General features: G+C 58.1%; 77 protein-coding genes, 1 tRNA gene and 1 pseudogene (1 of these 79 cut by a window edge). 33 read left to right on the top strand and 46 right to left on the bottom strand.

Annotated elements, in window-relative coordinates:
* Positions 1 to 86: 86 nt before the first annotated feature.
* Positions 87 to 437 (bottom strand): hypothetical protein, encoded by a 351-nt coding sequence (locus ACNA0I_RS03455; protein WP_415804649.1) that lies wholly within the window; start codon positions 435 to 437, stop codon positions 87 to 89.
* Positions 438 to 619: 182 nt separating this feature from the next.
* On the opposite strand from ACNA0I_RS03455, the gene ACNA0I_RS03450 reads away from it, so the two are divergent.
* A complete protein-coding gene (locus ACNA0I_RS03450; RefSeq protein ID WP_415804648.1) occupies positions 620 to 1,747 on the top strand; it encodes a zinc-binding dehydrogenase in 1,128 nt (375 codons plus the stop codon).
* Between the two features lie 48 nt (positions 1,748 to 1,795).
* Here the strand turns inward: ACNA0I_RS03450 and ACNA0I_RS03445 are convergent, their stop codons facing one another.
* The 3 genes from ACNA0I_RS03445 to ACNA0I_RS03435 form a co-directional block, all read right to left on the bottom strand.
* Positions 1,796 to 2,776 (bottom strand): Bug family tripartite tricarboxylate transporter substrate binding protein, encoded by a 981-nt coding sequence (locus tag ACNA0I_RS03445; protein WP_415804647.1) that lies wholly within the window; start codon positions 2,774 to 2,776, stop codon positions 1,796 to 1,798.
* An 84-nt stretch (positions 2,777 to 2,860) separates the two neighbouring features.
* Positions 2,861 to 4,108: a CaiB/BaiF CoA transferase family protein gene (locus ACNA0I_RS03440; protein ID WP_415804646.1), complete on the bottom strand. Its 1,248-nt coding sequence runs from the start codon at positions 4,106 to 4,108 to the stop codon at positions 2,861 to 2,863.
* A complete protein-coding gene (locus tag ACNA0I_RS03435; protein ID WP_415804645.1) occupies positions 4,105 to 4,992 on the bottom strand; it encodes an HTD2 family dehydratase in 888 nt (295 codons plus the stop codon). The genes ACNA0I_RS03440 and ACNA0I_RS03435 overlap by 4 nt, the downstream gene beginning before the upstream one ends.
* A 178-nt stretch (positions 4,993 to 5,170) precedes the next feature.
* Here ACNA0I_RS03435 and ACNA0I_RS03430 point away from each other — a divergent pair, with 178 nt between their 5' ends.
* The gene (locus tag ACNA0I_RS03430; protein WP_415804644.1) at positions 5,171 to 6,091 is read left to right on the top strand and encodes a LysR substrate-binding domain-containing protein; all 921 of its coding nucleotides are present in this window, start codon (positions 5,171 to 5,173) and stop codon (positions 6,089 to 6,091) included.
* Positions 6,092 to 6,099: 8 nt separating this feature from the next.
* Here ACNA0I_RS03430 and ACNA0I_RS03425 read toward each other — a convergent pair whose 3' ends face one another.
* Complete coding sequence (locus ACNA0I_RS03425; RefSeq protein WP_415804643.1) at positions 6,100 to 6,771, bottom strand: TetR family transcriptional regulator; 672 nt, start codon at positions 6,769 to 6,771, stop codon at positions 6,100 to 6,102.
* A 277-nt stretch (positions 6,772 to 7,048) separates the two neighbouring features.
* Here ACNA0I_RS03425 and ACNA0I_RS03420 point away from each other — a divergent pair, with 277 nt between their 5' ends.
* From ACNA0I_RS03420 to ACNA0I_RS03400, 5 genes are all read left to right on the top strand, one after another.
* A complete protein-coding gene (locus tag ACNA0I_RS03420) occupies positions 7,049 to 9,172 on the top strand; it encodes a hydantoinase/oxoprolinase family protein (RefSeq protein WP_415804642.1) in 2,124 nt (707 codons plus the stop codon).
* Positions 9,169 to 10,902: a hydantoinase B/oxoprolinase family protein gene (locus ACNA0I_RS03415; RefSeq protein ID WP_415804641.1), complete on the top strand. Its 1,734-nt coding sequence runs from the start codon at positions 9,169 to 9,171 to the stop codon at positions 10,900 to 10,902. Before ACNA0I_RS03420 ends, ACNA0I_RS03415 begins: the two co-directional genes overlap by 4 nt.
* A gap of 68 nt (positions 10,903 to 10,970) precedes the next feature.
* The gene (locus ACNA0I_RS03410) at positions 10,971 to 11,972 is read left to right on the top strand and encodes an ABC transporter substrate-binding protein (RefSeq protein ID WP_415804640.1); all 1,002 of its coding nucleotides are present in this window, start codon (positions 10,971 to 10,973) and stop codon (positions 11,970 to 11,972) included.
* Positions 11,973 to 11,988: 16 nt separating this feature from the next.
* Positions 11,989 to 12,762 (top strand): ABC transporter ATP-binding protein, encoded by a 774-nt coding sequence (locus ACNA0I_RS03405; protein ID WP_415804639.1) that lies wholly within the window; start codon positions 11,989 to 11,991, stop codon positions 12,760 to 12,762.
* Positions 12,763 to 12,765: 3 nt separating this feature from the next.
* Positions 12,766 to 13,608, top strand: coding sequence for an ABC transporter permease (locus tag ACNA0I_RS03400; protein WP_415804638.1), 843 nt, complete (start codon positions 12,766 to 12,768; stop codon positions 13,606 to 13,608).
* Positions 13,609 to 13,679: 71 nt separating this feature from the next.
* Here the strand turns inward: ACNA0I_RS03400 and ACNA0I_RS03395 are convergent, their stop codons facing one another.
* From ACNA0I_RS03395 to ACNA0I_RS03385, 3 genes are read right to left on the bottom strand one after another with little or no spacing between them, the layout of a single operon-like run.
* Positions 13,680 to 15,149 (bottom strand): class I adenylate-forming enzyme family protein, encoded by a 1,470-nt coding sequence (locus ACNA0I_RS03395; RefSeq protein WP_415804637.1) that lies wholly within the window; start codon positions 15,147 to 15,149, stop codon positions 13,680 to 13,682.
* On the bottom strand, positions 15,146 to 16,024 hold the full coding sequence (locus ACNA0I_RS03390; RefSeq protein ID WP_415804636.1) for an amidohydrolase family protein: 879 nt from the start codon (positions 16,022 to 16,024) through the stop codon (positions 15,146 to 15,148). The genes ACNA0I_RS03395 and ACNA0I_RS03390 overlap by 4 nt, the downstream gene beginning before the upstream one ends.
* A gap of 38 nt (positions 16,025 to 16,062) precedes the next feature.
* Positions 16,063 to 17,205, bottom strand: coding sequence for an acyl-CoA dehydrogenase family protein (locus ACNA0I_RS03385; protein WP_415804635.1), 1,143 nt, complete (start codon positions 17,203 to 17,205; stop codon positions 16,063 to 16,065).
* 136 nt (positions 17,206 to 17,341) lie between these two features.
* Here ACNA0I_RS03385 and ACNA0I_RS03380 point away from each other — a divergent pair, with 136 nt between their 5' ends.
* The 3 genes from ACNA0I_RS03380 to ACNA0I_RS03370 all read left to right on the top strand — a co-directional run bounded on the left by ACNA0I_RS03380 (position 17,342) and on the right by ACNA0I_RS03370 (position 20,165).
* The gene (locus tag ACNA0I_RS03380; protein ID WP_415804634.1) at positions 17,342 to 18,139 is read left to right on the top strand and encodes an IclR family transcriptional regulator; all 798 of its coding nucleotides are present in this window, start codon (positions 17,342 to 17,344) and stop codon (positions 18,137 to 18,139) included.
* 125 nt (positions 18,140 to 18,264) lie between these two features.
* Positions 18,265 to 19,275, top strand: coding sequence for a Bug family tripartite tricarboxylate transporter substrate binding protein (locus ACNA0I_RS03375; RefSeq protein ID WP_415804633.1), 1,011 nt, complete (start codon positions 18,265 to 18,267; stop codon positions 19,273 to 19,275).
* Between the two features lie 56 nt (positions 19,276 to 19,331).
* Entirely contained in the window at positions 19,332 to 20,165 is an 834-nt protein-coding gene (locus ACNA0I_RS03370; protein WP_415804632.1) for an alpha/beta fold hydrolase, read from the top strand.
* Between the two features lie 45 nt (positions 20,166 to 20,210).
* Here ACNA0I_RS03370 and ACNA0I_RS03365 read toward each other — a convergent pair whose 3' ends face one another.
* The 4 genes from ACNA0I_RS03365 to ACNA0I_RS03350 all read right to left on the bottom strand — a co-directional run bounded on the left by ACNA0I_RS03365 (position 20,211) and on the right by ACNA0I_RS03350 (position 24,830).
* On the bottom strand, positions 20,211 to 21,170 hold the full coding sequence (locus ACNA0I_RS03365; protein WP_415804631.1) for a LysR family transcriptional regulator: 960 nt from the start codon (positions 21,168 to 21,170) through the stop codon (positions 20,211 to 20,213).
* A gap of 43 nt (positions 21,171 to 21,213) precedes the next feature.
* Positions 21,214 to 22,917, bottom strand: coding sequence for a dihydroxyacetone kinase family protein (locus ACNA0I_RS03360; RefSeq protein ID WP_415804630.1), 1,704 nt, complete (start codon positions 22,915 to 22,917; stop codon positions 21,214 to 21,216).
* A gap of 161 nt (positions 22,918 to 23,078) precedes the next feature.
* Complete coding sequence (panB, locus tag ACNA0I_RS03355) at positions 23,079 to 23,984, bottom strand: 3-methyl-2-oxobutanoate hydroxymethyltransferase (RefSeq protein WP_415804629.1); 906 nt, start codon at positions 23,982 to 23,984, stop codon at positions 23,079 to 23,081.
* 81 nt (positions 23,985 to 24,065) lie between these two features.
* The gene (locus ACNA0I_RS03350; RefSeq protein ID WP_415804628.1) at positions 24,066 to 24,830 is read right to left on the bottom strand and encodes a MipA/OmpV family protein; all 765 of its coding nucleotides are present in this window, start codon (positions 24,828 to 24,830) and stop codon (positions 24,066 to 24,068) included.
* A gap of 163 nt (positions 24,831 to 24,993) precedes the next feature.
* Between ACNA0I_RS03350 and ACNA0I_RS03345 the strand changes: the two genes are divergently transcribed.
* Both ACNA0I_RS03345 and ACNA0I_RS03340 read left to right on the top strand, forming a co-directional pair.
* Entirely contained in the window at positions 24,994 to 25,653 is a 660-nt protein-coding gene (locus ACNA0I_RS03345; protein ID WP_415804627.1) for a response regulator, read from the top strand.
* 3 nt (positions 25,654 to 25,656) lie between these two features.
* Complete coding sequence (locus tag ACNA0I_RS03340) at positions 25,657 to 27,033, top strand: sensor histidine kinase (protein ID WP_415804626.1); 1,377 nt, start codon at positions 25,657 to 25,659, stop codon at positions 27,031 to 27,033.
* Between the two features lie 109 nt (positions 27,034 to 27,142).
* Here ACNA0I_RS03340 and ACNA0I_RS03335 read toward each other — a convergent pair whose 3' ends face one another.
* From ACNA0I_RS03335 to ACNA0I_RS03310, 6 genes are all read right to left on the bottom strand, one after another.
* Entirely contained in the window at positions 27,143 to 28,672 is a 1,530-nt protein-coding gene (locus tag ACNA0I_RS03335) for a tripartite tricarboxylate transporter permease (protein WP_415804625.1), read from the bottom strand.
* 6 nt (positions 28,673 to 28,678) lie between these two features.
* Complete coding sequence (locus ACNA0I_RS03330) at positions 28,679 to 29,107, bottom strand: tripartite tricarboxylate transporter TctB family protein (RefSeq protein WP_415804835.1); 429 nt, start codon at positions 29,105 to 29,107, stop codon at positions 28,679 to 28,681.
* 239 nt (positions 29,108 to 29,346) lie between these two features.
* Entirely contained in the window at positions 29,347 to 30,027 is a 681-nt protein-coding gene (locus ACNA0I_RS03325; RefSeq protein WP_415804834.1) for a response regulator, read from the bottom strand.
* Between the two features lie 145 nt (positions 30,028 to 30,172).
* Positions 30,173 to 31,405: an MFS transporter gene (locus ACNA0I_RS03320; RefSeq protein ID WP_415804624.1), complete on the bottom strand. Its 1,233-nt coding sequence runs from the start codon at positions 31,403 to 31,405 to the stop codon at positions 30,173 to 30,175.
* Positions 31,406 to 31,578: 173 nt separating this feature from the next.
* Positions 31,579 to 33,111 carry a glycine betaine/L-proline transporter ProP gene (gene proP, locus ACNA0I_RS03315; RefSeq protein ID WP_415804623.1) on the bottom strand — a complete coding sequence of 511 codons (1,533 nt, stop codon included), beginning with the start codon at positions 33,109 to 33,111 and terminating at the stop codon, positions 31,579 to 31,581.
* A gap of 117 nt (positions 33,112 to 33,228) precedes the next feature.
* A complete protein-coding gene (locus tag ACNA0I_RS03310) occupies positions 33,229 to 33,957 on the bottom strand; it encodes an IclR family transcriptional regulator (protein WP_415804622.1) in 729 nt (242 codons plus the stop codon).
* 193 nt (positions 33,958 to 34,150) lie between these two features.
* Between ACNA0I_RS03310 and ACNA0I_RS03305 the strand changes: the two genes are divergently transcribed.
* From ACNA0I_RS03305 to ACNA0I_RS03290, 4 genes are read left to right on the top strand one after another with little or no spacing between them, the layout of a single operon-like run.
* Positions 34,151 to 35,089, top strand: a complete 939-nt coding sequence (locus ACNA0I_RS03305; protein WP_415804621.1) for a hydroxymethylglutaryl-CoA lyase — start codon at positions 34,151 to 34,153, stop codon at positions 35,087 to 35,089.
* Positions 35,090 to 35,137: 48 nt separating this feature from the next.
* Positions 35,138 to 36,343, top strand: a complete 1,206-nt coding sequence (locus ACNA0I_RS03300; RefSeq protein ID WP_415804620.1) for a CaiB/BaiF CoA transferase family protein — start codon at positions 35,138 to 35,140, stop codon at positions 36,341 to 36,343.
* A gap of 56 nt (positions 36,344 to 36,399) precedes the next feature.
* Positions 36,400 to 37,410, top strand: a complete 1,011-nt coding sequence (locus ACNA0I_RS03295) for a Bug family tripartite tricarboxylate transporter substrate binding protein (protein ID WP_415804619.1) — start codon at positions 36,400 to 36,402, stop codon at positions 37,408 to 37,410.
* A 10-nt stretch (positions 37,411 to 37,420) separates the two neighbouring features.
* The gene (locus ACNA0I_RS03290) at positions 37,421 to 38,317 is read left to right on the top strand and encodes an SMP-30/gluconolactonase/LRE family protein (protein WP_415804618.1); all 897 of its coding nucleotides are present in this window, start codon (positions 37,421 to 37,423) and stop codon (positions 38,315 to 38,317) included.
* A 122-nt stretch (positions 38,318 to 38,439) separates the two neighbouring features.
* Here the strand turns inward: ACNA0I_RS03290 and ACNA0I_RS03285 are convergent, their stop codons facing one another.
* The 5 genes from ACNA0I_RS03285 to ACNA0I_RS03265 form a co-directional block, all read right to left on the bottom strand.
* A complete protein-coding gene (locus ACNA0I_RS03285; protein ID WP_415804617.1) occupies positions 38,440 to 38,955 on the bottom strand; it encodes a cytochrome P460 family protein in 516 nt (171 codons plus the stop codon).
* Between the two features lie 24 nt (positions 38,956 to 38,979).
* Positions 38,980 to 40,023 carry an alpha/beta fold hydrolase gene (locus tag ACNA0I_RS03280; protein WP_415804616.1) on the bottom strand — a complete coding sequence of 348 codons (1,044 nt, stop codon included), beginning with the start codon at positions 40,021 to 40,023 and terminating at the stop codon, positions 38,980 to 38,982.
* Positions 40,024 to 40,285: 262 nt separating this feature from the next.
* On the bottom strand, positions 40,286 to 40,753 hold the full coding sequence (locus tag ACNA0I_RS03275; protein WP_415804615.1) for a GlcG/HbpS family heme-binding protein: 468 nt from the start codon (positions 40,751 to 40,753) through the stop codon (positions 40,286 to 40,288).
* 106 nt (positions 40,754 to 40,859) lie between these two features.
* On the bottom strand, positions 40,860 to 41,477 hold the full coding sequence (locus ACNA0I_RS03270) for a response regulator transcription factor (protein WP_415804614.1): 618 nt from the start codon (positions 41,475 to 41,477) through the stop codon (positions 40,860 to 40,862).
* Between the two features lie 20 nt (positions 41,478 to 41,497).
* The gene (locus ACNA0I_RS03265; RefSeq protein WP_415804613.1) at positions 41,498 to 42,982 is read right to left on the bottom strand and encodes a sensor histidine kinase; all 1,485 of its coding nucleotides are present in this window, start codon (positions 42,980 to 42,982) and stop codon (positions 41,498 to 41,500) included.
* Positions 42,983 to 43,092: 110 nt separating this feature from the next.
* On the opposite strand from ACNA0I_RS03265, the gene ACNA0I_RS03260 reads away from it, so the two are divergent.
* Both ACNA0I_RS03260 and ACNA0I_RS03255 read left to right on the top strand, forming a co-directional pair.
* Complete coding sequence (locus tag ACNA0I_RS03260; protein WP_415804612.1) at positions 43,093 to 43,677, top strand: flavin reductase family protein; 585 nt, start codon at positions 43,093 to 43,095, stop codon at positions 43,675 to 43,677.
* A gap of 5 nt (positions 43,678 to 43,682) precedes the next feature.
* Entirely contained in the window at positions 43,683 to 44,414 is a 732-nt protein-coding gene (locus tag ACNA0I_RS03255; protein WP_415804611.1) for a sulfite exporter TauE/SafE family protein, read from the top strand.
* Between the two features lie 96 nt (positions 44,415 to 44,510).
* On the opposite strand, the gene hppD is transcribed toward ACNA0I_RS03255, so the two are convergent.
* Complete coding sequence (gene hppD, locus ACNA0I_RS03250; RefSeq protein ID WP_415804610.1) at positions 44,511 to 45,587, bottom strand: 4-hydroxyphenylpyruvate dioxygenase; 1,077 nt, start codon at positions 45,585 to 45,587, stop codon at positions 44,511 to 44,513.
* Between the two features lie 392 nt (positions 45,588 to 45,979).
* Between hppD and ACNA0I_RS03245 the strand changes: the two are divergent.
* Positions 45,980 to 46,915, top strand: a pseudogene (locus ACNA0I_RS03245) (Dyp-type peroxidase); the annotation flags it as partial.
* A gap of 83 nt (positions 46,916 to 46,998) precedes the next feature.
* Here ACNA0I_RS03245 and ACNA0I_RS03240 read toward each other — a convergent pair.
* Positions 46,999 to 48,384, bottom strand: coding sequence for a lyase family protein (locus tag ACNA0I_RS03240; protein WP_415804609.1), 1,386 nt, complete (start codon positions 48,382 to 48,384; stop codon positions 46,999 to 47,001).
* Positions 48,381 to 49,376, bottom strand: a complete 996-nt coding sequence (locus ACNA0I_RS03235; protein WP_415804608.1) for a Bug family tripartite tricarboxylate transporter substrate binding protein — start codon at positions 49,374 to 49,376, stop codon at positions 48,381 to 48,383. Before ACNA0I_RS03235 ends, ACNA0I_RS03240 begins: the two co-directional genes overlap by 4 nt.
* 106 nt (positions 49,377 to 49,482) lie before the next feature.
* Here ACNA0I_RS03235 and ACNA0I_RS03230 point away from each other — a divergent pair, with 106 nt between their 5' ends.
* Complete coding sequence (locus ACNA0I_RS03230; RefSeq protein ID WP_415804607.1) at positions 49,483 to 50,376, top strand: LysR family transcriptional regulator; 894 nt, start codon at positions 49,483 to 49,485, stop codon at positions 50,374 to 50,376.
* A 115-nt stretch (positions 50,377 to 50,491) separates the two neighbouring features.
* Here the strand turns inward: ACNA0I_RS03230 and ACNA0I_RS03225 are convergent, their stop codons facing one another.
* The 3 genes from ACNA0I_RS03225 to ACNA0I_RS03215 are packed head-to-tail and all read right to left on the bottom strand — an operon-like array spanning position 50,492 to position 54,319.
* On the bottom strand, positions 50,492 to 51,802 hold the full coding sequence (locus ACNA0I_RS03225; RefSeq protein ID WP_415804606.1) for a c-type cytochrome: 1,311 nt from the start codon (positions 51,800 to 51,802) through the stop codon (positions 50,492 to 50,494).
* A 13-nt stretch (positions 51,803 to 51,815) separates the two neighbouring features.
* Positions 51,816 to 53,597: a GMC family oxidoreductase gene (locus ACNA0I_RS03220; protein WP_415804605.1), complete on the bottom strand. Its 1,782-nt coding sequence runs from the start codon at positions 53,595 to 53,597 to the stop codon at positions 51,816 to 51,818.
* A gap of 5 nt (positions 53,598 to 53,602) precedes the next feature.
* A complete protein-coding gene (locus tag ACNA0I_RS03215) occupies positions 53,603 to 54,319 on the bottom strand; it encodes a gluconate 2-dehydrogenase subunit 3 family protein (protein ID WP_415804604.1) in 717 nt (238 codons plus the stop codon).
* Positions 54,320 to 54,828: 509 nt separating this feature from the next.
* On the opposite strand from ACNA0I_RS03215, the gene ACNA0I_RS03210 reads away from it, so the two are divergent.
* From ACNA0I_RS03210 to ACNA0I_RS03195, 4 genes are all read left to right on the top strand, one after another.
* Positions 54,829 to 55,506: a CsgG/HfaB family protein gene (locus ACNA0I_RS03210; protein WP_415804603.1), complete on the top strand. Its 678-nt coding sequence runs from the start codon at positions 54,829 to 54,831 to the stop codon at positions 55,504 to 55,506.
* Between the two features lie 128 nt (positions 55,507 to 55,634).
* Positions 55,635 to 56,024 (top strand): DUF4810 domain-containing protein, encoded by a 390-nt coding sequence (locus ACNA0I_RS03205; RefSeq protein ID WP_415804602.1) that lies wholly within the window; start codon positions 55,635 to 55,637, stop codon positions 56,022 to 56,024.
* 2 nt (positions 56,025 to 56,026) lie between these two features.
* The gene (locus tag ACNA0I_RS03200; RefSeq protein ID WP_415804601.1) at positions 56,027 to 56,680 is read left to right on the top strand and encodes a DUF799 domain-containing protein; all 654 of its coding nucleotides are present in this window, start codon (positions 56,027 to 56,029) and stop codon (positions 56,678 to 56,680) included.
* A gap of 143 nt (positions 56,681 to 56,823) precedes the next feature.
* On the top strand, positions 56,824 to 57,957 hold the full coding sequence (locus ACNA0I_RS03195; RefSeq protein WP_415804600.1) for a DUF1615 domain-containing protein: 1,134 nt from the start codon (positions 56,824 to 56,826) through the stop codon (positions 57,955 to 57,957).
* Between the two features lie 56 nt (positions 57,958 to 58,013).
* On the opposite strand, the gene ACNA0I_RS03190 is transcribed toward ACNA0I_RS03195, so the two are convergent.
* The 4 genes from ACNA0I_RS03190 to atzF form a co-directional block, all read right to left on the bottom strand.
* Entirely contained in the window at positions 58,014 to 58,964 is a 951-nt protein-coding gene (locus tag ACNA0I_RS03190; RefSeq protein WP_415804599.1) for a phosphoribosyltransferase, read from the bottom strand.
* A gap of 143 nt (positions 58,965 to 59,107) precedes the next feature.
* Positions 59,108 to 59,830, bottom strand: a complete 723-nt coding sequence (locus ACNA0I_RS03185) for a GntR family transcriptional regulator (protein ID WP_415804833.1) — start codon at positions 59,828 to 59,830, stop codon at positions 59,108 to 59,110.
* Position 59,831: 1 nt separating this feature from the next.
* Positions 59,832 to 63,584 carry an urea carboxylase gene (gene uca, locus ACNA0I_RS03180; protein WP_415804598.1) on the bottom strand — a complete coding sequence of 1,251 codons (3,753 nt, stop codon included), beginning with the start codon at positions 63,582 to 63,584 and terminating at the stop codon, positions 59,832 to 59,834.
* A 69-nt stretch (positions 63,585 to 63,653) separates the two neighbouring features.
* Positions 63,654 to 65,498, bottom strand: coding sequence for an allophanate hydrolase (atzF, locus tag ACNA0I_RS03175; protein WP_415804597.1), 1,845 nt, complete (start codon positions 65,496 to 65,498; stop codon positions 63,654 to 63,656).
* A gap of 501 nt (positions 65,499 to 65,999) precedes the next feature.
* Here atzF and urtA point away from each other — a divergent pair.
* From urtA to ACNA0I_RS03140, 7 genes are all read left to right on the top strand, one after another.
* The gene (gene urtA, locus ACNA0I_RS03170) at positions 66,000 to 67,250 is read left to right on the top strand and encodes an urea ABC transporter substrate-binding protein (protein WP_415804596.1); all 1,251 of its coding nucleotides are present in this window, start codon (positions 66,000 to 66,002) and stop codon (positions 67,248 to 67,250) included.
* Positions 67,251 to 67,267: 17 nt separating this feature from the next.
* Entirely contained in the window at positions 67,268 to 68,899 is a 1,632-nt protein-coding gene (gene urtB / locus ACNA0I_RS03165; RefSeq protein WP_415804595.1) for an urea ABC transporter permease subunit UrtB, read from the top strand.
* A gap of 58 nt (positions 68,900 to 68,957) precedes the next feature.
* Positions 68,958 to 70,094, top strand: a complete 1,137-nt coding sequence (urtC, locus tag ACNA0I_RS03160; protein WP_415804594.1) for an urea ABC transporter permease subunit UrtC — start codon at positions 68,958 to 68,960, stop codon at positions 70,092 to 70,094.
* Positions 70,091 to 70,951, top strand: a complete 861-nt coding sequence (gene urtD / locus ACNA0I_RS03155) for an urea ABC transporter ATP-binding protein UrtD (RefSeq protein WP_415804593.1) — start codon at positions 70,091 to 70,093, stop codon at positions 70,949 to 70,951. Before urtC ends, urtD begins: the two co-directional genes overlap by 4 nt.
* 97 nt (positions 70,952 to 71,048) lie before the next feature.
* The gene (urtE, locus tag ACNA0I_RS03150; RefSeq protein WP_415804592.1) at positions 71,049 to 71,747 is read left to right on the top strand and encodes an urea ABC transporter ATP-binding subunit UrtE; all 699 of its coding nucleotides are present in this window, start codon (positions 71,049 to 71,051) and stop codon (positions 71,745 to 71,747) included.
* Positions 71,748 to 71,923: 176 nt separating this feature from the next.
* Positions 71,924 to 72,634: a peptidoglycan DD-metalloendopeptidase family protein gene (locus ACNA0I_RS03145; RefSeq protein ID WP_415804591.1), complete on the top strand. Its 711-nt coding sequence runs from the start codon at positions 71,924 to 71,926 to the stop codon at positions 72,632 to 72,634.
* A 214-nt stretch (positions 72,635 to 72,848) separates the two neighbouring features.
* Entirely contained in the window at positions 72,849 to 73,604 is a 756-nt protein-coding gene (locus ACNA0I_RS03140) for a response regulator transcription factor (protein ID WP_415804590.1), read from the top strand.
* Here ACNA0I_RS03140 and proB read toward each other — a convergent pair.
* The 4 genes from proB to rplU all read right to left on the bottom strand — a co-directional run bounded on the left by proB (position 73,601) and on the right by rplU (position 76,665).
* The gene (proB, locus tag ACNA0I_RS03135; protein ID WP_415804589.1) at positions 73,601 to 74,737 is read right to left on the bottom strand and encodes a glutamate 5-kinase; all 1,137 of its coding nucleotides are present in this window, start codon (positions 74,735 to 74,737) and stop codon (positions 73,601 to 73,603) included. The two genes, ACNA0I_RS03140 and proB, sit on opposite strands and share 4 nt — an antisense overlap.
* A gap of 90 nt (positions 74,738 to 74,827) precedes the next feature.
* Entirely contained in the window at positions 74,828 to 75,964 is a 1,137-nt protein-coding gene (gene obgE, locus ACNA0I_RS03130; RefSeq protein WP_415804588.1) for a GTPase ObgE, read from the bottom strand.
* Between the two features lie 88 nt (positions 75,965 to 76,052).
* Positions 76,053 to 76,313, bottom strand: coding sequence for a 50S ribosomal protein L27 (rpmA, locus tag ACNA0I_RS03125; protein ID WP_415804587.1), 261 nt, complete (start codon positions 76,311 to 76,313; stop codon positions 76,053 to 76,055).
* Between the two features lie 40 nt (positions 76,314 to 76,353).
* The gene (gene rplU, locus ACNA0I_RS03120) at positions 76,354 to 76,665 is read right to left on the bottom strand and encodes a 50S ribosomal protein L21 (protein WP_094819592.1); all 312 of its coding nucleotides are present in this window, start codon (positions 76,663 to 76,665) and stop codon (positions 76,354 to 76,356) included.
* A 282-nt stretch (positions 76,666 to 76,947) separates the two neighbouring features.
* On the opposite strand from rplU, the gene ispB reads away from it, so the two are divergent.
* Both ispB and ACNA0I_RS03110 read left to right on the top strand, forming a co-directional pair.
* The gene (gene ispB / locus ACNA0I_RS03115) at positions 76,948 to 77,913 is read left to right on the top strand and encodes an octaprenyl diphosphate synthase (protein WP_415804586.1); all 966 of its coding nucleotides are present in this window, start codon (positions 76,948 to 76,950) and stop codon (positions 77,911 to 77,913) included.
* Between the two features lie 22 nt (positions 77,914 to 77,935).
* Positions 77,936 to 78,012, top strand: a tRNA-Pro gene (locus ACNA0I_RS03110).
* A gap of 535 nt (positions 78,013 to 78,547) precedes the next feature.
* Here the strand turns inward: ACNA0I_RS03110 and ACNA0I_RS03105 are convergent.
* From ACNA0I_RS03105 to moeA, 9 genes are all read right to left on the bottom strand, one after another.
* The gene (locus tag ACNA0I_RS03105) at positions 78,548 to 78,892 is read right to left on the bottom strand and encodes a hypothetical protein (protein ID WP_415804585.1); all 345 of its coding nucleotides are present in this window, start codon (positions 78,890 to 78,892) and stop codon (positions 78,548 to 78,550) included.
* Positions 78,893 to 78,956: 64 nt separating this feature from the next.
* Positions 78,957 to 79,364 carry a hypothetical protein gene (locus ACNA0I_RS03100; protein ID WP_415804584.1) on the bottom strand — a complete coding sequence of 136 codons (408 nt, stop codon included), beginning with the start codon at positions 79,362 to 79,364 and terminating at the stop codon, positions 78,957 to 78,959.
* 392 nt (positions 79,365 to 79,756) lie between these two features.
* Complete coding sequence (locus ACNA0I_RS03095) at positions 79,757 to 81,229, bottom strand: TolC family protein (RefSeq protein WP_415804583.1); 1,473 nt, start codon at positions 81,227 to 81,229, stop codon at positions 79,757 to 79,759.
* Positions 81,195 to 83,333 (bottom strand): peptidase domain-containing ABC transporter, encoded by a 2,139-nt coding sequence (locus tag ACNA0I_RS03090; protein WP_415804582.1) that lies wholly within the window; start codon positions 83,331 to 83,333, stop codon positions 81,195 to 81,197. The genes ACNA0I_RS03095 and ACNA0I_RS03090 overlap by 35 nt, the downstream gene beginning before the upstream one ends.
* Positions 83,333 to 84,598: an HlyD family secretion protein gene (locus ACNA0I_RS03085; RefSeq protein WP_415804581.1), complete on the bottom strand. Its 1,266-nt coding sequence runs from the start codon at positions 84,596 to 84,598 to the stop codon at positions 83,333 to 83,335. The genes ACNA0I_RS03090 and ACNA0I_RS03085 overlap by 1 nt, the downstream gene beginning before the upstream one ends.
* Before the next feature lie 351 nt (positions 84,599 to 84,949).
* Complete coding sequence (locus ACNA0I_RS03080; protein ID WP_415804580.1) at positions 84,950 to 86,845, bottom strand: LTA synthase family protein; 1,896 nt, start codon at positions 86,843 to 86,845, stop codon at positions 84,950 to 84,952.
* A gap of 59 nt (positions 86,846 to 86,904) precedes the next feature.
* Positions 86,905 to 87,666, bottom strand: coding sequence for an NAD(+) diphosphatase (nudC, locus tag ACNA0I_RS03075; RefSeq protein ID WP_415804579.1), 762 nt, complete (start codon positions 87,664 to 87,666; stop codon positions 86,905 to 86,907).
* Between the two features lie 137 nt (positions 87,667 to 87,803).
* On the bottom strand, positions 87,804 to 88,346 hold the full coding sequence (gene mobB, locus ACNA0I_RS03070) for a molybdopterin-guanine dinucleotide biosynthesis protein B (RefSeq protein WP_415804578.1): 543 nt from the start codon (positions 88,344 to 88,346) through the stop codon (positions 87,804 to 87,806).
* Between the two features lie 38 nt (positions 88,347 to 88,384).
* A protein-coding gene (gene moeA / locus ACNA0I_RS03065; protein ID WP_415804577.1) for a molybdopterin molybdotransferase MoeA crosses the window boundary here: on the bottom strand, positions 88,385 to 89,676 show its 3' portion. The gene runs 1 nt beyond the window's last position; the window shows 1,292 of its 1,293 coding nt (coding positions 2-1,293); its start codon straddles the right edge of the window (only 2 of its three bases are visible, at positions 89,675 to 89,676); its stop codon occupies positions 88,385 to 88,387.

The following is an 89,676-nucleotide window of genomic DNA, read 5'->3' as shown; positions in this document are numbered from 1 at the left end:
CCGCTCCGCTCGCGGGGAGTACCCCAGCGAGCGGCCCCAGCACCGCGTCGATCCAGGTCGGCAGCAGCGCTGTGGTTTTTTCCCGATTACGGGAGCCTGGAGACAATAAAGGAAACCTCGTATTGATGGTTCGGATATTGGCTGTTCACCCAAGCCGCAAATTCCTCTTTCGTGACCCGATGATGGTAGGCGTTATGGAGCCACACCATGAATTCCTCTTGCTGTGCCTCCGTATCCAGCGGTAGGCGTTTGTATTTTGGGTCGGCCTTGACCTGAGTAACGAGCGTATCGAGCCAATTATTAAAAGGCTTATCCATCTCTGCGGCCACGACGCGGGGATCATTCTGGCTGCCGGTGGCGCAGCCTTGGAGCAACGGGACAGTCAGTGCAAATGCTGTTATGACAGCAGCGCTCACACGGCCAAATCGGGTCATCATGATTGGATTCCTTGTCAGTGGGTTTCAACGAAATACAGATAAGCCTTTGAAGAACACGCTTCCCTGCACGAGATCAGATCGATTCGGGCCTTATACCTTAACTTATACAAATGGCTATCGACAGATTGCCCCGCTTCACGTCAAACTACGGGGACCTGCCTGAATGGCTCACCGGAGGCCCTATGCCGCTGCAATTACGATCGCTTGTTCGACCCGACGCCACACTGGAGCTGTCGCTGGCCGATGTGCCGGTACCAACGCCTGCAACTGCCGATGAAGTGATCGTGCGCATGGAGGCTTCGCCCATGAATCCCTCGGACATAGGGGTGATGTTCACTGGCGCCGATATTGCCAAAGCCCGTCAGTCTGGCACCGGCGAGCGCCCGGTGATTACAGCTCCGTTGTCGGCCGCCGCGATGGCGGCGGCATCAGGGAGGGTCGGCCAGGCGATGCCCGTAGGCAACGAGGGGGCTGGTACGGTGGTCGCCGCAGGCGACTCCCCCACGGCCCAGGCCTTGCTGGGGAAAAAAGTCGCCATGATAGGCGGTGCAATGTATGCCGAGTATCGTGCACTGCCAGCCAAACAATGCCTGGTCTTGCCTGATGGCGCGACGGCAACTCAGGGTGCCTCGTGCTTCGTGAATCCCTTGACGGCGCTGGGCATGGTGGAAACCATGCGCATGGAAGGACATCGTGCACTTGTGCACACCGTTGGCGCGTCCAACCTGGGACAGATGCTTAACCGCATTTGTCTAAAGGACGGCATTCCGTTGGTGAACATTGTGCGTCGACCAGAACAGGCCGAACTGCTGACGAAACAGGGTGCCAAGCATGTGGTTGACAGCAGTGCCGAGGACTTCAATGCCAAGCTTGTCGAAGCTTGCTTGGTCACAGGAGCGACCATCGCGTTTGATGCGATTGGTGGCGGCCAGCTTGCCGGGCGACTCCTTTTTGCGATGGAAGCCGCATTGCTGCAGAGACCGGGCCACACCTACAACCGATATGGCACCGACGTTCATAAACAGGTCTACGTCTACGGCAGCCTGAACCGGTCACCCATCGAGATAGAGCGCAATTTCGGATCGGCATGGGCGGTAGGCGGATGGCTGCTTTTCCCCTTCCTGCAACGAGCAGGAGCCGAACGCGTCCAGCAACTGAAGCAACGCATCGTCGACGAACTGACCAGCACATTCGCCAGCCATTACACGCGGGAAATCACGCTGCCTGAGGTGTTGACGCTAGACGCCATCGCAAGCTACTCGCGTATGGCGACGGGAGAAAAGACACTGGTCCGCATCGCACCGGGTTGATTCGGGTCTTCTACCGGCAGGTTGACGCGGACATCGTTCGATCGGCATTCAGTCGATGATGATGCCCGCCTTGCGGACCACCGATCCCCATAGTTGGATTTGCTCCTTGATGAACGCGGAAAACGCCTCCGGACTATTGGACATGGGCTCCAGGCCTTCTGCGTGGAATTGTTTCAGCGTTTCCGGATCCGACAGCGCTTTGACAATGGCCGCGTTCAGTTTGTCGACGATGGGTTTTGGAGTCCCTGCTTTCGTCAGGATGCCATACCACTGATCCGCCTGGAATCCTTCCAGACCTTTGGTTTCGCTGATGGTCGGGACGTCCGGCAGCTGTGGCAAGCGTTTTGCCGAGGCAACGGCAATCGGACGCAAGCGTCCGGAAGAAAGGAAGGGGGCCAGCGGTGGATACCCTGTCAGCACGAGAGATGTCACTCCGCCAACCAGGTCGTTTAACGCCGGTGCGGTGCCTTTGTAGGGGATGTGCTGGATTTCCACATCGGCCCGTAGCGCAAAATATTCGGTAGCCAGATGCGCGGCGCTGCCGCTTCCGCCCGATGCATAGTCATAACCATTGGGCTTGGCCCGTACGGCCCGAATCAATTCATCTACGTTGTGCACATCCAGCTTGGCCGGATTCACCGCCAGGACGTTGGGTACTCCCGCAACGAGAGAAATCGGTGTGAAGTCTTCCACCGGATCATAGGGAAGACGTTTGTACAACGTCGCGTTGGCACCGAATGTCCCGATGGCCCCCATCAGCAGCGTATAGCCGTCAGCCGGCTGTGACTTCGCGTATTGCACGCCGACAATGCCGCCAGCACCGGGCCGATTTTCCACCACAATGGATTGGCCCAGGATCTCGCCCAGCTGTTTACCCATCACACGTGCAATGATGTCGGTGCTGCCGCCCGGCGTGAATGGTACGACTAGCGTGATCGGCCGTGAGGGGTATGTTTGCGCAGCTTGCGATGGAGCGGAACCAATCGCTGCAATCGTCATCAGCGATGCAAACACGAGCTTATGGAACATTTTTATCGTCTCCTCAGGGGTCGCGCGTCGTTTGTTTTGTATGAGTACGCGCCATATGGCGCGGTGCTGTGCGACGGTTGATTCTCAAGCTGCTGAACAATGGTTGACGGTCGCTCCGCTTTCCAGCATGGCTTCAATGTCCCGGTCGCTGACTCCGACGCTGCGCAGCAGTTCTACACTGTGTTGTCCGATCAGCGGAGCAGGCCATTTCAGTGATGGTTCGTAGCTGGAAAACTGGATGGGATTGCGTAGATTGATGATCTTTCCCTCGGTCGGATGGTCGATCGCTTGGAATAGTCCTGTATCGGCGAGATGCGGGTCCTCCAGCACAGAGTCCAGCGTGTGCAATGGCATTGCAGGGACATCGGCAGCCTCCAATATTTCCAGCCATTGCACGGTGGTGCGGCTCGCAAAGATCTCATTGCGGATACGGAACATCTCGCCAATGTTCTCGAAACGCGCGCGTTTTTCCGCAAAGCGTGGATCAGTACGTAGATCAGAGCGGCCCATCGCATCAAACATCGCGAACACCTGCTCGTCTGTATTGGCCGTCACACAGATATACCCATCTGCTGTGCGTATGGGGCGCGAGTTGGGATTGAGCAGACGCGAGTCCCCTGTTTCCCCCAATGGTGGATCAAAGGTCTTTAAAAACAAATGCTCGGCCAGGACGAATGCGGTCATGCTTTCGAACATGGGGACTTCGATGATTTGCGGGCCGCCGTGGCGCAGCCGCTGCACCACCGCCATCAGAATCGTGTTGGCGACCATGATGCCCACCGTGCGATCGGCGATCACCATGGGGACAAAGCGCGGCTCGCCGCCTCCTCCATTGTTGATCGCAGCCAGTCCGGATGCGCCCTGGATGATCGAATCATAGGCTGGCTTGTCCTTGTAGCGCCCGCCCTGTCCGAATCCCACGACGCTGCAGTAAATCAGGTCGGGTTTGAGCTCCAGCAGATCCTGTGCGGACAGTCCCAGGCGAGATGCCGCGGAGGGCCGCATGTTGTGTATCACGACGTCAGCTGTGGCGATGAGTTTCTTCAGCGCGTCTGCGGCGCCGGGTTTCTTTAGATCGAGCGCAATGCTTTTCTTGTTGCGGTTCAGATGCAGGTACTTCGCCGCCATGCCGGGCGTCGTGGACCTGCCGCCTATCCAGCGAGCCAGATCGCCTGTCGGATGCTCGATCTTGATGACTTCTGCACCAAAGTCCGCCAGGAACTGCGTGGCATAAGGACCCACTACGACTTGAGTCAGGTCGATGATGCGTAATCCTTCCAGAGGCGCTTTCGCCGCGTCGGATACATCTGGAGCGGATCTCATATGGCTCATGCCGCAACTCCCGTGGCCGAACCGCGCAGCGTCGTGACGCCGGCCTGTGACACAACGCGGAACTCAACTTCACCATCACGCTCGCCGGCGCGGCTTTCTACATGAAAAGTCTGTCCCTCGAACAGCGGCGCAACGTTGCGCGTCGTGATATGGGAAAACGACGTACCGTTCCAGGCCTGGTGCAGATGTTCCGTCGCACATAGCGCTGAGAGTCCGCCATTGACGACCAGACCGGGATAACCCTCCACCTGTGTGGCATAGGGGTAATCGTAGTGGATACGATGGCCGTTGAAACACAAAGCGCTATAGCGAAAAATCATCACAGTATCTGCGACGATGGGCTCTGATCGGTAGCGTGCTTCGAAAGTGTCCGCAGCGGGCGTTCTGGCTGCTCCTTGGTCTTTCTTGTTGGTGTTCTCACGGTACACAACATCCTGTTCCTCTATCACGCAGACACCTGCAGCGTTGCTGATCGTGTGCCGAACCGTGACAAAGACCAATTGCCCGGTGCTGCCTTGCTTCGGCGTGATCGAGGCAATGGTCGACACCCGCCGCAATTCATCTCCGATCAGAATGGGATTAACAAACTGGATGCGCTTGCCCGCAAACATCCGCTTGGGCAGCGGTACCGGTGGCAGAAAATCCCCGAGGGCTGGATGGCCGTCGTTTCCGATTTTGGATCGCGGTACGACTCGCGGAAAAAGCACGGAATACCACATCTGCGGAAATTCGACACCGCGTTCGCACCTCACGTCGCGGGTGGACTCCAATGTCGCCGACAACCGTTCGGTCAATTGCGGAGTCACGATATCGGTGGTTTCTTCGCTGCGATTTATCCAGGATTGCAGGGCTTGGAGCGCTTCAGGGGTCGTCTCAGAGGTCACGTTTCTTCGTTGGAATGGTTGCCTATGCGTTCATCCTAGTTCCTCGCAGGATTTCCAAGAAGTGATAGATTGTGGATGTCAATTCCAAATTGGAATACATTCTTCTACGGTCAATCAATGGCCTCAGGCCTGGCGTGGCCGAAAGTAGCCGGCGTCGGAAACCACGAAAGGAGACAGTGTGAACCTGCAACAGATACGCGCGTTCTGCGCGCTCGTGGAAAACGACATGAATGTCTCACGCACCGCGTTGGCGCTATACACCAGCCAGTCGGCCGTCAGCAAACAGATCGCCCAGCTAGAGGAACGACTCGGTACCGCGCTGTTGATTCGTTCCAAGAGTCGTATTCTGGCGCTGACCGAGGTGGGGGACCAGGTCTTGCGATGCATGCGCACGATGATGGCAGCGACCGAAGACATCTCCAACATCGTCGCAGACCAGCAGCTCGAGGCCCAGGGGCGTCTGGCTATCGCGACGACGCATACTCATGCACGCTATGCGCTGCAGGACATCGTGCCGGAATTTTGCAGGCGCAATCCCAGCGTGGCGTTGCGCCTGATTCAGGCGACACCTCTGGAGATCGCCGATCTCGTCGTCACGGGCAAAGTAGACATTGGCTTGTCCACGGTGCCACCCGTCCTGCCGCCGTCTCTGGCGGCAATCCCGTGCTACGAACTCAATCATGTGCTGGTCAGCAAACGAGGTCATCCTGTTCTCAAGGACAAGCCACTGACACTGGAGAGCATCGCGTGTTACCCGCTGATCACGTACAGCGAACAACACGCCATCGGCCGGCATATCACCCAGGCGTTCGACGCCGCAGGGTTGACTCCCAAAATCGCAGTACAAGGCACGGACGTCGAGATCATGAAGCACTACGCGGCGTCCGGCGTAGGACTGGCCATCATTCCCGTGATTGCGTTTTCTCAGTCTGCCGATAGAGGGCTGCAGGCTCAATCCGTCGATCATCTATTTCCGATCAGTATTGTCCACGTCCTGGCCCGGCGCGGCGCCTATTGGCCGCGTCATTTATACGACTTCCTGGGAAAGCTTGCGCCGGACCTTACGCCTGGTGCGTTAGAGGAGGCGCTGATCGGCTGAGCCGCTATTCAAGCGTTCGGCTGGCGCTCCGGACGCGGCTGCAGCAAATAGCTCATCACCATCTCGCACACGTGCTGCAGGCGAGCCTCCACGCGTTCTTGTGCACCGAGATCCACGCCCAGCACAAACGACAAGGTATACCGGTTCGATATCGAATAGGACCCCAGGCCTGATATCGATACATAGAGGTCGACCCAATCCGCGTCGGCACGAAATACGCCTTGTTTCTTGCCTCGTTCCAGAATCTCTGCCAGCGCGCTCTTGAGCGGATTGAACATCGCCGGAATCACTTTGGATTTCCGGATGTGCTCGGCCTTGTGCAGGTTTTCCGTACTCAACAGTTGAATGAATTCTGGATGCTCAATGAAATGCCGAATCGTCTGCATCACCAAGGTTCGCATGTCTTCGACAGGGTTCTCGCCCAGCAGGCCGAACTGATTCTGCCGTTCTCTCATGGCGGAGTATGCCCGTTCCATGACCTCGATAAAGAGCGCTTCTTTACTTTCGAAGTAATGGTAGACGAGGTTCTTGCTGATTTTGCTGCGTGCCACGATGCTGTCAACGCGTGCACCGTCATAGCCTTTAGAGGCAAACTCACGAGCGGCCATCTGGAGGATTTTTTCCCGCGTGGCCGTCGCGTCACGGGGCTTTGATTTTCCGCTGGGTTTCGTGGTGGGCATGGGTCCTGTCTGTCTCATTAGCGGTTCTGCCGCGCGTCGTTGTTGTGATGCATCGGCTAACTAGTTGGTTAGTCTACACCGGATCGGTTGATCCGAAACGATGCTGAAAATTCAATCCCTGCAATACGTTAGGCTACGTGAAAACCCGAATTGGCGCGCCCATTTTTCACGCTTATTGTACTGACTAGTTAGTTAGTAAATGAGCTCGATCGCGGCCCTGAAGCCCATACAGCCCGGCACAGCAGCGGCTACGTCCCCTTTTCCTTGGAGTTGCACAATGCAAGTAGGAACCAGTGCAGGCGCCCGTGTCGGGTGCGATATCGGCGGGACTTTTACGGACATCGTCCTGTCATTACCGAATGGACAGCTCTTTGTGAACAAGACGTCCACAACGCCCCACGATCTCGGGGAAGCCATCGTCACCGGCCTGGGCGCATTGATTAAGCAGTCAGGTATCGAGCCGGGCGACATCACGGAGATCGTCCATGGCACCACCACTGCGTCCAATACAATTCTTCAAAAGGTCGGCGCCCGTACCGGCGTGCTGACCACCGCGGGATTCCGAGACGTGCTCGAAATCGGCCGTATTCGTACGCCTACGATGTTCGACCTTGGGTGGCAAAAGCCGCAGCCATTAGCCGCCCGTCGCTACCGTCGAGGCATCAATGAAAGAATGGATGCGCGCGGAAATGTCGTAGCTCCCCTGAATGCCGATGAGGTCCTGTCCGTTGCCCGCGATCTGATCGACGAAGGCGTGGAGGCGTTGGCGATCTGCTTCTTGAACAGCTATATCAATCCGGCTCACGAACTTGAGGCCAAGGCATTGCTGGAGCGTGAATTTCCTCACCTGCTGGTTACGGCGTCGTGCGATGTGCTACCGGAAATCAAGGAGTACGAGCGCACGAGCACTACCGTGGTAAATGCCTACATTCTGCCGGCCATGCGCACGTATCTGCGCCGGTTGAAAGACGATCTTGGGCGTATGGGAGTCAAAGCGTCATTGCAGGTGATGGCCTCCAATGGGGGAATGATGGGCGTCGATAGCGCCAGTGAAAAGCCCGTTTTCGCCGTGGCTTCAGGGCCTGCGGGAGGCGTGGCAGGCGCTGCCCAGATAGGCGCGCTAGGCGATGGCAAGGATCTCATCGTTTTTGATATGGGCGGCACTACCGCGAAAGCCTCCATCATCATGGGCGGTGTACCTTCATTAACCAACGAATACGAATTCCGCGACGGAATCAGCGCGCCGAGCCGCTTTGTCAAGGGCGGTGGCTATGTACTCAAGGTCCCCGCTATTGACATCGCGGAAGTCGGAGCTGGTGGCGGCTCCCTGGCCGGTATCGACGCTGGCGGTCTGTTGTGTGTCGGGCCCGAATCTGCTGGCGCGAATCCTGGGCCGGCGTGCTATGGCCGTGGCAACGAACGTCCTACTGTGACGGACGCGAACATGGCATTAGGTTTCCTGAACCCCACGGCGCTGGCCGGAGGCAGTCTGAAGGTCCATCCCGAGAAATCGCAGCATGCCATTGCGATGCATATCGGCGAGCCATTGGGGCTGGATATGCTGGCAGCCGCACACGGTATCCGTCATGTAGCCAATGTGAGTATGGCGCGTGCGCTGCGTGCGGTGACTGTCGAGCGCGGCCGCGATCCGCGCGATATGACGATGATCGCATTTGGTGGCGGCGGCCCACTGCATGCCGTCGATGTTGCCAAATTGCTGGGCATCAAACGGGTGATTGCGCCTGTGATGGCTGGCGTATTCTGCTCGGCAGGTATGCTGGGGGCAGATGCGGAGCACAACTTCGTCAAAGCGGTACTGCGTCCGCTTGCCAACTGCGATAAGGAAACGATCAACGCTGCAATCGCTGAACTGCGCATGCAAGGTTTATCCGTCCTGGCACAGGAAGGTTATTCCAAAGATGCCGTTGAGATGGCAGTCAGTTTGGATCTACGTTATCTGGGCCAGAGTTCCGAGCTGACTATTGCATTACGCCAGCCAGCGACTTCGGTAATTGACGATGCAGTCATTATTCATCTCATCGAAGATTTCGGTGATCAATATCGGCAGACCTTCGGTTACGTCAATGACGAACCTCTGGAACTTGTGAATATCAGGCTAAGCGCCTACGGCCGTAGTGATCAACGACTGAAATTCAATGATATTCGCGTTGACGCAAGCGCGCTGCAGGGCGTATCGGGCACACGCCAGGTTAGTTTCGAGCGCGATCAGCCTCCGTACGAGACGCGTCTGGTACCTCGATCGGCCATTCAAGATGAACCGTGGCATGGCCCGCTCATCATCGAGTCATATGACACTACGATTGTCGTGCCGCCTGGCGCCTCGGCCCATGCAGACAAGATCGGCAACATCATCATCGATATCGCCCAGGAGCAAGCATGAGTACGCAATTCGATCCCGTTACCTTTGCCGTTGTCAAAAATGCGATGGATTCCATCGTCGACGAAATCGCATACACCGTCATCCGCACGGCGCGATCGGAAATCGTCAAAGACGTGATGGACTACTCGGCGGCCATATGCGATCGCCATGGCCGCATGGTCGCGCAGGCAAAAACCATTGCTTTGCATCTAGGCGCTATTCCGGAGGCCATGGCGGCGCTGCAGCAGCGTTATGGCAATACACTGCAGCCCGGAGACGCCGTGATCGTGAACGATCCCTATGAGGGAGGAATGCATCTCCCGGATATCTTCATGTTCGTTCCCTTCTTCTACCGAGGCGAGATAGAAGGATACTGCGTTGTCATCTGCCATCACACCGATGTGGGCGGACGTGTCCCCGGATCAAATGCCAGCGATTCGACCGAGATCTATCAGGAGGGCCTGCGCATTCCGGTGCTAAAGCTCTACGAGGCCGGCAAGGTCAATGAAACGCTGGAACGCATCATTGCGCAAAACGTTCGTGTCCCTGATCGTGTCCTCGGCGACTTGAAGGCTCAATACGCGGCCACGCAAATCGGGGTGCGAGAATTGACGGCCCTATTTGATCGCTATGGCAGAGACGATTCGCGCGCCTACCTGAACGAACTGTTGGACTATGCGGAACGCCTGACGCGTGAAGAAATCAGAAGGTGGCCCAAAGGGACATTCCATTTCGTTGACTACATTGATGACGACGGCCTGTCGCCAGACCCTATTCGTATCGAGGTGGCACTGACAGTACACGAAGACCGTGTGTCGGCGGACTACACCGGATCTTCGCCGCAGGTCCGTGCAGCGATCAATTCCACGTTGTCATATACAAAGTCATGCACCTATTTGAGCGTGCGCTGTGCACTGCTGGGAGACGTTCCAAACAACGCAGGTGTATTCCGCTGCATTGATGTCCATGTACCCGAAGGCTCAGTATTGAATCCGCTGCCTCCGAGCGCCGTGGCGGCCCGCGCGTTAACAGGTTATCGCGTGTTTGACGCCATGCTCGGTGCGCTCGCCCAGGTCGTACCGCATCGGATCCCGGCCGCGGGCGAGGGCGGCAACACCGTAGTATGTCTTTCTGGGAAAAGCGACGAAGGCAAGCCGTACATTATTGTCGACATGATCTGCGGTGCATGGGGTGGCCGTCCTGCCAGCGACGGAATTGAAGCCATTACCAATGCTTCACAGAATCTTTCGAATACTCCCGTAGAAACCTTGGAGGCTCAACATCCCGTGCGGGTCGAAGCCTACGAGCTGGTGGAGGACTCTTGTGGCGCCGGCCAATATCGCGGTGGGCTAGGTATCCGCCGCAGTTATCGTGTGCTGGCACCAGATGCGCTGTTGCAGCTTCGTGCCGATCGCATGAAATTCTCGCCTTATGGCTTGGCGGGCGGTACGCCAGCAAGCCCTGCTCGCAATGTGCTGCAGCATGGAGATGAACTGACGGAGTTGCCCAGCAAAGTCGGCATGACGATTGCACGCAATGATGTGGTGACGCATATTCAACCCGGAGGCGGGGGCTTTGGCGATCCTATGGAGCGTGACTGGGATCGCATCCGTGAAGACGTGTGGAACCACAAGCTGACCGCAAAGTACGTCCTTCAGCATTACAAGGTCGTGGTAGATCCTCATACCGGTGCAGTGGATCACACGGCCAGCGAAGCGCTGCGCCGCAATGCCATGGCGCAGGCTGCATAGCGAGCCGTTCAGGAAAAGCCCGAATCTCTGTCTGACGTCACCTACACATGCCTCACGAGGATTAAAAAATGCGTTCGTCTTTTCTGAACCGGATCCACCATACCGTTCTGGCGGCAACGATGTTGTTCGCTTTCACCGCAACGAGTGTCCATGCGGAAAGCGAAAAACTGCGAGTGCGAATGGATTTTTCCGCGTGGGGTATGCATGCGGCCATGCATCTGGCGCTACAAAAGGGTTGGTTTAAAGATGCCGGCCTCGATGTGGAAATCCAAGACGGCACCGGCACGATCAACACACTGCAACTGGTTGCCGTCGGCCAGATGGATATCGGTCAAGTGCAATTGGGCACGATGGCCATCGCCAAAGAGAATGGATTGGATCTCATCTCTATCGCCGGCTTTGCCCGGAAGGGCGACCTGGCCGTGCTGGTGGACGAAAAGCTGGACGTCAAATCTCCCGCCGATTTGATCGGCAAGAAGCTCGTTTGCTTCACTACGAGTCCTTGGGCTCCTTTTATCGATCCCTATTTCAAGGCCAGTGACGTACCGAAGTCGAAGACCAATGTCGTGATGGTCGCGCCCAGTGCCATGATTTCCACCTACGCTTCCGGGAATAGCGACGGGTTCCTGTCGCAGGCCCCTTTTGGCCAGCCGATGGTGGCCAAGGTACGGCCGGCCAAGACACTGCTGCTGGCCGATAGCGGGATCAACTTTCCCAGTTACGGCCTGGTGACGACACCGAAGGCGTTGGCTGAACGTGGGGACGCGATCAAGAAGTTCACGCAAATCCAAGTCAAGGCATGGGAATACATCTATGCGGGTCATGAAGACGAGGCGGTTGCTGCCATCGTCGCCCAGCGGCCGAATGCAAAGCTCGATCCGGAGATTTTGCGTGGACAGATCGCAGCGTACCGGGAGTTCTTTGAAAGCCCTTCACAAAAAGGCGCGCCCTTCGGGGCTCAGAATGATGCTGACTGGGTCGCGGCGATTCAGTCCATGGAACAGGTGGGGGCCATCAAGCCGGGCCATAAGCCGTCCGATTATTACACCAACGCGATGTTGGCAAACTGACGAGACAGGGGCGAACATGTCGGCATTCTTAGAGATAGGTCAGCTCAACAAAATCTACCGCTCTCAGCGCGATCCGCTCTACGCGCTCAAGGACGTGAGCCTCGATATCGAACAGGGCGAGTTTGTGAGCATTGTCGGGCCGAGCGGCTGTGGCAAAAGCACCTTGTTGAAATGCGTGGCGGGGTTAGAACCTATCTCGAGCGGACATCTTGCGCTGCAGGGGGATCCGATCGTCTGTCCGCCGTCGAACATGGGAGTCGTTTTTCAGCGTGACCTGCTTTTGGATTGGCGCACCATTCTCGACAATGTGCTGATCTCTGCCGAATTTCATAATCTGAACCGAAAGGACTACGAAGAAAGAGCCCGCGCGGTGTTGAACCTGTTCGGACTTGGCGCCTTTGCCGATCGATTTCCGTGGGAACTGTCGGGCGGCATGCGACAACGTGCCTCGATCTGCCGTGCGTTGCTGGTCGATCCTCAGTTGCTGCTGATGGACGAACCCTTTGGGGCGCTCGATCCTTTTACGCGGGACGAACTGAATGAAGAGCTCCAGCGTACCTGGATGGATACCGGCAAGACGGTGCTCTTTATCACGCACTCGATTTCCGAGGCGGTCTACTTGAGCGATCGCGTCGTCGTGATGTCGCGCAATCCCGGTGGTGTAGCAGCCGTCATTCCTATTGAGCTCGATAGACCACGCGGTTTGGCCATTCGTGAAACAAAGGCCTTTGCCGACTACGTGTCACAGATCCGCGGGATCTTCCGCGAACTCGGAATCTACAAGGGGTAAGCGATGAAAGGCTTATGGAAACGCGCCGAAGAGAGTCGGCTGGCTATGTTGACGATGCTCGTTATTCTCGTGTTGTGGGAAGGTGGCGTCAGATGGTTTGCCGTCAGGGAATTCCTGCTGCCGGCACCCAGCAAGATCTTTGCCGAGTTCATGGCGCAGCCAGGGTTTCTATTAATGCAGACCCTGGATACCTTGCAGACTACGATGGCGGGCTTTGTTCTGGCCGTCGTGCTCGGCGTTGGGGCGGCTATTGGTATTGTCTATTCTCGTTTCCTTGACCGTACTTTGTATTCCTTGATGGTTGCGCTGAACGCTGTGCCGAAAGTCGCACTCGCGCCGTTGTTCGTCATCTGGCTCGGCACAGGTTCTGCCCCAAAGATCGCAATTGCCATGCTGATCGCTATTTTCCCGATTTTGATCGATACGGTACTGGGCTTGAAATCCATCGATCCAGAAATGCTCAACATGGCACGTGCAAATCAAGCCTCTCGCAGCAAAGTGCTGTGGAAGATCCGTTTTCCGAACGCATTGCCCAGCATCTTTGCCGGTATGAAGGTCGGTATTTCTTTTGCCCTGGTCGGTACGATTGTGGGCGAGTTTGTCGCCGGCGGCAGTGGATTGGGCTATGTCATCCTCGTCGCCCAGGGCAGCTTTGACACGCCGACAGTCTTTGTGGCGTTGGCGCTGCTTTGCATACTCGGTGTGATCTTGTTCAAAGGGCTGGAGATCGTCGAAGAACATCTATTGCCTTGGCATGCTTCTCAACGTGGAAAGCCAATTGCCGAGTCGCCGTCAGCCGCACAACAGGAAAAGCAGATGCCTCTGTTGGCAGAGGCGAAACGCTAACAACGTCCTGAGGTTTTGGGATGCTGACCGGTCAGCGGCTGCGTTGCATGACGCCTGGCACTGACTGGCTACTACAACGGGGGCAGTTTCGCCGTGAGCTCGCTTTTGATGACCTTTCCGCCTGAATTGCGAGGCAACTCGTCCAACTGGAAGATCTCGCGTGGAATTTTATAAGGTGCGAGCGTAGCTTTGCACATTCTCTTGAGCGCCTCCTCATCGAGAGCATGTCCTTGGCGCAATGTGACAAAGGCAGCGACTTCTTCGTTGAACTCACGCGATGGCCAGCCGACTACGGCGACTTCAGCAATCGATTCATGGGCTGACAAGATAGTTTCGATTTCCAGGGGATAGATGTTGACTCCGCCGCGGATGATCATGTCTTTGGATCGGCCTTTCAGCGTCAGGTATCCATCGGCATCCAGGCTGCCCAGATCTCCTGGATAGAACCATCCTTGATAAAAGGCTTCCGCGCTGGCCTCCGGGTCGTTGTAGAACCCGTTGGCAACGGCAGGCCCGCGATATCGAATTCGTCCTGTTTCTCCGCGGGATACCGGATGATGACTGTCGTCTACGACTTGAACCTCGACGCCATAGACTGGCCGGCCGACGGATGCTCCATGTTCAGTCTGATCGGCGGGCGGCAGTACGGTAATGCCGCCGCCTTCGGTGGAACTGTAGTATTCAAGAAAGTTCGGGCATATGTCTTCTTTGATGCGCTTGCGTTCCTCCGCTGTCAAGGCCGAGCCGGATGAGATCAGTGTGGTGAGGGCCTTCATCGAAGTCAGCTTCTCAGGCTCGGTGTTCATCATTCTGCGCAGCAGCGTTGGTACCAGAAAGAGAATCGTGCCCTGTGTGCGCGCAATCTCGATGGCCAAGTCTTCTGGAGCATAAGGAGGAGGAAATAGAACCAGCTTTCCTCCCGCATGCAGCGTGGACATGGCGAATGCCCTGCCACCTCCGAAATAGAGGGGCGTCGCATTGACGTAGACTTCCCGGCTGCCAAAGCCCAGATCCACCCAGTGTGTCCAGAATCGTGCTTGAAACTGGCTATGCGTCAGCATGGGACCTTTGGGGCGTCCCGTCGTCCCCGACGACAATGACATGACAACGCCCCGATTGCCATCGGGAAAGACACGATCGATCGATGTTCCGATGATTTTCTTATTCCAGCCTGCATCCGCTGCAATGCATGCCGCCCCAGGAATGTCGCCGCCCGGCTCCACCATGATCAACGTCGGCTGGAAGTGCTTCGCAACGCGCAGCTTTTCAAACTCTTTCCAACGGCAATCCATGGGCAGAATCACTGCACCCGCACGCGCGATGGCATAGAGCATCAATACATGCTCTATCCCGTCCTTTAGCGCTACCGCGACAATATTGCCGTTGCGTATTCCCATGTCCTGCAACATCGCTGCGCGCTGTAAGACGGCCTGATTCAATTCGGCGTACGTCAACGATTCATCGCCATGCACGAGCGCGACGCTGGAGGGCCGCATCTGTGCATGCAGGGACAACATGTCTGCAATATTAGGAACGCTCACCGTGCGGCCCCTTCATTCAACTTGTACACACGTATGGCGTTGTCGCGCAGCAGCTTTCGTTTGGACTCAGGGCGCAGGTCCAGGGCCTCTATCTCGTCACGCGTACGTTCGAAATCCAGGATCGGAAAATCCGTGCCGAACAGCACTTTGTTGCTGCCGTACGTATTGATGTAGTGGACGAACGAATCCGGCCAGTACTTGGGTGCATGTGCATCGCAACCGATGTATACGTTAGGATGCTTCCATGCCATGGCGATCATTTCATCTGTCCATGGGATGCCTACATGGATGCCGATCAGTTTCAACTCGGGAAAGTCGCAAGCAACCGCATCCAGCGTGATCGGTTTACCCACGCTGCGCAGGCGATAGTTCGGGTCATAAAGCATGGATTGCCCCACCTGCAGTTGAATGGGAATATCCAGCTCTACGCACTTGGCATAAAAGGGATACCACTTGGCGTGATCCGGGGCGAGTTCAAACCAATGCGGATAGCCGTGTGCGCCGATGAATCCATAGTCCCGAACCGCTGCCTCCAACTGGCGGACGCCATCCATGCCTTCTGTGGGATCGATGCCGGCCAGACCTAGAAAACGATCGGGATGCAGATTGATGGCTTCGGCCACCATCTCGTAAGGAATGTGGTAGCTGGCGCGATGCCCTTTGGTGCCGACTTTGCTGGCAATCAGAAAGGCTCGCTCAATGCCCGCGGCATCCATGCGCCGCAGCATTTCATCATGAGTGATCCCACGCAATGTGTGATCCTGCACTTTCATTTTCCCGCCGAAAAACGCGTCCCGATTGGGTCGCAGCTCATAAGTCTCGGGAGTCCAGATGTTGACCACCGCGTCTATGGCCAGCATGTCGTACTTGCTCATGGTTTGGTCCTTAATCGAATGGGGCGAATCGCGCCCGTTTACCTGCACAGATCGCGGGCGATCAGCATGCGTTGTATTTCCGACGAGCCTTCGCCAATGCGATAGTGGCGTACGTCCCGATAAAAGCGTTCTACGGGTTCATTGCGTATGAGGCCAGCGCCGCCGTGAATCTGTATTGCCCGGTCTGCAACCCGTCCGACCATCTCGGAACAATAGAGCTTGACCACACTCGGCGCCGTACCGACATCCTCGCCGGCATCGATACGGCGCAGCGTGTCATAGGCCAGTGCGCGGGCCGCGGCCAGTTCCGTAGCGGAGTCGGCCAACATCCATTGAATGGCTTGGCGCTCGGATAGGGGCTTGCCAAACGTGCTGCGGTTTTTTGCATAGCCGATAGACAGTTCCAACAGTTTGTCGGCAGTGCCCAGGCATGAGCACGCCACGCCCATGCGGCCACTGGTGAGCGATCCCATGGCTATGGGGAATCCTTGTCCCACCTGGCCCAGCACCGCGGTATCAGGAACGAAACAGTCGTCGAAGTGCAGCTCGGCAAGCTGCATGGGATCCGATCCTATGGTCTTGTCGATGCGGCTGATGGTCATGCCCGGTGTGTCTTTGTCTACCAGGAACGCTGTCATTCTCTCGCCAGCGCGTTTGGCGGCATCGGTGACGGCAATGACCATGATGACGCGGGCATAATGCGCACCGCTGATGTATTGCTTCGTACCCGTGATACGCCAGCCGCCCTCGCAACGCTGTGCCCGTGTGCGCAATGCTGCAGCGTCAGAGCCCGCGTCGGGCTCTGTCAGGGCGAATGACGCCGTCCATTCGCCATTGGCCAATTTGGGCAGATAGGTGAGTTTTTGCGCCGAGGTGCCATGTCGAACCAGCGCAATAGGGGTCAGTCCGCTGGATGCATCCAGCATCAATGTAAAAACCCGGTGCGAGCGTCCCATCTCCTCGATCGCCAGGCAATACGTCGACAGATCCGTCTCTGCACCGCCGTACTCGGCAGGCAGGCGCATGCCCAGATAGCCCTGCGCGGCGATCAACTCGCGAGTGCCGGACGGAACTTCACCGGTTGAGTCAATGCGCGCCGCGATAGGGTCCAAGCGTTCTGTGACGAATTTTCGCAGTGCAGGCCGGAGTTCGGCCAGCGCGCTATTTATTTCGAGGTGCATAGGCCTTCCGATTTATCCATTGATATTTATTCGTATAGTGAATAGGCTATTCGCTTAATGAATCTATTGTTTGGCTTATGCGAGCGCCAGTCAATGGCTCAGGCGATAATTCGCCGTCGATTTGGGGAAAACACTAGTGAAAGAAGATCGGATGTTCGTGACCGCGCTGCATCGGGGCCTCGAGGTTTTGCGCTGCTTTACTCCCGACACCCCCGAGCTGGGCACTAGCGAGATTGCGCGTATGACCGGGTTGCCGCAACCTACGGTGTGGCGGCTTTGCTATACCTTGTCTCAATCGGGATACTTGATTCCCGGCCGCAACGCCGATCGGCTGCGTGTCGGGCCTGGTGTGCTGACGTTGGGACACGCATCCATCACCCATGCGGGTGTCGCGGAATTTGCGTATCCGCTGATGAAAGTCGTGGCCGAAAAGTTTGAAGCTTCGGTATCCTTGGCCGAACCTGATCGGCACAATATGGTGATCGTGCAGCGCGCCGAAAGCCCCGCCATCTTGAAGCTGATCCTGCATGTAGGATCACAGCTGGAGATGGTCAACTCGTCGTTGGGATGGGCTTATCTGGCCGCATTGCCCGACGCAGAACGGACATCTCTATTGACGGCAATCAAGCAACAGCTGGGCAAAGCGTGGAAAGTGCATGCCACTGCCGTAGAAGAAGCGATCGCGCATTACAACGAGCACGGGTTTGTGTTCAACCTGAGACATTCGCATCGTGACGTCAACGCGATCGGAGTGCCGGTCATTTCTCCGGACGGGCGCCGTATCCTGGCACTGACATGCGGGGGTAATAGTTCGTATATGACTAAAGAGCGTCTCGCGGGACCCATCGCGGCAGCGCTTAAAGAATTAGCCCGGCAGATCGCTCCGGCATTGGCGGGCGAGCATGTGGCCCGTCACCGAAACGTGGCGTTCTAGTCTTTACGCGTTAACGAGCATTGACGGCCTTTTGGCATCTGCATAGACTGATTTATGCTGCGAATAGGTTATTTGCATAGCGAATTATTCGATATTGCTGTTGTGCGAACGGAAAAGGGGTTTTCATGGTCGCTATCAGTTGGGCGGTTATTCGTTTTAAAGCAGGTGCTATTGCGTTGACGGCTTTCCTCGGTGTGACTCTGGGCTCTTATGCGGGTCCAGCGGTATCGGCCCAATCTGGTGTATATCCATCCAAAGCCATAACAGTAATTAATCCCTGGACAGCAGGCGGGGCGTCTGACGCCATTGCCCGGCCGCTTCTTCAAAGGATGAGCGACGTCATTGGTCAGTCCGTGATTCTGGAGAACATGCCTGGCGCTAACGGGACCATTGGCGCTGCCAAGGCAGCGCGCGCAAATCCGGACGGCTACACCTTGTTCCTGGCGCATGTCGGTCCAATGTCGATCAGTCCGGCATTGCAGGAGCTCCCCTATAACCCGACTCGTGATTTCGAACCGATCACGCAGATCGTTTCGAGTCCGATCGTCCTGGTGTCCCGGCCCGATCTGAAATTCACATCAGTGAATGATCTATTGAATTACGCGCGTACGCATCCCGGAAAGTTATCTTATGGCTCGGTGGGGGTGGGCAGCACCACGCATCTGGCTGGCGAGATGCTGGCTCAGCTGGGAAAGGTCTCGCTACTGCACGTCCCATACAAAGGCGATAGTCAAATCAGTACTGATTTGATCGGTGGTCAGATCGAATTTGCGTTCATCAATATTGCTGCCGCGATGAGTTTGATGAAAGACGGTCGCGTGACAGGGCTGGCGATTACCACGCTGAAGCGCTCATCAGTGTTGCCCGAGCTGCCGACGGTTGCGGAAACCTTGCCGGGATTCGAGGTCAACTCCTGGTACGGAATGGTTGCTCCCAAAGGAACGCCCAAGCCTATCATCGACAAGCTATATACCACCCTGCATGGCATCCTGATGGAGCCGGAAACAAAATCACGGCTGCAGAGCATGGGACTCGAGGCCGAAGGCACAACCCCTGACGACTATGCGTCCAAAATCAAACAAGACAGCGAACGTTGGGCAAAACTGGTCAAATCAGTCGGGGTATCGTTGAAGTGACATGTGATGCGTTGGCCCGTGTATTAAGGGGTTTCGTTACGTTGCCGGATTGCCAAGTGCACTATCGCACGGCATCCCCGGCTTTGCCGGAGCGAGACGGTATATCTCCCATCCCACTGGTAATGCTGCATGCGTCACCGGGATCCGCAAAACTGCTCGAGCCGTTGATTGCCCGTCTGGGCAATAGCCGAGCGGTGTATGCACCTGACACCTTGGGCAATGGAGACTCATCCGCCCCTGTCAGCGATAAAGCGGACATCCGCTACTTTGCACAAGTGCATGTGCAGGCCATCGATCAGCTAGGGATAGAGCGCTTTGATTTATACGGCAGCCACACCGGTGCAAACATTGCGTGCGAAATTGCCATTGCCCATCCCGGCAGAGTCAGAAAGCTGATCCTGGACGGTGTCTCGCAATACACCGATGACGAGCGTGATGACATGCTCAAGCATTACGCGCCTGGTGTTGCCATAGACATGAATGGCAGCCAACTGGCATGGATATATCAGTTTGTCCGGGACGTGTATTTATTCTGGCCTTGGTATAAGCGCGATGCGGCCCATCGGCGGTCTATAGGTCTGCCCAGTGCCGACGAGCTGCATGACAAGGCAGTAGAAGTCATCAAGGCAACGCGGACATATCACATTCCCTATCGCGCAGCGATCGGCTATGACAAGACCTCTCGTTTGCCTTTGGTGCGCGTGCCCACATTGCTGGCGTGTGCGCAGACGGATATGTTCCTGGAGTACTTCGATCGGATATGCCGCTTGATGCCTGAGGCTCAACCCTTGATAACCGCGGGCACCGGGAACGCCGAAGCGCTGGAGAATACGGTTGCCCAATATCTCGCGTTCCTGGATGCGCAGGACGAAAATACCTATCTGACCTAACTCTTCACGCAGCTTGATCTGAGATGCTGACCGATCAGCGCCTCCTCATCCGACCCTGTTCCCGCCATTCGCCCATTCACTCCACACGGCAGATGGAGGCACCGATTGGCTATCCAGCGAAAAATGTGCCTGCAAATGTTTGACGAGAATATTGAGAAACGCCGTGGCTTTGGCCGAGATCACGCGGCTTTCAAACAGCGCATACAGCATGGCAGATGACAATTCCCAATCAGGCAACACCCGTTCCAGCCGGTAATTCTGGAGTAATTGGTTGCCAGAAAAGGGGTAGGGAACGGGAGTGATGCCTAGGTCTCTGCCGGCGAGCTGTAGATTCAAAAGGATCTGGTTGCTGGAAAATTTCGGGCTGAGCCGAATCGTCTCGACTTCTGTTCCTCTTCTGAGCTCCCAAGTGTCCGTTCCATGCATGCAAATATGCGCATGATGCTGAAGCTCGGCAGGCGACTCAGGATATCCCGTCCGTTGCAGATAATCATGCGACGCCACCAGGATGAGACGAAAATTCACGAGTGGCTTTTGAATAAGAGGAGAGTCCTCCTGGCGCCCTCCCCGGATGTATAAATCCATACCGGAAAGGTCGTTGATTCTTGTTGAACTGCTGAGATCGAAATCGCAGCTGATTTTTGGAAAGCGCTGGTGCAGCTCTTCTGAGACGCCTGGCAACAAAGGCGCCAGTCCGGGCATGATCGAGACCCGCAATTTTCCCTCAGGCGACTCAAGGTATGTCTTGACGTTCTCGTGCGCGTTCAGAATGCCTTCGATTTGGGAGACGCACTCCTCAAAGTAGCGCGTGCCCAAGTCGGTTAATGAAACCTTGCGTGTCGTGCGTAGGAACAGCGCATATCCGAGATTTTTTTCGAGCTCGGATATGCGCCTCGAAAGTGTAGCGACTGGCATATCCAATGCCGCCGCGGTGGCGCTGAAGCTCCCGCGCTTTGCGACTTCGACAAAGTACCAGATGTCGTTTAGAGAAATGCCTTTTTCCATTGAAGATCGCTTTTATCAGAGCACAAGCTATTGCACGGGTGACTTACCTGATTTCCTCGATACCGTTTTGCAGTGCTTTCAGCCAATACGCTACTGCGACAGCGCCACCATCCGGAATGCCGACGGCCCGCTCTCCCAAGTAACTGGCACGGCCTAGACGAGGTTGCATATGGGCAGTGTCCGCTGCGGCTTTCTCGGCTGCTTGCACAGCCTGGCGAAACGCGTCCCTGCCTGGAGCGCCTGCCGCCAACGCCGAATGCCATGCATTGTTGGCCGCCGTGAGGGCGTCGACCATCGTGCGATCTCCCGCTTTAGCGCCTCCCATCTCCATCACGGCAGCTACCGCGGCGGCAAAGGCTTTCTGCCATTGCGCCGGCGATGGCTCGGCCAGGTCCCCCAGTTCGCGACTGGCGCGTAGTAACCCTACGGCGTAGAACGGGCCGGAACTGCCCGCGATCGCTCTGCGCATCGCTTGCGCCGCCGAGGCAAAGAATTGACCGGGTGTGTGAAAAGCCTCAGGAGCCAAGTCGAGTATGGCCTGGCCGCCGCGTGCCATGCTGGCGCCCAAGTCGCCGTCACCGGCTTTGGCGTCAAGCTCCCCGAGTTCGGTTTCGGCAGCGATCAACGCATGCGCGACGCCCTTTGCTGCTCGCTCCAGCGCTGCTACCAACGGGCCGGCAGGCATGGACGCGAGATTTGCTTCGAGGCCGCTCGGCACAGGCACAGTCGTACGCTCTTCATTGATCCGGCCGGAGTGTGTCCATGCCGGAGCGCCGCAAGGCGCATCCAGCAGTTCGAGCAGCTCGTCATCCACAGGCAATACCGACAACGAACATCCGGGCATTTCCAGTGCGGTCATGTAGTTGCCCACCCACGCGCGCGTGGGTGTCAGGCCTTTGGCGCGTAAGGTGGCCAGCGCGTGGCGCGCGATAATCTGCAGTTCTATGGGCGGCGTACCTCCCAAGCCGTTGACCAGCAAAGCGACTCGACTGGCATCGTCAGGTATCTCTGCCAATATCTGCGCCAGGATATCGTCCACTATCGCATCTGCGGGTTTCATGTCGACGCGGCGTACCCCCTTCTCGCCGTGAATACCCAGACCGTACTCGATCTCGGTATCGCCTAGTGAAAAGCTGGGCGTACCAGCAGAAGGTACCGTGCAGGCACCCAGGCCAACGCCCATGGAGCCCACAGCCGCTGCGGCGCGTGCGGCGATGGCCGCCACTTTTTCCAAGGGCCAGCCTTTAGCTGCGGCTGCTCCGGCGATCTTGTGCACGAATACAGTTCCAGCAATACCGCGACGGCGATCGGTCGGAACCATGTCGCGCAACGATACGTCATCGGCCACCAGGACGACTTCGACCGGAATGCCTTTTTCTCGCGCGAGTTCAGCGGCCAAACCAAAGTTCAGCCTGTCGCCGGTATAGTTTTTAACGACCAGCAAGGCACCAGCGGGACCTGCGACGGAGACAATCGCCGCCAGTACCGCATCCACGCTCGGAGAGGTGAATACGTCACCCGCAATCGCCGCGGTGAGCATGCCTATGCCCACATATCCGGCATGAGCAGGCTCGTGGCCACTGCCGCCACCAGAGAGCACCGCCACCGAGCGAGCCGCAAGACCAGGCAAATCACGCTGTACGACGATGTTCTCGCCTTCGATCAGTGCGAGATGGTCTGTCGTATCAACTAATCCCTCGAGGGCTTCTCGTACGATGTGGCGAGGATTGTTGATCAGCTTTTTCATCCATTGCTCCGAGAGTCTGTGTATTCACACAGGGGGAAGACGGGGTCGGCCGTCAGCCTCAGGGCAGCGCCTATCTGACGGTCTAGTGGAATATTATGCTTGTTCTGCATGAGAATGCAGAACGACGGCAGGGAACAGTGCCGTTACGCAATGCTTCAGCGCTACCAGCTGTGGCGTGCGTCTTCGGGGAACGTTCCGTCTTTGACTGCGCGGACATAAGCAGAAAACGCCGCGTGGACGCTGTCTGCGTCGTCCATAAAGTTGCGGACAAATTTTGGCATGCGCCCGATATTGATCCCCAGCATGTCATGCATTACCAGCACCTGGCCTGCCGTGCCTGATCCTGCGCCGATGCCGATCGTCGCGCAGGTCTGCATCTGGCTGGTGAGATCTGCGGCGAGTTTTGCCGGAATCATTTCCAGCACCAACAACGATGCGCCAGCGGCTTCCAACGCTTTCGCGTCACGCACCAGCTTCGCTGCACCATCGTCGTCCTTGCCTTGCACACGAAAACCGCCCAACGCCGATACGGTTTGAGGCGTCAGCCCCAGATGCCCGCACACCGGTATGCCGCGCTCGACAAGAAACTGAACCACCTCGGTCGTCCAGCCCCCGCCTTCGAGTTTGATCATCTGCGCGCCGGCTTCCATGAGGCATACGGATGATGCCATCGCCTGATCTCGTGACTGATGATACGAACCGAAGGGGAGATCGGCTACGAGTAGTGCGGCGCCATCGGCTTTTTCCAGGCCCTTAGCCACACAGCGAGTGTGATACGCCATCTCATCGAGCGAGACACCCACGGTGCTGTTTTTTCCCTGGCAGACCATGCCCAGCGAGTCGCCCACCAGTATGCAATCGACGCCAGCCGCATCTTCGATGGCAGCAAAGGTCGCGTCATAGGCCGTCAGCATGGCGATTTTCTCGCCCTGCCGGCGCATGTCGGCAAGCCGTACCGTCGTTACCTTCTTTCGCTTTGCTATGTCGGCGGAACGGCTCTGCATCCCATAGGGAGCGGCTGTCTCTGTTCCTGCTGCCGGAGTCTCTTTCTGATCTGATGTCGTCATTGCGCGTGGAGTGATGGTAAGGACTCTGAGAAACTCCAGTGTGCCATAGGCCGGCCTCCCCCCGCGCTGATTCCCCTGTTATCAGAACCGGTAGCCGACTCCCAGGCTGCCGAAAACATTGGTCTTGCGTTCGGTCAGCGGGCTATCGCGCGCATCGCCCAGTACGGTACTGACCCCTAATGTGCTCATTACCGTCCAGTCCTTTGTCAACTGGTAGGTCCAGTTGGCGAACAGCGCTGCATTCTTGAAACCGGACGAAGCTGAGTAGGGAGACAGGTGTTCCCGGCTGCGCGCTGCGTCGGATGTGCTGACGCCATACCAGGTCTGCATGTCGCTGCTATTGGCCCATTGCGTACTGACGCCCAAGCGCAATTGCTGCCGTTCGGTTTGCACCACCGCATAGGAAGTGCGTAGTTCCAACGTGCCGCCGTAACCGGATTTTGCAGCTTGGCGATAGGCAGCGCCGAGCGAGTAGCGGCCCGGTGTCCATTCCACAAAGGCGCCGTATACGCCGTGGAAATCGATATCGTCCAGACCGCGGGTGCGATCCGAATCATCCGAGTCCCGGCCCAGGCCCAGGCCGACGAACACCCCGCCTTCCAGGTCGGGGGCGAGTTCATAGCTCAGCCCCAGCGCGGGCAGGCCTGCCCGCGGCGTGATGAAAAAATGGCCGGACCGGTAGTTGATCAGCGGCGTGGGGACGGCTCGATACTCGTCAGAGCCGGCGTAGACGGGCCTCACGCCCACTCCTATACCGATCAGATTCGTGCCCTCCGCGATGGCTGGGCCTGCTGCTGCGGCCAGGGCTATGGCGACTGCACCGCGTGTCATCGTGATTGCTTTCATTCTATTTCCCTGGATCCAAGTTCATCGGCTGCCTGACAGGCGACCGAATTTCAGCCGCTATACTGCCTCGACAGTTTTAGGAATTCTTTAAGCCTCGTATGGGTCTTAAACCGGATTTAATCCGTTGGCGTAACAATGTCGCGCGATGACGAGGACGGATCCAATGCGCACACTATTAGTCGAGGACGACGCCATGCTGGCCGAGGCGCTCCAGCTGGCGCTGCGCCGTGAAGGTGCGAGCGTCGATATTGCGGCCGATGCAAGGTTGGCGCAGACGGCGCTGGTCGACCACGACTACGAGTTGATATTGCTGGACCTGGGCTTGCCTGGCGGGTCTGGCATGGGGATCCTGGCCCAACTACGAGCGCGTTATGACACGACGCCAGTGATTATCATGACGGCGAGAGATCGCCTGAGCGAGCGGATTGCAGGGCTCGATGCGGGCGCCGACGACTATTTGGTCAAGCCGTTCCAGATCGACGAATTGCTGGCACGTGCCCGCGCGACCGTCCGGCGCAGCAAGGGGCGCGTCGCTCCTGTCCTGGTGGCAGGCAACGTGACCGTGGACCCGGCTAACCAGACGGTCCTGCTTGCAGGCGATCCCGTTGCGCTCAGCTTGCTGGAATACCGCACCTTGCTTGCATTGGTAGAGCGGGGTGGCCGGGCTGTCTCTCGCACCGCGCTCGAAAGCGCCGTCTACGGTGACAGCGGCGCCACAGGAAGCAACACTGTGGCGGTTTATATTCACCAGCTACGTCGCAAGCTGGGTGACGATTTGATTGAAACGGTACATGGCTACGGTTACCGTGTAAAAGGGATGTAGCTCATGATCCGTACTCCTTCGCATCGATCGCTACGATGGCGTTTGCTGGCTGGCATGCTCGTGACGGTGATGGTGGCGTGGCTGATCCTGCTCATCTGGTACCAGCGTGATCAGACGCGCGAGCGCACGGGAGATTGGGATCTTAGTCTGGAGCGTGCGGGACAGATTGCCTTGCGGACTCTGCCTCAGGGATTGGAAGCCATTGCATTGCCGCGAGGCTATCAACTGGCGACTCAAGCCGTACCGCACGATAACGAGGCAGAGCTGGTGCTGCAGGTCTACTCGCTCGTCAATGGCCGGTTGCTGCTGCGTTCTCCGAAAGCCCCTGCAGAGCCCCTCACGACTTCAGGTCAGGATGGATTCGCCACCAGTATGGCTGGCGGGGAGGAGTGGCGTACTTATACCATTTCTGATGAAGATGGCCGCATTCAAGTTCAAGTCGGAAAGGCGTTACAAGACCTGAAGCAGGAATTGCATCACAAGATGGGCAATGCGCTGATTTTCATGGCCGCGCTGTTTTTTCCGCTGGCGGCGGTAGCGTGGGCAGTCACCTACACTACCTTCCGGCCCGTTCTGCGCTTGTCGACACTGTTACGCCGCCGTCACCCTCTTGACCTTGATCCCTTGGCCACCCAGGATCTGCCTGACGAGATCAAGCCCTTAGTCGAATCTTTCAATCAGCAATTGGCCAGAGTCGAGGCAGCAGTAGAGAACGAGCGCCGTTTTCTGCAGGATGCCGCCCATGAGCTGCGCACACCTTTGGCAGTGCTGTCGTTGCAGGCCGACAATGCGTTGCGCAGTCAGGATATCGACGAAGTTCATCATTCTGTTCGGCAGATACATCAGGCTACGCAGCGCAGTGCACGTATTTCCGAGCAATTGCTGGACATGGCGATATTGGAATCAACGGGGCTGCAGGAAGCCGCCGCGCGCATTGATCTAGGCGCTGTCGCGCGTGCCGTCGTCCAGGATTATCGACAGCGAGCACAGGCGCGCGACCAGAATCTCACCGAGGATATCGAGTCCTGCTTTGTGCACGGACACGTAGATAGCCTCGGTATCCTGTTGCGTAACCTGCTGGATAATGCCACACGTTATAGCGGACATGGCAGCAATATTCGCATCGCATGCCGGTCACAGGATGCCGATGGAAGTGTTCGATTGTCCGTGCAGGATGATGGCCCCGGTGTGCCAAAAGAATATCGTGAACGCATTCTGGATCGATTCTTTCGGATGCCTGAGGCGCAGGGGCATGGCAGTGGCATCGGCCTGTCGCTGGTCGAGCGCATTGCGCGCTTGCATGATGCGAGTATTGAGATTGGCGCGAGCCCGGATGAGAGAGGCCTGCGTATTACGTTGCGCTTTCCCGCCGCGCCGTAATGGTCTTGGCTTGTCTACGTGATTTATCTAGGCACAACCCGTCAATAAAAGGGCCGGCGCAACAGCGGTGCGCCGGCCTTTTGTTTACCCGCATTGGCAGTGCTATCTGCTAGGCGGTCTGCAACTGCTCAGAGTTGCCCTTGGGTTTCTTTTTCCAGCGTCGCAGGAATGCCCAGACCTGGACCAGGATCAGCAGTGCGCTGGCGCCGATGAACCAGGCGCTGATGGGATGCTCGACGAACACCGCCATATCACCTCGAGACAGCAGCAGTGCACGCCGGAAGTTTTCTTCGACCATCGGTCCCAGCACGAAACCGAGCAAAATAGGCGCAACGGAAAACTCCAGCGTCATCAAGAGCGCACCGATCAGGCCGAATGCCAGGACTTCCCAGATCTGAAACAGGTTGTTCTGCGTACTGAACACCCCGACCGCGATAAAAAAGAGTGCCGATGGAAAGAGATAACGGTACGGCACTTGAAGAAGCTTTACCCACACGCCAATGAGCGGAACGTTTAATACCATGAGCAATACGTTGCCCACCCAGAAGCTCGCGATCAGCCCCCAGAAAATATCCGGATGCTCGGTGATGAGTTGCGGACCGGGCTGGATCCCTTGAATGAGCAAGGCACCGAGGATCAGTGCCATCACGGCATCACCCGGGATACCGAGGCTCATCGTCGGAATGAAGTCCACCTGTGTCTTGGAATGAGATGAGGCTTCGGGCGAGGCTACGCCCGCGATCATGCCGGTTCCGAATTTCTCCGGTGTTTTGGAAAGCTTGCGTTCCAACGCATATGAGATGAACGTCGTGATCGTCGGGCCTGTGCCGGGCATGGCGCCAAACAGTGTGCCGACCAGTGTGCCACGGACCATGGGCATGAAGGCTGTTTTCATTTCCGCTTTGGATGGGCGCATATCGCGCAGCTTCAGCTTGGCGCCACTGCCGATGATGCTCATGCGGTTGACGCTCATGAGGAAATCGGCAACCCCGAACAAGCCCATCGAAATGGCCACTAACTCTAAGCCATCTGACAGATCCAGCAAGCCAAAAGAAAGACGGATGGTGCCGGTGTTCACGTCCGTTCCGACCACGCCGCACAGCAAGCCAAAGAGCGTCATCGCTACGCCCTTGAGCGCCGATCCGCGCGACATGGTGGCGCCTGCCAACAAACCGAGCAACATGATCGAGAAAATCTCGGTAGGCCCGAATTTGAAGGCCACCTCAACCAATAGCGGCGAGGCAAAGATCATGACGATAATGCCCACTGACGCAGCAAAGAACGAGCAGATCATCGTGATACCCAATGCTGTTCCGCCTTTGCCCTGTTTGGTCAGCGGATAGCCATCCAGGCAGGTCACCGCGTGAGGCGGATGCGACGGTAGATTCAGCAGAATCGCGCCGATTGCGCCGCCATATTGCGAACCATAGAAGATCCCTGCCAACATGAGAATGGCCGGGACCGGCGACATGACATAGGTCAGCGGCAACAGGATCGAAATGGCCGACAGTGCGCCCATTCCAGGCAATACGCCGATGAGGTTGCCCACCAGCACGCCAAAGAACGACCAAGCGAGGTTATGCCACTGAAAGGCAACGCTAAAGCCGTACCAAAGGTCCATTAAAGATTGTGAAATCATGGCGCATCAACCCCAACGAAAGAGGGGAAGCTGCAGTTGCAACGCCCACCAGAACACGACAATTGCGATCAATGACATCAGTACCGACAGTACGAGGGCTTGTTTGACAGTATTCTTGCGATCGCCCAACGCAGAGATGAATACGATGGCGAACGTGGCGGGCAGCAGGCCGCCGTATTCTCCCAATAGCAAAAACGCCAAGATGCCGAGCACGATGCAGACGCCACCGCGCAGATCCGGCAGCCCATGTCCGTGTCCTTCGCCAGGCACACTTTCACTGGGTTGGCCCGAGCGCGCGGAAAGCGCGATGAGCAGCCCCGTGATAGCCAACAAACCTCCCAAGGCCGCGGGGAAAAATCCCGGCCCCATATGGCTGAGAGACCCGACGTGATAATCGGTCCCTGCGTATATCGCTCCTAATCCGACTAGCACCATCAAGGCGCCGCCGTAATAGTCTTTTCTATTTACTGCCTTCTGCACGCTATCCTCCAGAAAACCGCGTCGTATTGGCCTCGACGCTGCGTTCGATTCGAACGCAGCTTGGGTTTTAATGACGGTTCGGCGCACAGATTACGGAGGCAAGCTGTTGATCCGCTTTCTGTGCGCTGTCGGTTTCCTGAATTCCAGGGTATTCCCTGAGGGATTGCAGGGTCAGGCTGGCTGGCAGCGGCTGATCAACCGTCTGCTGACTTGACAGCCGACAGCATGTATCCCAGGCCACGCACAGTGACGATGCACACATCGCTGCCGGCCAGTTTCTTGCGCAGGCGGTGCAAAATCACTTCGATGGCATCAGGGCTGGCATCGCTGTCGTGAGAAAAGACTTTCTCGAATAGCTGATTTTTCTCGACCGGATATCCGACGCGTATCAAGAGCGCGGCCAGGGTAGCGTGTTCTCGCGGAGTGAGCATCAGCATTGAGCCATCCAGCGTAAAGAGATGGCTTTCGCTGTCGTAGCTGAGCGAACCGCACTGCAGCCTCGGGTGATCGCGGCCCCGGCTGCGCCGTACCAGTGCGGTCAAGCGGGCCTCCAGTTCTTCGAGGGCAAAAGGCTTTGTCAGGAAATCGTCAGCGCCCATATTCAAGCCGCGTACTCGATCTTGCAGTGACCCTTGCGCGGTCAACACCAATACGGGCGTACGGTCATCACGCTCACGCATGTCGCGCAGCACGTGGAGTCCGTGCTTGTCAGGCAAACGTAAGTCCAGAACAACTGCATCGTAGTCACTGCCCACCATATAGCCTTCGGCATTACGGGCATCGGCGGCGTGATCAGAAACAAAACCACTCTGTGCGAGAGCGCGACGCAGCCAGAGGGCCATGTCGACTTCATCTTCAACTAGCAAAATGCGCATGGTATTCAGAATCACCAAGCAGGTATTAAGCATGACACCGTCACCATAGAACGGGGCATTGTCATGTGTCCACGGGAGTCGCGAGCCCTGTGAGCAGCGCAGACTGTATGGCTAAACCTGGAGGTGTGTCAAACGCCGGTCTGCTTTATTTGCCTGCTTGCGTCGCATTGCCGCGCCGCTCTCGCGGCAGGCAAACCAGAACGAGCAGCGAACATGCGCCGGCACAAATGAACGCATAGTCATAGCGCCCGCTGACGGCAACAAATGCCGCAAAAAGCGTGGGCGCCACCATGTTCATCAAGTTCACTAGAATGCTGGAGCCGGCTGACGTTTCCGAGATCATCTGTGGTGGTGAGCGCCGTGCGACTTCGGCGATTTGTACGCCATTCCAACTGGCCGCCGAGCATCCTGCGACAAACGCCAGGGCAATCACAGACCAGAGCGGCCAGTCAGCACTGGTCAATCCCAGCAGTGCAGTGGTCACTGCAGAAAAAACCGCCGCAATCGTCAAGGTGATATTGGCCGAGCGCAAATAATCCGATAGCCAGCCCAGTACGATGCGGCCGATGACGCCGCCCGCCTGCATGATGGCAAAGACCATTCCGGCCAAGGCTAGTGGATAGCCGAGCTGGTCTACAAGATAAATGACGGTGAACGTGAACCAACAGCTCTGAGCGATGGCAAACAGGCTGCCCACAACGGATATTTTCATCAGGCCGCTGTTGTGCCGTAAAGAGGCCAGCGGCACAGTGAGTGTGCGTAGGGACGCCAGTGTCGGGAAATGAAAAAAGTGATCCTTCTTGTCCGGTGTCTCGTCCAGACTGGCGCTCAAACGCCAGGTCATCATGGTCGGCAGCAATACGATGAGCGCGCAAAAGAAGAGAGCAATGCGCCAGCCCGTCAGCACGACCAGCAGTGGAACGAGCAGACCCGCGATCACACCGCCCAGAGGGACGCCCGCCTGTTTGATGGAGAACATCAAGTTGCGTTTGCCGGGAGGAGAATACTTTTGCAGGACTTCGCTGCCTGCGGGATTGGCCGCGCCGCCGCTCAATCCCATGAACAAACATGCTATCAGCGCAATGGCAAGACTAGGTATCAATAGCCATGCCATACACGCGGCCCCGATCAACAAAGTCAATTGCAGCGTACGCATGCCGCCGATTTGCTTGAGCATGGCGGAGCCCGCGACCAGGATCATCAAGCCACCCAGGGAATTGCTGGCAGTCAGATAACCGATTGTGCTGCCGCTCCAGCCAAAGTCCTCGGACATGGCCGGGGCCAGGATGGGAATGAGCCGATTTAAAAACGCCGAGATGGTTTGTAGCGTGAAAATTGCCACGATGGGCATTAGCCATGTCGGTGCTGCTCGATTCATTGCGTCTACTGAGTTGTTTTTCTGAAGCTGTGGCAAAGCGAGCATAGTCGCCGCCATCGGCGGAATGCCTTCTCCTTCCCCTTGATGATACTCCCACTCGCAGGCGGCTGCAGGTGCGGCGTATATGGACGCGTCTGTGCAGCCGTTTGCGATGATCCGCTCCCGGCGTTGATTTACTCCAGATCGGGATGTCTATCTGTCAGCCGTTGGCGCCGCGCTTTCAGCGTTTCGATCTGCTGCTCCAGGACTTCGATTTCTGCGTCGACGTCTTGCACCGTTTGCTCGATATGATCGAGTGCTTGTTGCAACAGGGCTTTGGCTTCGCGCCGATTGGATGCGTTGGGTGTGTCGCCGCGCAATGGCCGGTTGGCCGTCTCTGGCAGATAGAGCGAGGTGATCAAACCGATCACCGAGGCAATCATCAGATAGACCGCCGGCACCATGAGGTTGCCCGTTGTCTCTACCAGCCAGGCTGCGGCGGTCGGCGTCAAGCCAGCAATGATGATCGCGATGTTGAACGAACTGGCCAACGCGCTATAGCGGATACGGGTGGGAAATAGCGCCGGCAAGGTCGATGCCATCACGCCAATCAAGCAGTTGAGAAATATCGCGATCAACAGCAGGCCGAGGAAAATCAGGCCGATGTTATCGCTGCCAATGAGATGGAAGGCCGGCAGCGCAATCACAAACAGGCCCAGGCTGCCAACGAGCAAAAATGGTTTACGGCCTATCTTGTCACTGAAAAAACCCACGACAGGCTGCACGAACAGCATCCCTATCATGACCACGACGATGATGAGTACGCCATGGTCCTCGGAGTAGCCGAGGCTGCTGGACAAATAGGTCGGCATATAGGTCAGCAGCATGTAATAGGTGATGTTGGTGACCAGCACCATGCCGATGCAGACCAGCAGTGCCTTACGGTATTTGGAGAAGATTTCGCGAAAAGAGATGGTCGGCTTTTCTTTCAGTGCCTCGCGGTCTTCTTGCTCCATTTTTTCCAGTTGCTGGGTGAACGCGGGCGTTTCTTCTGCGGCGTGGCGCAGATAAAGGCCAAGCAGTCCCAAAGGACCTGCGATGAAGAAAGGCACGCGCCAGCCCCATTCCAGGAACGTTTCGTCGCCCAGGATCGTCTGCAGCAACACAACGAGGCCAGCACCTAATACAAAGCCCGCGATCGAACCAAAGTCCAGCCAACTGCCAAGGAATCCGCGTCGCCGGTCCGGCGCATATTCGGCCACAAAGACTGCAGCGCCTGTGTATTCGCCACCGACGGAAAACCCCTGAGCGAGCTTGCACAGCAGCAGCAGGATGGGTGCCCACAGGCCGATGCTCGCATAGGATGGGATCAATCCAATGCAGAACGTGCTGATCGCCATGATGATGATGGTGAGCGAGAGCACTTTTTGCCGCCCGAATCGGTCTCCCATCACGCCGAAGAAAACGCCGCCTAAAGGCCGCACCAGAAATGGCACGGAAAACGTGCCAAGCGCAGCGATGGTCTGTACCGCGGGGGATGCGTCGGGAAAAAATACTTTGCCCAATGCAAAGGCGACAAAACCATAGACGCCAAAATCGAACCACTCCATGGCATTGCCCAGAGCAGCGGCCGTGACGGCCTTTTTAAGCTTGCTATCGTCGATGACGGTGATGTCGTCAATCTGAAGAGGCCGGACTTCTGGTGACGCAGGAACGGATTGAGTCATGTCTGCTTCCTGTAGCTGGCTAGGAATAGCGATGTATGCGTGCTTGCCTTACTCAACGTAAAAATTCTACTTCTGATCCTGTGTCATGAGCGGAGAATTCGCGCTATTGCGTTCTTTTCAGCCAACCCGGCTCGATAATTGGCTGGCGGCGCGCCGTACCGCTGTCACATGAGCTGGGTTGTAGCGATGGACAGGAACGGTCAGTGTCACGGCGGCAGCGAGGGTGCCTGCCGCTGAAAACACAGGGGCGGATATGCCCGCGACCTCGGAGAGGCGATCGCCTATCGCGGCAAAATAGCCGTCGCTGCGGATCTTTCGGTACAGCTCCTGGTCCGGGCCGGGGGCGTTACCGAGAATGTCGTCGAAGGCAGTCAGGATACGGCCGCCACTGCCTCGATCCAGAGGCAGCAAATCGCCCGCCCGAATGTGATCCCGCACAGGGTGGGGAGAGTCAACGCGATACAGGCATAACCGTGCATCGCCTTGACGCACGTGGTAGGCAGCGCTTTCCCCTGTGGTGGCGACTAACTCGCGCAGCACCGGGATGACAACACGCTCCAGTGAGAAAGATGCCGAGTAGATACCGTGCAATCTCGCGACCTCGGGGCCGAGGGCGTACCGTCCGTCTTCGAGGCGTTGAATCCATTGCGCGTGTTCCAGCGATGCCAAGAGCCTCAATACCGTGCTTTTGTATAGCCTGGTCCGTTCTGCGAGCTCACGCAGGGATAACGCATGGTCGCTGCTGGTGAACACCGACATCAGGCTGAGCGCACGATCAACCGCAGCGACACCGCCTTGGGCTGCATCGGCGTCAGCGATGGATTCCGTCACAGCTTTGCGGGGCATTTTGTGTTCCGTCAATTCAGAGTTCGAGGATTCTATCTTATAGAACGTCTGGGATCTTTGTTCGAATTTATCAGCGCCCGTATGGGGCTCACCCCGGGAAAATCGGGGCGGTTGACACGGGGCGAGGCTTGTATTTTAATTTCATACAAGAGAATGATGTTCTATCATTTAGAATTTTACAAGAGAGACGTATATGCCGAGTCTGCCCCCTCAGCCCGAGGTCTTGATTAGCGAAGTCGGCCCGCGTGATGGATTGCAGTCAGTCAAGGCCACCATGCCGACGGCAGACAAGTTCAAGTGGATCGATGCGTTGGTGGCGGCTGGCATTCGGGAAATCGAGGTGGCTTCGTTTGTGCCTACCCGTTTGCTGCCTCAAATGGCGGACGCAGCAGAGGTCGTGACGTATGCGACCAGGGCGCACCCGGGTGTCACCATCATGGCGTTGGTGCCGAACCTGCGCGGCGCACAAGCCGCGTTGGAAGCAGGCGTGCACAAGCTGACCATGCCCGTATCGGCGAGCCATGCCCACTCGCTCGCGAATGTGCGCAAGACACCGCAGGAAATGGTGCAAGAGGTGCAAGCCATCGCACGTTTGCGCGATGAGCTCGCGCCGTCCGTCAAACTCGAGGCCGGCATATCCACCGCGTTCGGATGCACATTGCAGGGTGAAGTGCCCGAGGATGATGTCATCAAGCTCGCGGTCATGTGTGTACAGGCTGGTGCGGATGAATCGGGCTTGTCGGACACGGTGGGTTATGCGAATCCCGCACAAGTACGCCGCCTGTTTCGGCGGTTGCGGCAAGAGTTGGGCGAGCACGCTGGCGCTGCACACATGCACAACACTCGGGGACTGGGTTTGGCTAATTGCCTCGCGGCATGGGACGAGGGCGTGCGCACGTTCGATAGCTCATTGGGTGGACTGGGCGGTTGTCCTTATGCGCCAGGCGCCTCTGGCAATGTGGTGACCGAAGATCTCGTCTTCATGTTTGAAGCAATGGGTGTGCCCACCGGCGTCGATATCGAAAAGCTCGTCGCTGCACGTGCGCCGCTCGCTGCAGGGCTACCGGGCGAGGCGTTGTATGGAATGACGCCGGACGCGGGCTTGCCGAAAGGCTTTGCTCAACACGCCTAGCATCGGCGGGATTTCCAGGCCCTTTTTCTCAACATAGGTTGCAAACCCATGTCTAACAACACCGCGTCCCGTCTTCCGTACGAAGGCATCCGCGTTATCGAATTCACCCATATGGTCATGGGGCCCACCTGCGGTATGTTGCTGGCGGATCTCGGGGCGGAGGTGATCAAGGTCGAACCGCTGGGCGGCGATTCCACGCGCAGGCTACTGGGATCGGGCGCAGGTTTCTTTCCGATGTTCAATCGGAACAAGAAAAGCATTGTGCTGGATCTCAAACAGCCTGAAGGCATAGAGGCCGCATTGCGCTTGATCGATTCTGCCGACATCGTCAGCGAGAACTTCAAGTCAGGCGTCATGGAGAAGCTCGGCTTGGGATATGCCGCGCTCAAAGCACGAAACCCCAAAATCATTTACGTCAGTCATAAAGGCTTTTTGCCCGGCCCCTATGAGCATCGCACGGCCTTGGACGAGGTCGTGCAGATGATGGGGGGGCTGGCTTATATGACAGGGCGTTCGGGCGACCCATTGCGTGCCGGCACGAGCGTCAACGACATCATGGGCGGCATGTTTGGCGCGATGGGCGCCATGGCGGCACTGGCTCAGCGCGCAGTCACGGGCGAGGGCATGGAGGTGCAGACCTCGCTATTCGAGAACAACGTCTTTCTCGTCGGACAGCACATGATGCAGTACGCCGTGACCGGCCGTGCAGCAGCACCCATGCCCAGCCGGATTTCGGCGTGGGCTATCTACGACGTGTTCACCGTCAAGAACGGCGAGCAGATTTTTCTCGCCGTGGTCAGCGACAAGCAATGGGAAATATTCTGCCGGGCCTTTGGCCTATCCGAATGGTTTGCGGACCCGCGGCTCAAGACAAACAATGATCGCGTGCAGGCCAGGGACTGGCTGATGCCCATGCTGCGGGCCCATCTCGCGGATACGCCTGCGGCGGAATTGGCCGCGGTATTTGAAAAAGAGGGCTTGCCATACGCGCCGATCACCCGCCCGGAGCAATTGTTTGATGATCCTCATCTGTTGGCGACCGGGGGGCTGGCTCCAATCATGTTACCTGGCGGGAAACCCTCGCACGTCCCGCTGACGCCGATGGCATTCAATGGTGTACAGCCGCCGTTGCGTACGCAACCGCCTGAGGTCGGGGAACATACCGACCCGCTATTGCGCGAAGCCGGATATTCCGACGAAGAGATTCAAAGTTTGAAGGCCAGGAATATCACTGAAGGATGCCATCCGCAGTGAGCTGCAGGGCCATTTACAAAAGCGCTTGCACAAGCGTTGAATAAAGAGACAGGAAAATGAATTATCGCTTGAAAACTTCGATCACCTGCCGCCGAGCATTGTCACGCGGATTGTTTGTGTTATCGCTTGGTCTGTTGTTCGGTCATGCCCATGCGGCCGATAGCGCGGTGGATTGGCCATCGGTACCGGTTCGGCTTGTTGTGCCCTATGCTCCCGGAGGAACTACTGACTATGCCGCCAGACAAGTCGCGCAGAAACTATCCGAAGCTACGGGAAAGACTTTCATCGTCGAAAACAAATCCGGCGCATCCGGCACTATTGCTACTCAGGATGTAGTTCGCTCCAAGCCGGATGGGAGTTCTTTTTTGGTGACCGATACGACGTATGCCATGTTGCCGTTGTCGTTTGCGAAACTGCCGTGGGACTACGAGCACGATTTGATTCACGTGGCTGAGATCATCGAGACCCCGCTGGTATTGGTTGTCCCAGAAAAATCGCCGTTCAGGACTCTGGCGGATCTGATCGCACATGCGAAGAAAAACCCGGGCGCGCTGAATTTCGGCTCGGGCGGGCCAGCGAGTTCCACGCATCTTGCTGCCGAGATGTTTGCTTCGGAAGCCAGTATCAAGATGTCCCATATCCCGTACCGTGGCGCTGGTGCTGCCTTGGCCGATGTGATGGCTGGTCAGATTGACCTCCTGGTGACGGCTGCGCCAACCGCTATTCCGCCGGTGCAGGGCGGGCGCGTGCGGGCGCTCGCGGTCAGTGGCGATCAGCGTCTGGAGTCTTTGCCGGAGGTCCCGACATTCGCGCAAGCGGGACTGCCTTCGTATCAGGTCATCAATTGGTTTGGCTTGGCCGCGCCAAAGGGTACCCCCGAGCCGATCATCGAGAAAATGAACAGCCTGGTTAATGAGGTAATGGGCGATGCGAAGATGCAGCAATTGATGGCTCGGCAGGGAGCCGGACACCGCTCGGTGGCGGTCAAGCCATTCGGCGAGTATGTTCAGCAGCAAGTGACTTTCTGGACAGACATCGGACGGCGTGTCGGCATCAAACCCGAGTGAGGAACCGGCCATGTGGAATCTGTCTTTTTCGCCGCCGATTGTCATTGAAGCCAACGTCATCGCCTCCATGCCTCGGGAATTGCGTTTGCCGCGCCGCAGTGCGTGGGCGGACGCGAACAAGGCCGGACATATTGTCGACTGCTTTCTGGAGGGGCCTGTCTTTGACAAGACGGGAGCGTTGTATGTGACCGATATCCCTCATGGCCGCATATTCCGGGTTGACGGCGCGGATAGCTGGCATCTCGTTGCCGAAACCGACGGATGGCCGAATGGCCTGGCGCTGCATGACGACGGCAGCCTGTGGGTGGCAGACTATCGCAGAGGAATTCTGCGTTGCGATCCCGCGACCGGATCTGTCACGACAGTGCTGGGCCACCGCAATAGCGAGTCGTTCAAGGGCGTCAACGACCTGGTGTTTGATCGCGAGGGACGACTGTACTTCACTGATCAAGGACAGACCGGTTTGCATGACCCCCAAGGTCGAGTCTATCGATACGACGAGCGTAGTGGACGGCTGGACCTCCTGCTCAGTAATGCGCCCAGCCCTAACGGCATCGCATTGGACGCCGCACAAAAAGTGTTGTTCGTCGCCGTGACGCGCGCCAATCAGGTGTGGCGGGCTCCGATTCTGGATGACGGTTCGATCAGCAAAATGGGTGCTTTCCAGACATTCTTCGGCACCAGCGGACCGGACGGACTGGCGACATTGCCGAGCGGCGAATTGCTGGTTGCACATGCGAGTCTAGGCGGTGTGTTTGTCCTGAACTCGCGTGGCGAGATTACGCATTATCTGAAAAGCCCGATCGATGGCAGCACCGTGACTAACGTTGCCGTGTGCCCCGGCGGCAAGCGCGTGGTGTTCACGGAGTCTGCCTCGGGGTCGATTCTGCAGGCTGAGTTGTCATAGGAGCAACATCGTCGCTCCTTCTTTCCCATTACGACTGCCCGAGCAGTGAGGAAAGCAACCGCCGGGTCACAGGCTCGGCTCGCCGCGCAGGGTCAAAAGTCAATCTTGCGGCGTTTGGGAGACTAAGGTGCAAACCGCGTAAATACATAGTCTCGATCCTTGGCGGCCCGTGCCTCGTGGCAGGCGAAGCAGGTCTGATGTTGCGCGGCATCTGTTGGAACGCCTCCGATGAAACGTCCAAATCCCCAACCGCCCGTCGATGCATAGCGTTTCGAGTCTTTCACCATGATCTGAACCGTCGTCGCCTGACCTGGTACAGTGGCTGAGGCAAACTCGGGAGATTGCTTGCGTTTGTAGGCGAGCTTGACCAATATCGAACCGTCGGGAAACGGCCCCTTCAGGTCTTGAATGGCTTTGACTGCTGCCGGGTTGCCCAGCACGACACGTAGCTCATCCAGTGGCGCGGCCTCCTCTGCGGGGGCGATGAGTTGCCAATTACGATAGCCCTCTGGAATAGACACACCGAAGATCGGTGAAACGGCTTGTGTCGTGAGCTCCGCCGCCGATGCAGAGCCTGCAGCGGCACACAGCATGAGTGCGGCCGACAAGAACATCCGTGCACGATGAACGCGTTGCATGTCGTGATCCTTGCTCCAGGTGTTTTACAGACGGGTGACGTCGATGATCGCTTGGGCAAAGTCTTTAGGAGCCTCTTGGGGCAGGTTGTGCCCAATGCCGCCATTGACGTTGCGATGCTGGTATTTGCCGGTGAATTTTTTCGCATAGGCTGCCGGCTGGGGATGCGGCGCGCCGTTGGCGTCACCTTCCATCGTGACTGATGGGATGGTGATGACCGGTCCTTTTGCGAGTTGCTGTTCCAGGTCGTCGTAGCGCGATTCGCCTTGTGCCAGACCCAGGCGCCAGCGATAGTTATGAATCACGATCGCAACGTGATCAGGATTCTGGAAAGATTGGGCAGTACGGTTAAAAGTCGCGTCGTCGAAATTCCAATGAGGCGAAGCGAGTTTCCAGATGAGCTTGTTGAACGAATCACGGTTTGCATCGTAGCCGGCCTGGCCACGCTCGGTGGCAAAGTAGAACTGATACCACCACGCCAATTCTGCTTCGGGGGGCAGGGGCGCTTTGTTGGCAGCCTGACTGCCGATCAGATAGCCGCTGACCGACACCATGCCGGTGAATCGCTTCGGCCAAAGCGCCGCCATGATGTTGACGGTGCGCGCACCCCAGTCGAATCCGCCCAGGACGGCGGTCTCGATTTTCAACGCATCCAGCAATCCGATCAGATCCATCGCGAACACCGCTTGCTGGCCATTGCGGACAGTATCCGCCGACAGGAACGTGGTCGAACCCGAGCCGCGCAGGTAGGGCACGATGACGCGATAGCCTGCAGCCACGAGCCGAGGGGTGACTTCGGCAAAGCTATAAATGTCGTAGGGCCAGCCATGCACCAAGAGGGCGACAGGACCATTGCGCGGACCTGCATCCACGTACCCGATATTCAGGGGACCTACCTGGATCTGCTTGATCTCGTCGAACTTTGCAAACGGTTGACTCGCGGCTGCGCCGGCTTTGGCGATCGATGTTTGTGCGTGGGCCAGACCGCTCATGGTCAATTCCATGAGGCCCAGACCGGCCACGGTGGTCTGGATCAGGCGACGGCGGCGGGTATTGATGGGTTCCGACATGACTTTCACTCCTCAAAAGTTGGTAGGAGTATTGAAAGCCTTGGTTGTATCTGCCTTGTGTCGCGTCCGAACAGGCTGAGAGACGTTGAGTATCTGTGTAGAGAAACAGATACAGTGTGGTACATAGCCGCTGAATGAACCGCCCTCAGATGGAGTCCTAGCCATTCAGAGGAAAGCGCGTATTCTCAAATATCGACGGTGGCGCGGNCATGGACCGCAGCCGGGGTGGCGGCCCATGTCCCTTCATACTGACCGATCCGTCTTATTTTTTCATGGCCTCGTCGGCGCATTGCGCATCGAGATGTCCACCGGGCGCGCCAGCTACGCCAATAGCGCCGATGACTTCATCGCCTTGCTTGAGCGGCACGCCACCGCCCAATAACAAGAATCCCGGAATGTCTTTCAGGTTGGCCGCGCCCGGGTTCTTCTGTGAGTTTTCCATCATGGCCAGCGTGGGCTGCTTGGCCGATGCCGATGTGAACGCTTTGGCGCGGCTCGCATCGATCGTGTGCGGACCGGCTTTGTCGGCGCGCGCAAAGGCTTGCAATTGGCCGCTGCCATCGACGACGGCGGCGCTCACGGCGTAACCTTTGGCCTGGCAGACGGCAACGGTGTCGGCGGCGAGTTTCTGGGCATCTGCCAGCGCGAGCTTGTGTGTGGTGACGACGGCGGCATTGGCGGCTTGGGACAGGGCTGCGAGGCAGAGCAGGGCGAGGGTTTTGCGGATCATGGTGGAGTCCTTGGTCTGTGTAGTTACGACAAGGACATTGTATTGAGATACGCTGTGCGCCGATATGCGCACGAACACGCTCCAGTCTCCGTAGCGCTACGGAGACTCAGGCGAGCAAAGCGGCATACTGGCGTATCAATTGCGCCAGAGATTGCGCTTCGAGTTTGGTGAAGACATTCGCTCGATAGGTCTCTACGGTGCGGGGCGACAGGCCCAGTTCGCGCGCGATCTGTTTATTGCTGATCCCTTCGACGACACGCCGCAGGACTTCTTCTTCGCGACCCGATAATGTGCCCAGGCGCTCCGTAGCCTCGAGCGTGGCTGCAAGTTTTTCACGGCTGGCGATGTGCTGACGTACAGCAGCCTGTACCGCATCCAGAAACACATCGTCGTCCACCGGCTTTTGCAGGAATTCGACGGCGCCGGTTTTGAATGCACGCCGGCACAGATCGACGTTGGCATGGCCCGTCAGAATGATAGTCGGCAGATCAGAGTGTGCGACGACTTGTTCGAGCACCTGCAGGCCGCTGATGCTGGGCATACGGATATCGAGGACCAGACAGCCGATTGCGTATTGGTGCCCCTGCGCTAGAAAGGCTTGTGGATCGCCAAACCCTTCGCTGCGCAGCCCGACACTCGAGAGCAGCATCGACAGGCCATCGCGTACGGCCTCGTCATCATCCACGATGTATACGAGCGGTGATTGATTCGAGTAGTCGTCCATGGCGTAGTTGCTAGGCTACCTTAGCAGTGAGCTTCGTGTTTCTGAGGCGAGCCAGAAACGCCCGAATCCTGGCGTTCAGAGTACAGTGGCAGTGACAGTGTCGCACAGACGCCGCCCTCTGCGTGGTTCTCAATATGCAGATGCGCGTCCATGGTGCCGGCCAGGGTCTCGCAAAGTGTCAGGCCGAGTCCCATGCCTTGTGCCCGCGTGGTGTAGAACGGATCGAAGATCTTCGGCAGCTTGTCGGCGGGGATTCCAGGACCGTTGTCGCGCACGATGAATTCGTAGCGTGACTCGTGCACACGACCGCGGATATCCAGCACGCGGGGGCCCGCGTGCGTAGCGAGCGCATCCGCGGCATTCTGTACCAGATTGTGCAGAATCTGCTCCAGCGCGACGCGGTCACCCAGCGCGCGTGCACCCGGGGCGTCGTTGGTCCAGCTGATTCGTATCCCGGCTCGCGCCAGTTCGCTTTCACGTAAGAAACGCAGCGACGCGATCAGGTCATCAGGGCTCAGCGCCGAACGTTGAGCGGGTTCTCCACGCGCCATCAAGGCGCGCAGACGTTCGAGTATCTCGGCTGCCCGACGTGCCTGACCGGCTGTCGCCTGCAGGGCTCGGCGCACCTGAGGCTGCTCGTCGGGATCTTCGAGCAAGCGTTGTGCAGCACCGGTTTGCGCCAGGATAGCCGTCAATGGCTGGTTGAGTTCATGAGCTATTCCCGCCGCCATTTCTCCGAGGGTGTTTAGCCGCCCGATTGCGGCCAAGCGCGACTGCTCCCGTTCACGCAAGGCGTAGGCTCGCGCACGTTGCCACAATGTCCAACCGGCAACCAGCGCGGCGCTGGTCAAGGCCCAGGCCAGCCAGGCCATCCACGGCCAAGACGCCGGCGTTAGAATCTGCAAGGTATGCAAGGTAAACGGCTGGCTCGCTGCACCTAGCGGCTTGCTGCGCTGGAGTACCAGACCCATTGGATGCTGCGGTGACGCTGAACCCAGCAGATCGAGTTGCCCGGAAGGTAACGATAAGCTGACGGCACTGAGCGTAAGAGGGATGTCTTCGCGCCCTAGCAATCTCTGTGCACTGAGCAGGATACTCCAACCCGAGGGGTCGACGAGCCAATAAGAGGTGGCCGCATTTCCCGGTAACACGACGGGGTGATCGACCTGACGGGCTTGTGCCAAGGCGCCCGTCATTCCATTCGGCGACGGGGAACTGCCACGCCATGTGTCCTCGTTTAGCCGTCCGATTGCCTCCAACTGCGGCAACGCCGGTTGCAGGCTGGGGAACAGGCGTTCAGGAGCGGGAGGATGCGATAGCGCGGCCAAGGTCGCGAGCACGGCCTCATGCTGCACGGCCTTTTGGCTGAGCATGCGGTGCACGATGCTCGTATCCTGGACGAACCGATCGCGCTGGCTGGCGTAGTCTTGCAAACCAATGCCGACGACGCCGAAAACGAGGAGCAGCAGCCATATCAGGATTGGCCGCATGAGAGATCGGGGCATAGTGCACAGCATTATGGCACTGGATTGCGGGTCTTACACTCCGTAGTGCTACGGAATGGCGGCGTCTCGACTAAGATGCTGTCCACGCATTCATCAGCAGGAGTCCCGTGATGACCCGTCATATTTCCCCGGTGCCGTTAGCCAAAGCGTCGCGCCTGCTCCATCATGGTCCTACGGTCCTCGTATCGGCCCGCCATGAGGGGGTGAGCAATGTCATGGCGGTAGGCTGGGCATGCGCATTGGATTTTGCCCCGCCCAAACTTACTGTGGTCCTGGACAAGATCACCAAAACGCGCCAGTTGGTCGAGCAAAGCGGGATGTTTGTGGTTCAGGTGCCGACGGTGGCGCAGTTGCGCCTGACTCATGAGGTCGGCAATCGGAGTCTGACCAACGATCCCGACAAACTGGCCGAGATCGGCGTAGAACTGTTTCGTATGGACGGCTATGGCGATTTGCCTTTCGTGCAGAGTTGCTCGGCATGGATGGCGTGCAAGCTCATTGCCGAACCACATAATCAGCAGACCTACGATCTGTTCATCGGCGAGATTGTGGGCGCCTGGGCGGATGAGCGCGTATTCAAGGATGGCCATTGGCATTTTGAATCTGCAGATCCTGCATGGCGCAGTTTGCACTACATCGCGGGCGGGCAGTTCTATGCCACAGGGGAGTCCATGGTCTACGAAGAGGAGTCCTGATCGCTGTGGAGAATTATGTCTACGTGCTGGCCGTTGCGCTGATTGCCGGTGCGTTCAGCGGCGTGGTGGGCACGGGATCGTCTCTCATGCTGTTGCCGGTATTGGTGCAGTCGTATGGACCCAAGGCCGCCATGCCGATCATGGCGATGGCAGCCATCATGGGCAATCTGTCGCGTGTCATGGTCTGGTTCAAGCAGATCGACTGGCGGGCAACGTTCGCCTATGGTCTGCCCGGTATTCCCGCTGCCGCCTTGGGCGCGCATACGCTGTTAGCCCTGCCGGCGTGGGTGATCGACGCGACCCTCGGGTTTTTCTTCTGGTGCATGATCCCGATTCGGCACAAGCTGCGGCAATTGCAGTACCAAATGTCGTTGTTTCAGTTGGGGGTATGCGGTGTCGTCATCGGATTTTTGACAGGACTGGTGCTTTCTACCGGGCCCTTGAGTATCCCGGCATTCACTGCTTACGGGCTTAGCGGCGGGGCATTTCTGGGAACGGATGGCGCCACATCGGTGCTGTTGTATGTCAGCAAAGTCAGCACCTTTTTTGCTCAGGATGCGTTGTCGATGCAGACGGCCCTGCAGGGTTTGTTGGTCGGCGCCGGCATCATGCTCGGCACTTTTGCCAGCAAACCGCTGGTGCTACGACTCTCGTCAAACGTCTTTGCTTTGATGGTCGATATGTTGCTTTTCGTCTCCGGAGCTGCGTTGCTCTACAGTGCGTGGTCGCATGGGTGACACCATGCGACCACGCAGGTGCGTCAGAGGGAAAGGCCCCGGAACGCAGGCTAGTCAAAGGAATGCCGTTGTCTGACGTCCGGGGCATTACTGGTGTCAGTCCGTGGACAACACGCCACGGCGCACTTGGTCCCGTTCAATGGATTCGAACAGCGCTTTGAAGTTGCCTTCGCCGAAACCGCTGTCACCCTTGCGCTGGATGAATTCAAAAAACACCGGGCCCAGCAGCGTCTCGGAGAAAATCTGGAGCAGCAAACGGCGTTCTCCGCCGTCGGATGTCCCATCCAGCAGGATGCCGCGCGATTGCAGCTCGGCGGTGGGTTCGCCGTGCGCAGGTAGACGGCCTTCCAGCATCTCGTAGTACGTCTCGGGCGGTGCGGTCATGAACCGTGTGCCATGAGCTTTCAGTGCGTCCCAGGTCTTGAGCAGATCGTCGGTCAGAAAGGCAACGTGCTGGATGCCCTCTCCGTTGAACTGCATCAAGAATTCTTCGATCTGGCCGGCGCCTTTGGAGGACTCTTCGTTCAGGGGGATGCGGATCATGCCATCGGGCGCCGTCATGGCTTTTGAGGTCAGGCCGGTATATTCGCCCTTGATGTCGAAGTAACGGATCTCGCGGAAATTGAAGAGTTTTTCGTAGAAATCGGCCCAATACGCCATGCGGCCACGATAAACGTTGTGGGTCAGATGGTCGATGATCTTCAGGCCGGCGCCCACAGGGTGGCGGTCTACGCCATCGATGAACACAAAATCGATGTCGTAAATCGACGAGCCTTCTTCGAAACGGTCGATCAAGTAGAGAGGCGCGCCACCAATGCCCTTGATGGCAGGCAGGCGCAGTTCCATGAAACCGGTATGGATCTCGACAGGTTGCGCACCGAGTTCCAGGGCGCGCTTGTGAGCCTCTTGCGCGTTGCGCACGCGAAACGCCAGGCCGCATACAGAGGGGCCGTGCTCGGCTGCGAAGTAGGCCGCGGGGCTGTGAGGCTCGTTATTGACGATGGCGTTGATGTCGCCTTGGCGAAACAGAGAGACTGCTTTGGAACGGTGGTTCGCGACTTTGGTGAACCCCATGCTTTCGAGCACGGGCTCGATGACGTTGGGCGTGGGCGAGGCGAACTCAATGAACTCAAAACCCATGAGTCCCATGGGATTGTCGAAAAGGTCTGCCATTTTCTGGCTCCTGAATGTGCGAATGGTGAATGTGAAGCTTGCGATGCAGCCAATTCACATTGGGGGCGCACAGGGACGGCCCCGCACGCTGCGTGCCAGGTAGTCGCCAATCAGGAGTTGAAAACCCAGAATTTTCATAATGATAGGGTCAGACGGGATTGTCGCAGAGTTTCCTTGTTCGCGAACGGAAGAAACGCTGCTCTTCAAGAGCATGGCATGCGTGATCCCGCGGCGTCAAGCGAACTCACCTGTTCAGGTGTTTACTATCTCGATCTGACTATACTCCACCTGCGTTATCTCTACTATCAGGTAGCGCTTCTGTGCCTTGCCATGTGCCTGATTCGGCTTCAGATCTTTCAGCTCTATTACTTATCTAAGAAAATTTCCAGTCCATGACTAGCAGCAATCCCCAACCTCAAGCCGTTACCTGTCCGCTCACCCGTAGTGCGATTTTCCTTGTTGCGACGCTGGGCGAGGACAGCCAAGCCGACAAGATTCGTGCCTTGTGCGGAAATCTCGCCGCGTTGGTACGTTCCGTAGGCAAGCGTGTCCCAGATGGCAAGCTGTCCTGTGTGCTGGGATTCAGCGCGCATGCCTGGGACACCTTGTTTGGTCATCCGCGTCCAGCACAGCTGCATCCATTTCGTGAGTTTCAGGCCGACAATCGCCATGCGCCCGCGACACCGGGGGATCTGCTGTTTCATATTCGTGCCGAGCAGATGGATTTATGCTTCGAACTGGAGACGCAGATTCTCAATCAGTTAGGCGCTGCGGTGACCGTGGTGGATGAAGTGCAAGGCTTTCGCTATTTCGATATGCGCAGCATGGTGGGCTTTGTGGACGGCACCGAAAATCCGGAAGGGCAGGACGCCGTGGATTTCGCTTTGATCGGCGATGAGGATCCCGAGTTTGCCAATGGCAGCTATGTCCTCGTGCAGAAATACCTGCATGACATGGCGGGCTGGAATGCACTGCCTGTGGAGACTCAGGAACGCATCATCGGGCGCACCAAGCTATCGGATATCGAGTTGGACGACTCGGTCAAGCCCTCGTCGTCTCATAGTTCGCTGACCACGCTGACCGAGAACGGCGAAGAAGTCAAAATCCTGCGCGAAAACATGCCGTTCGGGCGGCCTGGCGCAGGCGAGTTCGGCACTTATTTTATTGGGTATGCCAAGTCGCCAGCCCCTATTGAGCAAATGCTGGAGAACATGATTGTCGGCCGGCCCGCGGGCAATTACGACCGTCTGCTGGACTTCAGCCGCGCGGTCACGGGCGGGTTGTTCTTTGTGCCTTCGGCAGCATTGTTGGAGGAATTGGAAGAGCGGCAAAAATAAAGGAGACGAACGGTCGTCTCCCTTATGACTGAGCCCGTCGTTATTGACGGGGTTGGTATTTGCGCGTGTCGCTGTTACTTCACTGGATATACCAAGTCATCCGTTAACAGTGCCACGCAACACGCAGCCGAAGCCTGTACGGCCCGCGCGGGATCTGTCGCCATAGCCAACGCTTGTGCGGCAGCTTGTGCCTGCTCGGCGCCGTGGTGGCTTTGCACCCAATTTACCAACAGCGTCGACAACGGCAGGTGCTCGTTGAGCGCCTGCGGCGCCAGACGCTCAACGGCTTGTTGTGCAGCGTCGCTTCCAGTGATGGCGGCAAGTGCATCCGAGCAGCCCTCGGAAAACACGACCTCGTACAGTGCGTCTATGTGCGCCTGCATGCGCGAGGTGTGGACTTGCAGTCCCTCTGCACTGTGCCGCAATGCGGCCGCAGCGGCATAGACGTGACGCCATAGCGGTGCCCACGTGGAAAGCTCAGCCTGCCATTCTCCCATGGCCCGTTCATGAGCCTGCGGCATTGCCGAAAGCAGATTCGCAGCGAGGCCTGGCACGGGCTGTGTCTGTGCCACGGCCTGCATGCAATAGACCGCATTGCGTTTATGCGGCATAGCGCTGGAGGTTCTGCCGCGAGGCGCTTCGGTCAACTCTCCGACCTCGAACTGCGACATCAACGACCAGTCTTTCGCGAGCTTTGCCAGGCTGCCTGCGCAGACAGCCGCTTCCATGGCGAGCCGCATCCACGTATCGCGCTGGGTGTGCCAACTATGGCCGCAAGCCGTCAAACCGAGTTCGGCGGCAAGCGCACGTTCTACACGCTGGCCTTGCTCGCCTAACGTAGCGCGATTGCCGACAGCTCCACCTAGTTGCACACACAGCGCGTGCTCGGACAGGGCGCGTAGTTGTTTGATGCTGCGCTGTATGGCACCGGCGGATTGTGCACATTTCAATCCGAAGCTGGTGACCTGAGCAGGTTGCAGCAGGCTGCGCGCCAGAATCGGCGTGTGCGCATGCGTGCGAGCCAAAGTGCACAAGGCAGTATGTAAGCCGGTCAATTCTTGCAGCAGCGCTGCCAACGCCATCTTGGTCAATAGGGCATGTGCCGTGTCGACGGCATCCTGAGTCGTTGTGCCCCAATGCAAATAGGGCAAAGCATCCTTTGCATGCTGCGCCAGGAATGTCCGTAGCGGATCTACCAATCCTATGCCCAGTGCGCCCGTCCGCTGCGCGCGCTCGATAAAGGCTGAGCGCTCCAGTTCGACGTTGGCGCATGCGTGAGAAATGGCCGCTGCCGCGCTGAGGGGAATGAGCCCGCAAGCCGCTTGCGCGTTGGCCAGCCCCGATTCAAAACGTAGCAGCGCATCGAACCATTGTGTATCAGTAAACAGTGCGGCGCCGCCGTTCGGGGTCAGGCTTTCGTCGATCAGGGATGCCATCATGGCAGGCTGACCCGCGGTCATACGGTGGCGCCAGAGGCGGTCACGACTTTGCCCCATTTGCGGCTTTCTTCCTGGATTCTTGCGTTGTATTCCTTTGCATTGCCCAGCAGCGGCTCGGCGCCTTCGACTTCGAGTTTGGATTGGAACCCGGGCTCGGCGGCGACCTTCAGGATTTCCGCTTCCAGCTGGCGTACCGTCTCGGCCGGTATGGTTTTAGGAGCCAATATCCCGTAGGTCAGGGTGCTGTCGAAGTCCTTCAGCGCCGGGACACCCGATTCAGCCATGGTTGGAACATCGGGCAGCAGTGCCATGCGTTTGGTGCTAGTGATGGCCAGGGCGCGTAGCTTTCCCGATTTGATCATGGGCATGGCGGCCGGAATGACGCTGAAGCTGAAGTCCACCAGACCTGCTGCCACGTCCGCAACTGCTGGCGCTGTGCCTTTGTAGGGAACATGCACGGCTTGCGCGCCCAGCGTCTGCAGGAACATTTCGCCAGTCAGATGGCCCCCTGTGCCGTTGCCGCTGGAGGCATAATCCATATCGGAGTCTTTGTTCGACAGCGCCTCGGCCAATTGCGCGACGCTATGAATAGGAGAACTGGCCGGTACCACCAGCAACAGCGCCGAGGAGGCAAACATCGCGACCGGCTGCAAATCGGTCGACGCATTAAACTTCAGGTTCTTGTACAGCGCCGGGTTGATAGAGATCGTGCCGGTGTGGCCGAGCAAAAAGGTATTACTTTGGGCAGACGCACGCACGACCTGCTCGGTACCCACGTTTCCGCCGGCGCCGGGTTTGTTTTCGACGATCACATCGCGTTTGAATGTCTCGGTCAGGCCATGCGCCAACTGGCGCGCCAGTACATCGTTCCCGCCGCCAGGAGAAAAGGGGACAATGATGCGCATGACTGGCGTGTTCTGGGCCCAGGCGGGCGTCAAGGATATGGCCGCCAGCCCCAGCGCCGTTGCCAGCGCGCGGCGGCGAGAGGGGGAACGCAGGATGGGCGAATGCATGGTGTCTCCTGGATTGGAATAATTGGATTCACTGGTATTGTCGCTGTTGCGGGCCATCTGAATACAGTACGTATTGCTTTCATCAATTAAAAGAAAATGCAGGCTCATGGATATCCGTTACCTACATAATTTTCTGAAAGTCGTCGACTTGGGCTCCATGTCCGAAGCGGCTCGTCAGCTGGATGTGAGCCCGGCTGCGATTGCACAACAGATGCGCACGCTTGAACGCGAGCTGGGCGCGTCGCTGCTGGTGCGGCAAGGCCGCAGCGTGCAACCGACTGCTGCCGGGCAACGCCTGCTGGAGCGAGGCCGCATCCTGGTGCAGGATGCCGATGCCTTGCGGGATTGGGTTGCCACCGACGAGGACGAGGGCGAGTTGCGGCTGGGCACGGTCAATACGGCATTACATAGTTTTTTACCGGATATCCTGCAGTCCTTTGCCAAGCATTACCCAGGTGTGCGCATTGCACTGCGCAGCGCGATTACGCCTGCCTTGTATGGGGCGCTGACGCAATTCGAGCTCGACGCGGCCTTGTGTTTGAAGCTGCCTTTTGAGCTGCCCAAGACGGTGTGCTGGGCATCTCTGCGTCAAGAACCGTTGGTTGTGTTGGCGCACGCGCACGATGCACAACGCGATCCGTTGGAATTACTGCGTACCCAGCCGTTGGTGCGTTACGACCGGCAATTGGCGGGGGGAAGTTTGGCTGATCGCTATTTACAGGCCCAACGAATACAGCCGCATGAGCGGGTGGAGCTGAACTCCATCATGGCCATCGCGCTATTGGTGCAACGCGGACTGGGGGTGGGCTTGGTGCCTGATATCGGCCGGGGTCTGGAGGGGCCGGACCTGTGCAAATTGGCCGTGCCGGCGGTATCGGTACCTGAGGACGGGGCGCCGTTGCCCGCGCGTGAGCTGGGGTTGTTATGGCGTCATCAATCCCCACGGGGACATTGGGTGCAGACGCTGTTGCGGTGTGCGCGGGAAGTGATTGAGGCTTGATGCGTTAATTGATTCAGACGATTCTCCAACGATAGTCTTGCCTACTGGTAAGTCATCGCAAAAAAAGCGTGCCGAGATAACCCGGCGCGCTTTATTAGTGCAGCGTCAGCGTGTGTTAACGAACTGGCTGCGGCTTTGCACCCACTTCCTCACGCACCTTGGCCACTTGATCAGCCGTCACAGCAGGCGCTTTATTGCCCCAGCTGGAACGTACAAAGGTGAGCACCGATGCCACTTCTTTGTCGGTCAAGCGCCAATCAAAGGCCGGCATGCCGTACTGCGTTGGCGCAGCTGTCGTACCCGGCAATTGCGCACCTTTGAGCACGATGTGGATCAGGGAGGTTGGATCGTCCGAATTCACGGTCGAGCTCAACGCCAATTGCGGGAAGGTCTGCTCATAGCCTTTGCCGGTCGTGCGGTGGCAGGCTGCGCAGTTGTTCAGGAAGTCCAGCGCGCCTTCGCTGTTGGCTTTGCCTGAACGGAACGCCACTGAGGCCGCTTCGTCATAGGCCAAGGGCTGCGTCGCATCCTTGTTCACCGGCGAGAGCGTCTTCAGGTAGGCCGCAATGGCATTCAGATCCGCATCGTTTAGATGCTGGGTACTGTCGGCTACGACTTGCGACATGCCGCCAAACGTCGCGGAGTGCTGGTTCATGCCCCCCTTGAGAAAGGCCACGATGTCTTCTTTGGACCAACCGCCCAGACCGTCCGTGGCGTCGCCACGCAGGTTCTTGGCCAGCCAGCCCTCGACGACGCCACCTGACAGAAACTCTGTTCCGTCGGCATCAGTGAGCGCTTTTTCCTGCAACGCTACGCCACGCGGCGTGTGACAGGTGCTGCAGTGGCCCAGGCCTTCGACCAGATACTTGCCGCGCAGGACTTCAGCTTGCCCTGCATCGGCAGGAGCCGTTGCAGGTGCAGCGGCAGCCTCGACGGCATCCGGCGAGAACATCCAGCGCCAGATGCCCAGGGGCCAGCGCATGGACAGCGGCCAGACGATGTCGGTGTCTTTGTTGGCTTGGTTGACGGGCTCTACGCCATGCATGAAATAGGCGTAGAGGGCCTTGACATCATCAGGCGAGACTTTTGCGTAGGCGGTGTAAGGCATGGCCGGATACAGTGAGTGGCCATCTTTGGCGACGCCATGGCGCACTGCCTGGTCGAAATCTTCCAGCGTGTACTCGCCGATACCGGTTTCCTTGTCGGGCGTGATGTTGGTGGAGTAGATCATCCCCAACGGCGAGTCGATGCCCAAGCCGCCTGCAAAGGGTTTACCGCCCTGTGCCGTGTGGCAGGCAATACAGTCGCCTGCGCGCGACAGGTATTCACCTTGCTTGATGAGCTGTTGATCCGCTGTATCGGCGGCCCATGCAGAACTGGCTGTCAGCGCGAGCAGGGCGGCGAGGGTGTGTTTAAGTATGTTCATCTTCACCGTCCTCTTATGCCTGCACCAAGGGGCGGCCCTGGTTCTTCATGTACTGTTCGCGGATGGCCTTGAGGGACCAGTAGGCCAGTGCGCCGACCAGGCCGGTGGGGTTGTAGCCCATGTTGTAGGGAAAGGTGCTTGCGCCCATGACGAACAGGTTGGGCACATCCCAGCTTTGCAGATAGCGGTTGAGCACGCTGTCCTGCGGGCTGGTGCCCATGATGGTGCCACCGGTCAAGTGAGTACTTTGATACACGCGCGTATCCCAGTGCGAACCGGGTTTGCGCACGTTGACCACGTACTTCTCCGGATTCATGGCCTTGGCGACCTTTTCGACCTGGCTGCCGACATAGTCGAGCATCTTGTACTCGTTGTCGTGCCAATCGAAGGTCATGCGCAGCAGCGGCAGGCCATGCGAATCTTTGTAGGTCGGGTCCAACGACATATAGGCGTCGCGGTAAGGCATCACCGAACCGGACATGCCGATGTTGAAGGAACGCTGATAGGCATCTGCCATGCCTGCTTTCCAGCCCGAACCCCACGTGGGCGAGCCCGGCAGGGGCGATGCTTGTTTGATGGGGCGTCCGCCGGTGGTGGCTTGGCGGACAACCGCGCCGCCGATAAAACCCAGCGGTGCGTGATCGAATTGATCGGCATTCAGATCATCAAAGGCCCATGCGCTGGCGCCTGCGCCTTCGAATGGGTTGAAGTAATTCCCTTTGGGCATGATGATGCGAACGCCGCCGTTCATTTGATAGGCGAGGTTCTTGCCTACGACGCCTTCGCCCGTTGCAGGGTCGTAAGGGGTACCGATACCCGATAGCAGCATCAATCGCGTGTTGTGCGTCTGGAACGCGCACAGAATGACCAGATCGGCGGGCTGTTCGACTTCGCGGCCTTGTGCATCCACATAGGTGACGCCGGTAGCCATCTTGCCGGATTTGTCTACGTTGACCTTGGTCACATACGCATTCGTGCGCAATTCAAAGTTGGATTTTTTCAGCAGTACCGGCAGGATCGTCGTCTGGGGCGATGCCTTCGAGTACATGAAGCAGCCGTAGTTTTCGCAGAAACCGCAGAAATTACAAGGCCCCAGGCGCACGCCGTACGGGTTGGTATAGGGACCGGACGCGTTGGAGGCAGGGGCAGCAAAGGGATGGTAACCGACGTCGCGTGCGGCTTTTTCAAAAAGCGATTGCGCGTAGGTCTGCTGCAGCGGCGGCAGCGGGAATTCATCCGTGCGCGGGCCTTCCAGCGGATTGCCGCTCTCCTGAATTTTGCCGTTGATGTTGCCGGCCTTGCCCGAGGTGCCGCAGACCTTTTCGAAGAAGTCGTAGTGTGGCTCCAGGTCGTCGTACGTGACGCCGTGGTCTTGCAGCGTCATGTCTTTCGGGATGAAGTCTTTACCGTAGCGTTCTTCGGTGCGCGTGCGCAGAACGAGCTCTTCCGGCAGGTTGCGGTAGTGCATACCGTTCCAGTGGAAACCTGCGCCGCCCACGCCATTGCCCAACAGGAACGAGCCGTGTTGACGATAGGGCACTGCGGTTTCGCCCAGACTGTGGCGGACCGTCACAGTCTCCTTGGACAGATCCTGGAATAGCTTGCCGCGTACTGAATACGCCAGTTCGTCCAGGACTTTTGGATACTCTGCGTCGTTGGGCGTGTCCTGCATGGGGCCGCGTTCCAACGCCAGCACTTTCAAACCGTCATTAGTGAGCTCTTGGCCCATGATGGCGCCTGTCCAGCCGAAACCGACCAACACCACGTCTACTTTTTCTTTCTTGATTGATGCCATGGTGCTCAAGCCTTTTCGCCAGAGATAGAAACAGGGCCGTACGGATACTTCACATTGCCCTGGGCAGGCCAGTCCATGAATTCACCGCGTGCACCGGGGAAACCGATCATCTTCCAGCCCACCATGCCCTTGTTGCCGCCATATTGCGGATCGGCGAAAAAGCCTTCTTTGGTGTTGGCCCACAAGAAGCTGAAGAACGTCTTGGCCGGGACTTTTTCAAACTTGATCTTGCCGGTTTCCAGGTCCTTGAGGACTTGTTCCTGTGTGCTCTTGTCCAGGCCGGCGTAGGCTTTGCCGAATTGTTTTTGGCAATACTCATTACAGGATGCGATGCCGTGGCGGTACATGTCGCGCGGCGGCACATTCAGCTGGTAGCCGTAAGTGGGGTCCACATCGGGATGAAACGGACCTTGCATGTACCAGAGTTTGCCGTGACCGAAGGGAGTTTCCATCTGTCGGTCGATGAATTCGGGGACTCCCGCAGCAATAGCGCCGGGACCGAGATCATCTGCCGGGATCAGGTGATCGACTGCGGCGTTGATGAATGCCCACTCGTCTTGAGTGAAATAGGTAGGGCTGTATGCTTTTTTCGCCGAGCCGCTTTCGGCTTCGCTGGCCTGCGCCGTTTGCGTGACGGCGACAGTGGTGGCCAAGGTGGATGCGGGAACAAGCGCGATAGCCTGCTGCAGGAAACGTCTGCGAGGCCGGATTTCTTCTGTCATTGGGACTCTCCGAGGTTTACATCTGCTGTCTCGATCAGGCGGAGAACATGCATTCTTGAAAACACGGCTACGAGCTTGAGACAGCATCAGCGATGGCAGATGACCATTCCTCTGTTTGGTAGTAGAGGACACTGATCTTTGCATTATGCGCCCTCAGTGCAACTTTAAATTGCAATCCTGAGTCGATAACTCGGATTTCAGGACTTCGTAAAGTTATCTCTGTAAATTCAGAGAAACCCGATATTGTTTGGCGTTTTTTTAACCGCGATTCTTCTGCGCGGTGAGCGTTTCCACTTCTATATATATGGCCACACACGTGGCTCGAAATTCAATAACGAATGACGTGGAACTATAGTCGGCGCTTCGTCACCTATACGGACATTAATCACAACGGCCACATTTTCGATAGACACGTGCATTGAGGCGATACGCGTCAATGCATGATGGTGTGCTATCGGAATGTGCAATGCATCGGGTCGCATGCGTGCTCGGGCATCACAAGGAAAAAAATGTTCCGTAAGATCAGATTCATCAGCATTGCTGCGTTCGCTTCCGTCTTGGCCGCCGGTTGTGCGACTGAGCGTTCACAAGCTGTCGTCGTCCCAACGGTCACTTCTGCCGGAACCCCATATCAGGGCGTGCGCAATCCGATCTCGGTCGGCAAATTCGATAATCGCAGCGATTATTTGCGTGGTGTGTTTTCGGATGGCGTGGATCGTCTCGGCGGTCAGGCCAAGACGATTTTGATCAGTCATTTGCAGCAGACGGGACGGTTCCAGGTGATGGATCGCGAAAATCTCAGCGAAATCACACAAGAGGCCGCGTTCAACAAGCAAGCGAACCGTATCAAGGGTGCGCGTTATGTGGTCACTGGCGATGTGACTGCATTTGGCCGGAAGGTGATCGGCGATCATCAGTTCTTTGGCATCCTCGGGCGTGGTAAAGAGCAGGTGGCCTATGCCAAAGTCGATCTCAATGTGGTGGATGTCACGACATCGGAGGTCGTCTATTCCGCCGCCGGCGCAGGCGAGTATCGCTTGTCGAATCGCGAAATCATCGGCTTTGGCGGCACCGCCGGCTACGACTCCACCCTCAACGGAAAAGTCCTCGATCTGGCCATACGAGAGGCCGTCAACAAACTCGTGTCCGGCATTGAGCAAGGGGCGTGGCAGCCCTCTAAACACTGATCGTCGAGGCAATCATGCTGAATCAATTGAGCAGGGTTTGGTGTCACGCCCCGGGATCGGTACGTCTATTGCAGATAAGCGTTCGCCTCTCGGCTGCCTGTGTAGCGGCTGGGGTGTTGGCGGCATGTGTGCAAGCTCCCAAGCACATGTACAACTGGAAAAGCTATCAGCCCGCCGTGTACGCCTATCTGAATGATGACGGCGTGGACTACGCTGCCCAGGCCCAAGATATGGAGCTGAACGTCGAGACGGCTCGCTCATCGAATACGGCGTTGCCTCCGGGCTTCCGTGCTCACCTGGGCTTGCTGTATCTAAAACTCGGTGAGGACAGCAAGGCGGTGGAACAGCTCCAAGGAGAAAAACTTGCGTTTCCTGAGTCGACCTCGTTTATGGATTTTCTGATGAAGAACCTGTCACCGGCCTCGGCAGTGCCACAGACGGATGAGTCCGGGTCAAACGACACAGACCCGAACGGCGGAACGTCAGAACTGAAAAACCTCAAAAAAGAAGGAGCCTGACGATGATGACAGGTCTATTGCGCGGGCTTGCCTGCGGGATGGCTTTGATGCTTTCGGCTTGTGCCGCGCCACAGAGCAATGTGGACTACGCGGCATTTCGCGAAAGCAAGCCAGCGTCGATCCTGGTTTTGCCCGTGCTGAATATGTCAGTCGAACCTGCCGCATCTGCTGCCGTGTTGGCACAGGCGACGTTTCCACTGGCAGAGTCTGGTTATTACGTGGTGCCCGTCGCCGTGATGGAGGAAACGTTCAGACAGAATGGCGTGGCTACTGCCGACGATATACACGGGTTACCGGCGGACAAGCTCAGGGATATATTCGGCGCCGACGCCGCGTTGTATATGACAGTCAAGCAATATGGATCCAGCTACCAGGTGTTGGCCAGCACGACCACTGTCGAATTGGACGCAACGTTGATTGATTTGCGTAGCGGGACAAAATTGTGGCAGGGGTCCAGGACGCTCGTGCACAGCAATAACAATAGCGGTGGCGGAATAATCGGCATGTTGGTACAGGCCGTCGTCGATCAGGTCGTCAACACACTATCCGATCGCAGCTATGACGTTGCCGGGATGGCAGACAATCAACTGCTTAGTGCAGGCCAACCCGGTGGCATGCTGTATGGTCCCCGATCGCCACATTATGAGATGCAATAAAAGCAATGTCATCGAACGGCGATGAGTACAGTGCCGGGGGGCTCGGACTGATTTCCAGCCGTTCTGCTGAATAGGAGCGATGTCAGCGTAATATTCCGATTGGATACATCTACCCAGTCCCTTTCGGATGGATTGCTACTGATATGCACCGTTTTTCGTTCGTGCTCGAAGCCAGGCGCTGGCGTGGCCTGATGCGTGTTTTTTTTGGAGCCGCCCTGCTGATCTCTGCGGCAGGATGCGCCACTCAAGGCTTTAAATCCACTCCGCGCAGTACCAGTGACGTAAATGCTGATCTTCTGCGGATGCTGCCGACTCAACTATCTGACCGCGCAGGTTGGGCGCGGGATATCGCCGTTTCCTTTACTGCGCAAGGGCTGGATTCGAGCCCGGAGAATCTGTGCGCCGTTGTGGCAGTGACGGCGCAGGAATCGACATTTCAGGCTGATCCCGCGGTGCCAGACCTGCCTAATATCGCCAAGCGGGAAATCGAGCGCCGCACCCAAGCCATGCATCTGCCCGATTTTCTGGTCAACGCGGCATTAGGGCTGAAATCCCCAACAGGAAAAACGTACAAACAGCGCCTCGATACGGTACGCACTGAAAAACAACTGAGCGAAATCTTTGATGATTTCATAGGCATGGTTCCGATGGGGCGCCAATTGTTTGGCGGCCTGAATCCTGTACACACGGGCGGGCCCATGCAGGTGAGTATCGAATTTGCACAGACGCACGCGCAGGACTACCCCTACACCGTTGAGCACTCAATTCGAAACGAGGTATTTACTCGGCGGGGCGGAATGTACTTCGGGATTGCGCATTTGTTAGGATATCCCGCGCATTACGACTCGGTGCTGTATCGCTTTGCCGATTTCAATGCGGGCTGGTATGCCAGTCGAAACGCGGCTTTTCAGGCAGCGGTGGGCCGCTTGTCAGGTATCGACCTGGCGTTGGATGGCGATCTGTTGATACACGGCGCGATCGATCCTGGTCAAACCGAGCGCGCGGTACGCGCGATCAGACGCCAATTGGATATTAACGAAACTCGGATTCGCCCTGAACTCGAAAAGGGAGACACCCTCGAGTTCGAGGAAACCGATCTCTACGAACGGGTATTCGAGTTGGCGGACCGGGATGCTGGGAAACCGTTGCCACGCGCGGTGTTGCCCGGCATCAAATTGGAAAGCCCCAAGATCACTCGAAACTTGACCACCGCCTGGTTCGCCAATCGTGTTTACGACCGTTGGAAGCAATGCATGTCCCGCGCCGGGCGTTCATAGCAGAAGCGTTCAGCTATCGCGCTGCGACCATCGTTTGCCCCGGCGGCAGTTGGCCATCATGCGGCCGCAGGCGCAATCGCGAGCGGGCTCAGTTCATCGGCCTGGCTGGCATAAATGGATAGCGCGGTCTGGCCGTTCCACCAATATACGCGCGCTACGGGAACGAGGCGCGCGATCTCTACAGCCTGGGCAAGCTCGCTTTCGATGTAGTGTGTGTGATAGCCCGCCATGAGCGCCTGGGCCTTGTGCTGTGCGGTCTGTTCGGGGCGATATCGGGTCTCGTCACGCATGGCGAGCGGGCCATGAAAACCATGGCGATCCAGCCATCCTTGGGTACGTGCGCGGTCTTTTTCGGGGCGCCCCGTGATGATCGGGAGGTGGCGTAAATCCCGCCCCGGCAGGATCGCGCTGGGCGCGAGTGCGTCGCGCTGCGATAGTGCGCCTGCGAGATCGGATTCGTATACATGAGCGGGAACGTCTGGCAACAGGATGCCATCGAGATCGATAGCCCAGGACGCATAAGCATCGGCGGCCCGATCAGGCAGGTTTCCAGTGGCGCCATACGCGGGCGTGATGGATTCGCGTTCCCAGGGAAACCACGCGCGAAAACCGTCGGGGATCTTGAAACCGAAATCGGGCCGTATCCGCGATTGCTCGTCGTGAGCGAGCGTGAAGACATGCAATTGGTATCCGGCGCTCGACAGAAAATCGATACTGTCCGACAGTGTGGTGCCACGTCCGGCGATGTCTTCGATCAGCAGCACATGAGCGCCGGCGGGTGGAGTCTGCGACGTGAACCAGGAAACGTCGCGCGTTCGGCGATCGTATGAGAGCGCGTACATGGGCAGATCCAATGCGGTGCTGGCCACGAGTGCGGGCGCCAAGCCACCTCGTGCGATCGCCACGATCGCGTCGAAGGCCATGTTGCGCCATTGCGGGATATACGCAGCGACAGCCTGTTCGACACGGGCATAGTCGTAGGGGAACACGGCGGGGGAAGTAGACATGGCAGATCAGGTGACAAAGGAGCGCTTGGAAATTTTGCCACAAACCTGAATGGGGAGGGTATGCTGCGCCGCTGCGCCATACCGGCGAGGTGTGTGGTTACACATGCCGCGCAGGGATACCATGCAACCGGTATCCTGCCACCTCAAATCAACGCTTGGCGAGCTGCCTGGAGGCGGTGCAGCGTGATTTTCCGAACCTCGGCTTTGCTGATCTCGATATGGGATTTCAGCATGCGTATGGCTTCGTCGGTTCTGCGCGCGAGGATGGCGCGAAGAATGGCGCCGTGTTCCTGATAAGTCGCGTCGACGCGATAGTCCTTGGTGAAATCCAGTTGGCGAATGATGCGGATTTTTTCGGTGACGTCGCGGTGGATATTGGCCATCTCCGGATTGCCGGCCGCGGCAACCAAAGAACAATGAAAGGCTTCGTCCCGTTCGGCGACCTGCTTGCCGTTACGCAAGCGCTCATCGGGCGGCACCAGCCAGAATTGCTTGAGCGCGGAGAGTTCGCCGTTGCTGCCCATGTCCTGCAGACCGCACAGACGCGTGACAGCGGCTTGCTCAAGCACGATGCGCACATCGTACAGCGCTTCGAAGCGCTCGAAATCAAACGGATGTACGCGCCAGCCGCTGCGTTGGCGCAGCAGGACGAAGCCTTCGCGTTCGAGCCGATAAAGCGCTTGCCGCACGGGGGTCCGGCTGACGCCGAGACGTGCAACCAGATCACTTTCCGTGAATTCATCCCCGGGCAAAAGACGGAACTCGAAGATATCGCGCTTGATGAGTTCGTAGGCTTGCCCGGCGAGTGTGATGCCGGAAGGGTTGCCAGCAGCGGCATGGGAAAGCGTGGTCAGGCTCAGTCGCATATCAGGGGGCCACATACTGGATTTCGCCGTCGACGGTATTGCCGTCTTCTGCCGCGATGGCTGGGACGGCTTCGGTATCAATGACCAGCAGCATATCGCCGCTATTGACGGGCTTGCCTTGTGTGCAACGTATGGCGGTGACCGTGCCGTTGAACGCCGCCTTGATCGATAGCTCCATTTTCATGGCCTCGACGATGACGAGTGTGTCACCGGCCTCTACGTATTGACCCACACTGACGGGGATTTTCCACACGTTGCCGCACAGATCGGCCGAGACGGCGCGTTCGGTATCAGACAGCGCCAGAGCGGCGTCGTCCGTGACCTCGTGTTCGACGGTGATGGACTCTTCTGCTTGCCAGAGTGCGACTTCAGATTCAAATGCTGCCTGCTGTGTCGCTTTAAAGGCCTTGATGTCGGCCGCATGTTCAGCCAGAAAGCGCTGATGTGCGGCGAAATCGAAATCCTCTTCCTCGATGCGCAGTGTGGCGCGGCCCTCGCGGAAGTCCTCGCGTAGCACGGTTAGCTCGTCCTCGGAAACCGGATAAAAGCGCACTTGATCGAAGAATCGCAACAACCACGGCTCACCATTCTGGAATACGGGGTTTTTCAGGAATTTGTTCCAGATAGGTAGTGTGCGACCGACGAGTTGATAACCACCGGGGGAATCCATGCCGTAGATGCACATGTACACGCCACCGATGCCTACGGTGCCTTCGGCGGTAAAGGTGCGGGCCGGGTTGTATTTCGAAGTCAATAGACGGTGCCGCGGATCGATGGGCACTGCGCAGGGGGCGCCCAAGTAGACATCGCCCAAGCCCAGGATGAGGTAGCTGGCGTCGAAGACTATACGGCGTACGTCCTCGCGTGAGTCCAGCCCGTTGATACGTTGAATGAAGTCCACATTGTTTGGCAGCCACGGTGCATTGGCGCGTACCGTTTCTTGATAGCGCTGCACGGCGCCCAAGGTGGCGCTGTCCTCGAAGGCCATCGGCAGATAGACCACACGTGTCGGGATCTTCAGGGTAGAGACATCGGGCAGCGTGTCTTCGATCCGCAGCAGCCGCTCGATCAATGCCTGTTGGCTGATCAGGTGGCTGTCGTACCGGATTTGCAGCGAGCGCACGCCGGGCGAAAACTCCAGGATCCCTGTAACGGGGGTTTCGGTGAGAGCCTGCATCAACAGGTGCACGCGCATGCGCAGCGCCAGATCCAGAATGTTGTCGCCGTATTCCAGCAACAGATAGCTGTCGCCGGCTTGCCGATAAGTGATGAGCGGCCGGGAGTCGTTGGCGGGCAACCGAACCAGAATGGGCGACGAATCGCCTGGCAAATCTGGTGATGACGAGGATGTCAAAGCCGTCGTCATTGGGTGCGCTGCCGATGGCGATGCCGATTGACGGCTCTCGCTAATGAGTGGGGCGGCGGGTGTGCTGGCTGCCAACGTTGCGATCGCAGTCTCTTGCTGCGCCTGTAACGCCAGAGCATCCTCGATCGTCAATGGGGTGAAGCGAATGCGATCACCCGGGCGGACTTGACCGACCTTCCATAGCTCGGCTTTGGCAATGGTGACAGGACACACGAATCCTCCGAGGCTGGGGCCATCGCGGGTCAGAATGACAGGACTGTCTCCGGTGAAGTTGACGCTGCCAATCGCGTATTCACAATCGTGAATGTTGGAGGGGTGCAGGCCGGCTTCGCCCCCGTCTTGCCGGGTCCAAGCGGGCTTTGGGCCGAGCAGGCGTACGCCGAGTCGATTGGAGTTGTAGTGCACCTCCCAATCGGCGGCAAAGAGTTCCGTTATGGATTCTGGGGTAAAGAAATCCGGGGCGCCATGTGGTCCGAGCAGTACACCGATTTGCCATTGCGAGGGATAGTCAGGGATCAGCGCCGGATCAAGCGCAGACGGCGTTGCGTTGGGCGCTGGCGTCAGGCTGGCAGGCAGTTCCGGCTGGGCTATGGGCAACATGTCTCCCACGCGCAGGCAACGGCCCGCGTGACCGCCAAACTGGCCTAGCGCAAAGGTGGAGCGGCTGCCCAGATAGGAAGGCACGTCCAAACCATTGCGGACGGCCAGATAGCTGCGGCAACCAGAAAGCGCGCGGCCCGTGACGAGGACCTGGCCCGCGCGTACATGCAGCGGTTGCCACATGGCGGCAGGCTGATCATCCAGCCATGCATCCATCTTTGCGCCGGTCAGCGCGATGACCGCATCGGTGTGAAATTTCAGACTGGGGCCGATCAGCGTGCATTCCAGGCCCGCCGCCTCGGGAGCGTTACCGACGATGCGGTTGGCCAACTGGAATGCGTAGTCGTCCATCGGGCCGGAGGGGGGTACACCTATATTCCAGTAACCCATCCGTCCAGGATAGTCCTGGACGCTGGTATAGGTGCCGGCTTCCAGGATCTCGATGGCGGCGGGTTGAAAATCAAAGTTATCTAAGAATCGCGTGGAGAGCGCACCCGTTTCAAAACGGGGGTCTGCCGCGATTTGACGCAGAAACTCCAGGTTCGTGGCGATGCCATGCAATTGCGTATTCGCAAGCGCATCGCGCAGTTTTCCGAGTGCCTCGATGCGATTGGCGCCATGCACGATCAGCTTGGCCAGCATGGGATCATAGAAAGACGCGACCTCTGTACCCGTTTCCACCCAGCCATCCACGCGCGCCCCATCCGGAAATGAGACATGCGTCAGTACTCCCGGCGACGGTTGGAAATCACGAACGGGATCCTCGGCGTAGAGGCGGACCTCGATCGCGGCGCCTGAGGGCGGGCGTTGCAAGGCCACCCAATCCAACGTATCTCCTGCCGCGACGCGCAGCATGCATTCGATCAGGTCCAGGCCCGTGACGGCCTCGGTGACCGGATGTTCGACCTGCAGGCGAGTGTTGACCTCCAGAAAGTAGAACGCATCACGGGCACTGTCGTAAATGAATTCGACCGTACCGGCGGAACGATAGGACACTGATTCGCCCAGCATGACGGCTGCACGCAACAAGGCCTCTCGCGTGGCCGAGGGCAGACCTGGCGCAGGTGTTTCTTCGATGACCTTTTGGTTGCGGCGTTGGATGGAGCAATCACGCTCGCCGAGGGCTACGACCCTGCCAAGACCATCCCCGAAGATCTGGACTTCGATGTGGCGTGCCTGGTCGACATAGCGTTCCAGAAAGGCGCCGCTATCGCGAAAAAAAGTCTGCCCCTGATGCTGTACCGCGCTATAGGCGGTGGCCAATTCGTCGGCGTTGGCGCAACGTGACAGGCCGATGCCGCCACCGCCGGCGGTGCTCTTCAGCATGACGGGATAACCGATATCCTCTGCTTTGGCCAAGGCTTCGGTGACATCACTCAGCAGCCCCGTGCCTGGTGTCATGGGGACGCGGGCGGCCGCGGCGAGTTCGCGCGCGCGGTGTTTCAATCCGAACTCGCGCAATTGTGTTGCCGTCGGGCCGATGAATGCGATGCCGGCGGTGTCGCACGCCTCAGCGAACTCTGCGCTCTCGGAAAGGAACCCATAGCCCGGAAAGATGGCTTGTGCACCGGTGGTTTGCGCTGCCTCCAGAATACGGTCGATACGCAGATAACTATCGGAGGCCTTATCCCCGCCTAGTGCGATGGCGACATCGGCATCGCGGACATGGGCAGCATTGCGATCCGCGTCAGAGTAAACGGCAACGCTTTTGATGCCCAAACGCTTCAGTGTGCGGATGGCCCGTACGGCGATCTCGCCGCGGTTAGCAATGAGTACAGTATGGAACATATTGGTTTTTCCCCTTGGAGTACTGCTGAGCGATGGGCCTTCGCACCCGTCGACGCCGCGATGCGCGTTTTACTGCGTGGCGGTGTTTTTCAGATGATCCAGATAGGCGCGCCAACCTCCGAACTCGGTGATATCGCGCGCGCCGGCGATGCCGCATGGCTCGCAGATGAACCCTTTGACGAGACGTCCGTCTGCGAGCTCGAGCGTGCCTATGCCTAGCGGTGCCGGGATTTCCGCCACGAACTCACCAAATGCCGTGTGTGATAGTTCCCAGATTTCCAGAGCAATAGCGGCGCCGTCGCTGACGCGCGCCATGCCGGGCTTGGCTGGCGTGCTGTTGGCCAGGGCATAGAGGCGGTATGTGGGGGCGCTGTGTGTGGCCTCGACAAATCGTGCGTGACGTGAGGTCAGTTGATGATTCAGCGGCATGCCACGTAGATGCGCGCCGACGACAGCCACCGTTACTGTCTGAGGCGCGCCGGTAGGGGCGCTGGCCGCGGCCGGCGCGTCTTTCGATTTGAACCGTCCGGTCGCGCCCAGGGTGCCAGACTGCCTGTATTCCCAGCGACGGCCCAGCTCGGCGAGGATGCGATCCTGCCAAGCCAGTCCGATCAATGTGATGCCGCATGGCAAACCGTCTGCGCGCAACCCTGCGGGCACTGCCAGCGCGGACAGATCTGCCAGATTGGTGAAATTGGTATAAGTCCCCAGCCGGGTGTTCAACGCAATCGGGTCCTCGCGCAGTTGTGCGATGGTATAGATGGAAGGAGCCGTAGGCACGACCAACGCGTCGAAGCCGGACAAAGCTTGCTGAATCACGCGTGTCAACGCCGCGCGGCGGTATTCGGCTTCGAACGTGTCGACTGCGCTGTAACGGGCGGCTTGTCCGATAATGCTGCGTACAACGGGGTCGATCTCGTCGGGCGCGCGTTCGTATAGTTCGCGTATGGCGGCGTAGCGCTCGGCGACCCAAGGACCTTGGTATAGCAGTTCGGCCAGTTCCCGAAAGGCGGAATAGTCGATAGGTTCCAGTGTGGCGCCCATGTCGCGCAGCGCCTGCAACGCCTCTTCATAAGCGGTCTGCGCGTGAGCATCACCATAGAACTCGAGCTGGGCGGGTATGGCGAGCCGTGGTTGGCGTGCCAGATGGGCTGGCATGGCCGGCGCAGGGCGCGAGTACGGATCCTGCGTATCGTAGCCACCGGCGATGGTCGCGATGCTGTCCGCGTCGTCCACGGTCAGAGCGAAGATCGACACGCAGTCCAGCGTGCGGCAAGCCGGTACGACGCCGCGTGTGCTGAACCAGCCTTTTGTGGGCTTGAGGCCGACGATGTTGTTAAAGCCCGCCGGAACGCGGCCGGACCCTGCTGTGTCAGTGCCGAGCGAGAAAACCGCCAGACCGCGCGCGACGACACTGGCCGAGCCTGAACTGGAACCGCCGCTGACATAGGCCGCATCAAACGTGTTTGGCACAGCGCCATGTGGTGAGCGTGTGCCGACCAGTCCTGTCGCGAATTGATCGAGGTTTGTTTTGCCGATCAGAATAGCGCCGGCGGCGCGTAAGCGCCGCACGATCTCGGCGTCTTCCGAGGCAGTGTAGGCATAGGCGGGGCAGGCGGCAGTGGTGGGCCAACCCGCGGCATCGATATTGTCTTTGATGGCAAACGGCACACCATAGAGCGGCAGGCGAGTCAGATCTCCGTTGACTGCCGCCAGTCGCTGGGCGAGCGCATCCAGCTGGGTATTCAGTCGAACGCTGTCGGCGCAGCAAATCCAGGCAGGGTCGGCTGGATCAAGATCCGCGATGAGTTTGTCCAGCAGTTCAGCGGGTCGAGCGCCATGTATGCGATAGGCGGCTTGCCATTCGGCCAGTGTCCAGCCTTTAGGTTGATCGATGACAGCGTTGGGGTCCATCCCGGAATCCTCGTGGGTATACAAGTACTTCACATCAAGCAATCAACGTGCCAGTTATCGAGAATCGGTTGTAGAGCCAATAGTGGCGCGGGTTCTGGTCGATTGAGCTGGTGCGAGGGGATTGGGGCAACAAGAATTGCCTGGTGCATGACATCGGTGCGAACGCACTCTTATCGCGCATCGATGCACCGTTGTTGCGCATTTTTATGTGTTCGTGCATTTCGGAATGGGCACTGCCAGATCGCGGTGACTACGTTGATCTACAGGTCATATGGCTCGACGGCCTGATGGCTGCATCGTTGGGCTGCCTCCGCAGTACACCCCCTCATTTGAATTGGCATAGGAATTGCTTGAGTCACGATGCGCTTATTGCCAAGGCGAACGTTCTTTCGAGAATTCGCCGCGAAGCTGACTGCAAGCCGAGGGCGAGGTGTGAGGGTTTTGTTCGTTGCACAGGCAGATTACGCCGGCTAGTCCGGTTTAAAGAAAAGGATCCGAACGATGAAACGCAGACTTGTACTGAAGCAATTGACCGCTGCCAGCGTGTTGGCCATGACTGGCTGGATGCCCTCGGTGTGGGCCGCGGACACGATAAAAGTAGGCATCTTGCATTCCCTGTCCGGCACCATGGCGATTTCCGAGACGTCGTTGAAAGACGTCGCCTTGATGGCTATTGAAGAAATCAATGCGCAGGGCGGTGTATTGGGTAAAAAGCTGGAGCCCGTGGTGGTGGACCCTGCTTCGAACTGGCCGCTGTTTGCTGAAAAGGCGCGTCAGTTGCTCACGCAAGACAAGGTCGCTGCGGTGTTCGGATGCTGGACATCGGTGTCGCGCAAATCCGTATTGCCGGTGTTCAAGGAGCTGAATGGCTTGCTGTTCTACCCCGTGCAATACGAAGGCGAGGAACTGGAAAAGAACGTGTTCTATACCGGTGCCGCGCCCAACCAGCAAGCCATTCCTGCCGTGGAATATCTGATGAGCGAAGACGGCGGCGGCGCCAAGCGCTTTGTGCTGCTGGGCACGGATTATGTCTATCCGCGCACGACCAACAAAATCCTGCGCGCGTTTCTGCATTCCAAAGGTGTGAAGGATGAAGATATCCAAGAGGTCTACACGCCATTTGGGCATTCCGATTATCAAACCATTGTGGCGGACATCAAGCGTTTCTCGACAGGGGGGCGCACTGCAGTGGTGTCGACCATTAACGGAGACTCCAATGTCCCGTTCTATAAAGAATTGGGTAATGCCGGCCTGAAGGCGACTGATGTGCCTGTCGTCGCGTTCTCGGTAGGCGAAGAGGAGCTGCGTGGTGTCGATACCAAACCGTTGGTCGGGCACTTGGCCGCGTGGAATTATTTCGAGTCCATCAAGAATCCGGTCAATGCCAGTTTCATCGAAAAATGGAAGGCCTACGCCAAAGCGAAGAATCTGCCCAATGCCAATACCGTCGTGACCAATGATCCGATGGAGGCCACGTATATCGGCATCCATATGTGGAAACAGGCGGTGGAGAAGGCAGGAACAATCGATGTGGATCCTGTGATCAACGCCATGGCGGGTCAGACCTTTGATGCGCCGGACGGCTTCAAGATTGAAATGGACAAGACCAATCATCATCTGCACAAACCGGTTTATATCGGCGAGATCAAGGCTGATGGTCAGTTCAACATCGTCTGGAAGAGTAAAGGCCCCATCCGCGCACAACCGTGGAGCCCCTACATCCCCGGCAACGAAGGCAAGCAGAATCTGTGAGCCGACGGGGATAAACGATGAGATGCAGCGCGCTTTTTATACGGTTCCTGCTCAGTCTGGTTCTGGTCTGGATGTCGGGCTCGTGGATTCCGGCTGCCGGTGCAACTGGGCTGGGCCCGGCGCTGCTTGCGCCCTTGGCCGGCGATGAAACCGATGCCAAGCTGGAGGCTATCGCACGTCTCGGGACTGAGCCATCGCCCCAGGCCGCTGTGGTGCTCGATGCGTTGGCGAATGATCGCTTGTATGTCACCCCCGAGGCGCAGTTTCTGGTCGAAACCTCTTCGGGGGCCGTTGACGCGGCAACGGGGGCGTCGGTTTCCGTCATGCCGGCGCAGGCCGAGACGGTGTCCGTGAATAATCGCCTGCGTCGTGCGATTGCAGCGGCTTTGTCAGCGGCGCGCTTGCATGCACCGGATCCTGCGCAGCGGTTGGCCGCGGCTCGGGGTCTGCAACGTGGCGCGGATGTGGCAGTCCTGCCCACGTTGGAAAAAGCGCTGGCCGATGAGCAAAACGCAGAGGTGAAAGAGGCCTTGGCGATTGCGGTAGCCGCACTGCATTTGAAGAGCGATACCGCAGCGCTGCGCATTCAGGCGGCCGAGACATTGGGTAATACCGGTAATGCAGCATTCCGACCAGCACTGCAGGCCGTGTTGCAACGGGATGCGCAGGGCGTGTATGCCGAGCCCGATACTGAGGTACGAGCGGCTGCGACAACGGCTTTGCATCGTATCGAACGCCATCTCTCGATGCTGGAGTGGATCGGGAATCTGTTCTATGGCGTGAGCTTGGGCAGTGTGTTGTTGCTCGCTGCGTTGGGATTGGCCATTACGTTCGGCCTGATGGGCGTCATCAATATGGCCCATGGCGAACTGTTGATGATAGGTGCATACGTCACGTATGCCGTGCAGGCATTGTTTCGTTCCTGGTTTCCACAATGGCTCGACGCCTATGTGATTGCGGCGATGCCTGTGGCCTTTGTGGTGACCGCGTTAGTGGGGATGGCGCTGGAACGCACAGTGATACGGTGGTTGTATGGCCGGCCGTTGGAGACCTTGTTGGCGACGTGGGGCATCAGCTTGATGTTGATGCAGGCAGTTCGTACGCTGTTTGGTGCGCAGAATGTCGAGGTCAGCAATCCGTCATGGATGAGCGGCGGCGTGACAGTGCTGGGCGGTCTGGTGTTGTCCTATAACCGTATCGCCATCATCGTTTTTGCGATTCTGGTCGTGGCGTTTGTCTGGGCCTTGTTGAATCACACGCGACTGGGCTTGTTTGTGCGAGCCATCACCCAGAATCGCCGCATGGCGGATTGTGTCGGCGTGCCTACAGGGCGCGTGGATATGTTGGCGTTTGGCCTGGGGGCAGGAATCGCGGGGCTGGCCGGTGTTGCCTTGTCTCAACTGGGTAACGTGGGACCGGATCTGGGACGTGGCTATATCGTCGATTCCTTCATGGTGGTGGTGTTGGGCGGCGTGGGTCAATTGGCCGGCACAGTGGTGGCCGCCTTGGGACTGGGAGCCGTCACGAAATTCCTCGAGCCTTATTCCGGTGCGGTCATGGCCAAGATTGTGATTCTGGTACTGATTGTGCTGTTCGTGCAGAAACGTCCGCAAGGTTTGTTTGCACCGCGAGGCAGGAGCGCAGATTGACTATTGACTTTACTGAGCCAGGCAGAGGCGCACCATGACTCACGCATCGGAGCAAAGGATGAATTCTGCAAGTTCGAGAGCCGGCGAGTTATACACGGCCGCGTTGCGCCGACCGCTGTTCAGTCCCAAGGCGTGGATCGCGTTGGCGGTGGTCACCATGGTGCTGGCGCTATTGCCGTTACTGAACCTGATGTTTCCGGCGGGACATGCGCTGCATGTTTCGGCATACGCCGTGGCGTTGCTGGGAAAGTTCATGTGCTATGCCTTGGCGGCGTTGGCATTGGATCTGGTGTGGGGCTATGCCGGAATTCTGTCATTAGGGCATGGATTGTTTTTTGCGCTAGGCGGTTATGCGCATGGCATGTATTTGATGCGCGCCATAGGTCAGGATGGGGTCTATCAGAGCAACGTGCCTGACTTCATGGTGTTCCTGAACTGGAAGGACTATCCCTGGTACTGGGCGTTTACCGAGCATTTCTGGTATGCCATGTTGCTGGTGGTGCTGGTGCCGGGCGGGCTCGCATTTTTGTTCGGCTATTTCGCGTTTCGGTCGCGCATCAAGGGCGTTTACTTTTCCATCATCACCCAGGCGCTGACTTTTGCTGCCATGTTGCTGTTCTTTCGCAACGATACGGGGTTTGGCGGGAATAACGGTTTTACCGATTTCAAACGGATCCTCGGTTTCGATATCACAGCGCCGGGTACGAGGGCCACCTTGTATTGGGTGACGTTGGCTGTGCTGCTGGGAGCGTTGGTATTGGCGCGCGCCGTGACCCAATCCAAATTGGGCCGGGTACTGACAGCGGTGCGCGATGCGGAAAGCCGTGTGCGGTTCATTGGTTACGAGCCGTTGGGGTTCAAGCTGTTTGTCTGGACTTTGTCGGCGGTGATGTGCGGGATCGCCGGTGCGTTGTATGTGCCGCAGGTGGGCATCATCAACCCCGGTGAGATGTCGACCGAGAACTCGATCGAGATGGTGATCTGGGTGGCAACGGGAGGACGCGGCACGCTGATTGGCCCGATCATCGGGGCCGGCACGGTCAATGGTTTGAAGACCTGGTTTACCAGCGTGTTTCCGGAGTTCTGGTTGTACGCCTTGGGATTGATCTTTGTGTTGGTGACACTGTTTTTGCCGCACGGGATCGTAGGGTTGGCGCGTCGCTGGATGACACGCCGTCAGGAGCGTGCGATATGAGTGCTGAGTGGCGGGCATTGCATCAAGTCGATGCAGAGGGGCTGAACGATGACGGAGGCCCCAGCGGGCAGGCATCGTATGGGCGAGTCAATCCCAGGGGGGTCGATACTACGCACGGTGCGATCTTGTATCTGGATGGCATCACGGTCAGCTTTGATGGGTTCAAGGCATTGAATGACCTGACGTTGGATATCGGCGTGGGAGAGTTGCGTTGCATCATCGGTCCTAACGGGGCCGGCAAAACCACCATGATGGACGTCATCACGGGCAAGACGCGTCCCACCGCCGGATCTGCATTCTTCGGCCAGAACATCGATCTGACGACGCTGAACGAAGCACAGATTGCCCATGCAGGGATCGGCCGCAAGTTTCAGCGGCCTACGGTTTTCGAGCAACACACGGTGCTCGAGAACCTCGAGCTGGCGATGAAAACGGATAAGCGAGTACGTCCGACATTATTTTCCCGGTTGACGTCGGAACAAGTCGACCGTATCGCGCAGACCTTGGCGCTGATTCGGTTGACGGATGAGGCGTATCGCGTGGCAGGCCTGTTGTCGCATGGACAAAAGCAGTGGCTGGAAATCGGCATGTTATTGATGCAAGAGCCGCAGTTGTTGCTTCTGGATGAACCGGTCGCCGGCATGACCGACGCGGAAACTGAACGTACAGCGGAGTTGCTGCACGAATTGCGCGGCCATCATTCTTTGATGGTCGTCGAGCACGATATGGATTTCGTTTCGAGAATCGCCGATGGGGGCAAGGTGACCGTGCTGCATGAGGGGGCAGTGCTGGCCGAAGGAACGATGGCGCAGGTGCAAGCGGATGCGCGGGTTATTGAGGTGTATCTAGGGCGCTGATTTCCTGCGGGCCTTACGCCGCTATTGCCATCACCAGTCCTATTGCCATCGCCGAATGCGCCGTGGTTAACCACAGGAATCCCCGAAAGGAAGCCAAATGTTGGAAGTTCAAGCCGTTGATCAATACTATGGTGGCAGCCATACGCTGCGCCAGGTGTCACTGTCCTTACAACAGGGCGAATGTCTGGGCCTCTTGGGACGCAACGGTGTAGGCAAGACGACCTTGCTCAAATGCCTCATGGGGGTGTTGCCCATCGCTGGAGGCAAAGTCATGTTCGACGGGCAGGATATTTCCCGTTTATCTCCGCACAAACGGGCGGCGCTGGGAATCGCGTATGTGCCGCAGGGCCGCGATGTGTTTGCACGGTTGACGGTCGAGGAAAACATCATCATGGGGATGGCTCGCTTTCCGGGAGCCCGGGCGCGCCGTGTCAAAGAAGAGGTATTCGAACTCTTTCCCGTGCTGAAGTCCATGCTGGGCCGCCGGGGTGGAGATCTGTCCGGAGGACAACAGCAGCAATTGGCCATCGCCCGTGCCCTGGTGGCCGAACCCCGGTTGATTATTCTGGACGAGCCTACCGAGGGAATTCAGCCGTCCATTATCAAAGACATCGGCCGAGTGATCCGGTTACTGCGCGAGCGCGGCAATATCGGTATCTTGCTGTGCGAGCAATATTTCGATTTCGCGCGCGAATTGTCCGACCATTTCGTCGTGTTATCCCGCGGCGAGGTCGTCGCGCACGGGCCGCGCAGCGAGATGGATAGCGAAGACGTACGGCGGCATTTGTCGGTATAACGGGGCTGAGTGCCGAGAGGCGAGCAGGCTCAGATTCAAATGCATAAGCCTGTTACATCGTTTCTTGGTACCCTTCAGGGCGGGGATTTTTTTTAGCCACTTATTCCGATACTTTGTCAGTGTTTGCCACTTTCACTTCTTCCGTCTCGTACACGGTCTCCAACCGTGATTGGGCAATGCCCGCCTGGCACCGTGTTTGTCTGGTGCTGTGTCTTTGTTTGGTCATGGTGTTGGCGGGGTGTAGCAGTACGGGTTCCGGCAAGGTCGAACCTGGGTATTACCGCGTACAGGCCGGCGACACGCTGAATAAGATCGCTCGCCAGCACAATACCAGTGTATCGGCGTTGATGCGGCTGAATAATCTGTCCAACCCCGATCGCATCAGCAAGGGTCAGTTGTTGCGTGTGGATGGCGCTGGCAGCAGTACTGCGACGGGCAGCGCGAGTGAGTCGACCGGTAGCCGCACCAGTGGCACCCGTGCCCCGGCGGCTTCATCGTCGTCGTCTGCGGCGGTGGTGCGGGGATTGAAACTGGTATGGCCCGCCGAGGGAACGCTGACGCAACGGTATAACGGCAGCTCGTCCAAGGGGCTGACGATCGTCAACAAGGCCGGTACGCCGGTCAAGGCCGCGACGGCCGGAAGCGTGGTCTACGCAGGTAACCGCTTGCGCGGTTATGGCAATCTCGTGATCGTGCAGCACTCGGGTGATTTCTTGAGTATTTATGCCCACAACGGCAAGCTGCTGGTCAAAGAGGGACAAAAGGTTTCCCAGGGACAACAGATCGCCGAGATGGGTAGTACGGACCGTAAAGGGCCTGGCCTTTATTTTGAGCTGCGGCATCGGGGCCAGCCGGTTGATCCGTCGGCCGCATTGCCGCAGCGGTGATCATCTGCCGGTGACGGTTTTTCCTGCTGTATAGCGTTCCACAATAGCTCAAGCATGAGCAGGCGAAACCGTGTGCGGTTTCGTGGCAGTTAACAGGCTTCAAACGGTCTGAAAAAGTCTGCACTCCTGGATTAAGCCGTGCGTTTAGATTACGTGGAGATCATGATTATCACCATGTGCTTTTCACTTATGTGCTTTTTGCCAAGGAGATCTCATGCACACCGCAGTTGAATCTATCGTCATTCAAGACCGTCAGCCTCGTTGGCCGCAACTGTTGGAGGGTTTGGCTGCCCAGGGTTGGGCGGTCCGCGCCTGCCAGACGACGAATGCTTTGGCAGATCTGGTCGACGTTCGCGTGCCCCAGGTGTTGATTCTCGAAAACGGGGAAAGTGACTTGCGTACCGCTGTAGGTATTGCGCGTTATGCCGCTCCCAATGCGGCACTGATCGTGTTGGTCGATGATGCCGACGTGGACGCACGCATTGTTGCTTTGGACGCGGGCGCCGATGCTTGCTGCCTGCTGATGTCGACCGACGTGCGCGAACTCTGCGCCCTGGGGCGCTCCTTAAGCCGGTTGCGTACGCTTTCGCCCGATCGTTCTGCCCGAGAGATGCCGTTATGGCGGTTGACGCATTCCGGACGCGTACTGGCGGGGCCGCGTGGTCAGCACCTGCCGTTGACATTCACCGAAAGCGCGTTTTTCCTGCGCCTGCTGTCCTCGCCAGGGCATCGGTTGCCGCGCGAGCGTCTGGTCGCCACGTCGGTAGCTGCAGGGCCACGCAGCCGTCACTCGGCGCGCAGTGTAGACGTCATGGTGTCGCGTCTACGAGCCAAAGCGGAACGGCTGGGCGTCGGGCTGCCGCTACTGGCCGTACGGCAGTGGGGCTACATTTTCCTGGCTGATGCGGTGCCCGACGGAGGTGCCTTTGAAGAAACGCCAAAGGCATCACCGGCTAGCTATGTCAACTAAGTAATGACCAGATTATCGCGATGCATTAATTCTGGGTCGCTCATGCTGCCCAGAATTGATGCAATCCGAGATGACGGCTGACGCAAGATGCGGCGGGTGTCAGTCGACGAGTAATTGATCAAGCCGCGCGCGCACTCGGTGCCTTGCGCGTCCAGGCACGCCACCACGTCGCCCCGTTCGAATTCGCCTTGTACGTCAACGACCCCGATCGAAAGCAGGCTCTTGCCGTCGTGGAGCAGTGCTCTGACTGCTCCCTCGTCCAGAATGACCTGTCCGCGCAAGCGCAGGTGGTCTGCCAGCCATTGTTTGCGGGCCGACCAGACGGGCAATACGGCGCGTAGTTCGGTGCCGATACACTCGCCTTGTGCCAGGCGCGTCAGTACGTCGCGTTCTCGGCCAGAGGCGATGACTGTGTGTGCCCCACTGTGGGCCGCCCGTTTGGCGGCCAGGATCTTGGTGAGCATGCCGCCCGTACCGATACCCGAACCGGCGCCCCCGGCCATGGCTTCTAACGCAAGATCGCCGGCCTGTGCATGTGAGATAAAGACCGCATTGGGATTCTTGCGCGGATCAGAATCATAAAGACCGCGCTGATCAGTCAGGATGACCAGCGTGTCCGCTTCGATCAAGTTGGTGACCAACGCCCCCAGGGTATCGTTGTCGCCCAAGCGGATTTCATCGGTGACGACCGTGTCATTTTCATTGACGATTGGCACCACGCCCATGCGCAACAGGGAAAATAGCGTGCTGCGTGCATTCAAATAGCGGCGGCGATCGGCCAGATCCTCGTGGGTGAGCAGAATCTGCGCGGTACGAAGGCCATGCTCTGCGAATGCTGCCTCGTACGCCTGACACAGCCCCATCTGGCCCACGGCTGCTGCCGCCTGGAGTTCATGCATGACGGAGGGGCGCTTGCGCCAGCCCAGCCGGGCCATGCCTTCGGCAATGGCGCCGCTCGATACCAGAATGACTTGCTTGCCTTGCTGGCGCAGCGTGGCAATTTGAGCCGCCCAGTGCGCGACGGCGATGCGGTCCAGCCCTCGGCCCTCGTTGGTGACCAGAGAGGATCCGACTTTGGCGACCAAACGGGTGGCCGAAGCAACAACAGAAACAGCAGTGTGATCAGCAGTCATGGCAATGACCGAAGTGTCGCGATGATGAGAGTGGTGGCCGCACATAGGTCATGTGCGGCGGCCGGCGGAAAACGAAAATGCGATTATGGCTTATTCGTCACCGCTACGCGGCGTCTGAGTGATAGACGCGTCACTGCGTGTGGCATCAAAACGAGGGTCTTCGGCGACGTAGGTGCCGTCCGCCTGATCCTGGGCGATATGATCTTTGCGCTGTTCGGCATCCAGGTAGTCCTGGAGCGCCCAGATCAAATCCTGGGTGCCATCGCCGCTGAGGCCCGAAATGGCGTAAACCGGACCTTGCCAGCCGAACTTCTCGATAAAGCGTTCGCGTGCGGACTCGGGGTCGGTGACAACGTCCAGCTTGTTCAGCACCAGCCAGCGCGGTTTGTTGGCCAATTCCGGGTCGTAACGGCGCAATTCCTCGACAATGGCGCGAGCGTCGGTCACGGCCTGGTCGATAGGATCCACGTCGGGATCGACAGGGGAAATGTCGACCAGATGCAGCAGTACTCGCGTGCGAGCCAGGTGGCGCAGGAACAAATGTCCCAGGCCTGCACCCTCGGAGGCACCCTCGATCAAGCCAGGAATGTCTGCCACGACAAAACTGCGCGACGGCGAGGTGCGCACTACGCCCAGATTGGGGTGCAGCGTCGTGAACGGATAGTCGGCGACTTTGGGGCGCGCATTGGAGATGCGGCTGATCAGCGTCGATTTGCCGGCATTGGGCAGCCCGAGCAGGCCTACGTCGGCCAGGACTTTCAGTTCCAGGCGCAGGCGGCGTTGCTCGCCTTCTTTGCCGGGCGTCCATTGGCGTGGTGCGCGGTTGACACTGGATTTGAAATGGATATTACCCATGCCGCCTTGGCCACCCGCAGCCAGCGTGACCTTTTGGTCATGACGGCTGAGGTCGAACAAGAGCTCGCCGGTATCGGCGTCATGGATGACAGTGCCCACGGGCACGCGTAGCGTGATATCGGGAGCGGCGGCGCCGTATTGATCCGAGCCGCGGCCGTTTTCACCGTTTTTGCCACGATGCAAGCGGGCGTAGCGGAAATCGATCAGCGTGTTGATGTTGCGATCCGCTACGGCAAAAATGCTGCCGCCACGTCCGCCATCGCCGCCGTCGGGACCGCCCTTGGGGATAAATTTTTCGCGGCGAAAGCTCGCCACGCCATTCCCGCCTTTGCCGGCGATGACTTCGATGGTGGCTTCGTCTACGAATTTCATAAGTAATTTCTGCCTGAAGCAAAAAAGCCCTGCCGCGTGCGACAGGGCTTTTGCCGTTTATAAAACGGTTGCCGTTATCCGGTAACCGTTATTCGGCCGCCACAACCGACACGGTCTGCTTGTTCAATGCGCCTTTGAAGCCGAATTGAACCTTGCCGTCGATCAGCGCGAACAAGGTGTGATCCTTGCCGATGCCGACGTTGGTGCCGGGGTGGAAACGGGTGCCGCGCTGGCGCACGATGATCGAGCCAGCCGGGATGAGTTGGCCGCCAAATGCCTTGACGCCCAGTCGCTTCGATTCTGAGTCGCGACCGTTTCGCGTAGAGCCGCCGCCCTTTTTCTGTGCCATTTTTGATTAGCTCCTGCTATTCAATAACCGAGTCGTATCGTTAGGCCGTGATGGCTTCGATGCGGATTTCGGTGTAGTTCTGACGGTGGCCCTGGTGCTTCTGATAGTGCTTGCGACGGCGCATCTTGAAGATCTTGACCTTGTCGTGCCGGCCATGCGCAAGAACCGTTGCCTTGACCACGGCGCCAGCGACGATCGGAGTACCAACTTTCAGTTGGTCGCCTTCGCCCACCGACAGGACCTGGTCCAGGGTGATTTCTTGCCCAATGTCAGCCGGTATCTGTTCTACCTTGAGTTTTTCGCCAGCGGCAACACGATACTGCTTGCCACCGGTTTTTACGACCGCGTACATGGGGTATTCCTTAAAAATAGGGATTTCGGTATTGACCGAACCAAAGATTCTAACGCGGGGTTGTGGAAAAGTCAAAATTTCCTTATGGGGCAGGTGCTTAGGCGCATTGGGGTGGCCGGTTCAAGGGGGCAGTTCGGGGCTGGGGGGCATTTGGTCTGTCGCCGGTCAGTCTATCGAGTGATACCTCGTATAATTTGCGAGGCCCCGACAGCAGCGCGATTGCCTGCGTTGATACATCACAGAGCCTCGGGTCGGCTCTCCTTAATACCTGCCGGATACGTTTTGAATCTCCCTGAGCTGATCGCCCCTATTTCCGATGATATGAAGGCCGTCGACGCGGTTATCCGTGGACGCTTGGACTCGGAGGTCGTACTGATCCGGACGATTGCCGACTACATCATCGGCGCGGGCGGCAAACGCATGCGGCCGGCCATGGTGCTGATGATGGCGCGGGCGCTGGGTTATCAGGGTGACCATCACCATCTGTTGGCGGCCGTGGTCGAGTTCATTCACACGGCGACGTTATTGCACGACGATGTGGTCGATGAGTCTGATTTGCGCCGGGGCCGAGAGACGGCGAATGCCATGTTCGGCAATGCGGCCAGCGTTTTGGTGGGCGATTATCTGTACTCGCGCTCGTTCGAGATGATGGTCGAGGCGGGCTCGATGCGCATCATGCAGATATTGTCCGAGGCGACCACTGTGATCGCCGAGGGCGAGGTGTTGCAATTGCTCAACGTCCATGACCCCGATGTCTCGCAGGAGCGCTATTTGCAGGTCGTGCGTTACAAGACCGCAAAGCTGTTCGAGGCGGCTGCCCAAGTGGGCGCTGTGTTGGCAGGGGCGACGGCCGAACAGGAGGCCGCCGCGGCTGCCTACGGTCGCCATATCGGCACCGCGTTCCAATTGGTGGACGACGTGCTGGACTACAGCGGTGACGCACAGGCCCTGGGTAAAAACGTCGGAGACGACTTGCGCGAGGGCAAACCTACACTGCCGTTGATCTGGGTGATGGAGCAGGGCACGCCCGCGCAGCGCGAACTGATTCGTAACGCGATCCAGACGGGTGATGCGGACTTTGCGGCGGTGGCCGAGGCCATCCGGGCGACAGGCGCGCTGGAACAGGCACAGCAGGCCGCTTTGGCCGAGGCCGATATCGCCCGGCGGGCACTGGATATCCTGCCGATTTCCGTTTATCAGAAATCCCTGTTAGAATTCTGCGCTTTCGCGGTCAATCGAGATCGTTGAAGAAAACGCTGCATAAGCGAATCGGGGCGTAGCTCAGCCTGGTAGAGTACTGCGTTCGGGACGCAGGAGTCGGAGGTTCGAATCCTCTCGCCCCGACCACTGATTGGTGGTCGAATTTTTACAGGTGTGTCCGACACCTGTAGCAAGAGCCGGCACTGTGGATACAGTGTCCGGCTTTTTTTGTTTCGGGCTGCCCCAGCTCTGGAAAGATTTCTGAGCAGTGTGGCTGTCGCTTATGCTTTGATGAGGTCCGCAGCGACGGTTTGGATGATTCCTTGGGCCAAGCCTACCCCTGCTCCCAGCAAAAAGCATCCGGCCATGCCCGCAGACGTCCTGTCTTGCGCGTTAGGTCCTGGACCATCCCAGAGTGAATGCGTCGCAAATCTGCTGATGAGCATGGCGCTGGCGGCGCCCATTTTCGTTTCATGGCCAGGGCCGCCCCACCGTTGCAGTGTGCGTATGGCTGCCAGGTAGCCGATAACCGAATTGACGGTTCCAAACGCGCGTACGCTTGCGCCGACTGTGTCAAATCCGCCCGAAACAAGTTGAAGGTCTGAAGACGATAATTCACGCATGGTATTTTCAGTGAGCAGGGTATGGGTAGCGGTGGCTGACAAAACAGAAACGCCGGAGGTCAGTTTTGCCGCATGGCGTCAGAAATGGCGGTTTTGACGATGTCTTCGAATAAACCGACGCTTGCACCGCAAAGCAAGTTCGTTGCCAAGCCTGAACCCATGCGGTCGTCAACAGGGAGGCTTTGGTCGTCCCACATTGAATGACTGACGAAGCCACCGATAACGTTCGCGCCCGTGACTCCCTCTACGGTCCCAGAAACATTGAATCCCGCGACCCGCTTTATCTGTACGGCGAGCATATACCCCACTGTCGAAGTGACGGCTCCCAGCGCATGCATTGTCGCACTGTTGGGAACGAACCCGCCGCAAGCTGATTGAAGGTCCAAAGAGGACAATTCTTTCATGATGTTTTTTCGTGAAAAGGTTACCGTGCGATGACGGAGGCATATGAGGAGAAATCGATTCTTCTCAATGATGTTCAGGGGAATGGCGTGGATGAGCCCCTTCGGCAACGCCCATGCCAACGCCCCAGAGAAAACTGACAACCATTCCTATATATACGCGGTCCCTGTGGTGATAAACCGGATCATTCCATCGTGAAAGGGCTATGGTTCCGCCGCCAAACGCTGCGAGGGATGCGCCTGTCTGAGTTCTTCCGTCGACGAGGCCCAACGTCTGCATGACGTTTGTCGAAAAGTCATAGCCTGCCAGTGAACTGACCATATCTATAACGGATATGACGTTGTTGTCGAAGCGTATGCCGCCAGCGATGCATGGCAGCTCCGAGCATGACAGTTCGCGCATGGCATCCTTGTTTGTGATGGTAAATGTGCTGCGTAAATGAATGATGCAAGAAAGAAGAGACCAAGCTATCAAGGAACGCTCAACAGCTAGTCCAGCCGGCACAGTCGTAGCTATTGGAGGGAGGGGGCCGCTGGCCAAGATCTACTAATAGGGCAATGGTGGTGGCGATTTCCAACGTCACAATGGCCGCCTTTAATGTTCGGCGCATGAGCGGGTTTTCTATGTCTTCTATCGCCCCGAAGAAAGGCTCAACGAACTGAATGCTGTCGTAATCATATTGGTGGCGGGATTCGGCTGATCTCATCACAACGTTGTGCCCCCGCAGCGTACGCACAGCGAAAAGCCAAGCGTCGTCAGTGCGTCGCTCGCTGAATCCGCCTGAGATCCCTGCAAGGTCATGCCGCGATAGTGTTTGCATGGTGACAAGTGCGATGCCAAATAACGAACGGGTGAAATATCATGAGTCATGGACTGTCAATATGGATTGGGGGCAGCGTATCTAGTGCAACGGCGACGCGAAACTGCGCTGCGAGTAACTCGTAGTGCACGTCGATGGCGGCTTGTTGAACGCCGGCGAATTCGTCTTGAGCCTTGAGGAGCTCGACGGCGGTACCTACGCCTTGTCGATAGCGGATCTGAGCACTGCGGTAGGCTTGTTCTGCACTGGTTTCTGCGTCTTTGAGCAGGGCGGCTTTTTGGGCGGCGCTGGTCATGTGATTGAAATCCGTGAGGAGCTTCAGTTCTTCTTCGAGCCAGACGGCACGCTCGGTTTCGCGGGCTGCCCGGCTTCGAGCTCGAGCAGCATCGGTTGCGTAGCGGGTAGCGAGGCCGTCGAAAATGGGAATATGCACGGTAAGGCCGACGGACCAGCTGTTGACGTTTTCTCTGGCGACGGCGTTGGCTGGAGGGGTGATGCCGAGGTGGCGATCGGCTTGCAAGCTGATCTTGGGCAGGTGCTGGGCTGCAATGGCTTGGGTTTCTGCCTCGGAAGCCAGTGTATTGGCGCGTGCGGCAGCGAGTCGCGGATGATTGCGAATGGCGGAGGTGATGTGTTCGTTGACGGTGGAGCGAGTCACTGCGGGCGCTTCGGCGGCAATTGCTGTGGCCGCGTTATTCGTGGCAGCGAGACTGAGGTGAGTCTGGCTGGGTAGACCTATCGCGGTGATGAGAGCGATCTTGGTGATCTCGGCTGCCGTGGCTTTGGTCTCGCTGTCGACGAGGTGGCGTTGCCACGCGACTTTAGCGAGAAGCTCGTCGGCAATGGAGCCGACACCGCCCTCACGCAGGCGTTGCGTGGCATGGAAATTTTTCTCGGCGCGCGCGGCGGCTTCGCGGGCAGCCGTGGCGCTGGCTGTAGCGCTGCGGGCTTTGTAATAGCTGTCGGCAACGGTGATGGTCCGATCGCGATTGACGAGCACTTTGTTGTACAAGGCGGCACTCAGTTTGGCATGCGCATTGTCGTATTGCGCGCGGCGCTGTCCCGAGTCGAACAGCAGCCAGTTGAGTCCGAGACGGGCATTGCCGCTGTATGCATAGAGATCATAGTTGCGCACGGGGTGAGCAGGATACTTGACGTGTTTTCCGATACGGCTGGCGTCGGCATCGGCATTCAACGTGGGCAGATACTTGGCGCGCGCGGCATCCAGGTTGGCGACGTTCTCTTCGATTGCGATGGTGGCCTGGTGCACGTCGGGCGTTCTGCAAAGCGCAACTTGGACCGCGTCGCGCAGGCTCAGCCCCATCAATGTAGGAGGCATTTCACAGACGTCGGGAGCAAGGTTGAGCTCGAGCGGCGGCGGTAGATCGAGCGACCTCCCGGTTGCAGTGGCTGAGTCCGCCCCCATCATCAGGCCGGCAGCCAGAAGAAGTACATGCGACGCCTGCATCGTGCGCTTCAGGAGGCTAACCATGATGTGGCACGGACGGGATATGCTCATGGATTCTCCCGTGCCTGAGCACCAGCACGCGCTCTGCCGAGGCGATGGTCTGGGGCCTGTGGGCGACGACAATGCGGGTGATATTGAGCGTTTTCAGCATATGAACGACGCGTGCTTCGACCGCGAGATCGAGATGGCATGTGGCCTCATCCAGAATGAGAATCTTGGGACGATGGTAAAGAGCACGCGCAATCAATAGCCGCTGTTTCTGGCCGCCGGAAAGCACCGTTCCCATGTCACCCACCAGCGTGTGATAACCCATGGGCAGTGCAGCAATTTCGTCATGGATGGCAGCATGTCTGCAACAGGTTTCAATCCAATCACGATCTACGTTTTGGTCAAAGAAGCTGACGTTGTCAGCAATGGAACCCGCAAACAAAACATCGTCCTGAAGTACTGAGGCCGAGATCGATCGTATGCCGCGTGCCCCTAGCACGGGATAGGGAATGCCGCCGATCGTCGCTTCGCCTTGCGTGGGTTGCAGAATGCCCAGCATGAGCTTCAGCAACGTTGATTTTCCAGCACCCGTGGTACCGACGATGGCGACCGACTGCCCTTCTGCGATCTCGAATGAGGCCTGATCCAGCACCATGGGATCCGCGTCGCCATAGCGGAAACTGACATTGGAGAATGCCAACGTGCCAGAGATCCGGTCTACGGGACGTTGTGAATCGCGCCCGGGGGCTTCGGGAGAGGTGAGTACGATGTCGGATAGCCGTTCGCCCTGAATGCGCAACATGCGTAATTCGAATAGGTTGTCGATCAACGCACCCACTCGTTGGTTGAATTGCGACTTATAGGCGAGAAAGGCCATCAGCATACCCACACTGAAGCCACAGGAGATAACGAGGTGAGCGCCTGCCCATAGGATGATCAGCCCTTCGAGGCCGAAGATGACAGCGTTGAATTGTTCGAAGACGAGCTTGAGTTTTTGGATCTTGATGCCGGCATTGAATTGATCTACGAGCAAGGTTTGCCAGGCGGCGCAGCGATCCTGGGTTTTTTGAAAGACCTGTAAAGTGCGTATACCGCGCAGCGTTTCGAGAAAGTGAGATTGCGTTTGTGCGCCCTTGATGATGGCATCGTGCGAACGCGCTTTTAGCGGCGGATACGACACGACCCGAATGATGCCGTACAGTACCATCGCCACGATCGCAATGAGGGACAGCTGCCAGCTGTAAAGCCACATCAGTATCAAGGTGATGATCGTCATCAGCCCATCGAGTATGCCCGCGATCAAGGAGGCATTGAGCGTCTGCTGGATGGTGTCTATCGAGCCAAATCGAGACACGATATCGCCGATATGGCGCCGCTCAAAGAACGCGGTAGGCAGTTTGACCAAATGCGCAAACAGATTGCTCTTGCTCTGAAATGACAGGCTGGTGCTCAATTGCATGCCGACGTAAGCGCGCAACGTGGAAACGGCTGTTTGCATGATCAGCAGCAAGGCAAACCCGATCAGCAGTGTTGTCAAAAGATCCGTGTCGGCGGAAACAATGACATCGTCTATCACCCATTGTGTGAGCACAGGTGTTGCCAGCGATAGCATTTCCAGCACTAACGCCAGGATGATGATTTGGAGCAGCGCGCGCTTGAGCCCAAAGACGGTCCCTACCAGTTTGCGCAACGGCAGGGGGGGCTGAGGTGGCGATATCTGAAAATTTTGCGCAGGCCAGAGCTCAAGTGCGACACCCGTAAAGGCCTCGTTGAGTTCAGTATGGGAGATCTTTCGCCGCCCCGTAGAGGGGTCATGAATGACCGCAGTCCGACCGTTTGTCGAGCAAAGCACGACAAAGTGATTGAATCGCCAATGCAGAATGCAAGGCGTGCGCAGCTTCGCCAAGTCGTTGAGTTCGAGGGTGACGGCACGGTACTGCAGGCCCAGCTGCTCGCACATATTGGTGACCTGCAGGAGGGTCACGCCCTTTAGTGAGATCGGGAATCGCTGCCGTAGTTGATGAACAGTGAGCGGTTGGCCGTAGTAGCTTGCTACCATGGCAATGCAGGCGTTGGCGCATTCTGCGGCTTCGGCTTGCAGGATGACAGGCACCGTGGAACGTCCTGACATCAGACGTTTGAGGTCTGCCAGTGTGAACGCACTCATTACGATACCTTTCCGGTGATGCTGTACAGCGGCTCTAGGACCCATTCGTAGATGGCGCGAGTTTCACGCAAGATGTCGACTTCCAGCGCCATGCCCGTGGCTAACGGTCGTGCATCGCCATAAGCGAGGATGTGTTGCGCATCCAGGCGGAGCGCGGCGCGGTAGTACAAGTCTTGTGCCGTGTTTTGATCCAGGCCAGGAATGGCGCCGGAGATGTTCACGATTTCTGCTGCAGGCACGGCGGCGGTTGAAATAGAGATGACTTTGGCGCCGTGCATGCCGAATTTCTGATAGGGATAGGATGCATAGCGAATCAGCGCCCGATCGCCCACACGTGTGAAACCGATGTCTTTGTTTTTGATATAGATGTCCGCAATCAACTCGGTGTGCTGGGGAACCAGACTGAGTAGGGCCTTGTTCGGTTCGGCGTGCTGTCCGATCTCGGCAAGGAGACTGCTGACCTGGCCGGTTTCAGGGGCGAGTATGACGAGATGGCGTTTGGCTTCGCTTTCGGCGAGGTCTTGCGTGATGGCGAGAATCTCGCGTTCGATTTGCGTGGCGGCTGCCTGTTGTCTTAACGGCAGCGTGCGTTGTTCGCTTTCGTGTCTGGTCAGTTCTTTGACGGTTTCCGCGCGTTGTTGGGTCAGATCGGCAAGCCTGGTCTGTTGTTCTAGGTAGATGGCTTGTTTTTCCTGGAGTTGATCACGCGAGACGTAGCTTTCGGACGACAGCATTTCGTATCGATGCGAGCTGTCTTGCGCGAGGGCCACGCGCTTGCGTTGCAGCCAGATCTGTTTGTCGATGCGATCCAGCGTTTGCGAGAGCGTGGCGATGGTGTGAGCCAGCGTAGCGGATTCCTCTCGGTGGATGGTGTCGAGCTTGTCCCGCTCGTGTTGCAGGAGATCGAGGCGGCGCTGCATGCGGCTGCTGATGGTTTCCTGCGTGGCGGTGCCGGTTTGGGTGTAGCGTTCGCTGGAGATGGTAAGTAATTGGTCGCCCTTGTGGACCACCGCGCCTTCGGCGACGTGCTTGGCGATGATGACCCCCGTCTGGGGAGCGTAGACTTTGACCAAGCCGTTAGCGGGGATGAGCTGTCCGTAGACTTTGACACGTTTGGTATAGGAACCAAAGCAGAAGAACAGCACCAGGCTCAAGCCGAATATCGCAAATAGGCCGACCAATAGCGAAGTAGATAGCGGCCGCAAGGCAATGACGGTTCCCAGCGGATGCGATGTGGTGGCGTCGAGCGCGGCTTTGCGAAACATGGCGATAAAGAGTTGATGACGTTGATCGGGGTGGCGCTGTCAGAGACTGCAGGAGTCTCATCCGCATGGAGCGGGCGACGTGCGCCGCGCAGCCGTACGCCGCGCACGACATCGAAGCGTGTGCATGCGTCAACAGAAAGCGCGGGAAATTGAGCCGACACGCATCCTGCAGGCCATTCTAGAGAGACGGCTGCAGGACGAAATGACAATGAGAAGTTTGAGCAGCGATATCAGACGATTCCGATAAGGAAATCGTCATGATGGCGTGTGCGATGGCACGACAGTGCGAGACATAAGAATCTCGACACTGTCGTTGCAAAGAACGCTACGGCAAGTAGCAGTTGGGAAGGCTCAGGCTTCAGTGGGAACGCAATAGCGTTCTTCGCGGTAGGCCCAGCTGGGCCAGAGGGCGTGCGCCAGGGCTTCTTCGGCGAGTGCGGCGTTGGTGTCCGTCGGGGTAAAGGTCTCTGGCACGCCATAGCGGAATTGCACAGGGGCCTTGCCCGGCAGGAGCACCAGCAGATCGTCGCCCTTTAGATAACCGTAGTGGTTTTCATATTGCATGATGGCGCGATTCGGCGCGCTGCGCGTCAGGTCATGGCCGAGCATCGGGTGCGTGCAGGCGACGCCAGCGAGTGACAGCAGCGTGGGCGGCAGATCGATCTGGCTGATGATGCCCTCGTCGCGCCGCGCCTCGATGCCACCTCCCAGAATGACGGCGGGGATATGAAAGTGGCGTACGGGCACCAGGGTGTCACCAAACACGCGCGAGTCGTGATCGGCGACCACCAGGAAAATAGTGTTGTCCCAGTAGGGGGCTTGGCGTGCGCGTTCGAAGAACTGTCCTATCGCCCAATCCGCGTAGCGCACGGTGTTTTCAACGGTGGCAGGGTTGCCATCGACTGTGATGCGCCCGGCAGGATATTCCCATGGGGAGTGGTTGGATACGCTGAATGCCAGCGTGAACGACGGCTGGTTATTGTCGGTGTCGGCGCGTAGTCGCGCATCTAACTGGGTGAACATGTCTTCGTCTGATGCTCCCCATGTGCCGACGAATGCGGGGTTCTTGAAGTCAGGGAGGTCAATGATTTCGTCAAAGCCATTTCCCAGGAAAAAGCCCTTCATGTTGTCGAAGTGCGACTCGCCGCCGTAGATGAAACGAGAGTGATAGCCGTGGCGGCCCAGCACGTCGGCCAAGGTAAAGAATCCGCGTTGCGCGGCCGGCAGTTTCAGGACGGCCTGCGCCGGGGTGGGAAGAAAGCCCGCCGTGACAGCCTCGAGGCCGCGTACTGATCGCGTGCCGGTGGCATAGGTGCGCGTGAAGGCCCAGCCTTCGCGTGCCAGCGCGTCCAGATGCGGTGTGAGATCTTTGTCGCCGCCCAATGCAGCGCTGTACTGGGCTCCCAGGCTTTCTTCGAGAATGATGACGATATTGGCAGGACGGGCGCGTGTGTGTGTAGGGGTTTGCAGGTGTACGCTGGGGTGCGTTTGCAGCGCCGGGGGATGGGGCAGCCCTGCGCTGGATAGGACAATTTCTTGCATGCGCTCGCCCGGCATTCGTCCGTAGACGGCCGCCGCGGATTTTTCGTGTTTCATGCTGTAGATGGCATAGAGCACGTTATAGAGCGAGTTCAAAGCCAGCGTATTGAGCAGGCCGTCGTTGCTGTACGCCACGGTCGAAGGATTGATCGGCCGGTGTCCCAGGGTGCCTCGTATGGCGAGAATGACGGCAGCGAGGATGACCAGGCTGCCCAGCGCCATTTGCCACCAGGACCAGCGGGCTTCGACTTGAGGATCGCCGAACAGGGCATGGCCAATGGCCAGTAGCACGATGACTGCGACCAATGCGCCTGCCAGCTCCAGTTTGTAGCCGCGCCACAGCATGCCGGAGACCTCTCGCGGATGCTTCAGGTATTCCACGAAAAGGCGATTGGGGCGCGTGTCGTATTCCATGATGAAGGCCGGCGTGGCGACCTCCAGAAAGCCCAGCAGGATCCAGCATACCTGGAGCCAGATCCCCGTTGCGGTCGCAGCGGCCGGCAAGTGGGCGAATAACGGCGAAAGCACCGCAGGCAGCGCGACCAGGACGGCGATCTGATTCGTGTCGATGCGTAGCCCGCCCAGTAGCAAGGGGCGCAAGCCGCCGGCCTTGGTGACGCGGCGCCATTGCCAGGCAGCCAACGCCAACCGGCTGACAACGAGCAGCACGAAGGCGGCGATGATGAATAGAAGAGTGGAATGTCGCATGAGAGATTCCGCTGCCTGCGGCACTGATAGTCAGGCGCCGCAGGCGTGCGGCAAGGGTATCAGGAGCTCGTACCGGCGGGTAGATTGGCGCGGACCAGGCGGCCGGCAATGGATTCGCGCATAGGAATATCGGGCAGCGTGTCGCCAGGGCCGTACCAATGAGCCTCCGCGATTTCGTCTTCTTGTACTCGGATCTCGCCCTCTACATATTCGGCGGTGAAGGCAATCATCAGGGAATGGGGGAAGGGCCAAGATTGGCTGCCGAAGTAGCGCAGGTCGGTCACTCGAAGGCCGACCTCTTCGTAGACTTCACGATGGATGGCGTCCTCGATGCTTTCTCCTGCCTCGACAAAGCCTGCCAATGCGGTGTGGCGCGCCGTCGCATAGGTCGCGTGGCGTGCCAGCAGGATGCTGTCGCCCTTGCGCACCAGCACCATCATGGCGGGGGAAATGCGAGGATACGCAGACATCCCACAAGAAGGGCAGCGCATGCAGAGCTCGTGCCCGACCGGCTGCATCGGGGTTGCGCAGACACCGCAATACCGGTGGGTGCGCGCCCATTCTGCAATCTGGAAGGCGCGGCCGGCCAGTGCGGTGCGATCGCCCAATTCGCTGAATAGCGCACGCAGCTTGAGGAAAGCGTAGCCAGCAGGCGGCTCGGTCGTCAGCGGGACGTGGGTGGTGCGGATGTGCGGGTTGTCCAGCCACACTTGCTGCAAGCGTTCGGGTTGCAGGCTGAGTGCAGCGCAGACCGCGGCATCAGGGAGTTCAAGGCCGGTCTCTTGGACTAAAAGTTCGTTGCCTCGGAAAATGAAATTCAAGATGCTTCCTTGACGCCCACAGGCGATTTTGCAGCCGCTACTGTACTGCGGGAATGGGTCCCAAGGAAGCGCCGGGCCGCCCCAAGGTTCCTTGGCCCCTGGGGGAGGGGTGAGCGACGCCCTGGCCTGCTCGGCGTTCAGGCGGCATTTCCTCGCTGAGTCAGGCGGGCGATCGCGATGTCCAGTGGCCAGGCCAGGGTTTCGACCAAGTCCGCGACGGCTTCGATGTCATCCAGCGCGACGTGTGGCAAGGGATGTTCGCTCGAGTCCGTATCGCTGGCGATGGCGCCGATACTTGGGTCGTCAGGGTAGAGCCAGGGCTTGTTGTTCAACCGGCGGTGGACTTCGATCTTGATGTGTGCGTTGCGCTTGAATCCCTCGACGAGAATGAAGTCGACGGCACTCATGGCGCTGAGCAACTCCCCCAACTCGGGTTCGGGTGCACCACGCAGCTCATGCATCAGCGCCCAGCGGGCGGACGAGGCGACCAGGACTTCCGTTGCACCGGATGCGCGGTGCAGAAACGAGTCCTTGCCAGGGGTGTCGATGTCGAACGCGTGGTGGGCATGTTTGACCGTAGAGACGCTATGGCCCCGGGCTTTCAAGCAGGGGATCAGTTTGGTCAGTAACGAGGTCTTGCCCGCACCGCTCCATCCGGCAAAACCGATAATTCTTGTCATTTGGGGATTCGTCACAGGGAATCAGGTCTGGAAACGGCTTAAATCAGGCCGTCAAAGGGCAGCACGTCGACGAGATCGCCGGCAGCGACGTTGCCTTGGTCGTGGTGCAATACCATCAGACCGTTGGCCTCGCTCATACTGCGCAAAATGCCCGAGCCTTGGGAACCGGTGACGCTGGCTTGCCACCCGCCGCCCGCCGCCGGGGTCACGATGGCGCGTTGATATTCCGTGCGGCCCGGTTTTTTCCGAATGGGTTGTGCGGCCGTGCAGCGCAGCAAGGGGAGCGTATTCGATGTGGCGCCCGACATGGTCAACAACGCATCACGCACCAGGGCGTAGAACGTCACCATGACGGCAACCGGATTCCCCGGCAAACCAAACAGAATGGCGTCGCCGTGGTCGGCGCGGATACGGCCGATGGCCATGGGCCGGCCCGGACGCATGGCGATCCGCCAGAACAGCACATCGCCCAGTTCGGCCATGACGGTCTTGGTGTGGTCGGCTTCGCCGACGCTGACGCCGCCCGAGGTGATGACGGCATCCGCGTTGGCGGCCGCGGCGCTGAAGGCGGCCGCGAGCGCCCGCGGGTCATCGCGTACGACGCCCAGATCCAGGATCTCGACGCCTAGCCGCTGCAACATGCTCCACAAGGTATAGCGGTTGCTGTCGTATACGCAGCCTTCGTCCAGCGTTTCGCCAATAGAGCGTAATTCGTTGCCGGTAGAGAAAAAGGCGACGCGCAGCCGTCTTTGTACCGGGACTTCAGCTTGGCCCAATGAGGCCAGCAGGCCAATGTCGGCGGGACGTAGTACGCGGCCGGCCGTCAGCGCGCTGTCGCCGATGGCCAGGTCTTCGCCGGCCAAGCGCCGGTTGTCTCCAGCGCGCAAGACATTTGCGGGAACGATGATCCGATCGCCATCCTGCTTGACGAATTCCTGAGGGACGACGGTGTCCAGACCGGCGGGCATGACGGCGCCGGTCATGATGCGTACGCACTGGCCTGCGCCGACGGAGCGGCCGGAGGGGTCTCCTGCCAGCAGGGCGCCGGTCACTTGCAACACCGTGTCAGTATCGTCTGTCAACTCGCTGCCGGCGAATGCGTAGCCATCCATGGCCGAATTGTCGTGCGCCGGAACATTCAGATGCGACACGATATCGCGTGCCAGCACGCGTCCCAGCGCCGAACGCAACGGCAGCATTTCCACCGTGTTCAGGCGCGGCACCAGTTGGTCAATAAAGGCGCGGGCCTGCGGAATCGGCAGGGCATTGGGGTCGTAGCCGCTGATACAGGAAACGATGGAGGCCAGACTGGGGGGCAGGGGACGAGTCA

It is taken from the genome of Bordetella muralis (assembly GCF_965139205.1).
Taxonomy (GTDB): domain Bacteria; phylum Pseudomonadota; class Gammaproteobacteria; order Burkholderiales; family Burkholderiaceae_B; genus Bordetella_A; species Bordetella_A muralis.
Note: the sequence above shows the minus strand (reverse complement) of the source record. Positions and strands in the feature narration are given on the sequence as shown.

Excerpts from the sequence above, each read along its gene's own strand:
- ACNA0I_RS03385 (WP_415804635.1), bottom strand. The coding sequence starts at position 17,205 with ATGCACCTCGAAATAAATAGCGCGCTGGCCGAACTCCGGCCTGCACTG.
- ACNA0I_RS03260 (WP_415804612.1), top strand. The coding sequence starts at position 43,093 with ATGACCCGTCATATTTCCCCGGTGCCGTTAGCCAAAGCGTCGCGCCTG.
- ACNA0I_RS03365 (WP_415804631.1), bottom strand. The coding sequence starts at position 21,170 with ATGGAAAAAGGCATTTCTCTAAACGACATCTGGTACTTTGTCGAAGTC.
- ACNA0I_RS03210 (WP_415804603.1), top strand. The coding sequence starts at position 54,829 with ATGTTCCGTAAGATCAGATTCATCAGCATTGCTGCGTTCGCTTCCGTC.
- urtD (WP_415804593.1), top strand. The coding sequence starts at position 70,091 with ATGAGTGCTGAGTGGCGGGCATTGCATCAAGTCGATGCAGAGGGGCTG.
- ACNA0I_RS03360 (WP_415804630.1), bottom strand. The coding sequence starts at position 22,917 with ATGAAAAAGCTGATCAACAATCCTCGCCACATCGTACGAGAAGCCCTC.
- urtC (WP_415804594.1), top strand. The coding sequence starts at position 68,958 with ATGAATTCTGCAAGTTCGAGAGCCGGCGAGTTATACACGGCCGCGTTG.
- ACNA0I_RS03215 (WP_415804604.1), bottom strand. The coding sequence starts at position 54,319 with ATGACAGAAGAAATCCGGCCTCGCAGACGTTTCCTGCAGCAGGCTATC.
- hppD (WP_415804610.1), bottom strand. The coding sequence starts at position 45,587 with ATGGCAGACCTTTTCGACAATCCCATGGGACTCATGGGTTTTGAGTTC.
- ACNA0I_RS03325 (WP_415804834.1), bottom strand. The coding sequence starts at position 30,027 with ATGCGCATTTTGCTAGTTGAAGATGAAGTCGACATGGCCCTCTGGCTG.
- ACNA0I_RS03105 (WP_415804585.1), bottom strand. The coding sequence starts at position 78,892 with ATGAAAGAATTGTCCTCTTTGGACCTTCAATCAGCTTGCGGCGGGTTC.
- ACNA0I_RS03230 (WP_415804607.1), top strand. The coding sequence starts at position 49,483 with ATGGATATCCGTTACCTACATAATTTTCTGAAAGTCGTCGACTTGGGC.
- ACNA0I_RS03190 (WP_415804599.1), bottom strand. The coding sequence starts at position 58,964 with ATGTCTACTTCCCCCGCCGTGTTCCCCTACGACTATGCCCGTGTCGAA.
- ACNA0I_RS03240 (WP_415804609.1), bottom strand. The coding sequence starts at position 48,384 with ATGACCGCGGGTCAGCCTGCCATGATGGCATCCCTGATCGACGAAAGC.
- ACNA0I_RS03295 (WP_415804619.1), top strand. The coding sequence starts at position 36,400 with ATGAATTATCGCTTGAAAACTTCGATCACCTGCCGCCGAGCATTGTCA.
- urtE (WP_415804592.1), top strand. The coding sequence starts at position 71,049 with ATGTTGGAAGTTCAAGCCGTTGATCAATACTATGGTGGCAGCCATACG.
- ACNA0I_RS03405 (WP_415804639.1), top strand. The coding sequence starts at position 11,989 with ATGTCGGCATTCTTAGAGATAGGTCAGCTCAACAAAATCTACCGCTCT.
- ACNA0I_RS03275 (WP_415804615.1), bottom strand. The coding sequence starts at position 40,753 with ATGATCCGCAAAACCCTCGCCCTGCTCTGCCTCGCAGCCCTGTCCCAA.
- ACNA0I_RS03310 (WP_415804622.1), bottom strand. The coding sequence starts at position 33,957 with ATGCCCCGCAAAGCTGTGACGGAATCCATCGCTGACGCCGATGCAGCC.
- proP (WP_415804623.1), bottom strand. The coding sequence starts at position 33,111 with ATGACTCAATCCGTTCCTGCGTCACCAGAAGTCCGGCCTCTTCAGATT.
- ACNA0I_RS03300 (WP_415804620.1), top strand. The coding sequence starts at position 35,138 with ATGTCTAACAACACCGCGTCCCGTCTTCCGTACGAAGGCATCCGCGTT.
- ACNA0I_RS03340 (WP_415804626.1), top strand. The coding sequence starts at position 25,657 with ATGATCCGTACTCCTTCGCATCGATCGCTACGATGGCGTTTGCTGGCT.
- ACNA0I_RS03420 (WP_415804642.1), top strand. The coding sequence starts at position 7,049 with ATGCAAGTAGGAACCAGTGCAGGCGCCCGTGTCGGGTGCGATATCGGC.
- rplU (WP_094819592.1), bottom strand. The coding sequence starts at position 76,665 with ATGTACGCGGTCGTAAAAACCGGTGGCAAGCAGTATCGTGTTGCCGCT.
- ACNA0I_RS03090 (WP_415804582.1), bottom strand. The coding sequence starts at position 83,333 with ATGAGTGCGTTCACACTGGCAGACCTCAAACGTCTGATGTCAGGACGT.
- urtA (WP_415804596.1), top strand. The coding sequence starts at position 66,000 with ATGAAACGCAGACTTGTACTGAAGCAATTGACCGCTGCCAGCGTGTTG.
- ACNA0I_RS03225 (WP_415804606.1), bottom strand. The coding sequence starts at position 51,802 with ATGAACATACTTAAACACACCCTCGCCGCCCTGCTCGCGCTGACAGCC.
- ACNA0I_RS03455 (WP_415804649.1), bottom strand. The coding sequence starts at position 437 with ATGATGACCCGATTTGGCCGTGTGAGCGCTGCTGTCATAACAGCATTT.
- ACNA0I_RS03450 (WP_415804648.1), top strand. The coding sequence starts at position 620 with ATGCCGCTGCAATTACGATCGCTTGTTCGACCCGACGCCACACTGGAG.
- ACNA0I_RS03080 (WP_415804580.1), bottom strand. The coding sequence starts at position 86,845 with ATGCGACATTCCACTCTTCTATTCATCATCGCCGCCTTCGTGCTGCTC.
- ACNA0I_RS03330 (WP_415804835.1), bottom strand. The coding sequence starts at position 29,107 with ATGGTGCTAGTCGGATTAGGAGCGATATACGCAGGGACCGATTATCAC.
- ACNA0I_RS03400 (WP_415804638.1), top strand. The coding sequence starts at position 12,766 with ATGAAAGGCTTATGGAAACGCGCCGAAGAGAGTCGGCTGGCTATGTTG.
- ACNA0I_RS03145 (WP_415804591.1), top strand. The coding sequence starts at position 71,924 with ATGCCCGCCTGGCACCGTGTTTGTCTGGTGCTGTGTCTTTGTTTGGTC.
- panB (WP_415804629.1), bottom strand. The coding sequence starts at position 23,984 with ATGACGACATCAGATCAGAAAGAGACTCCGGCAGCAGGAACAGAGACA.
- ACNA0I_RS03320 (WP_415804624.1), bottom strand. The coding sequence starts at position 31,405 with ATGAATCGAGCAGCACCGACATGGCTAATGCCCATCGTGGCAATTTTC.
- ACNA0I_RS03095 (WP_415804583.1), bottom strand. The coding sequence starts at position 81,229 with ATGAGCATATCCCGTCCGTGCCACATCATGGTTAGCCTCCTGAAGCGC.
- ACNA0I_RS03285 (WP_415804617.1), bottom strand. The coding sequence starts at position 38,955 with ATGCAACGCGTTCATCGTGCACGGATGTTCTTGTCGGCCGCACTCATG.
- uca (WP_415804598.1), bottom strand. The coding sequence starts at position 63,584 with ATGTTCCATACTGTACTCATTGCTAACCGCGGCGAGATCGCCGTACGG.
- ACNA0I_RS03140 (WP_415804590.1), top strand. The coding sequence starts at position 72,849 with ATGCACACCGCAGTTGAATCTATCGTCATTCAAGACCGTCAGCCTCGT.
- ACNA0I_RS03290 (WP_415804618.1), top strand. The coding sequence starts at position 37,421 with ATGTGGAATCTGTCTTTTTCGCCGCCGATTGTCATTGAAGCCAACGTC.
- ACNA0I_RS03280 (WP_415804616.1), bottom strand. The coding sequence starts at position 40,023 with ATGTCGGAACCCATCAATACCCGCCGCCGTCGCCTGATCCAGACCACC.
- ACNA0I_RS03440 (WP_415804646.1), bottom strand. The coding sequence starts at position 4,108 with ATGAGCCATATGAGATCCGCTCCAGATGTATCCGACGCGGCGAAAGCG.
- mobB (WP_415804578.1), bottom strand. The coding sequence starts at position 88,346 with ATGACAAGAATTATCGGTTTTGCCGGATGGAGCGGTGCGGGCAAGACC.
- ACNA0I_RS03200 (WP_415804601.1), top strand. The coding sequence starts at position 56,027 with ATGATGACAGGTCTATTGCGCGGGCTTGCCTGCGGGATGGCTTTGATG.
- ACNA0I_RS03270 (WP_415804614.1), bottom strand. The coding sequence starts at position 41,477 with ATGGACGACTACTCGAATCAATCACCGCTCGTATACATCGTGGATGAT.
- ACNA0I_RS03305 (WP_415804621.1), top strand. The coding sequence starts at position 34,151 with ATGCCGAGTCTGCCCCCTCAGCCCGAGGTCTTGATTAGCGAAGTCGGC.
- ACNA0I_RS03235 (WP_415804608.1), bottom strand. The coding sequence starts at position 49,376 with ATGCATTCGCCCATCCTGCGTTCCCCCTCTCGCCGCCGCGCGCTGGCA.
- ACNA0I_RS03350 (WP_415804628.1), bottom strand. The coding sequence starts at position 24,830 with ATGAAAGCAATCACGATGACACGCGGTGCAGTCGCCATAGCCCTGGCC.
- ACNA0I_RS03265 (WP_415804613.1), bottom strand. The coding sequence starts at position 42,982 with ATGCCCCGATCTCTCATGCGGCCAATCCTGATATGGCTGCTGCTCCTC.
- obgE (WP_415804588.1), bottom strand. The coding sequence starts at position 75,964 with ATGAAATTCGTAGACGAAGCCACCATCGAAGTCATCGCCGGCAAAGGC.
- ACNA0I_RS03335 (WP_415804625.1), bottom strand. The coding sequence starts at position 28,672 with ATGATTTCACAATCTTTAATGGACCTTTGGTACGGCTTTAGCGTTGCC.
- ACNA0I_RS03220 (WP_415804605.1), bottom strand. The coding sequence starts at position 53,597 with ATGGCATCAATCAAGAAAGAAAAAGTAGACGTGGTGTTGGTCGGTTTC.
- ACNA0I_RS03375 (WP_415804633.1), top strand. The coding sequence starts at position 18,265 with ATGGTCGCTATCAGTTGGGCGGTTATTCGTTTTAAAGCAGGTGCTATT.
- ACNA0I_RS03415 (WP_415804641.1), top strand. The coding sequence starts at position 9,169 with ATGAGTACGCAATTCGATCCCGTTACCTTTGCCGTTGTCAAAAATGCG.
- urtB (WP_415804595.1), top strand. The coding sequence starts at position 67,268 with ATGAGATGCAGCGCGCTTTTTATACGGTTCCTGCTCAGTCTGGTTCTG.
- ACNA0I_RS03195 (WP_415804600.1), top strand. The coding sequence starts at position 56,824 with ATGCACCGTTTTTCGTTCGTGCTCGAAGCCAGGCGCTGGCGTGGCCTG.
- ACNA0I_RS03410 (WP_415804640.1), top strand. The coding sequence starts at position 10,971 with ATGCGTTCGTCTTTTCTGAACCGGATCCACCATACCGTTCTGGCGGCA.
- ACNA0I_RS03425 (WP_415804643.1), bottom strand. The coding sequence starts at position 6,771 with ATGCCCACCACGAAACCCAGCGGAAAATCAAAGCCCCGTGACGCGACG.
- ACNA0I_RS03185 (WP_415804833.1), bottom strand. The coding sequence starts at position 59,830 with ATGCGACTGAGCCTGACCACGCTTTCCCATGCCGCTGCTGGCAACCCT.
- proB (WP_415804589.1), bottom strand. The coding sequence starts at position 74,737 with ATGACTGCTGATCACACTGCTGTTTCTGTTGTTGCTTCGGCCACCCGT.
- ACNA0I_RS03390 (WP_415804636.1), bottom strand. The coding sequence starts at position 16,024 with ATGAGCAAGTACGACATGCTGGCCATAGACGCGGTGGTCAACATCTGG.
- atzF (WP_415804597.1), bottom strand. The coding sequence starts at position 65,498 with ATGGACCCCAACGCTGTCATCGATCAACCTAAAGGCTGGACACTGGCC.
- rpmA (WP_415804587.1), bottom strand. The coding sequence starts at position 76,313 with ATGGCACAGAAAAAGGGCGGCGGCTCTACGCGAAACGGTCGCGACTCA.
- ACNA0I_RS03085 (WP_415804581.1), bottom strand. The coding sequence starts at position 84,598 with ATGTTTCGCAAAGCCGCGCTCGACGCCACCACATCGCATCCGCTGGGA.
- ACNA0I_RS03445 (WP_415804647.1), bottom strand. The coding sequence starts at position 2,776 with ATGTTCCATAAGCTCGTGTTTGCATCGCTGATGACGATTGCAGCGATT.
- ACNA0I_RS03345 (WP_415804627.1), top strand. The coding sequence starts at position 24,994 with ATGCGCACACTATTAGTCGAGGACGACGCCATGCTGGCCGAGGCGCTC.